At 50.9% G+C, this 115,343-nt stretch carries 108 protein-coding genes and 1 tRNA gene (2 of these 109 running past the window's edge); 27 read left to right on the top strand and 82 right to left on the bottom strand.

Annotation, left to right across the window (positions count from 1 at the left end):
- The 3 genes from SLIP_RS05500 to SLIP_RS05490 all read left to right on the top strand — a co-directional run.
- Positions 1–808 carry the 3' portion of a PH domain-containing protein gene (locus SLIP_RS05500; protein WP_013175292.1) on the top strand. It extends 26 nt beyond the left edge of the window, so only the last 808 of its 834 coding nucleotides appear in the window; its start codon lies beyond the left edge, outside the window; the stop codon is at positions 806–808.
- Between the two features lie 669 nt (positions 809–1,477).
- A complete protein-coding gene (gene ychF, locus SLIP_RS05495) occupies positions 1,478–2,536 on the top strand; it encodes a redox-regulated ATPase YchF (RefSeq protein WP_013175291.1) in 1,059 nt (352 codons plus the stop codon).
- 120 nt (positions 2,537–2,656) lie between these two features.
- On the top strand, positions 2,657–3,841 hold the full coding sequence (locus tag SLIP_RS05490) for a thiolase C-terminal domain-containing protein (RefSeq protein ID WP_013175290.1): 1,185 nt from the start codon (positions 2,657–2,659) through the stop codon (positions 3,839–3,841).
- A 25-nt stretch (positions 3,842–3,866) separates the two neighbouring features.
- Here SLIP_RS05490 and SLIP_RS05485 read toward each other — a convergent pair whose 3' ends face one another.
- The gene (locus SLIP_RS05485) at positions 3,867–5,054 is read right to left on the bottom strand and encodes a M24 family metallopeptidase (protein WP_013175289.1); all 1,188 of its coding nucleotides are present in this window, start codon (positions 5,052–5,054) and stop codon (positions 3,867–3,869) included.
- A gap of 216 nt (positions 5,055–5,270) precedes the next feature.
- Here SLIP_RS05485 and SLIP_RS05480 point away from each other — a divergent pair, with 216 nt between their 5' ends.
- Complete coding sequence (locus tag SLIP_RS05480; protein ID WP_013175288.1) at positions 5,271–5,678, top strand: Zn-ribbon domain-containing OB-fold protein; 408 nt, start codon at positions 5,271–5,273, stop codon at positions 5,676–5,678.
- Between the two features lie 7 nt (positions 5,679–5,685).
- Here SLIP_RS05480 and SLIP_RS05475 read toward each other — a convergent pair whose 3' ends face one another.
- The gene (locus tag SLIP_RS05475) at positions 5,686–5,982 is read right to left on the bottom strand and encodes a DUF503 domain-containing protein (protein WP_013175287.1); all 297 of its coding nucleotides are present in this window, start codon (positions 5,980–5,982) and stop codon (positions 5,686–5,688) included.
- A 195-nt stretch (positions 5,983–6,177) separates the two neighbouring features.
- On the opposite strand from SLIP_RS05475, the gene SLIP_RS05470 reads away from it, so the two are divergent.
- The 3 genes from SLIP_RS05470 (at position 6,178) to SLIP_RS05460 (ending at position 10,629) form a co-directional block, all read left to right on the top strand.
- Positions 6,178–7,002, top strand: coding sequence for a GGDEF domain-containing protein (locus SLIP_RS05470; RefSeq protein WP_013175286.1), 825 nt, complete (start codon positions 6,178–6,180; stop codon positions 7,000–7,002).
- A 276-nt stretch (positions 7,003–7,278) separates the two neighbouring features.
- Positions 7,279–9,246, top strand: coding sequence for a monovalent cation:proton antiporter family protein (locus SLIP_RS05465; RefSeq protein WP_013175285.1), 1,968 nt, complete (start codon positions 7,279–7,281; stop codon positions 9,244–9,246).
- 504 nt (positions 9,247–9,750) lie between these two features.
- Entirely contained in the window at positions 9,751–10,629 is an 879-nt protein-coding gene (locus tag SLIP_RS05460) for an MBL fold metallo-hydrolase (RefSeq protein ID WP_013175284.1), read from the top strand.
- Between the two features lie 149 nt (positions 10,630–10,778).
- Here the strand turns inward: SLIP_RS05460 and SLIP_RS05455 are convergent, their stop codons facing one another.
- Positions 10,779–12,536, bottom strand: coding sequence for a DUF362 domain-containing protein (locus tag SLIP_RS05455; RefSeq protein ID WP_013175283.1), 1,758 nt, complete (start codon positions 12,534–12,536; stop codon positions 10,779–10,781).
- A 36-nt stretch (positions 12,537–12,572) separates the two neighbouring features.
- Here SLIP_RS05455 and SLIP_RS13100 point away from each other — a divergent pair, with 36 nt between their 5' ends.
- Positions 12,573–12,884, top strand: coding sequence for an Hsp33 family molecular chaperone HslO (locus SLIP_RS13100; RefSeq protein WP_423218577.1), 312 nt, complete (start codon positions 12,573–12,575; stop codon positions 12,882–12,884).
- Positions 12,885–13,011: 127 nt separating this feature from the next.
- On the top strand, positions 13,012–13,716 hold the full coding sequence (locus tag SLIP_RS05450) for a DUF2225 domain-containing protein (protein ID WP_013175282.1): 705 nt from the start codon (positions 13,012–13,014) through the stop codon (positions 13,714–13,716).
- Between the two features lie 45 nt (positions 13,717–13,761).
- On the opposite strand, the gene SLIP_RS12560 is transcribed toward SLIP_RS05450, so the two are convergent.
- Positions 13,762–13,944, bottom strand: a complete 183-nt coding sequence (locus SLIP_RS12560) for a hypothetical protein (protein ID WP_013175281.1) — start codon at positions 13,942–13,944, stop codon at positions 13,762–13,764.
- Positions 13,941–16,034 (bottom strand): transglycosylase domain-containing protein, encoded by a 2,094-nt coding sequence (locus SLIP_RS05445; RefSeq protein WP_013175280.1) that lies wholly within the window; start codon positions 16,032–16,034, stop codon positions 13,941–13,943. The genes SLIP_RS12560 and SLIP_RS05445 overlap by 4 nt, the downstream gene beginning before the upstream one ends.
- Positions 16,035–16,197: 163 nt before the next feature.
- Between SLIP_RS05445 and SLIP_RS05440 the strand changes: the two genes are divergently transcribed.
- Genes SLIP_RS05440 through SLIP_RS12720 form a run of 3 tightly spaced genes read left to right on the top strand, consistent with a single transcriptional unit; the run spans position 16,198 to position 20,122 of the window.
- Positions 16,198–17,670 (top strand): AAA family ATPase, encoded by a 1,473-nt coding sequence (locus SLIP_RS05440; RefSeq protein WP_013175279.1) that lies wholly within the window; start codon positions 16,198–16,200, stop codon positions 17,668–17,670.
- A 24-nt stretch (positions 17,671–17,694) separates the two neighbouring features.
- Entirely contained in the window at positions 17,695–19,218 is a 1,524-nt protein-coding gene (locus tag SLIP_RS05435) for a DUF2201 family putative metallopeptidase (protein WP_013175278.1), read from the top strand.
- A gap of 16 nt (positions 19,219–19,234) precedes the next feature.
- Positions 19,235–20,122, top strand: a complete 888-nt coding sequence (locus SLIP_RS12720) for a hypothetical protein (protein ID WP_013175277.1) — start codon at positions 19,235–19,237, stop codon at positions 20,120–20,122.
- A gap of 33 nt (positions 20,123–20,155) precedes the next feature.
- Here SLIP_RS12720 and pssA read toward each other — a convergent pair whose 3' ends face one another.
- From pssA to SLIP_RS05390, 7 genes are all read right to left on the bottom strand, one after another.
- Positions 20,156–20,662, bottom strand: a complete 507-nt coding sequence (gene pssA, locus SLIP_RS05420) for a CDP-diacylglycerol--serine O-phosphatidyltransferase (RefSeq protein ID WP_013175276.1) — start codon at positions 20,660–20,662, stop codon at positions 20,156–20,158.
- On the bottom strand, positions 20,659–21,294 hold the full coding sequence (locus tag SLIP_RS05415) for a phosphatidylserine decarboxylase family protein (protein WP_013175275.1): 636 nt from the start codon (positions 21,292–21,294) through the stop codon (positions 20,659–20,661). Before SLIP_RS05415 ends, pssA begins: the two co-directional genes overlap by 4 nt.
- Before the next feature lie 303 nt (positions 21,295–21,597).
- Positions 21,598–21,673, bottom strand: a tRNA-Ala gene (locus SLIP_RS05410).
- Positions 21,674–21,742: 69 nt separating this feature from the next.
- Entirely contained in the window at positions 21,743–23,098 is a 1,356-nt protein-coding gene (locus SLIP_RS05405; RefSeq protein WP_013175274.1) for a putative manganese-dependent inorganic diphosphatase, read from the bottom strand.
- A gap of 21 nt (positions 23,099–23,119) precedes the next feature.
- Positions 23,120–24,880, bottom strand: coding sequence for a B12-binding domain-containing radical SAM protein (locus SLIP_RS05400; RefSeq protein ID WP_013175273.1), 1,761 nt, complete (start codon positions 24,878–24,880; stop codon positions 23,120–23,122).
- Positions 24,881–24,913: 33 nt separating this feature from the next.
- Positions 24,914–25,393, bottom strand: coding sequence for a hypothetical protein (locus SLIP_RS05395; protein ID WP_013175272.1), 480 nt, complete (start codon positions 25,391–25,393; stop codon positions 24,914–24,916).
- Complete coding sequence (locus SLIP_RS05390) at positions 25,390–26,052, bottom strand: hypothetical protein (protein WP_148216522.1); 663 nt, start codon at positions 26,050–26,052, stop codon at positions 25,390–25,392. Before SLIP_RS05390 ends, SLIP_RS05395 begins: the two co-directional genes overlap by 4 nt.
- Positions 26,053–26,434: 382 nt before the next feature.
- Between SLIP_RS05390 and SLIP_RS05385 the strand changes: the two genes are divergently transcribed.
- Positions 26,435–27,172, top strand: coding sequence for a HesA/MoeB/ThiF family protein (locus tag SLIP_RS05385; protein ID WP_013175270.1), 738 nt, complete (start codon positions 26,435–26,437; stop codon positions 27,170–27,172).
- A gap of 4 nt (positions 27,173–27,176) precedes the next feature.
- On the opposite strand, the gene murB is transcribed toward SLIP_RS05385, so the two are convergent.
- A complete protein-coding gene (gene murB, locus SLIP_RS05380) occupies positions 27,177–28,076 on the bottom strand; it encodes a UDP-N-acetylmuramate dehydrogenase (protein WP_013175269.1) in 900 nt (299 codons plus the stop codon).
- Positions 28,077–28,307: 231 nt separating this feature from the next.
- Entirely contained in the window at positions 28,308–29,579 is a 1,272-nt protein-coding gene (gene larAH6 / locus SLIP_RS05375) for a nickel-dependent malate racemase, LarAH6 family (RefSeq protein ID WP_013175268.1), read from the bottom strand.
- A 190-nt stretch (positions 29,580–29,769) separates the two neighbouring features.
- Here larAH6 and SLIP_RS05370 point away from each other — a divergent pair, with 190 nt between their 5' ends.
- From SLIP_RS05370 to lexA, 4 genes are all read left to right on the top strand, one after another.
- Positions 29,770–31,173, top strand: a complete 1,404-nt coding sequence (locus SLIP_RS05370) for an FAD-binding oxidoreductase (RefSeq protein ID WP_013175267.1) — start codon at positions 29,770–29,772, stop codon at positions 31,171–31,173.
- A gap of 43 nt (positions 31,174–31,216) precedes the next feature.
- Entirely contained in the window at positions 31,217–32,491 is a 1,275-nt protein-coding gene (locus SLIP_RS05365) for a (Fe-S)-binding protein (RefSeq protein WP_013175266.1), read from the top strand.
- 44 nt (positions 32,492–32,535) lie between these two features.
- Positions 32,536–33,258 (top strand): tRNA 2-thiocytidine biosynthesis TtcA family protein, encoded by a 723-nt coding sequence (locus SLIP_RS05360; protein WP_242649124.1) that lies wholly within the window; start codon positions 32,536–32,538, stop codon positions 33,256–33,258.
- Positions 33,259–33,334: 76 nt separating this feature from the next.
- Positions 33,335–33,964 carry a transcriptional repressor LexA gene (gene lexA / locus SLIP_RS05355; RefSeq protein ID WP_013175264.1) on the top strand — a complete coding sequence of 210 codons (630 nt, stop codon included), beginning with the start codon at positions 33,335–33,337 and terminating at the stop codon, positions 33,962–33,964.
- A gap of 83 nt (positions 33,965–34,047) precedes the next feature.
- Here the strand turns inward: lexA and glnA are convergent, their stop codons facing one another.
- From glnA to SLIP_RS05275, 16 genes are all read right to left on the bottom strand, one after another.
- Positions 34,048–35,382 (bottom strand): type I glutamate--ammonia ligase, encoded by a 1,335-nt coding sequence (glnA, locus tag SLIP_RS05350; RefSeq protein WP_041432765.1) that lies wholly within the window; start codon positions 35,380–35,382, stop codon positions 34,048–34,050.
- 52 nt (positions 35,383–35,434) lie between these two features.
- Positions 35,435–35,914 carry a DUF456 domain-containing protein gene (locus SLIP_RS05345; RefSeq protein WP_013175262.1) on the bottom strand — a complete coding sequence of 160 codons (480 nt, stop codon included), beginning with the start codon at positions 35,912–35,914 and terminating at the stop codon, positions 35,435–35,437.
- Positions 35,915–35,936: 22 nt separating this feature from the next.
- The gene (locus SLIP_RS05340) at positions 35,937–37,163 is read right to left on the bottom strand and encodes a methionine gamma-lyase family protein (protein ID WP_013175261.1); all 1,227 of its coding nucleotides are present in this window, start codon (positions 37,161–37,163) and stop codon (positions 35,937–35,939) included.
- A gap of 137 nt (positions 37,164–37,300) precedes the next feature.
- Positions 37,301–38,200, bottom strand: a complete 900-nt coding sequence (locus SLIP_RS05335; protein WP_013175260.1) for an AAA family ATPase — start codon at positions 38,198–38,200, stop codon at positions 37,301–37,303.
- A gap of 114 nt (positions 38,201–38,314) precedes the next feature.
- A complete protein-coding gene (gene hfq, locus SLIP_RS05330; RefSeq protein ID WP_013175259.1) occupies positions 38,315–38,566 on the bottom strand; it encodes an RNA chaperone Hfq in 252 nt (83 codons plus the stop codon).
- A 44-nt stretch (positions 38,567–38,610) separates the two neighbouring features.
- A complete protein-coding gene (gene miaA, locus SLIP_RS05325; protein ID WP_013175258.1) occupies positions 38,611–39,543 on the bottom strand; it encodes a tRNA (adenosine(37)-N6)-dimethylallyltransferase MiaA in 933 nt (310 codons plus the stop codon).
- Entirely contained in the window at positions 39,540–40,334 is a 795-nt protein-coding gene (locus SLIP_RS05320) for a class I SAM-dependent methyltransferase (protein ID WP_013175257.1), read from the bottom strand. Before SLIP_RS05320 ends, miaA begins: the two co-directional genes overlap by 4 nt.
- A gap of 222 nt (positions 40,335–40,556) precedes the next feature.
- Positions 40,557–42,272, bottom strand: coding sequence for a DNA mismatch repair endonuclease MutL (gene mutL / locus SLIP_RS05315; RefSeq protein ID WP_013175256.1), 1,716 nt, complete (start codon positions 42,270–42,272; stop codon positions 40,557–40,559).
- Complete coding sequence (locus tag SLIP_RS05310; protein ID WP_013175255.1) at positions 42,273–43,676, bottom strand: histone deacetylase family protein; 1,404 nt, start codon at positions 43,674–43,676, stop codon at positions 42,273–42,275.
- Positions 43,676–45,349: a hydantoinase/oxoprolinase family protein gene (locus SLIP_RS05305; RefSeq protein ID WP_013175254.1), complete on the bottom strand. Its 1,674-nt coding sequence runs from the start codon at positions 45,347–45,349 to the stop codon at positions 43,676–43,678. Before SLIP_RS05305 ends, SLIP_RS05310 begins: the two co-directional genes overlap by 1 nt.
- Position 45,350: 1 nt before the next feature.
- Positions 45,351–47,981 (bottom strand): DNA mismatch repair protein MutS, encoded by a 2,631-nt coding sequence (gene mutS / locus SLIP_RS05300; protein ID WP_013175253.1) that lies wholly within the window; start codon positions 47,979–47,981, stop codon positions 45,351–45,353.
- 175 nt (positions 47,982–48,156) lie between these two features.
- Positions 48,157–48,540: a YlbF/YmcA family competence regulator gene (locus SLIP_RS05295; RefSeq protein ID WP_013175252.1), complete on the bottom strand. Its 384-nt coding sequence runs from the start codon at positions 48,538–48,540 to the stop codon at positions 48,157–48,159.
- A gap of 44 nt (positions 48,541–48,584) precedes the next feature.
- A complete protein-coding gene (gene miaB / locus SLIP_RS05290) occupies positions 48,585–49,928 on the bottom strand; it encodes a tRNA (N6-isopentenyl adenosine(37)-C2)-methylthiotransferase MiaB (protein ID WP_013175251.1) in 1,344 nt (447 codons plus the stop codon).
- Between the two features lie 186 nt (positions 49,929–50,114).
- Positions 50,115–50,741: a DUF47 domain-containing protein gene (locus tag SLIP_RS05285; protein ID WP_013175250.1), complete on the bottom strand. Its 627-nt coding sequence runs from the start codon at positions 50,739–50,741 to the stop codon at positions 50,115–50,117.
- Between the two features lie 96 nt (positions 50,742–50,837).
- Positions 50,838–51,707, bottom strand: a complete 870-nt coding sequence (locus tag SLIP_RS05280) for a DegV family protein (protein WP_013175249.1) — start codon at positions 51,705–51,707, stop codon at positions 50,838–50,840.
- A 17-nt stretch (positions 51,708–51,724) separates the two neighbouring features.
- Positions 51,725–52,603, bottom strand: coding sequence for a radical SAM protein (locus tag SLIP_RS05275; protein ID WP_041432763.1), 879 nt, complete (start codon positions 52,601–52,603; stop codon positions 51,725–51,727).
- Between the two features lie 165 nt (positions 52,604–52,768).
- Between SLIP_RS05275 and SLIP_RS05270 the strand changes: the two genes are divergently transcribed.
- Complete coding sequence (locus SLIP_RS05270; protein WP_013175247.1) at positions 52,769–52,960, top strand: small, acid-soluble spore protein, alpha/beta type; 192 nt, start codon at positions 52,769–52,771, stop codon at positions 52,958–52,960.
- Between the two features lie 91 nt (positions 52,961–53,051).
- Positions 53,052–53,255: a DUF1858 domain-containing protein gene (locus SLIP_RS12345; RefSeq protein ID WP_013175246.1), complete on the top strand. Its 204-nt coding sequence runs from the start codon at positions 53,052–53,054 to the stop codon at positions 53,253–53,255.
- A 27-nt stretch (positions 53,256–53,282) separates the two neighbouring features.
- On the opposite strand, the gene SLIP_RS05260 is transcribed toward SLIP_RS12345, so the two are convergent.
- The 18 genes from SLIP_RS05260 to SLIP_RS05175 form a co-directional block, all read right to left on the bottom strand.
- Complete coding sequence (locus SLIP_RS05260; protein ID WP_041432762.1) at positions 53,283–53,525, bottom strand: hypothetical protein; 243 nt, start codon at positions 53,523–53,525, stop codon at positions 53,283–53,285.
- Entirely contained in the window at positions 53,525–54,754 is a 1,230-nt protein-coding gene (locus SLIP_RS05255) for a Ger(x)C family spore germination protein (protein WP_013175245.1), read from the bottom strand. Before SLIP_RS05255 ends, SLIP_RS05260 begins: the two co-directional genes overlap by 1 nt.
- Positions 54,751–55,851, bottom strand: a complete 1,101-nt coding sequence (locus tag SLIP_RS05250) for a GerAB/ArcD/ProY family transporter (protein ID WP_013175244.1) — start codon at positions 55,849–55,851, stop codon at positions 54,751–54,753. Before SLIP_RS05250 ends, SLIP_RS05255 begins: the two co-directional genes overlap by 4 nt.
- A gap of 369 nt (positions 55,852–56,220) precedes the next feature.
- The gene (locus tag SLIP_RS05245) at positions 56,221–57,753 is read right to left on the bottom strand and encodes a spore germination protein (RefSeq protein WP_169303748.1); all 1,533 of its coding nucleotides are present in this window, start codon (positions 57,751–57,753) and stop codon (positions 56,221–56,223) included.
- Between the two features lie 240 nt (positions 57,754–57,993).
- Positions 57,994–58,443: an MgtC/SapB family protein gene (locus SLIP_RS05240; protein ID WP_013175242.1), complete on the bottom strand. Its 450-nt coding sequence runs from the start codon at positions 58,441–58,443 to the stop codon at positions 57,994–57,996.
- A 2-nt stretch (positions 58,444–58,445) separates the two neighbouring features.
- Positions 58,446–58,889 (bottom strand): acyl-CoA thioesterase, encoded by a 444-nt coding sequence (locus SLIP_RS05235; RefSeq protein ID WP_013175241.1) that lies wholly within the window; start codon positions 58,887–58,889, stop codon positions 58,446–58,448.
- A gap of 241 nt (positions 58,890–59,130) precedes the next feature.
- Complete coding sequence (guaB, locus tag SLIP_RS05230) at positions 59,131–60,582, bottom strand: IMP dehydrogenase (RefSeq protein WP_013175240.1); 1,452 nt, start codon at positions 60,580–60,582, stop codon at positions 59,131–59,133.
- A gap of 85 nt (positions 60,583–60,667) precedes the next feature.
- The gene (locus SLIP_RS05225) at positions 60,668–60,910 is read right to left on the bottom strand and encodes a hypothetical protein (RefSeq protein WP_013175239.1); all 243 of its coding nucleotides are present in this window, start codon (positions 60,908–60,910) and stop codon (positions 60,668–60,670) included.
- A gap of 196 nt (positions 60,911–61,106) precedes the next feature.
- Complete coding sequence (locus SLIP_RS12000; protein ID WP_013175238.1) at positions 61,107–61,982, bottom strand: C40 family peptidase; 876 nt, start codon at positions 61,980–61,982, stop codon at positions 61,107–61,109.
- Positions 61,983–62,192: 210 nt separating this feature from the next.
- Positions 62,193–63,671 carry a methyl-accepting chemotaxis protein gene (locus tag SLIP_RS13000; protein WP_013175237.1) on the bottom strand — a complete coding sequence of 493 codons (1,479 nt, stop codon included), beginning with the start codon at positions 63,669–63,671 and terminating at the stop codon, positions 62,193–62,195.
- A 54-nt stretch (positions 63,672–63,725) separates the two neighbouring features.
- Positions 63,726–64,685, bottom strand: coding sequence for a PHP domain-containing protein (locus SLIP_RS05210; RefSeq protein WP_013175236.1), 960 nt, complete (start codon positions 64,683–64,685; stop codon positions 63,726–63,728).
- Positions 64,686–65,615: a dipeptidase gene (locus tag SLIP_RS05205; RefSeq protein WP_013175235.1), complete on the bottom strand. Its 930-nt coding sequence runs from the start codon at positions 65,613–65,615 to the stop codon at positions 64,686–64,688.
- A 90-nt stretch (positions 65,616–65,705) separates the two neighbouring features.
- Complete coding sequence (locus tag SLIP_RS05200; RefSeq protein WP_013175234.1) at positions 65,706–65,966, bottom strand: stage V sporulation protein S; 261 nt, start codon at positions 65,964–65,966, stop codon at positions 65,706–65,708.
- A gap of 125 nt (positions 65,967–66,091) precedes the next feature.
- Positions 66,092–66,877, bottom strand: a complete 786-nt coding sequence (locus SLIP_RS05195) for a TIGR00282 family metallophosphoesterase (RefSeq protein WP_041433437.1) — start codon at positions 66,875–66,877, stop codon at positions 66,092–66,094.
- A 165-nt stretch (positions 66,878–67,042) separates the two neighbouring features.
- Complete coding sequence (gene rny, locus SLIP_RS05190; protein WP_041433436.1) at positions 67,043–68,581, bottom strand: ribonuclease Y; 1,539 nt, start codon at positions 68,579–68,581, stop codon at positions 67,043–67,045.
- Positions 68,582–68,779: 198 nt separating this feature from the next.
- Entirely contained in the window at positions 68,780–69,802 is a 1,023-nt protein-coding gene (gene recA, locus SLIP_RS05185) for a recombinase RecA (RefSeq protein WP_013175231.1), read from the bottom strand.
- A gap of 69 nt (positions 69,803–69,871) precedes the next feature.
- Positions 69,872–70,432, bottom strand: coding sequence for an RNA 2',3'-cyclic phosphodiesterase (thpR, locus tag SLIP_RS05180; RefSeq protein ID WP_013175230.1), 561 nt, complete (start codon positions 70,430–70,432; stop codon positions 69,872–69,874).
- Position 70,433: 1 nt separating this feature from the next.
- Positions 70,434–71,696, bottom strand: a complete 1,263-nt coding sequence (locus tag SLIP_RS05175; RefSeq protein WP_148216621.1) for a competence/damage-inducible protein A — start codon at positions 71,694–71,696, stop codon at positions 70,434–70,436.
- Positions 71,697–71,791: 95 nt separating this feature from the next.
- On the opposite strand from SLIP_RS05175, the gene SLIP_RS05170 reads away from it, so the two are divergent.
- Together SLIP_RS05170 and SLIP_RS05165 are read left to right on the top strand one after the other, a co-directional pair.
- Positions 71,792–72,070 carry a type II toxin-antitoxin system prevent-host-death family antitoxin gene (locus tag SLIP_RS05170; RefSeq protein WP_013175228.1) on the top strand — a complete coding sequence of 93 codons (279 nt, stop codon included), beginning with the start codon at positions 71,792–71,794 and terminating at the stop codon, positions 72,068–72,070.
- A complete protein-coding gene (locus tag SLIP_RS05165; protein WP_013175227.1) occupies positions 72,060–72,377 on the top strand; it encodes a type II toxin-antitoxin system RelE/ParE family toxin in 318 nt (105 codons plus the stop codon). The genes SLIP_RS05170 and SLIP_RS05165 overlap by 11 nt, the downstream gene beginning before the upstream one ends.
- A 48-nt stretch (positions 72,378–72,425) precedes the next feature.
- Here SLIP_RS05165 and SLIP_RS05160 read toward each other — a convergent pair whose 3' ends face one another.
- The 21 genes from SLIP_RS05160 to dpsA all read right to left on the bottom strand — a co-directional run bounded on the left by SLIP_RS05160 (position 72,426) and on the right by dpsA (position 98,504).
- Positions 72,426–73,913 (bottom strand): AAA family ATPase, encoded by a 1,488-nt coding sequence (locus SLIP_RS05160; RefSeq protein WP_013175226.1) that lies wholly within the window; start codon positions 73,911–73,913, stop codon positions 72,426–72,428.
- A gap of 6 nt (positions 73,914–73,919) precedes the next feature.
- Positions 73,920–74,459, bottom strand: a complete 540-nt coding sequence (locus tag SLIP_RS05155; protein WP_013175225.1) for a heavy-metal-associated domain-containing protein — start codon at positions 74,457–74,459, stop codon at positions 73,920–73,922.
- A 90-nt stretch (positions 74,460–74,549) separates the two neighbouring features.
- Positions 74,550–75,125, bottom strand: a complete 576-nt coding sequence (gene pgsA, locus SLIP_RS05150) for a CDP-diacylglycerol--glycerol-3-phosphate 3-phosphatidyltransferase (protein WP_013175224.1) — start codon at positions 75,123–75,125, stop codon at positions 74,550–74,552.
- 120 nt (positions 75,126–75,245) lie between these two features.
- A complete protein-coding gene (gene rimO / locus SLIP_RS05145; RefSeq protein ID WP_013175223.1) occupies positions 75,246–76,574 on the bottom strand; it encodes a 30S ribosomal protein S12 methylthiotransferase RimO in 1,329 nt (442 codons plus the stop codon).
- A 72-nt stretch (positions 76,575–76,646) separates the two neighbouring features.
- On the bottom strand, positions 76,647–77,465 hold the full coding sequence (locus SLIP_RS05140) for a helix-turn-helix domain-containing protein (RefSeq protein WP_242649146.1): 819 nt from the start codon (positions 77,463–77,465) through the stop codon (positions 76,647–76,649).
- A gap of 48 nt (positions 77,466–77,513) precedes the next feature.
- Positions 77,514–78,563, bottom strand: coding sequence for a tRNA 2-selenouridine(34) synthase MnmH (gene mnmH, locus SLIP_RS05135; protein ID WP_013175221.1), 1,050 nt, complete (start codon positions 78,561–78,563; stop codon positions 77,514–77,516).
- A complete protein-coding gene (locus tag SLIP_RS11995; RefSeq protein WP_013175220.1) occupies positions 78,560–79,564 on the bottom strand; it encodes a PfkB family carbohydrate kinase in 1,005 nt (334 codons plus the stop codon). Before SLIP_RS11995 ends, mnmH begins: the two co-directional genes overlap by 4 nt.
- Before the next feature lie 46 nt (positions 79,565–79,610).
- Entirely contained in the window at positions 79,611–81,797 is a 2,187-nt protein-coding gene (locus SLIP_RS05125; protein ID WP_013175219.1) for an FtsK/SpoIIIE family DNA translocase, read from the bottom strand.
- Between the two features lie 165 nt (positions 81,798–81,962).
- Positions 81,963–82,742, bottom strand: a complete 780-nt coding sequence (uppP, locus tag SLIP_RS05120; RefSeq protein ID WP_013175218.1) for an undecaprenyl-diphosphatase UppP — start codon at positions 82,740–82,742, stop codon at positions 81,963–81,965.
- 641 nt (positions 82,743–83,383) lie between these two features.
- On the bottom strand, positions 83,384–85,108 hold the full coding sequence (locus tag SLIP_RS05110) for a methyl-accepting chemotaxis protein (RefSeq protein ID WP_013175216.1): 1,725 nt from the start codon (positions 85,106–85,108) through the stop codon (positions 83,384–83,386).
- Between the two features lie 944 nt (positions 85,109–86,052).
- The gene (locus SLIP_RS12340) at positions 86,053–86,328 is read right to left on the bottom strand and encodes a YlzJ-like family protein (protein ID WP_169303747.1); all 276 of its coding nucleotides are present in this window, start codon (positions 86,326–86,328) and stop codon (positions 86,053–86,055) included.
- Positions 86,329–86,430: 102 nt separating this feature from the next.
- On the bottom strand, positions 86,431–87,141 hold the full coding sequence (locus tag SLIP_RS05100) for a ClpP family protease (protein ID WP_013175214.1): 711 nt from the start codon (positions 87,139–87,141) through the stop codon (positions 86,431–86,433).
- Positions 87,142–87,324: 183 nt separating this feature from the next.
- A complete protein-coding gene (gene fdhF, locus SLIP_RS12335) occupies positions 87,325–90,030 on the bottom strand; it encodes a formate dehydrogenase subunit alpha (RefSeq protein WP_083761964.1) in 2,706 nt (901 codons plus the stop codon).
- A 111-nt stretch (positions 90,031–90,141) separates the two neighbouring features.
- Positions 90,142–91,698, bottom strand: coding sequence for a DHA2 family efflux MFS transporter permease subunit (locus SLIP_RS05085; protein WP_423218576.1), 1,557 nt, complete (start codon positions 91,696–91,698; stop codon positions 90,142–90,144).
- Positions 91,699–91,713: 15 nt separating this feature from the next.
- Positions 91,714–92,175 carry a CBS domain-containing protein gene (locus SLIP_RS05080; protein WP_013175210.1) on the bottom strand — a complete coding sequence of 154 codons (462 nt, stop codon included), beginning with the start codon at positions 92,173–92,175 and terminating at the stop codon, positions 91,714–91,716.
- A gap of 45 nt (positions 92,176–92,220) precedes the next feature.
- A complete protein-coding gene (locus SLIP_RS05075) occupies positions 92,221–92,901 on the bottom strand; it encodes a 4Fe-4S double cluster binding domain-containing protein (RefSeq protein ID WP_013175209.1) in 681 nt (226 codons plus the stop codon).
- Positions 92,902–93,011: 110 nt separating this feature from the next.
- On the bottom strand, positions 93,012–94,676 hold the full coding sequence (locus SLIP_RS05070) for a ribonuclease J (RefSeq protein WP_013175208.1): 1,665 nt from the start codon (positions 94,674–94,676) through the stop codon (positions 93,012–93,014).
- Positions 94,677–94,908: 232 nt separating this feature from the next.
- Positions 94,909–95,805 carry a 4-hydroxy-tetrahydrodipicolinate synthase gene (gene dapA / locus SLIP_RS05065; protein WP_041433432.1) on the bottom strand — a complete coding sequence of 299 codons (897 nt, stop codon included), beginning with the start codon at positions 95,803–95,805 and terminating at the stop codon, positions 94,909–94,911.
- An 84-nt stretch (positions 95,806–95,889) separates the two neighbouring features.
- The gene (locus SLIP_RS05060; protein WP_013175206.1) at positions 95,890–96,903 is read right to left on the bottom strand and encodes an aspartate-semialdehyde dehydrogenase; all 1,014 of its coding nucleotides are present in this window, start codon (positions 96,901–96,903) and stop codon (positions 95,890–95,892) included.
- A gap of 81 nt (positions 96,904–96,984) precedes the next feature.
- A complete protein-coding gene (locus SLIP_RS05055; RefSeq protein WP_013175205.1) occupies positions 96,985–97,575 on the bottom strand; it encodes a dipicolinate synthase subunit B in 591 nt (196 codons plus the stop codon).
- A 14-nt stretch (positions 97,576–97,589) separates the two neighbouring features.
- A complete protein-coding gene (gene dpsA, locus SLIP_RS05050; protein ID WP_013175204.1) occupies positions 97,590–98,504 on the bottom strand; it encodes a dipicolinate synthase subunit DpsA in 915 nt (304 codons plus the stop codon).
- 283 nt (positions 98,505–98,787) lie between these two features.
- On the opposite strand from dpsA, the gene SLIP_RS05045 reads away from it, so the two are divergent.
- The 3 genes from SLIP_RS05045 to SLIP_RS05035 are packed head-to-tail and all read left to right on the top strand — an operon-like array spanning position 98,788 to position 101,237.
- A complete protein-coding gene (locus SLIP_RS05045; protein WP_013175203.1) occupies positions 98,788–99,792 on the top strand; it encodes an ABC transporter substrate-binding protein in 1,005 nt (334 codons plus the stop codon).
- Positions 99,770–100,522 carry an ABC transporter permease gene (locus tag SLIP_RS05040; RefSeq protein ID WP_013175202.1) on the top strand — a complete coding sequence of 251 codons (753 nt, stop codon included), beginning with the start codon at positions 99,770–99,772 and terminating at the stop codon, positions 100,520–100,522. Before SLIP_RS05045 ends, SLIP_RS05040 begins: the two co-directional genes overlap by 23 nt.
- A gap of 4 nt (positions 100,523–100,526) precedes the next feature.
- A complete protein-coding gene (locus SLIP_RS05035) occupies positions 100,527–101,237 on the top strand; it encodes an ABC transporter ATP-binding protein (protein WP_013175201.1) in 711 nt (236 codons plus the stop codon).
- A gap of 69 nt (positions 101,238–101,306) precedes the next feature.
- On the opposite strand, the gene dapB is transcribed toward SLIP_RS05035, so the two are convergent.
- Positions 101,307–102,107, bottom strand: coding sequence for a 4-hydroxy-tetrahydrodipicolinate reductase (gene dapB / locus SLIP_RS05030; RefSeq protein ID WP_013175200.1), 801 nt, complete (start codon positions 102,105–102,107; stop codon positions 101,307–101,309).
- Between the two features lie 204 nt (positions 102,108–102,311).
- Between dapB and SLIP_RS05025 the strand changes: the two genes are divergently transcribed.
- Complete coding sequence (locus SLIP_RS05025; protein ID WP_041432752.1) at positions 102,312–102,527, top strand: hypothetical protein; 216 nt, start codon at positions 102,312–102,314, stop codon at positions 102,525–102,527.
- Positions 102,528–102,602: 75 nt separating this feature from the next.
- Positions 102,603–103,073 carry an HAD family hydrolase gene (locus SLIP_RS05020; RefSeq protein WP_013175198.1) on the top strand — a complete coding sequence of 157 codons (471 nt, stop codon included), beginning with the start codon at positions 102,603–102,605 and terminating at the stop codon, positions 103,071–103,073.
- Positions 103,074–103,082: 9 nt separating this feature from the next.
- Here the strand turns inward: SLIP_RS05020 and SLIP_RS05015 are convergent, their stop codons facing one another.
- Together SLIP_RS05015 and dut are read right to left on the bottom strand one after the other, a co-directional pair.
- Positions 103,083–103,352 carry a YlmC/YmxH family sporulation protein gene (locus tag SLIP_RS05015; protein WP_013175197.1) on the bottom strand — a complete coding sequence of 90 codons (270 nt, stop codon included), beginning with the start codon at positions 103,350–103,352 and terminating at the stop codon, positions 103,083–103,085.
- Positions 103,353–103,750: 398 nt separating this feature from the next.
- Positions 103,751–104,212: a dUTP diphosphatase gene (dut, locus tag SLIP_RS05010; protein WP_013175196.1), complete on the bottom strand. Its 462-nt coding sequence runs from the start codon at positions 104,210–104,212 to the stop codon at positions 103,751–103,753.
- 173 nt (positions 104,213–104,385) lie between these two features.
- On the opposite strand from dut, the gene SLIP_RS05005 reads away from it, so the two are divergent.
- Complete coding sequence (locus SLIP_RS05005; protein ID WP_013175195.1) at positions 104,386–105,198, top strand: PilZ domain-containing protein; 813 nt, start codon at positions 104,386–104,388, stop codon at positions 105,196–105,198.
- Here SLIP_RS05005 and SLIP_RS05000 read toward each other — a convergent pair.
- The 10 genes from SLIP_RS05000 to rbfA all read right to left on the bottom strand — a co-directional run.
- On the bottom strand, positions 105,135–106,475 hold the full coding sequence (locus SLIP_RS05000; protein ID WP_013175194.1) for a M16 family metallopeptidase: 1,341 nt from the start codon (positions 106,473–106,475) through the stop codon (positions 105,135–105,137). The two genes, SLIP_RS05005 and SLIP_RS05000, sit on opposite strands and share 64 nt — an antisense overlap.
- Before the next feature lie 50 nt (positions 106,476–106,525).
- The gene (locus SLIP_RS04995; protein ID WP_013175193.1) at positions 106,526–107,731 is read right to left on the bottom strand and encodes a D-alanyl-D-alanine carboxypeptidase family protein; all 1,206 of its coding nucleotides are present in this window, start codon (positions 107,729–107,731) and stop codon (positions 106,526–106,528) included.
- Positions 107,673–108,404: a polysaccharide deacetylase family protein gene (locus tag SLIP_RS04990; RefSeq protein ID WP_242649145.1), complete on the bottom strand. Its 732-nt coding sequence runs from the start codon at positions 108,402–108,404 to the stop codon at positions 107,673–107,675. Before SLIP_RS04990 ends, SLIP_RS04995 begins: the two co-directional genes overlap by 59 nt.
- A 12-nt stretch (positions 108,405–108,416) precedes the next feature.
- The gene (locus SLIP_RS04985) at positions 108,417–109,259 is read right to left on the bottom strand and encodes a VanW family protein (protein WP_013175191.1); all 843 of its coding nucleotides are present in this window, start codon (positions 109,257–109,259) and stop codon (positions 108,417–108,419) included.
- 98 nt (positions 109,260–109,357) lie between these two features.
- Complete coding sequence (locus SLIP_RS04980; RefSeq protein WP_013175190.1) at positions 109,358–111,511, bottom strand: polyribonucleotide nucleotidyltransferase; 2,154 nt, start codon at positions 111,509–111,511, stop codon at positions 109,358–109,360.
- 52 nt (positions 111,512–111,563) lie between these two features.
- The gene (gene rpsO, locus SLIP_RS04975) at positions 111,564–111,833 is read right to left on the bottom strand and encodes a 30S ribosomal protein S15 (RefSeq protein WP_013175189.1); all 270 of its coding nucleotides are present in this window, start codon (positions 111,831–111,833) and stop codon (positions 111,564–111,566) included.
- A 341-nt stretch (positions 111,834–112,174) separates the two neighbouring features.
- Positions 112,175–113,119: a bifunctional riboflavin kinase/FAD synthetase gene (locus tag SLIP_RS04970; protein ID WP_013175188.1), complete on the bottom strand. Its 945-nt coding sequence runs from the start codon at positions 113,117–113,119 to the stop codon at positions 112,175–112,177.
- A 19-nt stretch (positions 113,120–113,138) separates the two neighbouring features.
- Positions 113,139–114,053 (bottom strand): tRNA pseudouridine(55) synthase TruB, encoded by a 915-nt coding sequence (truB, locus tag SLIP_RS04965; protein ID WP_013175187.1) that lies wholly within the window; start codon positions 114,051–114,053, stop codon positions 113,139–113,141.
- On the bottom strand, positions 114,029–115,027 hold the full coding sequence (locus SLIP_RS04960) for a DHH family phosphoesterase (protein WP_013175186.1): 999 nt from the start codon (positions 115,025–115,027) through the stop codon (positions 114,029–114,031). Before SLIP_RS04960 ends, truB begins: the two co-directional genes overlap by 25 nt.
- On the bottom strand, positions 115,014–115,343 hold the 3' portion of the coding sequence (gene rbfA / locus SLIP_RS04955; protein ID WP_013175185.1) for a 30S ribosome-binding factor RbfA. It continues 51 nt past the right edge of the window; only the last 330 of its 381 coding nucleotides appear in the window; its start codon lies off the right edge, out of view; its stop codon occupies positions 115,014–115,016. The genes SLIP_RS04960 and rbfA overlap by 14 nt, the downstream gene beginning before the upstream one ends.

Here is a 115,343-nt window from a genome sequence, read left to right as displayed (position 1 = left end):
AGGAGTTCTAGTTGGGTTGTTGTTGGGGGTTCTCGGCTTCGGATCCGTCATCTGGGCTATTAACTTTTCCTTAGTGCAACCTGATGAACGCACTTTGAAGTTCCTACTCCTAGTGCCGATATACCTGTTTGCTCTTTTTTTCTTGTACATACTGTGGGGCCTACTTACTCTTACCTATACAGTTGGTGAGAGCGAATTCATTATCAAGTGGGCCACCCGCAGGATCAGGATCCCGTGGTCGGAAATAACCGATATTATTAGGGTAACTGGGACCAAAAACCTGGCCAACCTCAGCGGAATCAGCTGGCCAGGATACATGGTAGGCAACTACACCTTAAAGGGGTTGGGCGTGGTCAAGATGTATGCTACCAGAGTCAAGGGGAACGTGATTGTGCTCGCAACTCCCCATGGCAACTTCGCCGTCACTCCGGTTGACGAAGCGGGGTTCTTGCTTGAAGTATCTCGCCGTTCAGGGCAAGAGGCCAGGGAAATCAACTGCGACGGCTTGAGCGAAGAAGTACGAGGCAAGTTACTAACCGAAGATATAGTCTATATGAGCCTGTATGTCCTGAATCTGGTCATCCTTTTGGGTGTAATCCTTTACCAGGCTATGTTCTTCCCGGGGTCAGGAGCTTCGCGAACGGTGGTCCTGTTACCCGCTTTAGGAGCGGGGGTGCTGGTTTTCAACATCGGAAACGCAAGCCGGGCATATCAGTTCATTCCTGCGGCAGCTTATCTTATCTGGGGACTTAGCCTCTTAATAATGATGACGTTCCTGGTTCTGTCAGTAGTTACGATATCGTTCTAATAGACTCTAATATGGGAGATAAATACCACTATATGACAGTGTAGTTTACTATAGTTATATTATGTTAACTTGGTATCGTTTCTAATGTCTGCCCCGAAAATAGAGCCGAGGGGGAGTGTTAGCCGGGCGAGCGACGTATGACGAGCTCCGGCACTCAATCCAACGATTTAACGAAAGAAAGGTGCTCGCGACTCCCGTTGAGCGCCGGACAACCCACGGCGAAACCGAGGGCTGCGAAGCGGAGCAAGAAACAGGAGGTTTCGAGCAGCGAGGGACTGAGTTCCGGCACTCAGGATGAGTGTAGCTTGGAAGCCCTTTCCGTAAGCAGCGATTTCCCGGAGCATGCCATTCCCTGAGTGCCGGACGAATCCCGAGCGGTCCGCCTAGTGCCGCCCAAGAAACCTAGTAAACGTGAACTGAATAAGTCAAACCTTCCTTGGTTTCTTGGATAAGCGGCACGCTGTAATAGATTTCAGCCGGCAGCCTAGCCTGCGCAAGCAGGCGGCTGCCCGAGGTGAGCCGATGTGTTGCAGGCGAGGAGTCTTGGAGCGAGCTGGCTAACACTCCTCGCAAAATCACCGTTCTCAGCTGTTTTCATTCTCTTGCGGTGACACTCTTAGGTGTCGTGGGGTCTGTGGCTCTGTTTTCGGAATAGAAAGGGAGGTACGTATGCAGCTCGGGCTCGTCGGCTTGCCCCAATCGGGGAAGACGACTCTTTTTCAACTATTGACCGAAGCGCGAGGTAATGGAGCTTACGGTGCCAGGATTGAGAAAGCGGTGGTGCGGGTACCTGACAGGCGGGTCGACTTCTTGGCGCGATTGTACCAGCCTCGCAAGACGACTTACGCACAGCTGGAAGTCATCGACATCCCCGGCTTGGTTCCGGGCTCGGAAAAAGAAGCTAGTGTTTTCTTGCAGTCTGTAAGAGATACCGATGCACTGGTTCATGTGGTTCGCGCTTTTGCAGATGATAATGTTCCGCATCTTGAGGGCAGTATAGATCCGTTAAGGGATCTCGAGCTCATCGAATACGAGTTATTGCTGGCCGATCTGGATCTGGTAGAAAAAAGAATAGATCGCATCAAGCAAGGCAAGAAAAGAAACGAAGCTGAACTTAACTGGCTGCAACGCGTAAAGAAGATGCTGGAAGAAGAAACTCCTATATCGAACATCACCTTTTCCTCAGAAGAACAAGCCTGGCTTAGGACCTACCAGTTTCTAACGGCAAAGCCGATCCTGGTAGCTCTGAACCTCGATGAAGCAAGTTTTCAGGATGGGATATATCCCCACAAACAGGAGATACTGGACTATGTTGGCCGCCGAGGAATCCCCTTGGTATTGATCTCGGCAAAATTAGAGTCAGAGATTGCCGAGTTGGAAGGCGAGGAACGAGAACTGTTCATGCGCGATATGGGTATAAGTGAGCCGGGAATAGTCCGCTTAGCCCAAGCTGCTTACCGCTTGCTCGGCCTTATCTCGTTTTTCACAGTAGGGGAAGACGAGGTGAAAGCTTGGACCATAGTTCAGGGAACACCCGCTCGCAAGGCAGCAGGAAAGATACACTCCGACATAGAACGGGGTTTTATCAGGGCCGAGGTAGTAAAGTATGAAGATTTGGAGGCCTGTGGAACGATGGCCCGAGTAAGAGAAAAAGGTTTGTTCCGGCTTGAGGGTAAAGACTACCTGGTGCAAGATGGCGATATCATCCACTTCAGGTTCAACGTATGAATCTAGATTCATTAGAAGGATTCGGCAACATAAACTAGAAACATCTACCTGAAGCCAACAGCGTGGTGATGGCAAAACGATTGTTGCTCTTTCTGGCAATAGAGGAGAGGGGGAGTCGAGATGAAACTAAGAGGGGTAGCAGCCATTACCGGAGTGGGAGAGCTAAAGCCTTCTCGAGATGCTGAAGGCAAAACCACTCTCGGTCTCTTAGCTCAATCGGCCAGCCTGGCCTTGCGGGACGCGGGCCTCACCAAGAATGACATCGATGGGCTGATAGTTGGGCCCCCGACTGAAGACCCGGCTTTCATGTGGCCGCAGCAGGTAGCAGAATATTTACAATTATTCCCATCATTTTTGGATCTGATTGAAATGGGAGGGGCTAGCGCCACCGGTGCGATCCGGCGGGCAGCGATGGCTATTGCTACTGGTCAATGCCGGCATGTGCTTTGCCTGACCGGTGGAGTTTGGAATACCGGTATTTTCAATACACTCGAAGCCAGAAGAGCGGTAATGTCCACCATTGAGGCTGAGTTCGACTTGCCATACGGACCGATGGGATTTAATTCCGCCTACGCGCTTGCTGCCCAAAGACACATGTACCAGTACGGGACTAAGCCCGAACAACTGGCCAAAATCGCTGTGGACCAGCGCTTCAACGCTTGTGCGTGTCCGGAAGCGCTTTTTTACGGTCACCCTCTAACTGTAGAAGAAGTCCTGTCTTCTCCGGTTATCGTTTCACCTTTGCATTTATTTGAAATAGTCAGGCCGTGCAGCGGTGCCAGCGCAGTTGTGGTTTCTGCTGCGGAAGTCGCAAAGGATATGCCCCAACCGCCGGTATACATTTTAGGGACAGGGGAGTTCTGCACCCATAATTCTATAGCCCAAGTGCCGGACATTACCGTTACTCCCATCAAGTACTCGGCCGAAACCGCATACAGGGAAGCAGGAGTTAGTCCCAGCGATGTCGATTTCGTGTCGGTTTATGATTGCTACACTATAACCGTACTCCTGACTCTCGAAGATGCAGGGTTCTGCCCGAAAGGGGAAGGAGGACCTTTTGTAGAGACTACAGATCTTACTTACAAAGGAAAGCTGCCTTGTAACACACACGGAGGGCAGCTCTCTTGGGGCCAGCCTTCATATGCTGGCGGGATGTCTCACGTAACGGAGGCGGTAAGACAGATAAGGGGAACAGCTGGCCTAAGACAAGTAAAGCGGAATGAACTGTGCTTTGTCAACGGTAACGGCGGAGCCTTAAGCCAGCAATGCAGCCTCATCTTAGGGAAAAGCGCCCATAGGGTTTAAAATCTTCAGCGCATGACGGCAGGAATCACTTCAAATAGGTTATGACTTCGGGGGTAATGGTCAGCCGTTCCGGGCCGTTTTCGGTCATCAGGAAAGTGTTTTCCGTACCCACGGCTCCCTCAGCAAAAACGAATTTGGGCTCTAGCGCAAACGTCATTCCCGGCATAATCGGTGTTTTGATACCTTTTGCAAAAACGGGGTTTTCGTCTAGTTCTAGTCCTACTCCGTGACCGATGAACCTCACCTGGTCCCCGGGGCGTCCCATGAAGCTGTCCTTGTAGCCCATTTTTTCCGCCAACTCCAAGGCGAGAAGATACGGCTCTTCGCACGGAGTCCCTGGCTTTATCAGCTTCAGTATCTCTTCTTGTATCAGGACGGCATCTTCAAATGCTTTGACCATATAATCCGGCAGCTCCCCTATACAGAAAACCCGGGTCTGGTCTACGGTGTAGCCGTTTACCGTACAGGCGTAATCTATGATTATAGGCTCGTTACGCTTTATCGTCCGCCACCCGGCTCCATGGGGGAAAGCCGGAGTCGGTCCCGGTCCGCCCAAAGGTCCGTCCATATAACTAGGTGTACCGCCGCTCTCGCCAGCGCAGGTTACCCCAATGGATGGCCCTTGGTTAAAGGCCCGCATTACGTTATACCCGTGGTGACCATTCCTCCGTAGAACAGCTTCGAATTGACTAGCCAGCTCGAGTTCGGTCATCCCTTCGTGCAATAGCATGGGGATTTCTCGGAACGCGTTGTCTACCGTCCGACAGGCTTCACGTAGATACTCTATCTCATACGCGGATTTGATTGCCCGTATGTCTTTTACCATTGGGGTAACATCCACAAATTTGGTGTCAGGGAACAGCTTTTGGTAGAAAAAGAAGGTATTGACTGGCAAAACGTCCAATTCCAACCCGATTCGCCCAGACTGCGTGTAACCGAAGCGGCTTAGAACCTCGGGGACATCCCTTGGACTTTTTATCGGTACGATATGGGCTAAAGGAGATTCGCGGCGTCCACGTTCCACGCTCCTTCTGACCATGAAAACGGGTTCACCTTCTGATGGAACCCATAATACCGAGTTCTGTACGGTCCCGGTGAAGTAGAAAACATCGGCATTCAAAACCAACAAGGCTCCGTCCATTTCACTTTTCTTCATCTGGCGTTGAAACTTATTTATCCTGGACTCAATCTCCGTTTTGGGAACAAAATTCATCCTGTACTCCCCCCTATTATGCGATTAAAATAAAAGAAAGATATACACAGTATAGCGCTAATTCTAGCTATGTTTATGAAATTCCTGCTTGCTGTTGGCGACAAGCGGAGTTGTGGAATGTTTGTCGCTCGTAGATCCGGACGCTGCAGTTGAACTTAGATGGACCTCAACGTTACCAGTACTTTAGTCACAAATTGGGGAAGGGCAGGGGAAACAATGGAAGGAAGGTTTATACCGCAGCCAAGCCCGGTATCAAAACCGTACTGGGAAAAGGCATCTCAAGAGGAGTTGTGGATACAGAAGTGCGAAGACTGCTCAGCACACACGTTCTATCCCCGGGTTGCCTGCCCGCACTGCTGGGGAGAAAATCTAAAATGGGTCAAAGCGTCAGGAAAAGGGAAGATTTACACGTACACCGTGGTCCACCGCACCGATCTGGACGCTTTTGCCGATAAGGTTCCTTATATATACGCAATAGTTGAACTGGAAGAAGGCCCAAGAATGTCGGCGAACATAATAAACTGTCCGGTAGACGAAGTACATACCGGAATGCCGGTTCAAGTAGTTTTTGAAGAACTCGGCTCTGACATGAAGCTGCCCCAGTTCGAACCTCGTAGCAGTTAGGAACCGGTTATGGCTGAGGCCCCACGTAATCATACTCAAAATCGATAACATGAGCTTCCTCGTCGTGCAAATCGAGGGTTTCTTTCAGAGCCTGTACGAATCTTTCGGTTTCGGCATAACTCTTGGCGACTGCCGAAAAGCCTAGGGTGCTCGCTTGCCACAGGTTATGCCCTGCTACCTCGGCAATAGAAATGTTGAACCTCTTGCGTACCCGGTCGCTGATGCTTTTCACGACCTGGCGCTTCTCTTTGAGTGATTGGGAGTAGGGAAGATGAAGCTCAACCTTACCGTAAATGACGACCACGTTGTTAGACCCCTTCTTTGCCAATTTAAATTTATATGAAAAAACTTCCCGTGAGAAAGGATATATGACTCTTCGTATCGAATACCATTATTGACTAAATTGGCTAACTGCATCACAATCTTTCTGGCTAGAGGCTTCGCCCAACGAATGCTAGGGATGATTAGGGATAATAAAGAAAGCTGAGCGTGTTTATGCATGATGACTGGACTCATACATAATAGCTCTCTGTTCGAAATCTTTACCCGAACAAGCCTGTGTCTCCTCTACCTCTTTTTGATAATACTTTTTTTCCGTAACCGCCACAAGATGTCAGCGCGAGGAAAAGGCTGGTCGGTTCTTACTATCGGGCTTTTTACGGACTGGATCGGAGAGGTTCTCGACCTGGTGTCCGTGGTCAGCGGAAGCAAAAATGCGTTTATCAATACGGCTAAATACGTCTTTTTTGATGCCGGTGCGTTTCTGATAGTTCTGGGAGGCATTTTTTGGGTAAGAAAGCTGGCAAGGACTATCGACAAACTGGCTTTCGAGAATGTAGTAGACCCATTAACCCGGGCTTACAATCGCCGTTTTTTGGCCCAACACTTCGAGCAGTTATTGCCAAACAGGCCAGGTAGCAATCCCTCTGGGCAGAATTCCGCCATAGCCATAATAGACGTGGATAATTTCAAAAGTGTAAATGACCGTTACGGTCACGTATACGGAGACTCGGTGTTGAAAAAACTGGTGTTAGCGCTCAAGGCTAACCTGCGCCGTGATGATTATGTCATCAGGTATGGCGGGGACGAGTTTGTCCTGATTTGCTATAATGTGGGGCCCGACGAACGGCAGATAATTTTAGACCGGGTTAATAAAGCCCTATCTTCAGTAGCGCTTCCCCGCGGTGAAAGATTGACCGCCAGCGTAGGGCTTGCTTTTTCGCCCCAGGATGGAACTCGTTTTGAAGATTTGGTCGCGACAGCCGACGAAAGGATGTATTCCCTCAAGAACTACGACAGGAAAAATACTGCACAGCAGGTTTAGCAGGACGCAATTTGCTTTGCGTCAAACCAACCAGGTCGGTCGCTTTCCCACGACGTTGACAATAAATGAAGGAATTACAGGCTATAGGCCCAGGGCGCTAGAAACCTAATATCCCGCGGCTTTCTTTACGATTCTCTTACTTCCGATAATGAACATTATGTTAACTTGCGAATTTCCGCGGGACCGCTGCTTGACAGTTCCCTCTCCGCTACGTTAGGTTTTGGTTAATGTCTGCCGTTTAAGGTTGTCCAAGTTGTTCACGTGGAGGATTATTTGATGGATTATTCCTTAATTGTGGATTCTCTGGTTGTCTTTACTGCAGCTTTGCTAGGTGGTCTCGCTGCTGACCGGGCCAAACAATCGGCGGTCATAGGTTACATAGTCGCAGGCATAATTATTGGTCCCTTTGTCTTGGGCCTTGTAACGGACACCCACGTTATCGAAGCTTTCGCCGAGATCGGGGTCATTCTCTTGATGTTTACCCTGGGAATAGAGTTTTCCTTTGCCCGTTTGGAAAACGTCAGGCCGGTCGCGCTTTGGGGTGGAATATGCCAAATAATGGCACTGGTCGTTCTTGGAAGTATTGCCGGGTATGTTTTGGGCTTCTCGCTTCCCCAGGCTCTTCTTTTAGGCTGCTCGGTCGCCATCAGCAGTACCATGCTTGTTATGAAGGTTCTGGAATCTCAGGGGGAATTGAATTCTCTCCACGGAAACATCATGTTAGGTATCCTTATCATACAAGACCTGGCAGTTGTTGTAATGGTCACCTTGCTTCCCTGGTTCAGCCGCCTTTCCCTGTCTTCCCTACCCTCGTTAGGGCTTACTCTCTTAAAGTCGATTCTTTTTGTCGTAGCCGTAGTTTACGTAGCTCAGAAGATTTTTCCGCTCGTAATGAAGCGCGCGGCTTTGACCAATGATAGGGACACCTTTCTTTTGGTTGCCCTGACTTTCGGCATAGGCGTTGCCGTTTTAGGTTATTTCTTCGGCTTGTCACTGTCTCTGGGGGCCTTTTTGGCAGGCTTAGTTATTAGCGAATCCGAATTTACCCATGAAATAATAGGCAAAGTGAGTTCCCTGCGTAATGCCTTTGTAATCCTGTTCTTCGTTTCCGTGGGGATGCTGGTGAATCCTATTTGCATGGTGAATAACTGGCCGTCCCTGATTATGCTGCTTCTACTTATCGTTCCACTCAAGTTTTTGGTCTTCTTCGTAATAATAAGGCTTTTCAAATACCACAGCCGGGTAGCGTTTTACGTCGCAACCGGGATGATACAGACCGGAGAGTTCTCCTTTGTCTTGGCTAAGCTCGGCTTGGACTATAAAATAATACCTGACAGCCTGTATAACCTTATTCTGGCATCTTCGATCATAACCATGCTCTTCACGCCGTACCTTATCGAACAGGCGCCTAGGTGGTACAACTGGCTGCGCACGAAGCGCTGTTTTGCTGGGCTGTTTCCCGAGCCGGACATTGGCGATAGCGCCATCGACCCTACCCAACTGCAAGGTCATATTATCCTGTGCGGATACGGAAGGGTTGGGAAGAGTATAGGTAACGCACTGGAAAAACTCCAACTACCCTTGGTCTGCGTCGACTTCAACTATTTAGCAATTCAAGAATTAACCGCTAAGGGCATTCCCTGTCTTTACGGAGATGCGAGCAGCGAATCGGTTTTAGTGCATACACGTCCCGATACGGCTCTGTTAGCTATAGCTGCCCTGCCCGACCTGGCGAGTAACGTTCAGGTGGTTCATAACCTTTTAAAGATCAATCCGTCGCTAACCGTCTTCGCCCGGGCCCACAGCCGTTATGAAGCCGAGGTATTGCGGGAAGCAGGAGCTCTTGAGGTGGTAGAACCGGAAGTCGAAGCTGGTATGGAGACAGCTCGGCTAGTTATTCTTCACCTGGATGTGCCACGAGAAAAGGTCGAGCAATACCTCCATTCCCTTTATTCAAGACGTGTAACGATCACCGTCCAGAAGCGCGTCTACGATTCCATAAGGGAGAGTAGACTTAAGCTGCGAGAATACCTCATCGATGAAAAATCGCCCCTGGCGGGTAAACAGCTCCTAGACTCTTCGATACGCGAGTCAACAGGCTGTACGGTTGTAACGATTAAGAAAGCAAACGGTGAGCTTCTCCTCAATCCTTCTGGTAAGGAAAGTATCGATGCCGGCGACCATCTGGTCGTTCTAGGAACCTCCGGCCAGCTAGCACTTTTCAGCAAATTCTTTATCGTATGAGGTGGTCAAATGGGAAACCCTTTGTTCATCAATCTAATCAGGACAGTTTTGGAACACCGCATCCGTTGCCCTTTTTGCCGGAAGTATTTCTGGGTTAAGACAAAAAAGGATCGAGCAACCTGCCCGTCGTGTTTCAAGACGTTTCATCCCATTAACCGCTAAAAGCCTGGCTATAAGCTTGCTTCTGCCGTTAACCTTGAGGGGTATTGCCTTTGATGATACAATGGCTGTTCTTAGCGTTTCCCAGGCACCTTTCGTAAGCACGTGTTGTTATTAGTAGCACTATGTTTATAGGAACCTGCCCTGCCCTTTTACAGGTTACGGACGGCCAAATTTTAGGAAAGAAGCAGGAAATGTTTTTGAAGGGAAAGAATAAGGAACAGCACAGAACGGTTTTCGCTCTGGTCTTATTATTTATCGCAACCGTGTTTCGATAGTTGCAGGTTCGGATTCACTCCGGGCAAGTTTGCCAACTCTAATTTTGAGGACAAGGAGGCGGTGGGCATGCAGTTGACTGGGAACGTAAAGGTTCTTGGAAACGGGTATTTTAATTTTTTCATCGTGGGCAGGAAGACCGCAGCATTGGTTGAATGTGGAACCAGGGCTGGAGCCGCGGTTTTTCGCGACCAGTGGACACAGCTTGAGGAGAAACCCGAAATCAAGTACATCGTTGCCCTGCATTCTCATTTCGATCACATCGGAGGCTATCCGGTGCTGAAGCAGATGTTTCCCGAGGCTAAGTTGGTGGCCAGCGCGCCGGCGAAGAACATTTTAGCCAAAGAAAAAGCTAACAAAGTTTCGTTCGCCATAGATGAAGGGACTTCGGAATTGTACGTAAAACATGGCCTCCTCAATACTATGCCCGATGTGCCTGCCCCTGCTACCATACCGGTCGATATGGTGGCAGGCGAAGGTGACCAACTGGAGATAGAGCCGGGAGTTGCTCTGCGCTTTTTCGACGCTCCCGGGCACACTGTGTGCTCGATTGCGGCTTATGTGGAGCCGGATCAGGTAATGCTCATCTCAGACGCCGGGGGGTACCGGGTGAGCAAAGACTTCGTTACCCCGGTGTTTTTCCAGGAATACGACGCCTATATCAAAACCTTGGAAAAGCTTATGGCCTACTCCACCCGCGCGGTCGGCGTTGCCCATGGCGAGATCCCGGTCGGAGACGAGGCAGAACAGTTCTATCGCCAAGCGATTAAAGCAGCACAAGACGGCTTTGCCTTCATCGAAAAAAGGCTGAAAGAAGGAGCTACGGAAGACGAACTGGCAAACGAGCTCTTCGACAAATACATCGTGGGCGGCATGGCCCTCTACCCTGCCGAAACGATGCGACAGATGATGTACGTGCTGATCAAAAATGTGAAAGCCAAACTGTAGAGAACAGCTGAATACTACCCGACGCGATAATTAGGGCTGATAAATACTTCGTCTCTGGGTCTGGTAGTGCATAAGAAAGGCCCAGTTCCCCTTGGTTTTGTTTGCTTTATGCACTGGGGAAACCGGGCCTTTTACCCTGCGTTTGGGTTTCAAACTTCAAGTGAGGCCAGTATTTGTTGCAGCATCTCCCCTAATACCGCTTCCTCACTTTTGTCCGCGTACTTAGCTTTCTCTACATCCGGGAACATGCGGTAGACGCCGTCGATGATTACCTCGGTGTGGGGAGGACACCCGGGAAGGTGTATGCCCACATCGGCACGATGTTGCTGGCACATGCCCATAAAGATGTTGGCTTCTTCCGGGTTGATATTAGCCCTGGTATCCGGTCCCAGGAACAGGTTTACTTTCCTATCAAAGGGACGGTCGATTAGCAGGCGGCTGGGGTCCTTCGGATCTGGGCGGCGAAGCTTGCTCAAAACAAAATGGAGGTAAGCCCTGCAGCCCCGGCAGGCGTCACCGTCGTGGACATGGAAACTTTCTCCCCCGGAAATATCTAGTTCCGGTTCCCTGAACTTGCTGGTAACTTCGTCTAAAGGAGGTCCGATGATATCTATTAGGTCCAGCTCAACCGGGCCTAAACCCTGCAGGTATCCGAGCAAAACCGGCGGCGATGAGAGCGGGTCCAGCCCCATTACCCTTGTGGCGATTGAGTCTACCGCTATCGGATTAGTTCCCGCTATCAGCAAGTCCATCTTCTTCGGCGTTCCGGATATAGGCCCGAAGTCTTCCTGTCCATAAAGGCCATCGATAATGATGAGGTTAGGCTTGACCAAATGGTGGATATTGACTAGATTCTGCCACAAACCAAAGAAATGAGTCATATATTTTTCGAGCGGTGGCATGGTCCCTTGTAAGTTCTTAACTGCCAAAGATACCCCGGCTGCGAAGTGTATCTTCATTACAGGCAGGCTGATAATGACGTCCGCTTCCTCTAAGGTCACCGGTATCTTTCTTGCCAGCATCCGCTTGCCTCCGGGAACCGGTTTTTCTACGGTTTCATCGGCATTCAAATCAACCAGGCTGATCTTATCGGGAGCAGTTTTTACGATTTCAGGGTATCCGTAATGCTCAAACAGCTTGGTCGTAGCACTGCGGTTAATGGAAGCGCCTTCGGCGATAATCACCTTTCCCGCTAGCGGTAAAAGCAATTCCACGAGTGCCTTCACAAGCCTTATGTCGGTAACGATGCCCCCTTTGGGTATGCCGTCTTTTAGCCCGTGTTCGCTTACGATATTAGGTTTCAAGACCACAGTTTTCCCCGGCTTAACGAACCTTTTAATCCCTCCTAGCTTATCGAGCAACCCGACTAAAGCAGCTTTGATTTCGCCAGGTTCCTGGGACTCCGGCACCTTTTCGAGCGCCACCCGTTCCCGCGTCGAATACTCCTTTACAGGTTTATATTCTTTCAGCCGCCTGAAGTACGCTTGGGTCGACAGCTCCATCTTGGTTATAGAGAAGCCTTCTTGTAAAAAATGACGCACCGGGCGGAACCCGTATTCTATCATAGCGCTTTGCTTTGCTTTATCCTCCTGCCATGTTTCTGCTGCTACCAAGCTTTCCTGTTTTACAAGTTCATCGAGTAATTGCCATGCGGTTTCCGGCTGAACCAAATCTGGCTTTACAAGTAACTCTTCTACGGTGCTCTTTCCCGGGTCATAAACAACCCACCCGATGGTCTCGCCGTTTTGTTCGGCCGAATAAACAACAATACTCTCTTTTTCCCTCCACCTTTCTTGCCTGAACTTAACGTAGTCGAGCCCCTTAGGCAAAGGCCGGTAGTAGTTCTGCATTTCTTCGACTAAGCCGTCGGTCATTATCCCTTCCCTAAGCACTATCTCTCTTTTCATAATTGAATATCCTCCCTCCCCTGCTGCTCTACTCCGGTGTTTCTGCGCCCGTTTGTCTGTCTTATTAACACTCATTCGACGCTCTGGACTTTTCTCCTGCTATGCCCTGCCCTGGCTCAATTGCTCTGCTTGGGACCGATCACCATTTTAGAGCAACGTCCCCTGGCTTTTGCCTGCAAATGCAGCATAGAGAAGGTGAGGTCCGTGATCGCTGGTCTCAGTGCCGAAGACATCAGTGCTGCCCTACAAAGCCGAGGACACCTCGAAATAATCTTCAATCTCTGCAATGAAGTGTACCGTTTTGATGCTGAACAAGTAGCTGCCATCCGAAGCGACTTTTGCCCTTAACTCAGTCCTGCCGGCTCAGGTCAAATAATTTTCTGTCTTTGCAGGAAAATAGTCTCTAATGCAGAATTAAGACGTGTATCATTCAACCCGTTCGGGTCGCAAGTTTTTGTCCAATGGAGGTTCAGCGGTGTCCCAACAGGAACAGATTAAAACCGAAGATTTCTATTTATATGACAAAAAGGTGGTTTGTCCCTTATGCAAAAGCACGATCAATGTTAAAGCCGTTAGAAACAGCCGTTTACGGTTAGTCAAGCGGGATACCGATTCCATGGCGGTCTACCAGGATATAAACCCTTTATTCTACGACGTTTGGCTCTGCAACCATTGCGGTTATGCGAGGCTGCAAAACCAGTTTCCCAATCCCGTTCTGCCGGCGGAGGCAAATTTGATTCGGCAGAATATCAGTTCTAAGTGGCAACCACGTGATTACCCCCCGACTTACAGCCCGCAGGTAGCAATTGAAAGATACAAGCTTGCCCTTTACGGCGCTATGGTCAGAGAGGCTAAAAGCAGCGAGTTGGGTATGCTCTATTTAAAGCTGGCTTGGATTTACAGGAGCTTGAGTGACCAGGCCAACGAAATCACCTGCATGCAACAGGCTTGCCGCTACCTGGAAAAAGCGTTTCAGGATGAAGAGCCTCCGGTATTAGGGATGGACTCCGCCACCCATATGTACTTGATCGGGGAACTTCACCGGCGACTGGGCAACTTTGACAAGGCTTTACGGTGGTTCGGAGAAGTACTGCTGTCCCCTAAGGCCAGCAAAGCTCTAAAGGATAAAACCAGGGATCAAAAAGACCTGGTAATTGAGGCGACAAAAAGCACGTCCTAGCTTGCTTGTAGCGGTATCCCACCAAAAAGGGTACAACAGTCACCTTCACCTCTGCCGCTTAGCCTTCCAGATTCCACCCACTGTTATTAGAACCAAGCCAGCCAAGACCAGAGGTAGCATAGCCTTTCGCGATAAGAATCCCGAGTAATAGGCTAAGGCAATAATGAAATATAAGTTGGCCCCCAGCAGCAAAAGAATAACTGGCAAGCGAGGATTCGTCTGTATCACCTCCCGGCTCCCGTGTCCCCGGTCCCTGTGGCGGAAGGTTCACTGCTTGTCGATCCTGCAGACGGGACTTGGGCCGATCCTGTCCCCTGCCCTGCAGCTGGTGGGGTGAGCCCATTCTCCCCAGGGGGCGGAGCTAGTTGTTCGGGTGCAGGTTCGACCGGTACCGGCTGTTCCTGTGGGTTCGTTTCCTGCGATGTATCGTTTGGTGTTGCTTGCGGCTCAGGATTACCTCCATTATTGGGGGTTGTCTCCGGTGCTTGCTCGACCGGGCTTGCTTCGGGTTCTACCCATTCTGCCGACCTGTGGGCAAGCAGTCCCGCATCCACTAACGCATTCATGTAATCGCGCCAAATGGGTCCGCAACGGGTTCCCCCGTAAGTGGCTGCGCCCTTAATGGCGTCGTTGTTGCTGTTGCCTAGCCATACAGCTGTGGAAAGTTCCGGCGTATACCCGACAAACCATAAGTCACGGCTCTGGCTGGTAGTTCCCGTTTTTCCGGCAGCCTGCACTTTGGCCCGGGCCGACTTACCAGTTCCGTAGTTGACCACATCGCGAAGTATTGAAGTCATCTCACGGGCCACGCTTTCTTTTACGACTGTCCTGGTCTTGATCGGGTGATCATAGAGGATATTTCCGTTAGCATCTTCTATTCGCTCAATGGTATAAGGCTCAGCCCATTGCCCGTTCGCAGCAAAAACCGCATAGGCCGCAGCCATCTCCATAGGCGATATTCCCTTTTCCATTCCACCCAAGGCCAGAGCCAGGTGACGGTCACCGGGAGTTAAAGTGGTAATGCCGAACCGTTCCAGGTATTTAAAGGCCTTTTCTAGCCCCAAGGTGTTAAGGACTTCTACTGATGCTACATTGTATGAATTTACCAAAGCCTGCCGTACACTGGCCTTGTCTGGATTCCCCGTAGAATTACTCGGCCGGTAGCCGTTGAAATCACGAGGGCGGTTGTTAAGAACCGTATTACTTTTTATAACGCCGCTGTCCATCGCTGCAGCATAGATCAGGGGTTTGATGGCAGAACCGGGCTGTCTTGCAACTACGGCCATATTAATCTGATTACGGCTAAAATCAGCACCTCCTACCATAGCTTTTACCGCGCCGTTGCCTGGCTCAATCGAAACCAAAGCTACATCCCGGGCTGTGATGCCCTCTGCCTCCAGCTTTTTCATGTGGTACGCAACTGTCTGTTCAGCCCGCTCTTGCATCTGAGAGTCGACTGTAGTATAAACCTTGAGCCCGCCTCTGTAAACCGCATCTTCTCCGTATTCCTGTTTTAGACGGTTCAGGATATACACAGTAAAATACGGGTGTACCAGTTCCCTCTTCTTGTATGGCCGGATATCGAGTTCTTCGGAAAGAGCTTTCTCCGCGTCTCCGGTCGTGATGATCCCGCGTTCGGACAGCACATTGAGCACTGTGGCCTGACGTATTTTCAAAGCCCGAGCATCATGGTCGGGAGAGTAATACTCGGGGGCACTGATCATGGCCACCAGATAAGATATCTCAGCCAGGGAAAGGTCAGAAACATCTTTGCCAAAATACTCCTGAGCCGCAACTCCCATGCCACATACTCCCCGCCCCATGTAAATCTCGTTCAGATACATATTCAGTATAGCGTCCTTCGAATACTTTCTTTCCAGGGCAGTCGCGATTATGATTTCTTGGGACTTGCGCATTATGCTTTTCTTGTTAGTCAAAAACAAAGTACGGGCCAGCTGCTGAGTAATGGTACTGCCTCCCTGGGCTTTTTCACCAAGCCTCAGGTCTACCCACAAAGCCCTGAGCATACCCCGCGGGTCTATGCTACCGTGCTCGTAGAAGCGCCGATCCTCAACTTCGACCACTGCCTGTTTCAGTAGGCGGGGGAAATCGTCTTTATATATCCTCTTGTAACCGAACTGAGCCAGCACCTGACCGTCGGTGGTATAGATGGTGGTCTGAGCCGGAGCCCGATATGACCAGTCTTCCAAACTAACATCGTAAAGCTGGGCCAAAGCCAGCGGTAAGGCAGCCCCAAGGGCGAAGAAAATAGAGAAAATAATCAGTACTGCAAAAACGGTTCTCAATAACCTGTTCACCTCATATCACCTCTGAATATTTTAACACAATCGTCTTTCTTGCCTTATTTGGAATCGCGTGTTTTAAGAAAGTTTTAAAATGCCGGCATTTCCCGCATTGCCTGATTTTGAGTAAGTAGTACAATTTAGATCAGGAGTGAAAGTCCTGGAAGGAAGTGATGCTGTGAGGTTCAAGGAAGCCCGCAAATACATCGAATACTCCTACTACGCTGCCCAGATGACAGGAGCAAGACCGGTTCCCATATGTTTTTTGGGTGCTCCTGGAATCGGCAAGACGGTTTGTGTGAAAGAAGCAGCCCAAAACATCGCTGCCCAGATGGGACGGGTACTCATAGACTTCAACGAGTTTGAGCGTCTGCACGAGACTCGCCGCAACCAGCTTCTGGAAGCAGCAGTAGCAAACGGCGGTCCCTTCTTCATCGTTGATTTGAACATGCTTACCCACGAGCCCATGGATTTTAGCGGCAAACCGGTGGAGTCGTTTGCCCTGCTTTACAACGATGGTGTTATCGAAAAGAGAATAACCGCGTTCTTGCCTACTGCCTGGGTACCTTATCTCCAAGAATATCCAGGCATCCTCTTCATCGATGAAGTAACCAACATCCGCCGCCCGGACCTGATGTCGGTGATGCTTAAAATGGTAGGCGAACATAAAGTAGGTTACGCTTATCTCAATCCTACGGTTATGATAATACTTGCTGGCAACCGACCTGAACAAAGCTTTTTGGCTACAGGGTTGCCGGAGCCCTTAAGGTCAAGGGTAGAGATTATAGACTTTGATCCCCCTCTTCCCCATGAGTGGTTGGCATATGCCCAGAGGCAATACGGCGATTCCCTCGATACGGGGGTCGCTGGTTATTTATCCTACCTGGCCTCAGTTCCGGAAACCAATAATCCTGATGTCATGTCGCCTATGGTAACTCCCCGTTCTTGTGACCTCCTACTGCAGAAGGTGTGTGGTTACACAGCGTTGCTTAAACAGGGGTTTATAGATGAGACGGAGCTTCACCTCTTGGTTGAAGAGTCGGCCAACGGCATTATCGGAGTCAAAGAAAGCGGCATCTTCGCGGAATGGTATCGAAATAACATGGGGTTAGTAGATGCTTTACGTAAAGGTCTGAGAGAAAGGGATCTTAAGAATATGTCGCCCTGTGGGGTATGGGCCATGCTGGCGTTGTTGGGACACAGTGTTCCGCGATCGGCATCCGAGATCGATGAAATCCTCGTTTCTCCTATGGCGAGGGAAGTTTTAGAGAATCTAGGACCCTCGATCAAAGCCGCCGTCGCTGCCGCCAAAGAGCACGCTCCTGGTATTTTGGCGGGAGCCGGTATGTTCACGAGCGGAAGACTCGGGCATGTTCGGGCCAGCTGTGGTAGGTTGCAGTTCTTGAAGAGCATCATGGAGGGATCAGATCCCGGGGCTTGCGCTCATCTCCTGGACCTGTATCAAGAATGGACAGTCGCCGACTTCGAACAGGTCATAAATCAACAAGATAACGTCGAGACCAGGGAATTTAACCCCTTTGCCGTTTGTTCCGAAGCTTCGGACGAAACGAGGACCATTACTCGCGTGGCCGGGATCCTAATGGCTTCTCATCTGAAGGAGTTTATCTCATCCGAAGACAACGGCCGGTGACGCGATGAGAGGCGGTGCAACGCGGTGAACAAGCCGACAATAACCCGGCTTATCAAGGAAAACTTCGAAATGCTGAGAGAAAGGGATCTAGGTGGGCTGTCGAAAAAACTGGCCCAAAGCATCTCTTGGCTCATCGCTACAACCACTGATGGATTCCTGCGCTGGGCTCTTTATCAAGCGCCTGTATGTGTCATGCCTCCTGAGCCAGAGACTACTATATTTGCTGCCGAAGACGGAAAAGTATATGTTAACCCTCCTTTTTGGAATGCGGTCGTCGATCTCGCCCAGGAACTGCACCGCGATTGGGCCGACGAGCTCCGCTTCGCCCTCCTTCACGAAGTAGCCCACCTGTTATTGCGGCATCCATGGGAGTTTCGCGGCCTCGTGTCTGAAACATTTCTCACTGCTTACGATATCGAGCCCCAGGCTGCCCGCCAGTGGGCCAACGCCTGCATGGATTACATGGTTAACAACTTCTGTTCCGACGTTTTACCGCGGGCAGACCTGATCAAAAGTCTCACCATCAGCAGTTCTCACGATCTCGAACAGTTCATCCGGAGATCCGGAGCCGATTTCCCAAGTCACTTGAAAGAAGACCTGGAAACTAAGCATTACTGCAGGTTCAGCTGGAAAGACCTATTCCTAGCCATAGTAGAGGGCAACAAAGGATTCGTTTTACCTCCAGAGGCGAAGAGGCTGAATTCGAAAACAGACTTCTTGGACAATCAACATCAAACACCTGCTCCGATAACCAGGGCTAAAGGTGTCCACGGTGAGTTGGTACCTGAGGACGCCTTGATAGTTCGCCCGGGTCTTGACCAACTGGAAGATAACCCCGAAGAAAGCTGGAGTCGTGCTATGAAGATTGCTGTCGTCGAAGCCAGGCAAAGTAAAAAAGCAGGAGACCAACCAGGAGGGCACCTGCTGCTTCTGGAACAAGCCTGTTCGGTGACCATCCCCTGGGACACACTTGTTCGTCGCGAACTGGCCAACACCTTGAACTCGACTCGCGTGATCTCTTCCTGGAGCCGACCTTCGCGTAAACTGGACGAGTATCCCGGCGTGCTCCACGAGGGAGACCCAGCAACGATGTGGCTTTTAGCCGACACCAGCGGGTCCATGCGTGACCAATTGGAACTCATCACCGGTACCGCGCTTTCTTATTTCCAATGGTTAGCCTGCCCCGGAGAGATCAAGATAATCCCCTGGGATGCCAGTGCTTATGCTGAAATCACGGTGAAATCTCAGGCGGATTTACGGCAGCTGCGCGAAATCCCGGGCGGTGGTGGCACAGTTATAAATCCCGCACTGGATCAGGTTTTACAGAAACTGGAACAGGGGCAGTTGGTGGTGGTTTGCACCGATAGCTGTATCGATGACTTGGAAACTCCAGGTTTTAAGCAGAAAATGGTTCGAATACACAAAGTTAGCGGCAACAATGTGCTGTGGTTGAATTTCGGTTCTCCATCCGATGCGAAAGTAGTCGAAAACCTCCCCGGAGTAAAGGTAGTACATCGCCAGAACTCGGCTAATGCTTACGGACATTGAGCTAGGAGGGCTGTTCATGGTTGTAAGCCCGCGTCATATGCTTACCGGTGCCGCCGTGGTTGAGTGCTATCCCCGCGGCGCGGTCAAAACCGCGGAATGGAAAAAGGACGGAGAGTATCACCGCACCGACGGCCCCGCTTTTCTAAGATACACCGAAGACGGTTTCCTGGTAGAAGAAAGATGGTACTTGAACGGGTTGTTACACCGCGAAGACGGCCCGGCTCGGATCGTCTGCAATCCTATTGGCACGGAAAGCAGGGAAGAATGGTATTTTAGTGGATTAAGACACCGTGATCAGGGCCCGGCCTATATTGCTCACGAGCAAACAGAAGGACGAATCAAGCGTGAAGAACGTTGGTATATTAAGGGGTGTCTGCACCGGGAACACGAACCTGCAGTTCTTGTTTTTCTGACCAGAGAAGGGGAAACGGTGCTTGTTTGCCGAGAATGGTGGTATAAAGATCAACGACACTGTGAAAATGGCCCGGCCCAAGAAACCTTCTACGATACGGGAACCATCCGTTCCCGAAAATGGTATGTTAACGACCGCCTGCACAGGCCAGACGGTCCCGCTGTGGAAGAGTATTTTACCAGCGGCAAGTTGAGACTAGAAGAATGGTACCTGTACGGCAAGCTACACAGGGACGGCGGTCCTGCCCGCCAAATGTATAACTCCTCTGGTAGCTGCCTAGCCCGTTACTGGCTCTGCCACGGACAGTACCACCGGGATGACGGGCCAGCAGTGGAAATAATACACACTAAAGGTTACAAGCTGATACCGGCCAGAACTTATTACTACCTCGAGGGGAAGCTCATCGCCGCCAACCAATTTCAGCAGAAGGCCAGGCTTTACCGGTTGTCCAAAAGCCTAGCATGGAACTCAGACGAGCCTTTCCGATTGTAACCAGGCTCCACCAAACGCCAACCTGCTTAATTCTCACCATTTAGGTACTTTGATAGAACTTATCATAAGAAATGATAGGACGGGTAAGATCAGTAAGAATCCTATAGCAGGCAATATAGAAGCCAGGAAGCTCAAAGCTCCCACCAGCCCGCCGGCTACGGTAATAGGGACACCCACAAAATAATCCGTTATATTCAGCACGTTAAAACGCGCGAGGCGATACGCTCCACATATCACAAACAGCACCGTAACAGCGACGGAAATGAGACTGTACCCGTAAGTGGGGGAAAAAACCTGGACGAACACCAACAGGGCAGGTGCTACTCCAAAAGAAACCAGGTCCGATAAAGAATCCATCTGTTTCCCCATTTCCGAGGCTACCTGCAGGCGGCGCGCCAGCCGGCCATCCATACCATCGAGTACGACCGCCAACAAGATATACACCGCCGATTTGGCATAATCGCCGGTAAACAGGTTAATCAACGCCAGCGTTCCCAGCGAAAGATTCAAGAGGGTCAGCAAGTTAGGTACAAACTTCATGTTGCAAACCTCCCGATAATGCTCTCTCCGCCTCTGACCTTCTCCCCTACCCTGACGCAGAGCTCTACATCGAGAGGCAGATAAACTTCGGTACAAGAACCGAATTTGATAAGGCCAAAAACGTCCCCCGTCCGGTATCTCTCGCCGATCCGGGCATGACATACTATCCTCCTGGCAACATAGCCTGTGATTTGAACTACCAAGAGCTTCCCCCACTCCGTCCGCATTCCCACCAGATTACGCGAATTCAGCCGGGAAGCGTCCCGATGAAAAGCAGGAACAAACTTACCGCTTACCCTTGAGATGTATTCGACCTCTCCATCTACAGGAATTCGGTTAATGTGAACATTGAAAAGACTTAAGAATATACTGACCCTCAGAGCCTTGTCTTTGATATACTCGGGCTCAAATGTTTCGCTTATGTCCAAAATCACCCCGTCAGCGGGAGAAACTACAACCCCGGGCTGATCGGGTATATGCCGGTCAGGGTTGCGAAAAAAAAAGGCGGAAAATAAGGCCAGGCCGAGAGGCAATCCGGACCAGCTAGGCTTCCATAGGTAAAAAGCTACAGCCAAAAGCAAGAAAAACGCCACGTAAGGGATTCCTTCACGGGCGATCCTGATTTTCTTCAAACAGTACCCTCCCGTTCCTCTTTCTCCTCCGTAAATTTTATCATCAAAGCCCGCTATCAAGAAGCATTTTCTCAACATTCTGCACCCGCAACCGCGCTTCTCTTACCTTTTTTTACATTATTAGCCTTACCAACACACAGAGCAAGGCTTGGCGAGGGACGCTTGAAGACAGTCTCAGCCGTTTCTGTATGTTCCCTTTCAGGAAGCTGCCAGATTTTTTACACGGAACCGATATCGACGTAAACGACTAAAGTGCTGATAGCATGAAAAAAGCCCGATTAATCGGGCTACGTTAACAATGGTTGGTGGAGCCGAAGGGACTCGAACCCTCGACCTTCTGAATGCGAACCAGACGCTCTCCCTGCTGAGCTACGGCCCCGTCCATATCCTGAGCATTATTTTACATCCTAGGCAATCACTTTGTCTAGAACTATCAACATAACCTTTTCTAGAACAGAGACTGTTCGGCCAGCACCTTGTATATCAGGGGAACCACCTGCTTTTTCCGCGACATCACTCCTTTTAGGAACACTGTTTCTTGCTCCAAAGGAAGGCTGAAAGCCGATGCTGCAATCTCTTTCCTTGGACCTGCCGCGAACAATTCGGTCCCCTCGGCGAAGACATCGGTAACCATCAGCAACAGCAAGTGATAACCCCGTTTATTACAAATTCCCTCCATTGCCTCCAGTATATCCCGTTTTCTCTTGCGCAGAGCATCTAGGTCGATGGTTTCTACTTGAGAAATAGCAAAAACCAGGTCCCCGTGTTGGTACTCTTTCAAGTCCTGCAAAACCGTGTTCTGAATAGGTTCATCCTCGACGCGAACCGCGCGGCGAAAGATTTCTTTCCCCCAGCTTTCCGGTTCCAACCCCGCTATCTTCCCTAAATACTTGGCAATCTCCTTGTCTTTCCCTGTGGTGGTAGGTGACCTGAATATCATCGTGTCTGATAGTATACCGGACAGCAGCAACCCCGCAACCGGGGGTTCAACCTCAACGCCATGTTGTCGGTAAAGCTCGGCTACTAAGGTGGATGTAGCCCCGACCGGCTCATTCCTGAAAAAAATCGGTGAAACAGTCTGGAGATCCCCTACCCTGTGGTGATCGATGATTTCCAGTATCTCCGCTTCTTCTATTCCCTCAACCGCTTGTTTCTTTTCGTTGTGATCCACCAATATGACCTTTTTACGCTTCATTTGCAGCAAATGGTGACGCGAGATGATGCCGGCCAAGCGGTTCTCCTCGTCTACCACCGGGTAGTTTCGGTATCTGGTAGCGAGCATTTGCTTCTTCGCTTCCTCTACCGTTTCCGACTTTTCAAACAGCACTAGGTTTTGAGTTTTCATTATCTCCGAAACTTTGGTTGAAAGGACTGAGGAAAGAACTGAAACCACCTTCTGCGGGTCTTCCTCTTCTTGTCCCAGCCGGTCTAAATAAATCTGGGCCACGTCCCCTACTGTTAACAAGCCCAAAAGCCTCGCTTTCGAATCTACTACCGGGAGCGTCTTTATGTTGTGAACCCGTATGAGGCGTCCCGCTTCCCGAAGGGTTGTTTCTGGAGGCACGGAAAACACGGCTTCATCTTCAAGTAAATCCTCCACTTTGGTCCCCACGTCGGTAACCAATTCTGGCGGCTCTAATGCGAAAAAGTCGAGTACGAACCTGGTTTCAGCATTCACCTCTCCCGCCGCTGCCGGGACAAAGGCCCCGTGGTTCAATTTTGATTTAAGCCGGGCATAGGCTATGGCCGAAGCTATGGCGTCTATGTCTGGATTCTTGTGCCCAATGACATACACTGGCTTCATGAATTAAGCCCCCTTCCTTTTTCAACAGATCCGATCAGGAAACCCGTATACACTTAGTTGACCAAGGTCACAAGCATTGTCGCCTTTTCTAAAGAGAACTAAAAAATAGGGCCCCGACAGCTCGCGCTCTCGTAGCTCACCTAAAAAAAGCACGTCTTCCGTGAATACTTCCAGGTGAAGCTGGCGTTTCAGTTTACCCAGCGCAACATCCTGCATCGTTGAAAAGTATCTTAGCCTGTTATTTTCTTGCCGCAAAAAGTCATCAAAGAATTCTTTCTGCCCCGGTAGCTCGATCCTGGTTAGTCCGTCAGGTAGTTTCTGTGAATGATAATTCAAAAGGTAATCGAACTTGAGCAGTTCGTTCACAGGTCTGATCAGATCTGGCCTGCGCTGTGATACGAACTGCATTAGCATAGAGTATAAGCTGCTCTTGTTATGGTGCACCCGGTGCCACCGCTTGTCTTCCCAATACCCAGCAAACTCTTCGTAAAATCTGAAGGCATCGTCTTTCCACCCGTGTTTAATCATGTAACGCAGGCTGTGGGCGAAATCGCCGCTGTTATAATACTTCTCTACCAAGTCCTCTATGCGCTTAAGCCGGACCATTTCACCATAGGTTATGTAGGCATTCTGCAAGACTTCATACGGTGGCTCAAAACTGAACTTGTAACCGTGCTCGTAGCTCTTGTCTCGTATAGCCGATCCTTTAAGCATCTTCAAGAACCCGAGTTGGAGGTGATCAGGACATAGACGGTAAACCTGATTGAAAGAATTGGCCACGGAATGGTAAGTTTCACCGGGCAAACCGGCGATAAGGTCCAGGTGAATGAAGATATTGTGCTGCTGACGGATGCTCTTGACGTTACTCTCCAGCAACTCCCAGTTCATAGGCCGGTTCACCGCCTGGAGAACCTCGGGATTGGTCGACTGAACCCCGATCTCGAACCTGAAGACCCCAAGGGGAACGGATTTAAGAAATTCGATTGTCCCCTGGTCAAGCCGGTCGGCTGCGATTTCAAAATGACACGAGGTTTCTTTGGCCTCTTGGATAAGGAAATCCATTATCTCCCGCATCCGTTTCGGGTTGGCGTTGAAAGTGCGGTCCACAAACTTTATTTCCTTTGGTTTTATTTGGAGTAGTTTTCTTAAGTCTTCTTTAACTCTTTCTAAAGTAAACCAGCGAACCCCACGGGTGGTAGATGAAATGCAGTAACTACAGTTAAAAGGACATCCACGCGAAGTCTCGTAGTAGACTATCCGCCCGTTGAGGTTTTCCGTTTCCTTCTCGTATGGGAATGGAATACTGTCAAGGCGAGTTATGGGATTCCGGTCTTCTGAATAAATGACCCTATTCCCCTCTCTCCAGGTTACGCCTTTTACCAGCCCCGATCCCCTGTTGTCCAAAGAACGGAGCAACTCTAAAAACGTTTCTTCCCCTTCACCCCTTACGATACCGTCGATGAAAGGATGGGCTTCCAACAGGTCCACAGAGTCGAATGACACCTCCGGGCCGCCGAGTATTACCACGCAGCCGGGCAAAACCTGCTTCAGGTCGCGTGTTAAGCGAAAGACCCCTTCTATGTTCCAGATGTAGCAGGAAAACCCTATGATATCGGGCTTTTCCCGGTAGATCTCGGCCATGATGTCGGGCAGGTACTCATTGATAGTAAACTCCCTCACCACTATGTCGGGAAAGTCCGATTCACAGTAAGACTTCAAATACCGAACAGCAAGGTTGGTGTGGACGAATTTGGCGTTAAGCGCTACCAAGAGAACCTTCACGTCTAGTCATCTCCTGTTCCATCATCGGCCCTGTCAGGCCTGTTTCAATCCCTCCCGGGGGCTTGTTTCCGTCCACCTGCGTGCTCTGTAACCCGCCATCAACAACAACGCCAGATACAAGGGCGAGAGCAAGAAGAGAGCGAGGAAGTAAGACTTGAACCCATCGTACACCGGGAACGAGAATAAAGACAACCATGGCAACGCCGGAGTATGCCACAACTCAAAAGCAAAGGTATAGTCGCCGGACACGATTCCGGTTCCCCAGTAATATTTGATGTTGGCCACAGTAAGGAAAAAACCCGGTGACTGGGCAACTATCCCGGCTAGCAGGGTTTTCAGTTCCCATCTCACGGGCTGATGACCTATCCTGACACCAGCCTGCCATATGACCCAAAGATACGTCAGCGAGAACAGCAGGTCCAGCCCAGGGAAATAGCTCGCCAACCAAACGATGAAGATGAAAAACAGGTGAATCACAAAAAGACGTAATCCCCACCCAAGCGTTTCTCTCATGGCATAAGCCCTTCCCTGGCCACTACAACTACGTTAGGACTGTTGTAGATGGAATCTGGAGTAATCCATAAATCCTGCCCGGAGTCGAGGTCAATACCCTCCCGGTGATAAGCTCCCCAGATGAATTTCGTGCAGTTCCAGTAGCGTTCGCCCGGCTTGAAGGCTCCAGGGTAAAACACCTTGCCCTCTTGCTGGCAAGCATACTCGACCGCTTTTTTGCGAGCTTGCTCCGAGGCCTTAACCCGCAGTATACATATCCAGTCGTACTGGTGGTAATGCTCCACGGCCTGCCTGGTTATCCCGCAGTCCACGTACCCTTCCATGACCTGTCCTTCACCCAGGTAAAGCCCGGCATGAGTAAAATGCCCGTACGCCCCGCCCGGCTTACCCCCCAACAAGATATCTCCCGGCTGAAGCAACGCGAAATCTAGGCTATTTCCAGTTCCCCCAAAATGTCCACTCCCGACCCGTCCTTGGAAGGCACTGCGGACATATGCGGCGGCAACTGTTTCCGGTAGTCTCTTCACGTAACCGGTATTGACCGAAAGTATGGAGCAGATTAGCAAAACCAGGGTCAAGCTCAATACCACAAGGTAGCGCCTGAAAAACCAATCAGCAACCGCCTGATTGAAGCTAGACACCGCCCGCCATCGTTTCACTGCCAGACACCCCGATTCCCCGGTCTGTACTGCCAACATTTTAGCAGATTGGCGGCCAGAAGGAAGTGCCTTTCCACGCGTAGCTTGCTAAATACGACGTTCCAGTCCTGGTCCCTGCCCTATCACAGCCATCTCGTCGGCCATAACAAGAAATATATATTTGACTTATAATATAAGTGTTCATTCCGGCGACACCCGTTAACCCATTTGAGAAGTTCTGTGTGGCTCTGGCGCTACCATGCTTACCAGGTGTGTTATACTATTACTACTAATTACGACAATATAATTCCAAAGCCCTTGCTTCTAGCCGTGTCAGATCCCGTTAGATTCTCGAAAGAAGCGGCTGGACCGGTAAAGCCTGAAGAAAGGTGTCCTGAGTTTTATGGAAGAACAGCTACAAGAACGTTATCTCCGGCAGTTGGTCATGGATGAGGTCGGTAAAGAAGGACAGGTAAAACTGGCGGAAGCCCGGGTACTGGTAGTGGGAGCCGGTGGCTTAGGTTCTCCGGTGTGCCTTTATCTGGCCGCAGCCGGCATCGGGCATTTGGGAATCGTCGACAGTGATACGGTAAGTTTGACTAATCTTAACCGCCAGATACTCTATACTACTCCGGATCTGGGAAGACCCAAAGTACAAGTTGCTAAAGAGAAAATAAACATGTTGAATCCCTCGATTGAAATCACTGTCTATCAGGTTCCGTTTTCCGGTGAAACCGCCATGAGGATGGCTCGATCATATGACGCCATGGTGGACGCTACCGACAACTTTAAGACCCGCGAGTTCATAAACAGGGTAGCTTTGCAAACGGGCAAGCCGTTTTTTCACGGAGCGGTCAGCCACTTTTACGGTCAGGTAATGACGGTTATTCCTGGGGCCGGCCCATGCTGGCGTTGTTTTATGGGAGACATTGCGCCCGAATCCGAACCCAAAGGAGTACCCGTCCTGGGCCCAGTGGCGGGAGTCGTGGGTTCCTTGCAAGCTCTCCAGGTCCTCAAATACTTCCTGGGGGCAGGTGACCAGCTCGTGGGTAAAGTGCTCATGTTCGACGGGTTACAGATGACGCTTGAAGCCTTAACCGTAGCCAGAGATTCGAATTGCCCCGCTTGCCAAGGTTACTAGTTTTTTAGGCTTCTCCCACTATCCGGATCTCCGGTTCCAGGTTTAGACCCGTACTTTCCCTCACCCTCGCCTGCACCAGTTCGATCAAAGCCAACACATCTTCAGCGGTAGCGCCTCCGGTGTTGATTATGAAACCGGCGTGTTTGGTGGAGATCTCAGCGCCCCCGATGTGGTAGCCTTTCAATCCTAGTTCTTCGATAAGAGGACCAACAAAGTAGCCCTCAGGGCGCCTAAAGACACTTCCAGCACTGGGAAATTCCAATGGTTGTTTTTGCCGCCTGCGCTCGGCAAATTCGTTCATCTTGGCTGTTATCTCCCGGGTATCGCCGGGTTTCAACAACATACGAGCAGCCAGAATCACGTAACCGTTACGCTGAAAGATACTCTTTCGGTAATCGAAGTCGCACTCACCTGATGTCAAAACGGCAAGGTTGCCTTCGCTGTCTAGGGCCGTTACCTCGTATATGACGTTCTTCATTTCTCCATCATATGCCCCGGCGTTCATATAGACGGCCCCTCCCACCGACCCCGGTATGCCCTCCGCAAACTCGAGCCCGCTGAGCCCCTTCTCAGCCGCCAGTTGCGATACGTGTGAGAGCAGCACCCCAGCCTCGGCATAGATGCTCTGTCCTTCCACTGCCAGGCCAGAAAGACGCTCTGCCAGCTTGATAACAACCCCCCTGATCCCTTTATCGCGAACCAGGATGTTAGTCCCGCTACCAATGACCAAGAATGGCACGTCACGATTCCGACACCACGATATAACCTGATTAACCTGCTCAACACTGGATGGAAAGACCATACAGTCTGCCGGGCCCCCAATCCGGAAACTGGTATGGTTCTTCATCGGCTCATCCCACCGAACGTAGGCTTCGGGAATCACTTGCTTGATATCCTCATACATAAATCAATACATCCTCCTGAAACGGCCTCGCACTAGAAATAAACAACGGGCTGAAATTTGTACATTATACGCAGCCCCAAATTTGCACAGACCCTCACGAAACCTTTGGGTGTCAGCACCACAGACAAGCAAAAATGAAATCCCTTTGGGGCTTTCCTGGTTTATTGCACATATCAGTGCCCATCTCTGGGCATCTATGACCGACTGGCTGAACATCACTAGAGTTCAGGCTTAGGCCTGTTCTCTTCTTTTGATCTTTATGCCCAAATTGGCAGCTTCTGGTATTATGATGGTCTTAAAGTCGCCTCGGTGTCCATCAATCGCTAAATGCCAGGCTTCCTCCAGACTGCCAGCAGGAATAAGAAAAGCTTTTTCTGCTTTCCAAGCTGGCATCCGGCTCACCAATATAACCCGCATCCGTTCCAAGAGCCGGCAGATCGCGAAAGCCTTGTGTCCCCCTAACTCGAACTCCCGACTAAACCGTTCCATAACATCTGCGGGTGAAGACGCTTCATCTAACCAGCCTTCAAAAACCGCTTCCCCCAGACCTTCCGTGCATTCGGCAACCAAGATAACCGTGCCCCCGTCCTTAACTGCTGGTGCCGCCGCGTCCAGTGCTTTTTGGGCCTGATAAAGGTTTATGTCCTTAGGATACCCTCCGCAGCCGGCGATGACGATTTCGGCTGGCTCATCGAGCTCTACCATACGCGCGGCTTCACAGAACCTAACCGCCTCTAACCAGGCCTTTTCCATATCACCCGCTACTGCCAACTCGATGCGTTTGTCGGGAGTTGCTACTACGTTCAAGATAAAGTCCACGCCGACCCGATCTGCAGCTTCCGTCATAACCAGATGCACCGGATTGTCCTCATAGTTACCCAAACAAGCCCTGGGATCGGTCATCATGGCATGACTGCGGCTTATCAGGCTACGGCTTGCTACACCGGGCAGAACAGACTTTCTTCCCCCCGAATACCCGGCGAAATAATGCAGGCCAACCAGCCCGGTAGCAATCAAGAGGTCGGCTTCGGCTACTTCCCGGTTTACCTCAAGCTCCCACCCGTTCGCAAGGTACCCTAGGCTGACCAGATGCTTGTCACAATCGTGGTTTACTATACGGTAACTATCACAAATCTCCCTTCCGAAGACGTAAAGGTTATCCTCATGGGTATGACCCCTGTGAATCCCCGTGGCCACGACTAGAGTTATGGCCCCACGGTCTGCTCCACCTTCTTCTATTTCTTCCAGCAGAGGTGGTAACATCTCCCGGTAAGGAGTAGGTCGGGTAATGTCGTTTACTATAACGACTACACTACGGGGACGGCGTTTTCGCACCATATCTCTCAATCTCTCCGACCCGATTGGCTTCTTCAGGCAGCTCCTCACCATTTCCAGGCCGTCTACCGCCGGTTCGGGGTCCTGCCCGCGCAGAATCGCTTTTACCCGGTCATCGGGAATTTCCACTTCTTGATGCGTTTTCCCATAAGCCAGTCTTACTAACATACCACCAATCCCCTCCAATACACACGCCGTGGCAACTATACCTAATTATATAACAGGCGGTTTGGGCCTCACAAAGGTTAATTTCCAACCTCGTTTGCGCTGTTTGTGCTATAATATCGTAGTCAAGACCTATACGCTCCTTTCCGAACAAACGAACGAGGTCAGCAAATTGGGTAAAGGAGATGAACCGATGGACAAACGCGTCCTCAAGCAGGAAATGTTAAAGATTCTCCAGCCTGAGCAAGTATTGGCAGACGACCTGGATCTGATGTACTACTCGTATGACAGCTCTTTCCTTACCAAACTAGAAAGGGTGTACCCGGATATCGTGGTACTGCCTCGCGCCACCGAACAGGTGCAGAGAATCGTCCGCTTTGCTTATGAAAACAACATACCGGTGACACCTAGAGGCGCAGGCACAGGAGAAACCGGCGGCGCGGTAGCGTTTAACGGTGGTATAGTCATTGATCTTTCCACCTGGGACGAGATTGTAGAGGTTGACGTTTCCAACATGCAGGTGGTCGTGCGGCCCGGGGTCATACATGCGGACCTGAATAACCACCTGGCTAAGTTTAACCTGTTCTTCCCGCCCGACCCTGGCAGCAGCCTGATGTGCACCATCGGCGGAATGGTAGCCAACAACGCCAGTGGCCTGCGTGCCGTTAAATACGGGTGTACCGAACAGTACGTACTCGGTCTAGAAGTAGTGTTGCCGAACGGTGAAGTGATAACGACAGGCGGCATCAGATCCAAAGCTATAAAAAACGTGTCCGGACTGAACCTAACCAAACTCATGGTCGGGTCGGAAGGCGTTCTGGGTATTATTACCAAGATTCGCCTTCGTTGCTGGCCCAAGCCCAAGGCCCGTGGCATCGCTATGGCCGTTTTCTCCAAGCTCGACGATGCCCCGGCTACGGTCTTGGAAGTCTATCAGGCTGGCATACTGCCTTCAGGTATTGAAATACTTGATAAGTCAGCGATAAAAGCTGTAAACCAGTTTAAACCCGAGATCGGTTTACCTGAGGATGCAGAAGCCATACTTTTGTTCGAAGTTGATGGGAATGCGCCCAGCGTTGAATGGGAAGGGACCAACATAGTAGAAATCGCCAAAAGGCGCGCTACCAAAGTGGAATGGGCTACCGATCCCCAGCGAATGGCCAGCCTGTGGGAAGGTCGAAGTGTAACGGCGACCGCGGCGGCCAGGGTTCGTCCTGATGGCAGCCGGGTCTTTGCGGGCGAAGATATAAGCGTGCCGCTGTCGAGAGTAGCAGAAGCTCTGCGTGCCATTCGTTCACTCGGCGAAAAATACGGGATACCGGTAGTCAACTACGGTCACATCGGAGACGGTAACGTCCACACCGCACCGGTAATCGACCCGGAAAACCCGGCCGAAGCGGAAAAGGCCAATCAATTGGTTCACGAGATACACCTTTTGGCCATTGAGCTAGAAGGCTCCACTACCGGGGAACACGGGGTGGGAGCGGTACGCAGACAGTATGCTGAGTTGGAACACGGGGAAGCTCTGAAGGTCATGCGCCTCATTAAGAACGCCGTGGACCCGAAAGGCATAATGAACCCAGGCAAGCTTATCTGAGATTATTTAGCCGTTTATATAACCGAGGGCAGGAGGAGTTACAGTGAAATTTAAGGAGCTACCTCCAGTAAAAGAACAAATAAGAAAATGTGTACGTTGCGGCAGGTGCAGGACGGTGTGCCCTGTCTTCGCCGAAGTCAAAAACGAGACCGTGGCTCCTAGAGGTCATGTTTTTATGGTACAGATGTTGAGAGACGGGGTAGTCAAACCGGATTCAAAAGTCTATGAACACCTCAGTAAATGTTTGTTATGCGAAACCTGTTCAACTTTTTGTCCATCTGGCATAGACATACACGAACTCAATGCCGCTGCCAGGTCATTCATCACCGAAAACCAAAGCAATCCCGGTAAAAGACTTGTGTTTGACACGCTGTGGACCAGCCCAAAGCTTCTTCGGGCCTCCACGGCTTTTATGTGGAGTGCAAACGTCACTGGTCTGATGAAGCTGGCCCGAGCCTTGCACCTAACCAAGGTTCTACCCGGCGATCTTCCGAAAGCCGAACAGATACTGGACCGGGTCCCTTTCCGCTCGGCCCGCGACCAGCTGCACGAGACCATACCGGCTCAAGGGAAGAAGAAGCTGAGAGTAGCCTACTTTCTGGGCTGTGCTACCAATCTTTTGCATCCGGAGGTGGCCTTGGCTACGGTAAAAGTCCTCACCCAAAGTGGTTGTGAGGTAGTCATCCCCAGGGACCTCAAATGCTGCGGTCTTCCCCACATAGCCAACGGGAAACTCGGTACTGCCCGTTCCTTGCTTCTTCACAACTTTGAACTCTTGAGCAGAGCTAAAGTCGATTATATAGTCACTGACTGTGCTTCCTGCTCTTCGGCTTTATCCGACAAGAACGTAAGGTTTGTGCTGGGGCAGGAAGAAATCGATGCGAACCTGGCCTTGACTGCGGGTAAGGTAGTAGACCTCACCGCTTTTCTGGTTAACGTTCTCGATATCGGACCCGGCAACCTAGTCAAGCGATCTGAGCACCGTCTCACCTATCATGATCCCTGCCATCTGGCCAAAGCTCAGAATATCAGGAAAGAACCAAGGGAATTACTAAGGCTAGTTCCAGGGGTAGAACTGGTAGAAATGGCTGAACCCGACAGGTGTTGCGGCGGGTCGGGCACTTTTGCTTTGACCCACTACGACATGTCCATGAAGATACTAGATAAGAAAATGTCCGCTATCAGAAACACCGGCTGCGACACAGTAGCCACTTGCTGCCCGAGTTGCTCCATGCAGCTCGCTTACGGGTTCAGGCGAAGCCGGGTTAATGGCAAAGTCGTACATCCGGTCGAGCTCCTGGCCCAGGCTCTGCCTTAAAAGCCAGCGCCTTTCAGCGTGGGTTTTGGGGAATCCGGTGGGAGTTGAACTGGCTATCTATGGCACGTCTAGAAAGAGAATTATTCCACAAGGTTAAACGTGCGAATTTAAAGTATCAGATGATTGGTAACGGAGACCGCGTAGCCCTGGGTTTATCTGGAGGCAAAGACAGTCTCGCGCTCCTCCATGCCCTGATACAACTCCGGCGTTACACTCCCCTTCAATTTGACATCATTGCCATCACCGTTGACCTGGGGTTTGGTTCGGACCACAGTGGGCTGGAACAACACTGCCGTGAACTAAATGTACCTTTAATCGTGGAACCGACTAACATAGGCAGAATAGTGTTTGAAGAACGTAAAGAAAATAGCCCCTGTTCCCTGTGTTCAAACCTTCGCAAGGGCGCGCTGCACCGCGTAGCCTTGGCCGAAAACTGTAACAAGGTTGCCTTAGCCCACCATTTGGACGATGCTGTAGTAACCTTCTTTATGTCTATGGCTTATGAAGGACAGGCCCGCTGTTTCAAACCCTCGAGTTTCTTGGATCGCACCGGTCTTACCCTGGTTCGTCCCCTGGTTTATGTACCAGAAAACCTGATAATCAGGCTTTGTAAAAAACTTAACCTGCCGGTTGAGTCCAATCCCTGCCCTGCCGCTGGCCAAACTAAACGAGCTCTCATACAGAAATGGCTAGCGGTGTTAGACAATCATCACCCTCAGGCCAAGCTTCACTTCTTGACAGCCATAGAAAAACTCTACTGGCAATGAGCATCACACGGACGAACACTTGTTTCTGCTGGTAGCCTGTGGTATAATTTTGAAAACTGGGCAAGGGGGTATACCCATGGACAGAACCGACGTTACGACCGATCTCAACGAACGGGAGCAAACGATACTCAGTTTTATAAAAGAAGAAGTACGCCGCAAAGGCTACCCTCCCTCGGTACGAGAGATTGGCAAGGCAGTAGGATTGAAGTCCAGCTCTACGGTCCACGCCTATCTCTGCCAATTGGAGGAAAAAGGCTATTTAAGGAAAGACCCAGCAAAACCACGAGCTATCGAGGTACTTGACTCGGGCTCTGCCCTCTCTGACCCGCAGATAGTGGAAGTGCCGATAGTAGGTAAGGTTGCTGCCGGTACGCCCATTCTGGCTGCCCAAAATCTGGACGGATCTCTGCCCTTGCCCTTAGATCTTCTTGGATCGGGGGAGCATTTTCTTCTCACAGTTCAAGGCGACAGTATGGTAGAAGCTGGGATTCTGGAAGGGGATATTTTGATTGTGAAGTCCCAACCCCGGGCAGAAAACGGGGAAATCGTCGTGGCTATGATTGAGGATGAAGCAACGGTCAAACGTTTTTTCAAACGAGACGGGTACATCGAGTTACGCCCCGAGAACAGCCACATGCAACCTATTATCGTAACTGGTCAAGTCGAAGTCATAGGAAAAGTCATTGGCCTAATCAGGAAATTCTAACCCAAATTGACGAAAATTAGGGACGGTTCTCATTTTGCGCAAATCACGCAAATTGGGGCCCGTCCCTAATTTGACTGAAGGGATTAGAACTTTGCAAGATACTCCTCTATCTCCCATTCGTGCACGCGACCCCGGTAATCTTCCCATTCCACACGCTTCGCGTACATGAACCGGCTGAAGATGTGAGGCCCCAGAGCATCCTGGATTACCTCGTCGTTGCTCAGTTCTATTAAGGCTTCTCTCAAAGTACCCGGCAAGCTTTCAATTCCTGCTTTTTCCCGAGCCTCCAGGTCCATTTCGTAGATATTCTGGTTCACCGTTTCCGGTGGGTCCATCCGTTTTTCGATCCCATCCAACCCGGCCCGAAGAATAACAGCCAAAGCCAAGTAAGGATTACAGGAAGGATCCGGGTTACGTAGTTCCATCCTGGTCCCTATTCCCCGGCGAGCCGGGATCCTGACCAGCGGGCTCCGGTTGCGGTAGGACCAGGCGATATAAACCGGCGCCTCGTACCCAGGTACCAAGCGCTTGTATGAGTTGACCGTAGGGTTCGTTATGGCAGTCAAAGCCTTAGCGTGGTGGAGAATGCCCGCTATAAAATGAAGAGCGGTTTGGCTCAACTGGTCCGGGGTATTCGGATTATAAAACGCGTTTTGTCCCTCTTTGAAAAGCGAAATGTGTAGGTGCATTCCTGAACCGGCAATACCGTATATCGGTTTAGGCATAAAGGTCGCATGCAACCCGTGTTTCTGGGCTATTATTCTCACTACCGAACGGAACGTTACAATTTTATCCGCAGTATTTAAAGCTTCGTCATACTTGAAATCTATTTCGTGCTGGCCAGGGGCAACCTCGTGATGAGAGGCTTCAACTTCGAATCCCATTTTCTGCAAAGTCAGCACCATCTCGCGGCGGGCATTCTCCCCCAGGTCTACAGGTGCCAGGTCAAAATATCCGGCCCGGTCATGCGTCTTCAAGGTAGGCTTTCCTTCCTCGTCTTTTAGAAACAAAAAGAACTCCGCTTCTGGACCGACATTCATAGAAAAACCGTGCTCCGCAGCTCTGTTTAAAGCGCGCTTGAGTGCGTACCGGGGGCAGCCAACAAACGGGGTATTGTCTGGGTTGTAAACATCGCATATAAGACGCCCGATTGACATCTCCTCCCCTAAAGTCCAAGGGAATATCATAAACGTATTGGGATCAGGCTTGAGATACATATCCGATTCCTCAATCCGGGCAAAGCCTTCGATAGATGACCCGTCGAACATCAGTTCTCCGTCCAAAGCTTTTCCCAACTGCTCCCGGGTTATGGAAACGTTCTTAGGAACGCCCATTATGTCGGTAAACTGCAGGCGGATAAACCCAACGTTATTCTCTTCAGCCAGTCGTATCACATCATCTTTTGTCACTAATCTCACCTTCCAGCATAATTTACTAAGATAGACTAACACAGATACGATGTATACTCAATTAAAAAACGACAATAAGAAACCATATTATCATCACTAACCCTATCACTACCTTGGCTGCTACCCCGGTGAAGATACCGACAACAGTACCTACGCCTACCCGCCAGGCCTTGTTGACATCCCGCAATTTCACATATTCCCCGACGAAGGCTCCAATCCACGGCCCTAAGACTAATCCTACCGGTCCGCCCAACACCAGCCCTAATATCCCGCCAACAAAAGCACCCCAGATACCGGCCGGGCTCGATCCAAAAAACTTGGCTCCCAGCAATCCTGCAAGATAATCGACCAGAATACTGAGAACAGTCAGCCCCGCCATTATCGCCAAGAATTTTGGCGTAACCACCTTAAAGCCCTCGTACCACCCGTAACCGGCAATGGCGAGAAATACGACCGGTATTCCCGGCAAAACCGGCAAGAACGTGCCTGCCAACCCGATTAACATAAGCAGAATAGCGATTATCAATACCACTACATTCACTGATACAACCACCTTTCACATCTCACATAACAGACATAATACGCAAAAGAGCATACCGCACGTGCTGGTAGGTCAGACCCCCTTGCAAATAAGCTACGAAAGGAGACCGGCGTGGGCCATCGCATGATAGCTCTATAGACGAACCCTGTACAAACGTCCCGGCTGCCATTACAATCTCGTCTTCATATGCCGGCATAACACTGTACTCCAGCCTTACATCGCTGTCCACCGGGGAACTAGCCTGCACAGCCTGGCAGAACGCCCTGACCTTTTCAGGTGAATCCAGCTTAATGGCCTGGACAATGTCGCCCCGAGGCTCGTCCCAACGGGGCGAAACCTCGTATCCAAGTGCCTCCATTATGTACGCCGCTAAAACCGCCCCTTTTAAGGCTTCACCCACCACGTGCGGGGCTATAAACAAACCTTGATAAACCAGACGCTTGTCCCACATGCTGGGGCCCACTTCCTTTCCTAACCCTGGAGCCGTAAGCTGCGCTGCCACCTGCTCTATCAACTCTTCTCTCCCTACTACGTATCCTCCGCCAGGAGCCAACCCTCCTCCCGGGTTTTTTATGAGGGACCCGACAGTGAGATCCGCTCCAACGTGCGACGGTTCCAAGGGGTCGGTAAACTCACCGTAACAGTTGTCCACCAGACACACGGCATGAGGGGCAACGTCTTTCACCGCTCGAACCGTCCGCCGGATGTCCTCGGTGCTCAGGGCCGGGCGCCAGCTGTAACCACGGGACCGTTGAATAAGTACCACCCTGGTCTTAGAGGTCAACGCCTTGCCCAGCGCCTCTACATCAATCTTTCCTTCAGGGGTAAGAGCAACTTCACGATAGTTTATACCTCTTTCGACGAGGCTGAAACGAGTCTGCCCTTTCGCCCCGATAACTCTAACCAGGGTATCGTATGGCCTGCCACAAGCCGAAACCAATTCGTCCCCCGGCCTAAGAAGAGCAAAGAGACACAGGGATAAGGCGTGGGTTCCAGAGATTATCTGAGACCGAACCAAGGCTCCTTCCCCTCCGAAAACCGCGGCATATATGCTTTCGAGAACTTCTCGTCCCGTATCGTTGTAACCGTAACCTGTAGAAGAATGAAAATGATGTTCCCTCACCCTCGCCCTCTGGAAAGCTTCCAGTACCCGAGCTTGGTTAACAAATGCGGTTTCCTCTATCCTATCAAAGACCTCCCTGACTTTCTTCTCGGCCTCTATTACCAGTTCATGCTTACCATCTCTCATCTATTATTCTCACCTTCCAAGTATGGCTTAAAGCGGCTGATGGTTATCGGGTCGCATCTTGCGGATGACCTCTCCTTTGTACTAACAACCGCTACCAAGAGCGCTTTTTCAGGCATCTATAGCCCCTTTCCCCCGCTTCAAACCATGTCAGGCAAATCTTCGCTTTCCACCATCATCAGTTCCTGCCTGCTGACAACCGGCCTGGCCGCCAAGCGTAGAGCTTGCCATCTAATCGACTTTTCTACCAAATTGCGCACAAACCGGGCATTCCCGCTGACAACCCTTCCGCTCGAATGAAACTGGCTTAAAAGATGTTTCAGCTTCCATCGCGCCCGGCTAGAAACGAGGTAATCCCGCTCTGCAAACATATTTAAAGCTATCTCGAACAGTTCTTCAGAACTGTAATCTGGGAACTCCACCTGTATGGGAAAACGAGAATAAAGTCCTGGGTTTGCCTTTAGAAAGAACTCCATTTCATCCCGGTAGCCCGCTAATATAACCACCAATTCGTCCCGGTGGTCTTCCATTGCCTTGACCAGGGTAGCGATGCTCTCCCGGCCAAAATCCCTAGAACCTCCTTGGGCCAAGGTATAGGCCTCATCTATAAATAATATACCTCCTTGCGCTCTTTTAATCTGCTCCCTGGTTTTCTGAGCAGTATGTCCGATGTATTCGCCCACCAAATCAGCCCGCTCAACCTCTACCAGATGCCCTTTCGCCAGGGTTCCCAGTTCCCGGTATATTTTTCCCAAAATCCTCGCCACAGTTGTCTTGCCAGTGCCGGGGTTCCCTTTCATTACCATATGCATAGCCATAGGTTGCGCCTTTAAATTCTGTTCTAACCGTTTCTTTTGAATCACAGTGAACACTATCAGTTCCCGCACCAGTTTCTTGACTTCTTCCAACCCCACCATACTATCTAGTTCTGCCAGAGCCCTGCGGCAAGCTACAGATAAGGACGGCAAGAACACTTGAAACTGGTCCGAGCGAGCCCCGCTGATTTTTTCGTCCTGAGCAAACCTCAGAGATATTTCCACCCTGTCACCGCTTTCCTTCCCTGGATTACCCGTAGGTGTCGGGTAATACCTATATATGAAGAACAGCCAAAAGCGGTTACACCCGTTAATTGAAAAACCCGGGCGCTTCCCGGGTTATTCATCGTCGCTCTTATTCACATCCGAACTGAGAATACTTATCTGCCTGACCGGTGCTATAGTGGATATCGCGTGCTTGTAAACCATCTGTTGCCTTCCTTCGAGTTCGATAATCACCGTAAAGTTGTCGAATCCTTTAACCGTTCCTTTTATCTGAAACCCGTTCACCAAGTACATGGTTACCGGGATTCTCTCCTTCCTCAGCTGGTTGAGAAACGCATCCTGTAGATTCAATTGGTTTCTGCTCATTACAACGACCCCCATTTCAGTTTGTTAGCTGATTCATTTTACAACTATTCTACAGCGATGGCCAGAGTCCTGCCAATATATTCACAAATTTTTCGAACTAATCCTTCTGCTTCCTTATACTCTGTAATATCTAACCAAAATATTCGTTTGTCTTTACGAAACCAAGTTAACTGCCGTTTGGCATAACGTCTAGTCTCTTTCTTAATTTCAGCCACCGCCTGCTCCAAACTCATGCCTCCTTTAAGGTATTGTAGTATCTGTTTGTATCCCAAAGCCTGCATAGAATTGAGTGGCAAATCGTATCCTTTGGCATACAGCGTCTTAACTTCTTCTACAAATCCCGACTCGATCATGGCATCGACCCGAGCTTCGATGCGCCGGTAAAGTTCGGTCCTAGCAGCACAAAGCCCAACTACCGCCAGCTGATAAAGCCCCTGGTTTCGGGTTTGAAATTGGGAAAAGGGCCTGCCGGTCAACCGGTATACCTCTAATGCCCTGATGATTCTTTTCCTGTCGTTTGGTTTGATAATACGGGTCGACGCTGGGTCAACACTCTCCAGCTCATTATAAAGCCTTTCCAGACTTTCGTCAGCTTCCTTCTCTAGCTGCTGCCGGATATCCGGATCCGCCAACAAAGGAGAGAATTCGTAGTCATCGACTACCGCCTGGTAATACAGCCCCGTCCCCCCAACGAGAATAGGAAGTTTCCCGCGGTTGTTAAGGTCCTGGATTACCTTCTTGGCTGCACGCTGGTAGTCGGCCACAGTATAAGGTGTGTCAGGATCCACTATATCGATCATGTGATGAGCAACCCGAGTCCTCTGCTCAGTCGAGGCCTTGGCAGTACCTATGTCCATACCCCGGTAAACCTGCATGGAATCACAGGACAATATCTCGCCTCCGAGTCTTTCTGCTACTTTCACCGCAGTCTCGCTCTTGCCCACGGCCGTAGGGCCAACGATGGCTGCCAGTTTCATACTTTTCCTCCTTTTTCTATTATGCCATAGGCCACTCGGCTCGACTCCCCTCCCACCACTTGCTCTATCCCCAGGCGGGCAAACTCCGCGCTGTCCCTTCTCTCCTTCATCACCACTCGGCGCCTGGCTACCCGTAGCGCTTCGTTCAATACCTCACCCGAAAGCGGGCGGTGATCGGCAAATAACCGTAACGGTGAAAGCGGCTGGCTTTGACTCACTGGAACCCTGAACATGGGGTCGAAATACACGATGTCATAACTTTGGCTGGGCTGGCGCCGGAGGAATTCCAGGTGATCTGCGTTAATCACCCTGACCCGCCTTATCGCATTCTGCAGCCACACCATATCCGTCCGGTAATACCTCATGCCGAAACTGACAATAAAAGCCAGAACCCTGGAGCTTTCCAATCCAACGACCTGCCCTTGTTCACCAGCTATATAAGACGCGACAATCGCGTCTGCCCCCAAGCCCAAAGTACAATCCAGGAATTTGTCATTCGCTCTCACCCCGACTACTCGCTCCATTACATCCACGGTGAGACCCTTGCGATGCTGAGAAATCCTGTTCTTAGCCATGCTGGGGTGGAAGAACAGGCGCCCTTGGGGCCCATATAATACCGGTCCTTCTGAGCTCCACACCACCACCCATAAAGCCCCGGTCTCTTTTCTTAATTTGTCTAGACCCCTGCGTCCCCGAGGAATGTACTCCCAGCCCGTCGCCGCCAGGAACTCGTCTAGCCCCTCGCTAAAAGCCTCCGACTGGGTCAAGGTTACCACTATCTTTTCTTTCAACCCTCCTCAATCACCCCTGATGACTACTCTGAGCCACAGATTAACACAGATTTTCATTGATTAGCACTGATGGTTATTAGACGCTGATTTACGCAGACCTTCACGACTTTGATGCAAGTCACCACTAGAGAATGAAAACTTCGGGTTCTTTAGCGGTAACCTAGAAAATCTTTGATTAAGGAAAATCTGTGCGCATCTGTGGCTAGTTTTAGGGACAGTGGTTTACACCCGTTTAAGCTTTTTTTCCACTTCTTTCACAGTCAGAACCGTAAAAGTCGGACGACCATGAGGGCAATGGTGATAATCGTCGCATGACAGCCAGTCCGTGAGCAATCGACTCATCTCTTCAGGTGCCAGACACGTCCCGGCCTTTATAGCCCCTTTACAAGCCAGGGCGGTCCAAACCTTCTCCCCCAGTGACCCGTCCTCGGTTCGCCCTTCAACCAACACCTCCAGTACCCTGTCCAACGCTTCTGCCTCCCGCCCCGAAACCGACGAGGGCACTGACCTGATGACAACACTGTTGTAACCCAAAACATCGAGGTTGAAACCGTATCCCCGAAGCGTTTCCAGGTTGTTTTCCAAAACCTCCATCTTAGAGGCTGGCAAACTGAGACTGACGGGGATCACCAACGGTTGGGTATTTTCCGGGGTTTGGTCTTTTCTCATCCTATCGTACAGCACCCGCTCGTGAGCTGCATGCTGGTCTACCAGCCACAATTCCTCGCCCGCCGAAACGATAACATAAGTGCGCAGCCACTGCCCTAAAACAGTGTAACCGCTTGGCAGTACCTGCGTCTTGTCCGCAAAACTAAAAACGTCACTCTCATCCGTCGGGGGAAGAAGATGCTCCATCTGAACAAGGTTAGTACTTAGAGCGGCGTACCTGCTGCCCAGTTCTGCCACCTTAGATTCGGACAGGCCTGACCCAAAACACGACTCACCCCGCGGCAAATCGTGACGTGTCAAGGCGAGGCGTACTGCCTGCCTTACCAGGTCAAAAATCCCTTTCTCATCTGCGAACTTGACCTCGGCTTTCTGAGGGTGGACGTTGACATCTACGGCATTTGGAGGAACTTGTATGAACAAAACAGCGGCCGGGAACTCCTTCCCTAACAGCAAACCTCGGTATGCTTCGTCCAAAGCCCTGAACAAGAGGGGGCTGCGCACCACCCGCTGATTGACGATAAGAATTTGATCTCGCCTGTTACTCCGGGTAAAGTCGGGACGCGAGACGAGTCCCCATAGCCCGATATCTCCCTCCAATTTCTCTACTTTAACCATCTTTTCCAGATAGTCGATTCCCAAAACCGCGGCTACCGTGTCTTCCAACCTATTATTGCCCGGGGTTTTGAACACCTGCCGTTTTTCATGGGCTAGACTGAAACTTATCTCTGGGCGAGATAACGCGAGTCTGGTTACCGTTTCGTAAACGTGGTTGGCTTCAGTTACCTTCGACTTCAGAAACTTCCTGCGGGCCGGAGTGTTAAAGAAAAGGTCCGACACCTTAACCTGGGTTCCCACGGGGCAAGGCCAAGGACTCACGTCCACCACTTGCCCCCCGGCTATACTAATCCTGCTCCCTTCCCCTTCCCGGCTAGCCGTCAATACCTCCACTTTGGCAACCGCCGCTATGCTGGGGAGCGCTTCGCCGCGAAACCCGAGGGTTCTTATGTTGTACAGGTCCGGCTTGCTAGCAATCTTGCTCGTGGCATGCCGGGTAAAAGCCAAGGCCAACTCTTCCTGTTCCATGCCATGCCCGTTATCACGAACCACGATCTCGTCTATGCCGCCGCCTTTGACACTGATTTCGATCCTGGTAGCACTGGCATCGACAGCGTTTTCCACCAGCTCTTTAACTACAGATGCTGGCCTTTCAATCACTTCTCCGGCCGCGATCAGGTTCACCAAGCTGTCTGGCAACACGTGAATTCGCATTTATAAAACCCGCTCCTGTTTTCTCGTCACATCGAATTGCCGGTAAACGTCGTCTACCCGATCCTGAAGATAAACAAAATCAAACCGCCGGTCAGGCGCGGCTATCATTTTTTCATACAGTTCAACCGCGTCCTTGTGGCAACGGGGACACCCCTGGACCGGAACACTGATGCAATAGACCTGATACCTTTCTCCCACCTGGTGCAGAGCCTGAGAATCTATGGTCCAATACCCGGGACAATCGGGGCACATGCGTAAGTTTTCTTGCTGCTCTTCATGGATGTAATCGGTGTCGTAGAATATCCGGCGGTACCGGCGGGCAAACTGGTCATGCTTTTCCCGGGCGGCTGCCACCAGAGCTTCCCGGTTATCGAAAACTGTAGTAAGCTCGCGGACAATACGTTCTAGTACCCGCATCCGGTCAGAAGACTCCCTGAACTTGTCTGCCTGATAGTCCGGTTCGTACAGGTTGGAGTAGTCGATACCGGCCATAGCCATGAGTATCCCTAAATTAACGTATGGGAGGGCAGTCTCGACCGAGTAACCTCCTTCTAAGACCGCTATGTCCGGAGCCAACCTTTCATTCAATACAGCATAGCCACGGGCTGAAAAACGCATATTAGCGAGTGGATCGGTATAATGGTTATCCTGGCCCGCGGAGTTGACGACCAGTTCGGGCTGAAACTTTTCCAAAACCGGTAGAACCAACTCCTCCAGAACGAAGTTAATACCGGTATCCGTAGTACCGGGCGGCAGCGGGACGTTCAGGGTAGTACCCAAGGCCAAAGGACCTCCTATCTCATCGGTAAAGCCGCTGCCTGGATAAAGAGTTCTCCCGTCCTGGTGGAATGAAATGAAAAGCACGTCCGGGTCATGCCAGTATATATCCTGGGTCCCATCCCCGTGATGCACATCTGTGTCCACTATAGCGATTCTCTTGATACCGTATTTTTTGCGCAGGTACTCGATCATTATCGGCTCGTTGTTGATGTTGCAGAACCCGCGGTTACCGTGAGTAACCCTCATCGAATGGTGTCCGGGGGGTCTTACCAAAGCAAACCCGTTCCTTACCTCGCCGTTCATGAGTGCGTCTGCAATCACCAGAGCCCCCCCAGCCGCAACCAGATGAGCCTCGGTTATCTGGGCTTCAATGCTGGGCACGCAGAAATGGACCCTGGCAATGTCCTTCAACTCGGCCAGCCGGGGTTGGTATTCCCTTATCTGGGGAAGGTCCATAATCCCCTCCTCAAAAAGCTGGTCCCGAGTATAGAGTAACCGTTCCTCCCTTTCCGGGTGAGTCGGAGAAATAGCCCAGTCAAAGGCGGGGAAAAACACGATGCCGGTTTGAGTCGGTTTACCTGCCTTTTCTCTGCTCTGCCAAAAACGCGGTTCCGACCTTTTCATTATTTCACCCCCTTGAACTCGTCGATAACGCCGGGAGCTATCTGAATGCCCACATCGAACAGCTTACCGACCGTGGACCAGCCGCGGATGACGTTGAATTGCTCTTCCAAGAAAAACTCCGACTGTCGAGCATAATGACCGATTCCCCGATCATTGGCCAGTTGCTCCAAGTGCTCACGGGCAAGTTTCTTGACATCTTCCAGCTGCACCCGCGAACCGATGGTCCCGCTGACTCCCCCAATATCTAAAGAGTAGGTCTGTCTCTGGGTATCAGCATGCAGCACAATCGAGAGAGTAGGCCTGGCTACCCCCGCCCCCAGGGCGTTGGCCACTGGCGAGTAACGGTGAATGAAAGCTTCACACCCGAGGCGACGGGCCAGAGTTGGGATAAAAGCTTCCGCCGCAGCTCCGATGCCGATAGCCCGATCGAGCGACACTTTACGCCTGTTTACTATCTCCCATACCCTGTAAGCCGGCTCCTGCTCCCATGACTTGAACATGTCTTTGACATTAGTTTCCAGAAGCTCTACAACCTTTTCTACGACCTGTCTTGCCAGCTCTTCCACAGGCAGCCGGGCTTCACCTGCTACTCGCTCCAGAGCGGCCTGTGACAAGTCAAGTCTTCCCAGTTTCCCACCTTCCAACAAGTTAAAGGCATCGGTCGGCGTAGCTCTCGGCCCGCCAAAACAGGCTGCCACCCCTTCCCGGTCAGGGCCGATGACTACCTCAGACCCATTCCATCTTACGGTGCTGTCGCCCCCTAACGCTACGGAACGAACAGCAAATGCACGGACGTGCGTGTATTTACCGTCTATAACTGCTCCTTTGGAAGCATACAGGGGTTTCCCTTCGAGGATTAAAGCCAGGTCGGAAGTCGTTCCACCGATATCCACAACAACCGAGGTCCTCTTGTCCATAGTAAGCGCGTAGGCTCCCATAGCACTGGCAGCAGGCCCTGAAAATACGGTTTCGCAAGGATACTTAACTGACACCTCCAACGGCATGGTTCCGCCGTCGGCTTTCAGGATATCGCAACCAGTGCCGATTCCGCGCTGGACCAATGCCTCCTGTATTTCCCTGGCAAACCTATCCCAGGTAGACCTCGTCATAGCCGTGTAGTATGTAGTAACCGCCCTGCGCAAGAAATTCAACTGCCCCGAGACCTCGGATCCCAAAAACACTTCGAAGTGAGGATATTGTTCCATCAAGATCTCTCGAGCCTCAGCCTCCAACGAATTATTCCGCTGCGAAAACTTTCCCACTACCGCCACTTTTCTGATGCCGTGCCCCGCGATGTCTTTGCCAACCTCAGCCACTTGAGTTCTTTTAATCGAACTGATGACTCGACCCCGGAAGTCGACAGCTCCCTCCACTGTATAGCTGTTGGGTGCGAGGTCCAAATGCTGCAGATTGAGCCCGGGGCCTGGAATCAGTACTAAAGCCGTTCTTTCACCTTTTCCAGTCGCTAGTAGGTTAGTAACTAGGGTTGTGCTGAGAACCACCCGCTTGATACGCGTGGGGTCGGTGCCTTTGATTAACTCGTCGAGAACGGCCAGGATGCTCTCCTTCAAGTTTTCTTCGTCCGTAGGCTGTTTTACCGAATTGATGACTTCCCCCTCTGCTAAAAGCACCCCGTCAGTGAATGTTCCGCCCACATCGATACCGACTAGCACTTCAACCACCTCCTCGCTTGTTCCTCTTTCCCTTCTTGCTGGGCGCCACCAGCTGTTCGCGCCACCGATACAACAACTGCAGAGCCTCAAGCGGTGTCATGTCATCCAGCTCTAGCTGTTTAAGTTCTTCCACCAGCGGGTGCTCTTCCTGAAACAAAGCGAGCTGGACAACGTTGGACGCGTTAATCGCTTCGACTTTATCGACGCCTCCTTTGCTCTCCAGACTTCTCAGTATCTCTCCTGCCCTCTGTATGACCCCAACTGGCAGGCCGGCCAACCCCGCAACCTGGATACCATAACTTTTATCCGCCCTGCCCGGGATTACTTTTTTCAAGAAAATCACGGCCCCTGCGCTTTCTTTAACGGAAACCGACAGGTTGAAAACGCCGGGCAATACTTCATCCAATCCGGTCAGCTCGTGGTAATGAGTTGCAAAAAGGGTTTTGGCTCCTATATGGCTACATATGTGCTCCAACACTGCCTGCGCTATACTCATTCCATCAAACGTGCTCGTACCCCTGCCGATCTCGTCCAAAATAACCAGACTCTTTCGAGTAGCGTTTTTTAAGATATGGGCAACCTCCACCATTTCTACCATAAACGTGCTCTGACCGCCCACGAGGTCATCGGAGGCCCCGACCCTCGTAAACACCTGGTCAACAACCCCTATACGGGCTTCTGTGGCCGGTACGAAGCTTCCTACCTGCGCCAAGATGGTAATAAGTGCCACTTGGCGCATATAGGTGCTTTTGCCGCCCATGTTGGGACCGGTAATGATAGCCAACCGACGTTCCTTATCGTCGAGATAGGTATCGTTGGGAACGAAGCTCTCGCTTCCCAAAAACCTTTCCACCACCGGGTGCCGGCCATTCTTAACAAAAATGACATCCGAATCGTCCACCAAGGGTCGTACGTAGTCGTGACGGAAAGCGGTCTCAGCCAGGCATGCTATAACATCGAGTTTAGCAAGTGCACCTGCTACCTCCTGCAAACGTGAAACGTGGCAGGCCACTTCTTCGCGCAAAACCTGAAAAAGCTCCTGTTCCAGAAGAACCAACCTTTCCCTGGCGCTGAGGACCTTTTCTTCATAGTTTTTCAGGTCGTCCGTAATATACCTTTCGGCATTGACCAGGGTCTGCTTGCGCACGTAATGGGACGGAACCAGGTGAACATTGGGCTTGGTTACTTCTATAAAGTAACCGAATACGCGGTTGAACCCTAACTTCAATGACTTTATTCCGGTTCGTTCCCTTTCGCCCTGTTCATATTCCAAAAGCCATTCTTTTCCTTCAAAAGCCAGCTTCCTTAGCTCGTCCACTTCCGGGTTGCAACCGGGTTTAATGATGCCCCCTTCTCGAATAGAAGCCGGAGCGTTCTCGTCTAAAACGGAATCTAATAGCCGGTAAACATCCTCCAGAGTATCCAACTCTAGAATCTTCTTCAAGAGATGAGTTCGTACTTCCGGTAACAAAGCCTTAAAAGCGGGCAAATTTATCAATGAATTTTTCAACGCCAAAAGCTCGCGGGGACTAGCTACGCCGCTTCCGATTCTTCCCGCCAGCCTTTCTATATCATGGACGTCTCCCAAAATTTCTCTTATCCTCTCCCGCAACGAAAACGAGTTGTACATCTCTTCCACAGCATCCAAGCGTTCGTTTATGGCCTTCACGTCAACCAGCGGCTGCTCAAGCCATCTCTGCAGGAGCCTCCGTCCCATGGCAGTCCGGCAACAGTCGATCACCGCCAAAAGCGATCCTTCTCTTTTACCATCCTTCAAGTTGCGCGTAAGCTCCAAATTGCGGCGGGTGTTCACGTCCAACCCCAAATACTCACGGGGTTGGTACGTCCTGATCCGGCTGAGGTGCTTCAACTGAGCCCGGCAGGTCGATTCAAGGAAAGCGACGATAACCGCCGCCGCGATCACCGCTGCCGGGCATGACTCTAACCCTAACTCGACTAGGTCTTCGACCTCAAAAAATTCCCTGAGTTTCGCTTCAGCCCAAGCATACTGGTAGTACGTCGGGTCCATCTCGGTAACAACCGAATTCTGAAACTTTTCCGTGAACTCGTAGAGTATTGACTCCCGCTGGGTCCAAGCTGGGATCAAACACTCGGCGGGGCGGAGCCGGTAAAGCTCGCTTAATACCAGCGAAGAAGCCTCGGGACCACTGACTTCGGTTGCCTGAAAATCACCGGTGGACACATCGATGACGGCCAAGCCGATAGCCGACTCGTTCTCCGCCAAGGCAACCAGGTAGTTGTTTTCTCCTGCCTCCAGCATGGAAACATCAACTACCGTCCCCGGCGTTATGACCCGTACCACTTCCCGCTTGACCAGGCCTTTGGTTAAAGCCGGGTCTTCGACCTGTTCGCATATGGCCACGCGGTAACCCTTGGCGATGAGCCTGCTTATATAGGTATCCGCGGCGTGGAAGGGAACCCCGCACATGGGAACCTTGACACCAGAACCTCCGTCTCTGGCAGTCAATACTATCTCCAGTATCTGCGCGGCTATTTCCGCGTCTTCGAAAAACATTTCGTAAAAGTCGCCCAGTCGGAAAAACAGAATGCAGTCCGGGTACTGTTCCTTGATAGCCCGGTACTGCTCCATCATCGGCGTGAGTTTTGTCATGTCTGTACCTCCCCATCAGGGCAAGGCTTTTCTTTCTTCCGCACTATCATTACTCTTTCCAGGTTGCGTTTTTATCGGTTCCGGACATAAGCAGCAGGCGACGAGGCTTAAAACCGGCCTGGTTTATAAAGAAAGACTTAGGAAGATACCTAAGCCTTTCCATAACCCCTTGTTTTTACTCGCAACCACCGCCGCAGGAACTGCATCCTCCACCACACCCTGTTTGCCCGGAAATTCCCTGGTTAAGCGTAAAATAAACGGCCCTCATTAAATTGTCGAACTTCTCTTGAGCTTCTATCATCTGTAATATCAAAGTGTTACTCTTTAAACCCTCTTCCGTGGACTTCAGTTGAAGGTCATCGAGCTCCGTGAGGTTCTCACCTCTTTTTTCTTTCTCCAGAATCATCCCCCTTATTTCCTGATACTCAAGTAACAAGTCCCAGGCCTCCGGATCCTGCCTAACATTATCCCGAGTTCTCATTACTTCCCGCCATTCCCGGCACCCGGCGATCGAGTTCCCCAGTTCCCATGCCATCCTGATAATCTGATCCTGATTCAAAACGAGTCCTCCCTTCATTATTTTACACTTACAACACTGCTATCCTAGCCTTCGACCGCTTCCCCCAAAAGGGTAAAGGTCTTGGCCTCGCGCACCCTCACCATGACCAATCGGCCAGCCAGATCCGGCTTTCCTTCAAACACGACGATACGGTTGGTCCGAGTCCTTCCGGTCAGCTTGCGGGGATTAGTCTTGCTGGGGCCTTCCACTAAAACTTCGACATCTTTGCCTTCGAATCGCCGGTTTGCCTCGAGAGCTATGTTATACTGAATTTCATTAAGCTGCAACAGCCTTTCTTTCTTAACCTCCAATGGAACCTGATCCGAAAGTCGAGCCGCTTTGGTACCCGAACGGGGCGAATACATGAAAGTAAACGCCGCATCGAACCTAATTCTCTTGACCATATCGATGGTATCTTCAAAATCACGGTCTGATTCTCCCGGAAATCCCACGATGAGATCGGTGGTCACCGCCACCCCAGGGACTATTTCCCGCATCTTGTGCACCAGATCCAAGTAATACTCCCGCGTATACCCGCGGTTCATAGCCTTCAGTATCCGGTTGCTGCCTGCCTGTAAAGGGGCATGGATGTGTTCACAAACCTTTCTGCAGGAGGCTATAGTACTGAGCAGACGTTCCGAGACATCGCGGGGATGCGAGGTGGTAAAACGAATCCGCTCTAGCCCTGGTATCTCATTGACCAACTCGAGCAAGGAAGCAAAGTCGGTTTCAGGCTCCAGTCCCTTACCGTAAGAGTTGACATTCTGCCCCAGGAGGGTAACCTCCTTCACTCCCTGTTGGACCAGATCCTTAACCTCATCGATAATATCAGACGGCTTTCTGCTCCTTTCCCTTCCCCGGGTAAACGGAACTATGCAATATGAACAAAAGTTGTTACACCCGAACATAATGTTGACAAAGGCGCTGACCCCGCCGGTACGTCGGGCCGGGAGTCCCTCAACGATGTCCCCCGCCTCGGGCCAGACATCGATAACTGGCCTCTCCACGCCGGCTTCGGCCTTTTCTACCAGTCTCGGGAGTTCGTGCAGGTTGTGGGTCCCGAAGATGATATCCACTACCCCTCCCTCGCCCAGCTTTTTTCTGACCTCTTCCATTTGGGCCATGCACCCGCCGAATCCAACCAAGAGATCTGGCCTCGCCTTCTTGAGTCGTTTGATTTCTCCCAGTTTCCCGTAAACCTTGTTTTCCGCCGAGGTTCTCACGCTACAGGTGTTAAAAATAATCAAATTCGCTTCTTCCGGACTGGCCGCCTCCACATAACCGCTCTTTTCCAGAAGCCCGGCGATGGTTTCGGTATCGCGCTCGTTCATCTGGCAGCCATAAGTTAATATACTGTATTTTTTTCTTATGTCTTCTTTAGTCCTCACTTTACAGCCCCTATACCGTGATCTAGTCTGGTTGTCCCCTGTATTATAATGTAACCTCTAACCGTAAACAACTCACGACGGCTACACGAATTCCCAGGGAAAGCACAGGCGTATTCGACAGAACCAACCTTATCAGCCCGTATCACTCCTGTACCTTCATTGCAAGGTAGCTTTTTCCCGCCCGTTCTACGAGTATTTTATGCATATGTTGGTAATGAGCTCGCCCACATCGTGGCAGTAATCCATGGCGGTCTCGACGTGTTCGTACACTTCTTTATACTTTATCACCTGTACGGGATCTCGTTCGTGTTCGAAAAGATAAGCCATCGCATTCCTGTACATGGAGTCCTCGCACCGCTCAAAAGTCGTGATGTTAGAACAGCACTTTAATATGTCTTCCTTATGTTTGCTGATGTCGTCTAACATAGCAAAAGCCTTCTCTTGCTCAACCAGCGCTTGGCACAGGAGATTCACCATTTCCCTCACCGTGTCGTTAGGTGGTGCTGCCTTGTACAAAATCATGCGGTCGACTATCCCGGAGATGAAATCTAAAGTTGACCCTAGTTTCTGCACCAGCTGAAAAGCATCCTCACGATCAAACGGAAGCATGAAGCTGGTGTTGAGTTTTACTATCAGTTCCTGAATGATGCGGTCGGCTTCGTGTTCTAAGCACGATAGTTCAGCCAACTTAGCATCGAGCCCGGTGTAATCGTACACTACGGATCTTAGTATCTCCCCTCCCCTCACCACATACCGGGCCGTCTCCTGGAACAATCGAAACAGGTGCTCGTCCTTTCTGCCAAACAGTCTCAATCAGTGTCCCCCCAGACCTTCATAACCCTAGGCGGTATCACCGCCAAAGAGTATTAAAATACCCCCGTGGCCGCCTTTTCTGCAGCAAATAAACCGTTATCTGTGATTGTTATTACCTAGCTCTTCCCCGTAGAAGAAGATTGCGAGCGTACCTGGCCCTACGTGAGAACCAACAACCGGCCCGATCTCTCCCATTATCACTTCGCCCGCCTTGAATTCGTTCACAAAAACGTCACGAAAACGGGCCGCATCCTCCGGACACATTGCATGGCTGATGCCTACGGTCTGCCCTTGTAAATCCCTTCCCATTTCCTCGACCATGCGCACCAGTCGGCGGATCGCGCTTTTTCTGCCTCTCACCTTGTCGATAGGTTCGATGTAACCCTGAGGGTTTACCCACAAAATCGGCTTTATATCTAACATGCTGCCGACCAAGCCCTTAGCCCGCGAGAGCCTTCCTCCCTTTACTAAATACTCGAGGGTGTTTATAGTAAAAACACACCTAAGCTTAGCGCGCAGTTTGAGGATTTCGTCGACGATTTCATTCCTCGCCCTACCAGATTCCGCCATCCGCGCCGCCTCAAGAACCAGCAACCCTTCGCCAGCCGAGGCCTTCAAGGAATCGATGACGGTTAACCGTTCTCGACCAGGTAGCGTATCTCTGACCATCTCAGCAGCCTGCACCGTCCCTGTCATCCCTGATGACAAATGAATAGCTATTACCTCCGACCCATCGGCCAGGCACTCTTCGTAAACGGATCTCATCTCCTCCATGGTCGGCTGTGAGGTAGTCGGTAATACATGAGAAGAGGCCATCATTTCGTAAAAGGAATTTGTGGACAATTCCCCCGGCTGGAAAGTTCGGTCGCCAAAGCTTACCAGCATATGCACCATCTTGATACCATACCGGTCGATGAGCTCGACCGGCAGATCGCAGCAGTTATCAGTTACTATCTTGACCCTCATAATAGCCCCCTTTATCCCTACAATCCTCTCATATACTCCGGCCTCAGGAAGCGTTCATCCTGCTTCTGAAGAATACTGTCCAGAAGCCCCAATATCGATTCCTTATCCCGCCGCAAAGTACCTTTTATCGGCAGGTAGTTGGATGCGTGATTGCTCCTGAACTCGCACCCGTCTACCTCCAACCCCTCAATGAGAATCCTCATCTCCTCCAAAATCTCGAAGGGATCCAGTAACTTGAACTTACCCTGCTGCACCCGCCGGTGCAGCACTGTTCCCGGGACCACCATGAGGGTAAGGGCAGCCAGAAAATCCGGATTGATCTCGTTACAAATGCGGGCTGTCGCGGCTGCGTGTTCCGCGGAACGCTCTCCTGGACCGGCCAGGCCTAGTAGCACAGTCGCGGACAGCTTTATCCCTGACCTGACTATCTTCTGCCCGGCTTCCACCATTTCCTCGTAAGTTACTCCCTTGTTGATCTCTTTTAAGAGACGTTCGTCTCCGGTTTCGATGCCCAGGTAAGCAATGGTCAAGCCAGCCTGTTTCAGCATTTGCAGCTCTTCTTCTGTTTTTTGCAGGATACTCTGCGGACCAGCATATATGCCGACATGATACAGGCTGGGAAAAAGCCGATAAAGGTAGTTGAGTATCTCCAGCAGTTCGTCTGTTTGCATAGCCAGGGCGTCTCCGTCCGCCAAAAACACCTTCTGCAAGTCGCCATAGTAAAGCTTGGCCATCCGGATGTCGGCCTTTATTTCCTCCAGCGACCTCACCCTGTACTTCTTGTCTTTATACATACCGCAAAAAGTACAGCCGTTGTGGGAACACCCTACAGTACACTGAAGTATATAGCTACGCGCCTCACTGGGTGGGCGGTAAATACTGCCTTCGTAACGCATCATCAACACTCCTAAACTCAAGAAGATTTATAGCCTCTATTTATCTTACACAAAATTCTTTCTTTTGGGAAACACATAAAGGGCAGATAAAATTATCTTGTTTAAATGCTAGATTTCTTAACGACAATATATTCAGGGGCGGAGGTTGATGAAAGGGGGGTTTAGATGGCACGAAACCGCGGAATAATGTCCGAGCAGCTGAAATACGAGCTGGCCAAAGAACTGGGAGTAGACCAGATTGTAGCCACCCAAGGCTGGGGAGAAGTGACCGCCCGCAACTGCGGTAACCTGGTCAAGTTGGCCATCGAACGCGCTGAAAGGACAGTAGCTCCGCAGCCGGCTCCCAAACCGTATTAGCCTTCGCTCCCTGCCAGGGGCCAAGCCCCTGGCACCGTTTTCTTGCTTTTGCTATAATTAGTTTGTAACAACAATACGCGAGGTGACAAGTATGGTCGACAAAAATACTATAATCAAAGACGTCTTAAAAGAGGTACCCGGTGCAGACAAGATCTTCTTAAAACACGGCGTACATTGTTTCGGTTGAATGGGAGCTCTCTACGAGACGGTTGAGCAGGGTGCTCAAATGCACGGGGTTGACGTAGACGCTCTGGTTAAAGACCTGCAGCAAGAAGCAGCGAAGAAAAAGAAATGAGAGGCCTCGAGCCTCTTTGTTCTTTCTCTAAATCCGCAGCAATAGACTCTTGACTGCGGCAAAGTATGGCCGGAAAACCAGGTCGATGACCTTTGTTACCCGGAAGGGACTCACATAGACTATGTCCATTACGATTATGCCCAACCCCGCAATTATGAGAAGAGTGTACACCGTCATCTCTTTCCACAGCTTGTTTTTATACAAGTGCCCAAAACTTCCTTCGATCAAAGCCAAAACTAACACGGCCAGAACCGCCAAAACAACCTTCATCAACGTTCCCCCTTACGGGCGCCCGGAGCTTCTATAGACAGCCCGCGCTGCCGTAGCGTGGTCTTGGTTTCAACTTCTACCCTGATCCCCGGAAACATCTCCCCCCAGGAAGCGGCAAGTTTTCTCCACTGGTCCGGGTCTTGCCTTCTTAATTCTTCCCCGAATCCAAAGACATCTGCTTTCCAAACCCGGGCCCGATGCAGGGCTGACATGATTTCCTGCTTTATGCAGCTGTTGGCGCAAACCTCTAATTCTTGAAGATCCGAAGGCATCATAGCTTCCTCTCGGCTTCCAAAGTTTTCTGCTAAATTGCAGAGAGTCCTGATCTTCACGAAAAACACCGGCGAACCTGCTGAATCTCTGTCAACCACAATCCGGCTCTCGCTTTTCACAACTGTCAACACAACAGCCTGCTTACCTGTCCCTCCTGAACAAGGAACGGTTATTTCCCTTTCCTTTACTTTGCCCAATACCCACATCAAGCCTGCAGTTTCTTTTTCATTGAAAAATCCCAGTAACCGCCCTTGTTTATTATCAAAGACCGCCAGGCCCGATACTTCTATGGCTTTGGGAGTCTTGCCCGGGACCTTTAGGTCCTCGGAGCTCACGCTGGTTTGAGGCATAACCAACACTGCCGGCGCCACAGGACAAGTGGAGCCGGTGCTTAGCCAGTACACAAAATCGTTCAGGGTTACAGGCAGGATTGCTTCATGCCCTCCTTCTAAGTCGAAAATGTTGCTTATGGCAATGCCGGTAGCCCTGAAAGTCGGCATTTCAACCTCCATCACTTGTTTAGCCGAGCCTCTGGCAATTGCCAGGTACATGTTGCGCCGGGTTGACCTGTCTCTTAGAGGCCGGTCCAAGAAACGGGCAATACCGCTCTTAGCCGCATCTTCTCCGATGACATAGACCCGGGCCTGCCCGTAAAACAGTTTTTTCGGTATTTTGTTCAACATGGCAACTGATGCATCGCGAACCGATTGACCTTTTCCCGTTATTGTCCAAAAGGCTTTGGCCGCAGATCCCCCACCTCCACCTCCCTGTCCGGGAAGCAGAGCCACAGGGTTGGCTATCTGTAAAGTGAGCATGACCTCCTCTTGACCTTTTTCTCTAACCACGTCCGCTGCCACCGCGACTACCAAAGCTAATTCATTGATCTCCCTTCGGTCCCAGCAACCACCGGTTAACAGCAAGCACACTGCCAGGACGACAGATACGTGTCTTCTCATGTTGCCCTCCGTTTAGACCGCAAACGCAAACAGGCTACCACATACAAAAAGAGAGGAATCACCAACTCGAAAGACAGCAGTGCATAGGCTGCCCAGACATTGGTCAAAAAATCGGTAAACTCGGCCACGCTTTGTAGCTCGTTGTCCGCCAGGGCCACAAACAAAACGGCAGCCGGAAACAGCAGGAACTGGTATTGCTTGCATCCCACCAGCTGCGATGTGCCCAAAACGAAACAGTACATGAAAATACATAACTTGACGAAGTTCCCTAAAATCCAGGTAAACACGATCAGTACCTCCACCCGATCCAAGACTTTGCCCAAGTTGATCATTCTGGCTAGCGAGAAAACCGGGAGCTCCAACTGTCCGGTTTGGACCCCGCCGAAAGTAGCTACTGCTGCAACTTCTATAGCCGCTAAGATAAGCCCCACCAGGACAACAACCAGCACCAGGTTACGGGTAGAACGCTGTAAGCCGCTCAAGGCCGGCAAAAACATAGATGCCATAAAGACTTCTCCTCGCCAGGAAGCAGAAACGAAAGACGATGCAAGCAAAGCCCCTATAGGGTGATCAGCTATGGGCAGCAGGCGCCTAAAATCCATACTGGGGACAGGAAGTACGATAACGGCAATAATGGCAAGGAGGATTATCGGCAAGAGCACCTCGTTTACCCGAGTCCAGACCTCTAATCCGCTACGTACGGCGTAAAAGACCAAAGCGATTCCCGTCACTGTAAACACAGCAGTCGGGGTCTCGGGCATAACCGCTATGTTCAAAAGCATTCCCAGTTCCCGCAAAACAAAAGCCCCAATCAGCAAAAACCAAACCGCGTATAGAGCGCCCAAGAGCTTTCCCATCGGTTTCCCTATGATCAACGGAATATACTCGAGCAGGGTTAATCCGGGGAAAAGGCGGCCCAGAGCCATGATGACCAGCACGTTGATAATGCCCCAAACGGTTGCGATTGCAGCCGTGAGCCAGGCATCCTGCTCCACGGACCGGGCTGCGATTTGCGGCACGAAGTATATGACCGTTGCCAGCAAAGCAGTCGTCATCAGCCAAGCCAGCTGCCGTTCAGAAATCCTGCCGGTCTCCATCACTTACCTCCCGTCGGTCTTGAAGAGTAGCCACAGATGGCCACAGATTTATAGCGATAAACACAGATATTCCTTTTAACTCAAGAATATCTCCGGTCACTACTTTGAACAGATTTTTCGTTCTCTAATGGTGACTCCTAGCGGTGTCGCCATTAGACAATGAAAACTTCGGTTTATCCAACGGTGACCGCAAAAATCTTCAACCAAGGAAAATCTGTGTTCATCTGCCCGGCACTCAGCTCTGGCTGAAGTTGTAACATGGCAGCACGTCCCGAAAACGCTACACGTTAACCAAAGACTTGAGCTGAGTGCCGGGTCTGTGTGTATCTGTGGCTACCCCTCGTGGCGGACACGAGATTTATGTCAACACTATGGAGAAGTCCTGGGGTTAGGTTTAGGCGCCTGAGGAGGCGGGGTTTGGGACCTAGTGAGATCTTCCCCTGCGATTAGTTCAGGACGGGCCTTAATGTCCCACCAGGGAGCGCGGTAGACAGCGTCTTTCATTTCCCGCAACCTTAGGGGAGCCCAGGGTGCCATGTAAGGTACCCCAAATGACCTCAGCCCGACCATGTGGATAAAGAACGCCAGAAAGCACAAAGCAATGCCGTACAGTCCCAGTACCGCTCCCGCCAACAGCACGACCAACCGGACCAACCTGATCCCGGATGCCAGTTCATAGCCTGAACCCAATGCGAAGTTACATATGGCAGCCCCGGCTATGACTATGACCAGGGCCTGCGAAACCAAACCGGCCTGCACTGCGGCCTGTCCCAGTATTAAAGCCCCTACTATGTTCACCGCTGCGCCCACTACCCGGGGTAGGCGCACACCTGCTTCCCATAAAAGTTCGAAGGTAACGAGCATAACCAGAGCTTCTACGAAAGCGGGAAAAGGCACCAGTTCCCGGGCCCCTGCTATCGAAAAAACCAGAGGTATAGGTATCATTTCCTGGTGGAAGGTTGTAATAGCCACATAGAAGCCGGGGAGAGAGCTGGCTACCAACAGAGCTAGGTAACGCAGCATGCGAATGAGCCAAGTGGCCACAGGATTCATGTAGTAGTCTTCCGCAGTCTGCAGGAATTCTTGAAACAAAGTAGGTGCAGTCAGGACTTGAGGGCTGCCGTCGACGATGATGGCAAACCTGCCTTCCAGTAAGTCGGCTGCTACTTTGTCAGGGCGCTCGCTGGTCTTTATTAAAGGGAACAAGGTGTAGGGGCGGTCCTGGATTATTTCCTTCAAGACCGAGCTATCGAGTATCCCGTCGATATCCACCCTCTTGATTCTCTCCCGTACCTCGTCTATGACCGATGGCCTGGCCAGGTCCTCCACGTACATGAGGGTTACTAGGGTGTTAGATCTCCGGCCTAGAATGAAGTTTTCCGACTTGAGCCGCACATCTCCCAGCCGGGATCTGATCAAGGCCGTGTTGATCCTTAACGGTTCAAGAAAACTGTCCCGCGGTCCGGCGACCACCGACTCCAAAACCGGCTCCGTCATGCCTCGCAAAGGAGGCAACTCGGCATCCAGCATGAGTCCCACCGGGCATCCATCAATCAACATCACCATTTTGCCCATCAGAACCCATCTCTTGAGTTCTACCATATCGATTACCCGGGAAGTTGAATAAAAGGGGAGACAATGCTGGTTGAGCCAGTCTACTAGCTCCCGGGGCGCAACTTTACGTACTTCATCCCGCGGCACGTCCAGCATTAGGGAGCGAAAAATATCGTGACTGACACGATTATTTATCAGTCCGTCCACCCAAACTGCCAGGCAGCCTATGCCCGCTACGTAAAACTGGCGGAAAACTATATCCGTTGTATTGGCAAACTCGTGCCGCAGGCGCTCCTCGTTCTCTTTTAAGCTTGAGCTGATCTCTTCAAAGTCGTGCGGGAGCGGCACCTGTTTCGGACCACTGGATGTCCTGTTTTCCAATGCCTTGCGCCGGAAGAAGATGGTCCTTTCCCCCTTTGCTGCTGTTGGTACCACGTTTTCGAAGGTATTTTGCCCGTATCAGGGTCACTGCTTTCCTGGCATTTTCTGGCGAAGATTTGTTTTAGACGCTGATTAACGCAGACTCGCGGTAATTTTGAAGAGGCAAAAAGAAGGAAAGTTCAAGAGTGAACGAGCCGAGGTAGGAAATCAACGGCTAGAATTATCTCTGTAATGAACATAATAGTCTGAACCGAATACCACGGCGATGACCATGATCAAAACCGCACCTGAAAGCAATAGACGCCCCATACCTATTAACATACCTAGGATTGCGCTGACCCACACCGCAGCTGCTGTCCACAGCCGTTTCATTTCTCGGCTGTCAGTAATCCAGATCAAACCCGTACCCATAAACCCCAAGGCCGATACCACTTGAGCCGCTATACGGCCTGGATCTGCAAACCAGGGGTTTCCTAATCCTTTGAAAAATTCCGCCGAAACGATAGTCACCAGGGCAGCGCCGATAGTAATCAGTATCATGGTACGGGGCCCAGTGCTTTTGGTTCGCGACTTGGTCATAGCCCCCATGCCCGTACCGATTACTACACACATCAGCATCTGGAGGAAAAAGAGCCCAAAAATCTCCATAATATCCATCCTTACTGGCCCCCGGTACTGGTAAAATAGGGACGGCTCCGTTTAGTTAGCAATCCCCACATCTCAGGTCGGAAACGGTTGAGACGAATAGGTCTGCCCGTCGCGCCATCTACAAAAGCATGCAAGGTTTCACCGGATGCAATCGAGTATCCGTGTTCGGCTTCAACTATCTCATAGGCAAACCTTATCTTTACGGGACTCATCTCCGTAATCACAGTTCTTACCACCAAGGTATCCTCAAACCGAGCAGGGTGGCGATAATGACAGCGGGTTTCCAATAAAGGGCACGAGACACCCTCAGACTCCATCCGGCTATACGGAAGGCCTATGTCTCTCAATAAGGAGGTTCGGGCTACTTCGAACCAGATTATGTGATTTGAATGGTGGGCGATGCCGAACTTATCGGTCTCAACGTACCTAACGGTCAGAACAGTTTCGTGATACATTCTACACTTCCCCTGCCCCGGAAACTAGCCACAGATGCACACAGATGGTTACAGATTAACACAGATTCTTTAATCGAAGATTTTCTAAGTTACCGTTAGAGAACTCGAGGTTTTCACCCTCTACTGCTGACGCCACCAGGTGTCGTGAGGGTCGTCTGCCCCGACACCGATCCAGAAAGGAGCCCAATTTACTACGATAGACACGTATTAACAGACCTTGATGTTGCCGCCAACCGCAGAACTACACTTTATAATTCGGGGCCTCTTGCGTGATTATGACATCATGGGGATGGCTTTCCACCAACCCGGCATTGGTAATACGGATGAAACGCGCCTTCGTTTTGAGTTCTTCGATATTCCTAACCCCGCAGTAGCCCATGCCTGCCTTCAATCCACCTACCAGCTGGAATATAGTTTCCGAAACCGGTCCCTTGTAGGGTACCCGTCCCTCAATTCCCTCGGGTACGAGCTTGGGTTCGTTTTCCTGGAAGTAGCGGTCGCTACTCCCTTGAACCATGGCCCCTAAGGATCCCATACCCCGGTATACCTTGTAGCTTCTCCCTTGCAGGATTATAACTTCACCGGGGCTTTCCTCAGTGCCTGCCAAAAGGTTGCCCAGCATCACTACATCTGCACCGGCAGCTAATGCCTTGGTAATATCCCCCGAATACTTGATGCCACCATCGGCTACAATGGGTATGTCGTAGCGCCGTGCCACCTGAGAACAATCGTATACAGCCGTAATCTGCGGCACACCGATACCGGCTACGATTCTGGTGGTGCAGATTGATCCCGGCCCTATCCCGACCTTAACCGCATCAGCACCGGCCTTAATCAGGTCCTCGGTTCCCTCGGCTGTGGCTACATTACCGGCCATGACCTGAAGTTCAGGCCAATCTCGCTTGATGGCCTTTACCGTCTCGATGACCCCACGAGAGTGACCATGGGCGGTATCCACCACTATCAGGTCCACACCGGCTTTGTACAAGGCCTCAACCCTTTCCATGGTATCGGCGCTCACTCCCACCGCTGCCCCGGCTAAGAGCCTTCCTCGCGCATCCTTAGCAGAATTCGGGTACTTGCGGGCTTTCTCGATGTCTTTGATCGTGATCAATCCCTTGAGATTGAAGTCTTCGTCGACCAATGGGAGTTTTTCCACCTTATGCCTTCGCAGTATCTCGCGGGCTTCGTGCAGGGTCGTGCCGACCGGAGCGGTAATCAGGTTTTCTTTGGTCATCACCTCACCTATCTCCTGGTCCCAGTCATCTTCGAACCTTATGTCCCGGTTCGTGATTATCCCGATCAGGTGCGTCCCTTCGGTTATCGGCACCCCGGAAATATGGTACTCTTCCATGATGCGGATGGCATCCCGGACCTTATCCCGGGGGCTTAAGGAGAAAGGGTCGCTTATGACGCCGTGTTCAGATCTCTTGACGCGGTCCACCGCTTTGGCCTGTGCTTCGATCGACATGTTCTTATGAATAACACCTATGCCGCCCTCGCGCGCAACAGCGATTGCCATTCTGGCATCGGTAACTGTGTCCATGCCCGCACTCATGATGGGAATATTCAGTTTGAGGACTCGGGTCAGGCGCGTAGAAACATCTACGTCTCTCGGCAAAACCTCGGAAGGCCCCGGCACCAGGAGAACGTCGTCGAAAGTGAGTCCTTCTTTCACAAACCTATCCATCATATCAGCCCTTCCTTCCTGAAGTTTGTGTTATATTATAACACAGTTGTCAACCAGTATCGCATCGACCAAAAAAATGGGCAGCAATTTAGTCGCCGCCCATTATCGAACCTATACCATATCTTAAGAAGTGATCCTTAAGCCTTTCGGCCGTTTCCGGGTTGATACCAAAACGAACTGCTATTTCTTGGCTTGAACAGTCGTTTCGGAAACAATTTACCAAAGCGTCATGGTCGATGCCGAGTTCCTCGGTCATCTCTTTCAAGGAAGGGCGCATGCTCCAGGGAGGATACCGGCCCTTACCTTTGAACATACTCTCACTGTAGTCCATCGGCCTCCCTCCTTTCGAGCCTAGTTTTCCCTTTCGAGTACAACTAATATCAATTGCCTGAACCGCTAAACGCTCCTTGATAACCAAAAGAAAGAGCCACTCCTAGACGGACGTGGCTCCGATCCATCGCTGACATACCTTTACTGTTACCGTTTGTAACATCAGCGCTTTGGTAAAACTACCCGGGCACCGGGATTCAAGGTAACACCCTCCTGGCTCCCACATAGTCAGAAGCGTAGGTGTCATCGCTGAGGCTGGTAATAGTTATGCCCTTGTTGGTACTGGCATGAACGAACTTGCCGTCCCCTATATAAATCCCCACGTGATTGATGCGGCTAGATCCCCCGGTCGTAAAGAACAACAGGTCTGCAGGAGCAAGCTCGGCCCTGTCTACCGCAACTCCGAGGTTAGCCTGGGCTATTGAACTGTGAGGCAAGCTTACGCCGTTTTGTCCGAAGACATACATTACGAACCCCGAGCAATCAAAGCCAGCCGCCGTAGTTCCTCCATAACGGTAAGGTGTTCCCAGGTACTGCATAGCCGTATTTACGATATTACGGGCTAAAGCCACCCCCGCTTCAGACCCCCGGGCCGGAGGCTGTTGTACTGCGGTTTTGGCAACAACGGGTGAAGTAGTAGCGGCCACATTAGCGGTAACCACCAGCTTATCTCCCGGTTTCAACTTGTCCGACTGTAACCCGTTCAGTCTCATCAGTTCCTGAACCGTCGTCCCGCAACGGCGGGCGATGGACCAGAGCGAGTCTCCTTTCTGCACCACATATTCCTTAGTAGAGATACTCCTATTGCTTCCTCGACTAACCGGATTGCGTGTGCTTGCACTGGAAATTTCACTCGTTGCTGACGGTAATCGTAGCTTGTCCCCGATTTGTAACCGTTCTGACTTCAGATTGTTCAAAGCAATCAGTTTATCAACCGAAGTCCCATACTTCTTGGCTATTCCCCACAGGGAATCTCCCGATTTAACCACGTAATACTGGCTAGCAAGAACCACCGGTCCCCACGTAAGAGTCAGACAAAAAGCAATAATCATCCCCAAAAACCACTTCTTCATTACTTACAAAATCCTTTCTTCCAATTTTGATTGCTACCTGTAAATTCTACGTCTTTTTCGTATATCCTCCTCTGGCTCCGGCCCCGTGGCGAAAATGCGACATAAGTCCTGCTATTTCTCATATTTAGACCGGTGCTTTACCCCTCAAATCAAAAGGAGCCTCGTCTGAGGCTCCTTTTTGATCTTTATGCACCCAACCATTCCACCGCTTTACAAAGACTTAGCCATCTCAGTCAGTTTCTCCGCCATACTCGCCATTTCCATGACCGAAGCCGTGACCTCCTCGGTAGCTGCCGCTTGTTCCTGGCTCTGTCTGACGCTGTTTACCGAGGCTTCTCCGGCTTTTGCTACCTTGTCCTCGATTTCCCGGGTCAACTTCCGGATCTGTTCCGCCGTCTCTTTCGACTGGTCGGACAGCTTTCGTATCTCTTCTGCCACTACCCCGAAGCCGCGCCCGTGCTCTCCGGCCCGGGCTGCCTCTATGGCAGCGTTCAATCCCAACATCTTGGTCTGGTCGGCTACGCTACGGATAAAGTTCAATATCTCGTTGATCTGTCCTGAAATGCCCTGCACATCTTTTATCGTCTCCGCCAGATTGCTTTCGTTGACGTTTATCTCACTGGCCGATGCCGCTATTTCTTCCATCACGCTGGCGATTTCTTGAACATTGGTCTTCAGATTAGCCGCCATTTCCCTGAGGTTATGGGCCAGCATCCGGGGCGTGGCTATGCCGAAGGTCCCAATCAATTCGTCGGTTTCTTCATCGAACAAAGGAATACCTATTATCCTGAAGTTGCCATAACGTTTGGTTGCGATTTCGTCCACTACCGTGGATCTCGCCTTTATTACCTTCCATCCGGCATCTCCTTCTCTGATAGGAGTCCCGACGGTCATCTCTTTGATGCTGAACCTGTCGCTTGCCATGCTGTGAGTGATCTTTTCCAGGTCAGTCATCATTACCTGAGCACCTTCGACGTTGGATTGGATAACGATGGGCGCGAAAATATCGAAAGCTTTGGCTACGGGGTGTACCTTAGGTATCATAACCCCGTATGTACCCACTACCCGGTCTGACCCGTCATCGGCAAACAGCGGGTTGACCCATATCTTCAAGGCTATCCCATACACCTTGGGGTCTACGACCCCTTTCGCCTGCCTACCGGTGCTTATACACTGTTGAACGTACCCTCCCTGCAAAAGCCTCTCGCCAACCTTGACCCCTGGGATATCCAGGTCCTTAGCCATGACGAAGTCATAACGCTCCAAATCCGTAGTAAAATAAACGACGCCGCCTTCGTAAGTCTGGGTTAAGAATGGAGCTGAAGTTTTGAAAGCTTCCTTCTTACTGTTGGCCCTTCTGACTATTTCCTCATGCGCTTCGGTCAAGGTCATCAAAAGATTGGCGATATTGGAATCGATTACTGCACAGGCGTCGCTCTTTTTCTCGTATATCATTTGCCGCACTTTATCGCTACCAGTTGCTTCGATCACAACATCAAGCCCGGGTTGTTTCAAAAGCGCTTCCATATCGGTGTAAACTGGAACTCGTTGCTCCCGGGCCAGTTGCAGAGCTGGAGCATTAGGATTAACGTCACACACCCCGACCACCTTGAATGCCTCAATACCGAAAAACGCCCTAAGAATCGAGGTACCGCCTTTGCCTCCTCCGACTATGCCCACACCCGTCATTTAAACCTCTCCTCCCCCGTAAAGACTGCCTCACCACTTGGCCTACTGCCCGCCTTATTCTAAACTTCGCGTGTTAAATTGGTCTATTCGCTGTTTTTGGTAAGACTCCTTCTTGTCATCAACCTCGATTTCCATATTTTCGTTCGTTTTCGATTTCAGGGCCTTTTCTTTAATACTTTTCGCTGCTGAGCGGGATACGCCACAGCAACCTAGTTTCCCCCGGTACTCCTCCGGCGTTCCATGATAGTCAGATCCGCCCGTTATCAACAAACCTCCTTTTCGGGCCATTTCCAAGTACCGCTCGATGTCCTTCTCGCTGTGTTCCGGGTAATATACCTCGATGCCCTCCATGCCCAAAGTCAGCAACCGTTCAACCAAGTCGTCATTCTGGATGAGACCGGGATGAGCCAGAACCGGTACCCCTCCTGCTCCCTTAATAAGCTGAACTGCCTCCTCAGGTAAGAACTTGTAACGGGGTACGTAGGCTGGCTTTCCCTGCCCGATGAGTTTTTCAAAAGCTTCCCTGATTGAAAACACGTATCCTTTTTCCATCAAGGCTTGGGCAATATGAGGCCTTCCAATGAGTCCCCCTTGGGCTAATTCTGATACCCTTTCCACCGAAATCTTGTAGCCCATCGCATTCAGCTTCGCTACCATCTTCAGGTTCCGTTGGAAGCGGGCTTGTCTTATCTCTTCCAGGCGGTTCAAAAGCGGCTCATAACGGGGATCAATGAAGTAACCCAAAACGTGCACCTCATGCGGTCCCACGTCGGTATTCATCTCGATGCCAGGTATGAACCAGAAGGAGGAATGTCGCGCCCGGGCATATGCCCACGCCGCTTCCACGCCTGCCACTGTATCGTGGTCGGTTAAGGCCATGCCTTCTAAACCGGCGGCAACAGCTTCTTCTACCAGTTCCGGCGGTGTCAATAACCCGTCTGAGGCGGTACTGTGTACGTGCAGGTCCAACACTATCTTCTGTTCCCCTTCAACCAAAGACTCTATTCCTTGCAATCAGAGCAACACCTGTTCTATGAAACCTAGAGCGTTACTTTGTAGTATTTTTTCAACTTCAGCCGCAGAAAATCCTCTTCCCTCTAAAGCGGCTTGGAGTTTGCCCCACTCTCCCACGTCTTTCAATACCGGTTCATCCACCCCATCGAAGTCAGAACCGAGGCCTACATGGTCTACCCCGATCAATTCACTGATGTAAACTATGTGGTCAACAAAGTCATTCAGGTCATGCCCGGTTCCCGCCGGTTTTATGAAATCAGGCACCAAAGTGCATCCTACTATTCCCCCGTGTTGAGCTAGGCTGATTAGCTGTTCGTCGGTGAGGTTACGGGGATGATCACACAGACGCCGCGCGTTGGCATGGCTGACTATAACCGGCCTCGATACCATTTCCAACACGTTGAAATAAGCCCGGGACGATATGTGGGCAAGATCTATTACGATTCCCAGCTCTTCGGCCAGCCGAACCACCTCTCTTCCCACTCTGCTCAGGCCCCCGCCACTGGCATCGTCCAGCACCCCATCAGCCAAAAGGTTACGGTGGTTCCAGGTCAAACCGATGCTCCTCAGGCCCAGACGGTAAAACACGCGTAACAAGCCCGGGTCCTGTCCCAGAGCTTCTCCACCTTCCAAATGGAGAATTATGCCGATATGCTGCCCGTCGCGATGAGCCATGAAATCGCCAAATGAACTGAGCAAGTATACTGAATCTGAATGAAGATTTAGTTCCACATAGAATTTGTCCATCTGGTTAAGCACTGCTCTAAGACTGCTGTCGGCCGTCCCCGGTGCAAAAAGAGAACAGAACTGGACTATTACCCCAGATTGCCGGGCTCTTTTGATATCAAACTGGCCTCGATTCGAATATAAACTCTCGTTGTTCTCCCATATCTTTGACAATACGTCGCAGTGACAATCAACGATTTCCAAAACCCATGCCTCCCTTAAAAAACAAAAAACCCGCTTATAATTGCGTTACAAGCAGGTTTTCAGGTCAAAATTGTCACGAAAGCAACCTTGTTACCGCGGCTCTACTATTAGCTTGATAGCCGTCCTCTCTTCCCCATCTATTATAATATCGGTAAATGCAGGTATGCAGATTAAATCCATTCCGCTCGGAGCTACAAACCCTCTGGCGATAGCTATTGCTTTGACCGCTTGATTGATAGCCCCGGCCCCAATAGCTTGGATCTCTGCTGCGCCCTTTTCCCTCAAAACCCCAGCCAACGCTCCTGCCACAGAATTTGGGCTTGATTTAGCTGAAACCTTTAATACCTCCATTTGAAAACCTCCTTCAGTCTAGGTTGGTTCGGTGCTAAAAGGTTGCTCTCCTTTAATTATATTCTAAGCCTTTTAACTAATTCCTCCTTTGCATTTAAAATCTTTTGGATAATATTACATGTAAATTATTCTTCAGAATAGTAACGTACCCGCTTAATAGTTTTGACTGTAAAATTTTCCGGGTCGAAGCGCAACAAAACCGCATCCAGTTGGGATCTGCCACGTGCTACCGTCAACCTTACAGGCCGTTGGGTGAGAAACTTGTGTAGAGCTTCCTCCTTGACCATTCCTAGTATAGAGTCCATAGGTCCTGTCATCCCTACGTCTGTGATGTAGGCAGTTCCTCCCGGCAGTATTCGTTCATCGGCAGTCTGAACATGGGTATGAGTACCTATCACCGCCGATACCTTCCCGTCTAAATACCATCCCATAGCCTGCTTCTCGGAGGTGGCTTCAGCATGGAAATCTACAATTATGACGTCCGAAGTACCTCTGACCTCGTCCAGTATCCGGTCCGCGGTCCGAAAAGGGCAGTCCAGGCTATTCATAAACACCCGCCCGGAAAGGTTTACCACTGTAACGCGTGTACAGTTTCCCGAAATATAAGTATGATAGCCTTGCCCCGGGCAATCTCCCGGATAGTTTCCCGGTCTCACGATCCGCGGCTCATTGTCGATAAAATCAAAAACCGCTTTGTTATCCCACACATGGTTGCCCATGGTTAAAACATCAATTCCGGCTCCGACAAGCTCATCTTTTATAGGGCCGGTTATCCCTTTACCTCCGGCAGCGTTCTCGGCATTAGCAATAACAAAGTCTACTTTATGCTCCCTGATTATAGAGGGTAACAGCACCTTAACCAGGTTCCGACCTGGCCTCCCTACGATATCCCCGATGAACAAGATGTTCATGTAACCCCTCCCCCAGGCCTCGGGCTCTTGATCCCGCTTCCCGGCGTTCAAATCCAATGGTACTGATTTCCAAAATATTATACCTAATTCCCGGCATAATATACATCTTATATGCAACACATACAAACACAAGGGCCTCTTGGTTGAGGCCCATATTCTCGCTATTTATTTGGCGTAATCCACCGCTCTGGTTTCCCGTATGACTACAACCTTTATCTGCCCAGGGTAATCGAGATCCTGCTCTACCTTCCTCGCTATTTCCCGAGAAAGGTTTATAGAAGCCAGGTCATCGATTTCCTCCGGCTTCACCATTATACGCACCTCACGACCCGCCTGGATGGCATAGGCTCTCTCGACCCCAGAAAAAGAATCTGCCAGCTTCTCTAACTTCTCCAGCCGCTTGATATAAGCCTCCAAGGTCTCGCGGCGTGCGCCTGGTCGTGAAGCCGATATGGCGTCTGCGGCCTGAACCAAAACCGCTTCGATGGTTTCAGGCTCGATGTCGCCGTGATGAGCTGCAATGGCATGAAGTACCTCTTTACTTTCTCGATACCTCTTGGCCAGTTCCACACCGATTTCGATATGAGAACCACTCACTTCGTGGTCGACCGCTTTGCCTATATCGTGGATCAGGCCTGCCCTCTTAGCCAAAACCGCGTCCACTTCCAACTCCGCTGCCATGACTCCAGCCAAATGCGCTACTTCAATCGAGTGTTTGAGTACGTTCTGACCGTAACTCGTCCTGTACTTAAGTCTGCCCAGCAGTCTAATTATCTCGGGGTGCAAACCGTGAACACCGACTTCAAATGCCGCTTGTTCTCCTACTTCTCGAATCTCCTGCTCGATCTCCTTAGTCGCCTTTTCTACCATCTCTTCGATTCGCGCGGGATGAATTCTGCCATCCGCGATAAGCTTTTCTAAAGCTACCCGCGCTATCTCCCTGCGAATCGGGTCAAAAGAAGACAGGATTACGGCCTCGGGGGTGTCATCTATTATCAGATCTACCCCGGTAAGGGTCTCGAAGGTACGGATATTGCGCCCTTCTCGTCCGATAATACGCCCCTTCATCTCGTCGTTGGGAAGCGCAACCACCGATACAGTTGTTTCAGCAGCTACGTCAGCCGCGCACTTCTGTATAGCAAGGGTTACAACATCCCGAGCTCTTTTCTCCGCTTCCTCTCGAGCCTCGGCTTCCACTTCCCTGATCAGGGCAGCAGTCTCCTGCCTTATCTGTTCCTCTACGTTGCGGAGTAAAAGCTCCTTAGCCTGCTCCGAGGATAACCCTGAAAGCCGTTCCAGCTCTTTCAGCTGCTGGCTCAAAATCACCTGCAAGTCTGCCTGGGTCTTTTCGATATCGATCTCCTTTTCGCGAAGCATCTGCTCCTTCTGCTCGATATTCTCCAATTTCTTGTCAAGTGTTTCTTCTTTCTGAATTATCCTCCGTTCTATTCGGTCGAGTTCACGCCTTCGCTCCCGGTTGTCCCTCTCTGCTTCCTGCCTTGCCCGGTGAATTTCGTCCTTTGCTTCTAACAATATTTCTTTCCGCTTCGCTTCAGCTTCCTTTATCGCTTCTTCCAGTATCCGCTTGGCTTCTTCTTCCGCAGCACCGAGCTTACTTTCAGCTACATTTCTTCTTAGAACGTATCCTGCTCCGATTCCAGCTATCAACGCTACTACCGCAATTATGATGGAAGTAAATTGAATCCCTGTCACCTCCTGTTCGGTTTAAACTAATTATTATGGTGTTTCCTAATGTGCACTGCCGGACAGAAGACATAAAGAAAACCGAGTCAGAACTCGGTCAAAACAGAAGTTCCTCCAGCTACAGTATTAAACTTTTGATGGTAGAACTTCTCCAACCTTAGGTTTAATTTTATTAAGTCCTAGAATTAGTGTCAAGTTTTAACTCTGGTCCACCTCGCGTGTTTCCCGAGGGCCGATCAAAGCAGTTCTAATCCTGGATTCCACCTCTTTAAACACATCGGGATTGGCCCGCAGAAAATCTTTTACATTCTCGCGGCCCTGCCCTATTCGCTCGCCCTCGTAAGAATACCAGGCCCCGCTCTTTTGCAAAATCTTCAGCTCCACACCCAGATCCAACAGATCGCCTTCTTTGGAAATACCTTCCCCGTACATTATATCGAACTCTGCCTGCTTGAAAGGCGGAGCCACTTTATTCTTCACCACCTTCACGCGGGTTCTGCTGCCAACAGTTTCTGTCCCCTGTTTTATGTTATCGACCTTCCGGACTTCTAGACGCACAGAAGCGTAAAACTTCAAGGCACGTCCTCCCGGTGTCGTCTCGGGGTTACCATACACAACCCCAACCTTTTCCCGTATTTGATTAATGAAAATAGCACAAGTTCTCGATTTGCTGATTGTGCCGGTAAGTTTACGAAGAGCCTGGGACATGAGGCGCGCCTGTAAGCCTACGTGAATATCCCCCATTTCACCTTCCAACTCGGCTTTGGGAACCAAGGCCGCGACTGAATCTACAACCAGCACATCTACAGCCCCACTGCGTACGAGGGCTTCTGCGATCTCTAGAGCTTGTTCCCCAGTATCTGGCTGAGATACTAATAAGTCATTGATATTGACTCCCAGTCTCTTAGCGTACAGAGGATCCAATGCATGTTCGACGTCAATAAAAGCGGCAATACCGCCATCTTTCTGGGCCTCGGCTATTACATGCAGAGCTACTGTGGTCTTCCCCGATGACTCGGGCCCGAATATCTCAACTACCCGTCCGCGTGGCAGTCCCCCAACACCTAAGGCCATATCTAGGGAGAGGCATCCGGTGGGTACAACGGCGACATTCATGGCTGCGGCTTCTCCCAGCTTCATGATGGAACCTCTTCCGAAATCCTTCTCTATTTTTCTTATCGCCGATTCAAGAGCCTCTAGCCGATCCGACCTCTCAGACATACCTAACCCTCCTCAAACATATGTTCGTCTAATGGCATTATATTCCTCTCTCCCTGGCCTGTCAAGTTTTCACCCGTTAAGCCGTATCTTCTCCAAGACAGAATACGTGGGACCTTTTGAACTTAGCTGACTTTGCATTAAACGGATTTCCTCTACCCTGAGCCGCGAAAAATCGGTTTCATAAGATAACTTACGCAACAAAGATACGAGTTCTCGAACATTTCTTTCCGAACGGACTCTTCCCAGAGTCAGGTGGTACTTACGGTTATTTTCGGGCTCATACCCGAGCTCCGCCAAATAGGCGTCTACCCTTTCTCCCAGCCAAAAAGCCTTTTCCAGTTCCCCCTCAAGCCCGATCCATATCACCCGTGGTCTTCGTTCATTGGGGAAAAACCCGGCTTGTTTAGGTTTCAACGTAAAAGGCGGCGATTCTTCTCCCACTCGGCGCAATGCGTCTATGATCTTAGATACTTCATGTTCCTCTACTTCCCCGATAAACTTTACCGTGAGGTGGTAGTTATGAGGCTCAACCCATTTTACATCCGCTCCTACCGTCAACAGTTCTGATTTAATGGCCCCGACTTGTTTTCTCAGATCTTCTGAAACAGGTATTGCGACGAAGATTCTCACCTTATCCTCTCCCTGTCAAGTATCTCCGCAACCAATCCAAAGCGCTCTTTGCCGTCAAGGTCCTTATCGATTCTCTTCCCCCTGTTAAACGTAATTCCTTAGTAAGAACCCGGTTGGCATCTGCCAAACCCATGTATACAAGGCCCACCGGTTTCTCCAGAGTCCCCCCGTCCGGCCCGGCGATCCCCGTGATACCTATGCCGATGTCTGCGCCGGAACGCGATCTTATACCGTGCGCCATCTCCCCTGCGGTCTCGGGACTAACAGCACCAAAACTAGCCAGAGTCGAAGGGCTGACCCCAAGTATTTGTATCTTCGCCTCGTTAGAATAGGAGACTACTCCACCCCAAAAAATATTCGAGCTGCCCGGCAGATCGGTTACCATTTTGGCCAAAAGTCCCCCGGTACAGGATTCGGCAAAAGCTACCCGAAGTCCTCTTTCTCGCAACATACAAGAGACCACCGAGGCTAGAGTATCGTCGTCATAGCCGAAAACGTTCTGTCCCAAAGCCTTGACGAGACCCGTTTCAAGCGCGGCCACTCTTGTTTCTACCTGTTCAAGACCTTCCCCTTCACATGTTACCCTGACGTGGATCTCGCCTTCTTCCGCCAAAAGGGCAATAGAAACCCCTCGCAGTCCATCCAAAAACTCCTTTATCATCTCTTCCACTTTTGATTCTCCTGGCCCTATGACTTTTATTACCCGGGTTTTCACAAGTCCCATCTTTTCCCCGAGTTTTTGCCTTAATAAAGGTTCTACTTCTTCCGAAAACATGGGCTGCATTTCCCTGGGTGGACCAGGCAAGAGAATTACGGTCCTACCGTCTTTTTCCAAGAACATACCGGGGGCCGTTCCACGGGGATTGGAAAGAACCCTGGCTTCTGGAGGGAACATGGCCTGGCGCAAGTTGCTCTCCGGCATGTCCCGGTTCCGCCGCTTGAAAAACTCTCTTATCCTGGCCACTTCCTCCGGGCGCAACTCCAAGCTGCACCCCATCACTTCGCAAGCCACTTCCTTGGTGATATCGTCTCGGGTCGGGCCCAATCCTCCAGTTGCAATCACTATATCTCCCATTTCTAACCCGAGTCTGAAGGCTTTTTCTAGACTTGACCGGCTGTCGCCGACTACCGACTTGCCTACAACCCTGATTCCCATAGAAGCAAGACGACGGGAAATGAAAACCGAATTAGTCTCTACCACATCTCCCAAAAGAAGCTCGGTCCCTGTAGAAATGATATAGGCCTGAGTACTCAAATCGGTCACCTCGTTCAGTGTTATTAGCCGCAATCCTATTGATTGATATAATAGTGTAAAAATAGTATAATATGATTAGAATTTTACTACAAGGAGCTGGTACTGTGCATATTAAACCGTCGGCAAGCATCCGGCAGAATTACAATGAGATTGCGGCTTTGTGCAAGTCAACCGGAGAACCCGTTTTTTTAACCAAAAACGGCGAAGGAGATCTTGTCGTCATGGATATAGAGGCGTTTACCCGTCGCGAAAAAATGCTGAAGCTGAGGGAAGAACTTCTGGCTGTGGAGGAAGATCGTCTGGCAGGGCGGGCAGGAGTTACGCCGGATGAACTGGACAAGTATCTGAACAGCATTATAGACGAGGTAGGACATGGAAAATAAACGCCAATACAAGGTGATTGTTTCTGACCGTGCCCGTCAGCTGCTGGCATGCCATGTCCTTTTTCTAGCGCAGAAAAGCCCCACCGCCGCCCGCAAGGTAAAAAACAACCTGATGGATGCCATCCGTTCCCTACATCAAATGCCCGAGCGTTTTCCGTTTCTGGAGGCAGAATTTATACCACCGAATAAATATCACAAGATGTTCGTCGAAAAATGGTATTTGGTTTTGTATCAAATCAAAGACCGGACGGTGTACGTTGACTATATCGTCGACTGCAGGCAGGATTATAGGTGGCTGTTGCGTTAGAATTTCAATATATGGCACAACTGCTTCCTAAAAAGCCGAACTACCTGCTTAGACCGCAATCTGAAGCCTGTCTTCTAGCAAACTTCCAAACTGATTTCGGTCCAGTGTCTCTTCTTCCAAAAGTTTTTCCGCAACCAATTGCAAGACCGAGTAGTTCTGGACTAGAAGTTCCTTGGTTTTATCCTCCAATCCCTTTATGATCCTGCTGCACTCGTTGTACATAACTTCCTGAGGAATGTCCTCAACATGAACTACCCCCAAAGGAGATAAACCGCTCACCACTATTTGGCGTGCTATCTCCCACGCCTGCTCGAAGTCACTCTTGGCCCCAGTACTCCGGCTACCAAACCATATTTCTTCACTGATAGCCCCGGCCAGGGCAACCATAATCTGCCCGCAGAGCTCATCCCAGGTGTAAAGATACTGGTCGTCCTGCGGTGACTTCCGCATGTACCCTAGAGCCTGTCCTCTCGGCACCACCGTAAGTGAAGAAACCGAACCTGGCTGTAGTAACTCGCTGACCAGAGCATGTCCAGATTCGTGCACACCTACCCGCCGGAGCTCCTCGTCTGTAGGTGTTCTTTCCAGTTTTTCTCCCAAAATAACTTTATCCACCGCCTCTCTAAAGTGGCGGTGATGTATCTTTTTGCTTCCTTCCCGGAAAGCCAAAATAGCGGCTTCGTTGGCCAAACTCTCTAGATGCGCCCCCGAAAACCCGAAAGTAACCCGTCCCAGGTCTTCCATGTCGACATCATCGGCCAGCGGTTTATTGCGGGTGTGTATCTCGAGAATCCTGATTCGCCCTTTTTTGTCAGGAAGGCTGACCATAACTTGGCGGTCAAACCGTCCCGGTCTTAGTAAAGCCGGATCCAACATGTCAGCCCTATTGGTCGCCCCGACTACCAACAGCCTGGTCTCATCGTCGGGCATCAACCCATCCATTTCTACCAGCAATTGGTTGAGCGTCTGGTCATACTCCATATGGCTTTGGTGAGAACCCCTTCGCGCTCCCAAGACTTCCAGTTCGTCAATAAAAAGTATGGCACTATTCTTTCCCGACATACGCGCTTTTTTACGGGCCTCACTGAACAGCTGTCGCACCCGTTTCGCTCCTACTCCGGCGTACATTTCAATAAACTCGCTGCCCGAAGTTGCCAGAAACGATGATTTGGTATAACTGGCTGCTGCCCTGGCCAACAGAGTCTTACCTGTGCCCGGTGGCCCTACCAACAGGATTCCCTTCAAGGGGCGAATGCCCATTTCCAGAATTTCAACAGGTCGTAGAAGAAACTCCAAGGCCTCTCTTAGCTCCTTAATAGCAGAATCCTGTCCGCCTATGTCATCGAAGGTAATCAAACCTCCGACCTGTTCGCGGGAATCCAACCCTTTGAATCCCCCGGTTCCTTGCATCTGATAAAAAAAATAAAAAGCCACTATAATCCCGGCAAAAAAGATGAAAGGGAGAACATTAACCCCCAGAACAGCCAGAAAAATCAAGATGCCTATGCCTGACCCTAGGGCGATTTCGCGTGACACATGTACCTACCTCCCCACCGCTGGTTCAGAGCTGTTATCATCTCCTCTTTTTATAACCTCGTACAGATAATGTCCCTGTTTGTGCAATTGAAGGTACAGGTTGTCTTCATCAACGCTCAACTTGTACTTCAATTGGTGTTCTCTAGCCACTTTATTAATTTCTTGGTTCAGCCACAGAAAAGAATTATTGGCTATGCCCTGGTAAAGGTAGAGTTGAAGTCCGCGGTAAACTTCTTCAAGCTCCTGGTTCCTCGTGTCTTTGATTTCCAAAGAGTAATTTCCTTCCCCAAACCGTTCCTTAGCCAACTTATCGACATCTCTGTAACTAGGCGCGAAGTCTTCCATATCCTCCATTGTAACTGTGACAGTTACTTTATGGTTTTCTCTATTGATCTCAACTTCTTGTACTCCGGGTACCCGGCTCATCTCTTCCTGAACCGGTTTCTCGATAAGATAACGGTTGTACAAGCTATACCCAGCCATCGCTACGCCCAAGGTAACCACAAAGGCGATCACGGCTACCGGTGCTTTGAAGTCCTTCCACACTGTCCAACACCTCAGACTGATTATAGCACAAGCTAATCCCGAAGCTCCCCGTGAATCCCTGGAAACACCGGCATGATCATGAAAGGAAGGTTACTTCCAGCGCCAAAAATACTGGAGGCCGGAGGCAACAGTAAGGACAACGGCGAGGTACATAGCCCAATCTCCGATGGGCCAGGTCAACAGCGAACGATAGAAATCCTCAAGAATCACCAGGATTACGGCCACAATCTGGGCTATGGTCTTAAGCTTACCGAGGGATCCGGCCGGAATTATAACCCCTTCTTCCGCCTTCACCGCCCGCAACCCCGTCACCGCGAATTCACGTCCCAAAATAACTACCGCCACCCAAGCAGCGACTTGACCCAGCTGGACCAAGCTGATAAGTGCAGAAGTAATGAGCAACTTGTCGGCAAGCGGATCAAGTATTATCCCCAGTTTCGTTACCTGTTTACGCCTGCGGGCTATATAACCATCCAGGCTGTCGGTCACCGCTGCCATGACAAAAACCCCGGCTGCCAAATAATTACCGTACTGGATTCTGGTTAGCAAAAAGAACATAAAAACCGGTACCAAGAATATTCGGAAAACAGTAAGTACATTGGGTAAGTTGAACGGGCTTGCACTGGGCCCAACGCTCGCCTGGACCCTAGATTTTCGGTTCGACATCCCTACTAGAGACCTCTTTGTGCGTAACCTCACCTTATATCTTGCGCTCATTTCCACCTGCGGCAACGCCTCCCCCTTTCAATACCAGGTTATACTGACCTCCAACTCATCGCAAGCATTTTACTCGACTACCTCCGCGGTAACGTCGTAACCCTTACTGTCAACTAACCTCGCATTCACCATTTGACCAACTTGTAAAGGTTTTGCCGACTTAAGGATGGTTATACCGTCAACTTCTGGAGCCTGGTAATAGCCCCGCCCCCAGTAGACCCCCGGCCCGGTGCAACCCTCAACCAGTATCTGCTCCACCTTTCCCGTGCGACGTCGGTTGAGTTCAGATGTGATGGCAGACTGCATTCTCATAATCTCGCGCCAGCGCCGCTGTTTTTCCTCCTCCAGAACATCATCTTCCCAACGGGCAGCCGCTGTCCCTTCCTCCTCTGAATACATGAACGCTCCCAGCCAATCAAAACCGGTTTCCTTAACGAAGGAGCAAAGGTTTTCAAAACTCGACTCGCTTTCTCCTGGAAAACCGACCATGACCGTCGTGCGTAGAACCAGGCCCGGCAGCCGGCGGCGTAAATCTTCGATCAGAGACACCAGGTATGAACGCGAATATCCCCGCCCCATACGCTTCAAAACAGAATCATCAGCGTGCTGAATCGGCAGATCCAGGTACGGAATCACTCCGGGCTCTCTTCCTATAACCTCCACCATCTCAGGAGTGACATGAAGCGGGTGGGCATACATGACCCTGATCCACTCTATGCCCTCGATCCGAGACAGGTTTTGTAACAGCAAAGCCAAGCTGAGGTTTTTTTCAAGATCCTGCCCGTACATGGTGGTATCCTGAGCTACCAGCACCAGTTCCTTGATGCCTAAACCAGCCAGCTTCTGCGCTTCTTCCAGTATATCCGAAAGAGGGCGGGAGCGAAAAGGCCCCCTAATCAGGGGAATGGCGCAGTAAGAACAGCGGTTGTCACAACCTTCGGCTATCTTCAGATAAACCCATCCGGGCGGAGTGCTGAGCACCCTGGGCCCGCTCTCCCGAAACCTGTTGGACAATTCGCCGACCAAACAGCACCTTTCCCCGGTTTGCACCCGGGCGACTACTTCTGCAATCCGAACAAAATCGGATACCCCCACTAATGCGTCGATCTCCGGGATCTCTTCCTGCAATTCTCTCGCGTATCTCTGCACAAGACAGCCAGTGGCTATTATCTTTTTGACATTTCCTTTATCTTTCAACAGGGCCACCTCGAGCAAGGTGTTGATTGCTTCCTCCTTGGCCGGTGTGACAAACCCACAGGTATTGACGATAACTATGTCTGCCTGGTCCATTTTATTCACCACCAGGTAACCCTCTCGCTTCAGAAGGCCCAGCATCACCTCTGTATCCACCCTGTTCTTTGGGCACCCTAAGCTGATGAACCCCACTCTGGCTTTCACTGCCGAACACTCCCCGATATGAGCAATATAAAAAGCGGGTTGATGCAACCCGCCGCATCCGTTCCCGTCCTTCTAAGATCCGCTCGTAAAAACCTTATCTCTGACAACCTCGCGTGATTTGCCTAAATAACCAAGTTCCTTGCCATCTACTGTTACCAATATCCCCCCTGCATTCCCTATGGTCAACGTTACCTTATAACCTTGCACCTGAGTCTCTTCATTTGGGTTCATTATGCCGGAAAAAGCGCGTTCACCGTTTACGTATATGCTTACCCAACTCCGGTCGGTAGCCCTCAGCTTTACTGTAACTTCCTTTTCCGGCAGTTGTACCCCTCCAGACGACGGCGTGGACTGTTCCTTTGTATCGCTTCCTGCCTTCTCTCCTGCCTGAGTCCCGGCAACATTTTTACTGTTTTCTTCCTCTTTTCCAGGTGCAGGTTTTACCTGCGATGTTCCCATACCAGACCCGGTTTTCTTCGTTCCGGTCGATGGTGTTCTCTCGTCAACAGATGTAGTTGGGGGTGTAGACCGGTTTTCTTTGATGTGATGCGAAAAATAGCCGACAACCAGTGTTCCCAGCCAAATAGCCAAGATCAAGAAAACAACTGCTGCTAAAACATTTTGCCATTTTATTGCGGGCGTCTTCAACCTGGGACTCTTCTCCTCGCCTTCCGTATCGTCCTCAATCTCATATTCTTTCGGCATCACCATCTCTTTGAACCATTGTACGGCTTCATCTTCGTTAAGCGAGAGGAACCTGGCATAACGGCGGACAAAGCCGATAGCATAAACCCTGGCTGGCAGCACCGCAAAATTCTCATCTTCCAGAGCCTTCAGATAGTACTTCCTTATCTTGGTCTCCTCTTCGACCTGTTCGAGAGTATAACCCAGCTCCTCACGTCGCGAACGCAGTATATCTCCAAAAGCACCTATGGTTCCTCACCCCTTAGCGTCATACTGCCTCTCCAGGTATTCTCCTACCTCTGTTATCGCCTGCCCGAGGTCCCCGGCACTGACACACAGTTCAAACCGGCTGTCCGGCCCCGAAGGATACCGGTACAGGGAATCGTAGTAATTCAACAACAGGTATTCAACAACTTTCTCAAAATCCCTTTTTTCCAGTTCATCCATCAGGTACTTTACCCGCTTGGAGCCGATAAATCTTTCCAGGGCATCGAGTCCCTCTTTCAGCTCTTGAACAACCGTTTCCGTATCTCCCACGACGTACTCCCGTACCAGACGGTTTATCCTGTTTTCCAGCGAATCATAAACCAGGATATGTCTGCCCTGGCTCATCTTACTAAAAAGATGCGAAGGCAAGTACACCCGTCCTATCCGCCGGCTCTCACATTCCACTACCAAGTACGGGTAGCTCTCCAGCATCTTTAATTCTTGCCATAACCGGCTGTCGAACATCTTCTGCCCAGGCTGCTCGCCCATTCCCATTCCCCCGAAGACCGAGCCCCTGTGGCAGGCCAGCCCCTCCAGATCAACGGAGGCATAGCCCCGCTCCCGCAATCCTTTTATTAGCTCGGTTTTTCCACACCCGGTCAGGCCGTGCAGAACAACCACCTCGCCCCTGGGGAGCAACTCCAGTTGCTGAACCACGTGCCTGCGGTAAGCACGGTAGCCGCCATCAAGCCTGTAGCAGGGTACCCTCATAAGCTGCAAAACACTGGCTAAGGCTTGACTCCGTTCTCCTCCCCGCCAGCAGAAAAGGACAACCTGCCCGAATTCACACAGACGCTCTACCTCGTTAACCAGCTGAGGTAATCTGGGGGCGACCATCTCCAGTCCTCTCTCTCTGGCCCGACATGGACTTTCTTCCCGGTAGATCCTGCCTATTTCCGCTCGCTCCGCATCATAGAAAAAAGGAATATTCACCGCCCCCGGGATGGTAGCCTCTTTGTACTCGGAAGGTGAGCGTACATCCACGAATAACGGTTGTTCTAAACTCAAAGCCTCTTCGACGGTTATATCCCCTATCATACGTTTCCTCCCTCGGTTAATGAAGCTACCCGGCTCCCTATTCGTACCGCCTGCCTGTACTGGTAACCTTGAGCCAACCCGTAGACTATCCCGGCTAAAAACGCTTCCAGCCCCCGGGTAACTTCGAATCCCTGGTTGGGTGCCAACGTCACCTCCGTCGAGCCTTTCCTGTTAACGACAAAAACCTTGCTAGTACCGTCAGTTACCACAAAGCTTCCCAATCCCTTATCGACCAGTCCCAACCCCTTCTCAATCCAGCCTTCAACCTCCCCGCCGCTTACCCCCAATACCAGCAAGTGGCAATCAGAAAAAACGTCAGCAAGAGAGCCTTCTTTTCCTACCAACTGCAGGGTACAAATATAAGGCCACTGCGACGATTCTCGCTGAGCTAGCTTCCGCAACACCATTTCCAGGAAGTTATGCTCCACCAGCAACCACTCGCACCCTGTCAACAAGTGACTCCATATGTCCAGTAACCCTTCAAACACATCCAGTCCAACATCGTCAGAGTATTCAACTAAGCCGTCTTGACTGATAACCCTGACCCTCTTCCCCGTACCGTGCTGGGAAGAACGGTAGAGACTAGAAGTATCTACTTCTTCTTTCATCAACCGCTCAATAAGCCTGTCCCCTTCCTCATCTATCCCAAGGGCTGTCAGTATCTTAACTCCCAAACCGAAACGGGCTAGATTGGTCGCCACCTTGTACGCAAAACCGCCGATCCCGGTTGTGATCCGGGTTACGGTTTCCCAGTTTTCTCTCATCCCAGTCTCAACGGCTATTTCCACGCCGGACTGGCCAAGCACCACGCTGGATACCCGCTCGTTGAACACGTATCCTCGGCCGAGAATAACGCCCTTTTTCATGAGATTCGAAACATGCACAGCTGCAGAGGAGCGGGCAATTCCCAGACGGCGCGCCAGTTCATCCTGAGATATCAACGGTTCTTTTCTTAGTATCTCTAGTATCTCTTTTTCCCTCGCGGTCAGTTTCAGCCCCATCACCCCGCCCGCCTCATACCCTCTATAAACAACTGCTTATTTAATCCTAACACATATTGTCGTTTGAGTACAGGCGCGCAAACTGTTCTTCATCTATCAATATGTCTCTTTTTTTGTTAACATCGGGCGGAGATATTATCCCGCGCTCTTCCATCATGTCCACCAAACGAGCGGCGCGAGCGTATCCTATGCGAAGCTTGCGTTGCAGCAACGATACCGAAACCTTCTGGCTCTGTAGGAAGATTTTCACCGCATCCCAAAAGAGGTCGTCCTGGTATCCTACATCCCCCATGACCATATCCATCCCGATATCTTGTTCTTCTCTAATAGGAGTGGTAAGGTTTTGCTGCCGGACAAACGCGACCACGGCTTCTATATCTGTGTCGGAGACGAATGCGCCCTGCACCCGGAAAGGCTTAGGGGCGCCTACCGGGTATACCAGCATATCTCCCCGGCCCAGGAGTTTCTCGGCCCCGGCCATATCCAGAATCGTTCTCGAATCGGACTGGGAGGAAACCGCGAAGGCGATACGTGAAGGAATATTGGCTTTAATAATGCCTGTGACCACGTCGACCGAAGGTCGTTGGGTAGCTACCACCAAATGTATCCCTGCTGCTCTGGCCATTTGCGCCAGCCTACAGATAGAATCCTCCACTTCCACCGGAGCTATGGTCATAAGGTCAGCCAACTCGTCGATAACGATGACGATAAAGGGAAGTTGTTCCCCGCTCACCTCGTTGTAGCGGTAGATGTCCCTGACCCCGGTCTCGGAAAATTTCTGGTACCGCTGTTCCATTTCCGTCACCATCCACCTCAACCCCACGGAAGCTTTCTTGGGATCCGTGATAACCGGGGCCAGAAGATGAGGTATGCCGTTGTAAACCGTGAGTTCCACCATCTTGGGGTCGACCAGCAGCAGCCTTAGCTCGTCCGGGGAAGCCCCGTACAAGAGACTGAGTATAATACAGTTGAGACACACGCTTTTGCCCGACCCCGTTGAGCCAGCTATTAAGAGGTGAGGCATGGCTGCCAGGTCCAGAATAACCGGATTCCCCGATATGTCCTCACCCAAACCCACCGCCAAAGGGCTTTCGTGTCCTTGAAATTCCGGGCTCGCCAAAAGATTACGAAGGCCTACCCTGGTTACCCGCTCGTTCGGAACCTCGATTCCGATAGCCGATTTCCCTGGAATTGGCGCCTCGATCCTTATCCCCGGGGCGGCCAGGCTTAACTGCAGGTCATCAGCCAATCCGATTATCTTGCTTACCTTTACGCCAGGGGCCGGTTGAAGCTCGTAACGGGTGACAGCCGGGCCACAGCTCACTTGATTCACTTTCACTTTGATACCAAAGTTGGCAAAGGTATCTTCCAACACTTTTATGCTCTCTTTAATATCGTTCTTGTTAAAGCCCCTTTCCGCCTGCACCGGACTTAGCAGTTCGAGCGGGGGACGCCGGTATTCGGAGTCTTCAGGGCGACTGTCCGCTTTCTTCTCAAACGCCTGTTGCGACAGCGGCTGGGCGATCCTGATAGCCACCTCTCGGTATTCTGTTTCGTCTTTCGGGCCAGGCATAGCCGCATCTTCCTTATTAACCGGAATCGGAGCGGCTGCTGGTTCCTTCGCCAACACTTCGTCCTCGGCCTCGTAAAAAAGCAGTGGCTCCAGGGCTGCCAGCCACTTCTTGACCCGCGAGCCACTCTTCGTTACCACCGCCGTTAATGGTTGATCTATCGCCATGATCACTCCTAGTGTTAGACCAAAAACCAGCACCACGTAAGTCCCGATCCTGCCCAAGAGATGCACCAACACATAAGCCACTGTTCCACCCAGGTATCCCCCTCCCAGACCCGCAGCAGCTGCCTGTAGGCTGTCCATTCCGCCTGGAATTCTTGCAATGCTCAAGAACGTAAGAAATAATACGGAAACCAGGGCCAGGCCTCCCATACGTAAAGACCAGTACCTCTTGGCAACTAGCAGATGAAAAGCCCACAGGAACAGAAAAACCGGAACCAAAGGTAGAGCCGCTCCCGTCGCCTTTTCCAGGCCCATAATCAAATAGGTTCCGATAATCCCGATCGCTTCTTGGTCCTGAGGGTTTCCTTTATACTTTAAGGTAGCCACCATGAGAAAAACACTGAGAGCCAACAGCAAAATGCCGGATATCTCTTCGCGAACCGCGCTTCGGGCCTTTTTTTCAATCTTGGCCTGTTCCTGGGCCTGTTTCTTTTTCATGGCGTCCTCACCCCATCAAAACAATTTCGCCATGGAAGGATTTTCTCCTTCCCGTAATTTGGCAAATGGATTGGGCGCACTAACAGAGGTGTCTAATCCAAACAAAAATAACCCTCTTAACAACAAAGAGGGTCCGGGAGACACCAGCCCACTAACTGCAAGCGTCTAGCCCCTAAAAAACGCCAGTATAAGTATACCCACGGTCCAGCAGTAGTAAGAAAACAGAGATAACCGGCCTCTTTTGACCAGGCCCATGACAATGCGAATGGCTGTGTAGCTAGAAACGGCTGCGGTAACAGTCCCCACAATGTAAGGCGCAAGGCTATGGCCCGCAATACCGCTGTCCAAAATGTCTTTGCCCTCTAGGATCCCGGCCCCCAGGATAGCCGGAATCGACAGGAGGAAAGAAAACCTGGCGGCAAACTCCCGGTCCAAGCCTCGCAACAATCCGGCGGAGATGGTCGACCCAGAACGAGAAATCCCTGGGGTTATGGCAAGTCCCTGAAGCAGCCCTATAAATAGGGCGTCGCCTACAGAGGTCTGTTCAACCTCTTTTCCCCACCAAGCCCGTGTTCCGAGCTTTTCCCCGAGCACCAGAAGAAATCCGGTAATTATCAGTCCCACTCCTACCACGGTCAAAGACTCAAAAGCCTGTTCAAACAAAGGCTTGAGAAATACACCTATCAGCCCGGCTGGTATGGTTCCCAGGATGATAAGATAGACTATCCGACTCATTGGCTTTTTGATAATCCCCCAAACGTCGCTCCAAAACGCTGCTATGACCGCAACCAGAGTCCCCAAATGCAACATTACCTCGAAAGTCACCCCTGGCTGTTGGAAGCCCAGCAACTTCTGGAATATCACCAAGTGGCCCGAACTGCTGACCGGCAAAAACTCGGTTAAACCTTGGACGATCCCCAATATAACAGCATCAAGATAATTCACTTCTCTGTCCCCTCCCCGTAACTTTTTAAATTATAGCACAGACCCCGGCGCAAAATTAGTCGTTTTGCCATCTGTCCTTCAAGATGAGACACAGATGAACACAGACCTTTGTGACTCTCATCCGAGTCACCACTACAGAATGAAAATGCGACTGTGGAGGAGTGTTAGCCGGGCGAAGCGACGTATGACGAGCCGTTGCAACACACGGCGAAACTGAGGGCTGCGAAGCGGAGCGAGAAACAGGAGGTTTCGAGCAGCGAGGGACTGAGTGCATGGACGCCGAATCCCGAGCGGTCCGCTTCGCACCGAAGAGAGCCGATGTGTTGCAGGCGAGGAGTCTTGGAGCGAGCTGGCTAACACTCCTCCCGCCAATCGATTTTCGGGCCAGATTTCTGCAGATGTACACTGATAACTTAGAACTGGGAAGAGTGTCAGCCAGGAGAGTAAGCGTTTTCATTCTCTAGTGATAACGCTTTTCTAGTGTGAAAGGGGCCTGCTTTTAATTAACACATTTCTGGTTGCTCAAAGCCTCAAACCGGTCAGCTCAGGTCATGAAAACACGAGGGGTTTTGCCCGAACGCGAAAAACCCCTCGTCTGCCGCTATCCGTTTGTAAATCTTGGAAATTATTTAACCGGAGAACTACACCCTGAACCTGTTCACTTCCGTCGCCAAGTTCTCGGCAATCGAAGCCAACTGCTGGGCCGAAGCGGCTACCTCCTGTGAGGAAGCGGTTATTTCCTCGGTCGATGCCGCCACTTCTTCCGAGGCCGCCGAGTTCTCTTGGGCTACGGCACTTGCCGATTCTACGTTCTTCAGCACTTCGTCCTTGGACCTTACAATCTGGTCCATTCCGAGATAGGTAGACTCAATTAAGGGAGCTATTTTGTCAACAGACGACAGAATGTCCTCAAATGACTTGACCGTGTTCTCCACCGATACGGTCTGGGAAGTAATGAATCCCTCGACCTCGTTCGAGGTTTTTAGCACCTCTTCGGTATCGCTGCTGACAGAGGCGATGAGCTGTATGATCTGGCTGGTGGACCGGGATGATTCTTCCGCCAGTTTCCTTACCTCTTCCGCCACCACCGCAAACCCGCGTCCCATTTCCCCTGCCCGGGCTGCCTCGATGGCCGCGTTCAAGGCCAAAAGGTTCGTCTGGTCAGCTATCCCGGAAATGACATCGGTGATGCCGCTTATCTGCCGCACCGACCCGATGAGGCTGTTCACCTTCCCTACCACCACCTCGAAGGCTCTCTGAATCTCGCGGATAGACTGGATGAGCTTATCCATTTCCTCTTTGCCGGCCTCGACCTTGCTCGCGCTGTTGTCCGTTTCCGCTCTGACCCTCTCCAGATCCCGGTAAACCTCTTCTATGCTTTGGGTAAGGCGCCCTACGTGGCCTACAACGTTACCCATGTCGCTCGCCTGTTGGGTTGCTCCCTTGGCCACCTCTTGCATGGCAGATGCTACCTCTTGCGAAGCGGCGGTCAATTCTTCGGCCACCGCCGCCAGGCTCTGCGACTGCGAGCTGGTGCTAACGGCATTGTCTTTGACCACTTTCAAGGCTGCTTTAAGATTTTCCACTACCTGGGCCAGAGAACGGTTCATGTCGGCAAACTCGTTCTTCCCTTCGGTTTCCAGAGTAACCGTGAAATCGTAGTTACCAAGCCGTTCTAACACCCCGTTCACCTGGCTCATATATCCCATAATAATCCTTCTCAGAACATAGGTTCCGGCTACAAGAATTATGGCCAATCCTATGAAGAGAAAGATGAACGTCCTCTTTGCTCCCGCGTAAACGATATTCGCCTTATCTACCGCCTTCTGGGCTTCATCGGCGTTCAGTTTGACCAAAGCATCTATGTTCGACTGCACCTGACTCGCCGTCTGCCTTACCCTGTCAACGGACTCAACCCCCACCTGACCACCATTCTTGAACACTCCTATGATGCTTTCCGCCTGGTCCACATAATCGAGGTAACCCTTCTCGATATCTTCTACCAGCTTGCGTTGCCCTTCACCCATGGAAGACTGCTTATACTGCTCGAGAGTGCTGGCCAGCTTCTTTTTTACGTCCGACACCTGACCCACAGCCGCAGCGTCATAACGCTGGGCAAAGAGCATCTGGGTCATAGCTACCCGCATGCTGTAAAATTGGGTTTCAAATTCCTTTAATTGTAAAGAAGTCAGCATCCGGTCCGAATACAAAGCCTTCATGTCGTTGTTGAAAACCGCCATGTCCTTTAAAGCCAGCCATACCAGCGACCCTACTACCATAAGTGTCACCACAGCAAGCCCTGCCATAAGAGTAGATACCTTCGTGTTCCTGAACCATCCTGCCCGTTGGTTTCCAGCTTCAGTCATAGCCATTCCCCCCTCAAGTGCGGTGTTCAAACCCGAGTAGATAGGATAACCGATGGTGACCTCTCAGCGGCAGGGCGTCAGGGCAGGCTATATGCAAGCCTCTCTCCCGATGAAGCCCGCCTCACACTACCACCCCCTTCGCTACCAAAAGATAAAAGAGCGCGCGCAGGGAAAACCCAACAATCCAGTCTCTGCATTGTGGCATCACTGCGTCTGCAAAGCGACCAAACCCCGCTCAACTGTATAACCCCTCTATCCCGAAAACCTGAGTCAAACCCGTGGTACTTGATTGCCGGTTACCGGCGCTGCTCATGTTAATCTACCCTCTCTGATGACTAAGATGATTAAGCAGCAGGAGTTGTTGTTCCAACCTCTGCTAAACCCTGGGCTCGAAGGCTTTTTAGAGTTTACATAAAATAAGAACCAGGCCAGGATACATACTATCCGGGCCTGGTTCTTCCTCCCCCATTAGCCGATAATTCTTGCCCCTATGCCAACAAGCTCGCCACCAAATCCTGCTTACACCGGGGCAGCTGCCAAATGCAAACAATACGTTATGAGATTGATTGATTGATTGATTGATTGATTGATTGATTGATTGATTGATTGATTGATTGATTGATTGATTGATTGATTGATTGATTGATTGATTGATTGATTGATTGATTGATTGATTGATTGATTGATTGATTGATTGCAGGTTTCATGCCAGTTCGTCCTCGCCCTCTACAACGCGATCACTTTTTATCTGGGGCTGGCGAGCTACGCGCTTTTCTTTCCGTGTCTTAGTCATGATCGATCCAGTTCACAGTACCCCTCTTGTGTCTCGTAAATTGATCCCACCAGTCCCAAGACCTTGGGCGATAAACTATTAAAAATTATCAGGACTTTTTTCCTTTTTATGTGACATATCATCCCATATTATGGCGTTATCTGTCAAGGAATTATTTTCCTACGATGAACAGCTTTCGGCTTATGATATTTCCCGGGGCGTACCTGGGATCGAGAAAATCCATGGGGTCAGTGCTCATCAAGCTGACGACCCGGACCTCGTCCGCGCTCAACGTTTCAACCTGCAGTATCCCGCCCGAAGGCAGCACGACCTCCGTCGTTTCGCGCTGTTCGAAAATGGGCTGGTATATGTCTTGGGGTCCCACGTAAAAGTAAACCAACCTTCCTACCTCCTCTTTCGACAGCGGTTCAACTTCACTTCTCGGCACCGAGAAAAATACCTGTCCCAAAGAACACCTTGCTTGCTGGTGGAATGTTTCGCCCGCCGGTCCGTAAAATCGACTCTCATAAATTCGTCGCCAGCGGCGGGGTTACGACAGTATGCCCTTGTGGTTGATGAGTCCTCTTAGCTTGGCCAATGCTTCTTTGATCCCGCCTACCTCATCGATGAGCCCGATGTCGACCGCGTCCTTCCCGACAAGCACGGTCCCTATGTCTCTGGCCAGTTCCCCTGTCCTGAACATCAGCTCCCTGAACTGGCTTTCCGACACCTTTGAGTGTTCTGTCACGAACCTTACTACCCTGTCTTGCATTTTATCAAGGTACTCGTATGTCTGGGGAACTCCGATGACCAGCCCTGTGAGCCGGATGGGGTGTATGGTCATGGTCGCGGTGTGGGCGATGAAGGAATAACTGGTACTGACGGCCAAAGTGACCCCGATGGAATGCCCGCCGCCCAGGACTATAGAAACTGAAGGTTTGGACATGCTCGCGATCATCTCTGCCAGAGCCAACCCCGCCTCGACATCACCGCCGACGGTGTTCAGGATTACCAGCAGGCCCCGGATGTCCGGGTTCTCTTCAACTGCCACCAGCTGGGGGATGACGTGTTCGTACTTCGTGGTCTTGTTGTTGGCCGGCAGTATCATGTGTCCTTCCACCTGCCCTACAATGGTAAGGCAGTGGATGTCGCTTCTAAACCCGGGCACCTCGGTTTGCCCAAACTCCTTCAGGTTGTCAGTTTTGCTCTCCGTTTTGGGGGGCTTTGCCGTCTTGGTTGTCTTGGGTTTTTCTTCTACCATGCCGGGCCTCCTGTTCGTATTGTTGGTATCGTCGTTTCGTTGTGCGCTATCCCTCTTTACTCTAGATTCTCCCCTCTTCTCCCAAAAAATACAGAAGACGGCGAAAACCGTCCAATCATACTTGTCTTTAATTAAAAATAAGCAGAGCCGCGTTGGTGTTCAGGTGCCAGGGGAATCCTTTCACTAGGTCATCTTCTCCAGCCGGGCGGCACAAACCTTGTACTCCGGAATCTTCGCTACCGGGTCGAGCGAGTCTGCCTTGGTAAGCAGGTTAACCGCCGCTTCGGCAAAGTGGAAAGTCATGAATACTACTCCATCCTCTATCATAGCGGTTATCCTGGCCTTAACCTCGATACTGCCCCTGCGGGTAGAAAGCCTCACCGTTTCTCCGTTCTTGATCCCCAGCTGCGCCGCTAAGTTCGGGTTTATTTCCACTTCAGCTTCCGGGACATGCTGGTTCAAAGCCTGGCAGCGTCGGGTCATGGTCCCGGTATGGTAGTGGAAAAGATTGCGCCCGGTAGTGAGCACTAACGGGTATTCGTCATCGGGCAATTCTGCGGGTTCCAAGAATTCGACCGGGCTGAAAAGCCCTTTGCCCCGTGTGAACCTCCCGTCCCGGTGCAGGATGGCCGTTCCGGGATGATCCTCGGACGGACACGGCCACTGCAGCCCTTGCCCTTCTAAGCGGGCATAAGTCATTCCGGCATAGGAGGGCGTCAAACCGCGCATTTCTTCGAAGATTTCCTCTGGCGAGCTATAGCTCATGGGATACCCCATCCTAGAGGCCAGCTCACAAATAATCTCCCAATCTGCACGGGCCTGACCGGGAGGATCCACGGCTTTACGCACCCTCTGCACCCGCCGCTCCGTGTTGGTGAAGGTCCCGTCTTTTTCGGCAAAACACGCTCCGGGCAGAACCACGTGGGCAAACCTGGCCGTTTCCGACAAAAAGATGTCCTGGACCGCCAAAAAGTCGAGATTTTTTAAAGCTTCTTCACAGTGGTTGAGATCTGGATCGCTTATCATTGGGTTTTCCCCGATGATAATCAGGGCCCTAATCTCTCCTCGATAAGCCTTTTCAACCGTTTCCGTGAGGGTGAGTCCCGGTTTACTTGAAAGGGAAACGTTCCAGGCCTGTTCGAACCTGGACCTGACAGATTCATCAGTCACCGGCTGGTAGCCGGGAAGGACGTTGGGCAACCCGCCCATGTCGCAAGCTCCCTGAACGTTGTTTTGCCCCCGCAAAGGCGCAACCCCGGTCCCCGGACGTCCGATATTGCCGGTCAGCATTGCCAGGTTACAGACGGATTTTACGTTATCGGTACCGGTGCTGTGCTGGGTCAGCCCCATGGCGTAGCAGATGACCGCCGCCTCCGCCCGGGCATAAATCCGAGCCGCCCGGCGGATATCAGCCGCTGGCACCCCGGTTATGGCTTCTACGTATTCGGGCGTGTACCTCGCCACTACTTCTGCCATGGCCTCGTAGCCTTCAGTGTTGGCGGCGATGAAATCGGAATCAGCCAGTCCCTCGCTGATGATGACGTTCATCATGCCGTTAAGCAGGGCCACATCGGTCCCCGGCCGGTGTCGCAAATACACATCGGCGATTTCAGCCAGATCGACACGGCGCGGGTCAGCCACTATCAGCCTGGCTCCATTTTCCAGCACATTCTTCTTGATTTTCATCCCGATGACCGGGTGATTTTCAGTGGTATTGGATCCGATCACAAGAATTGCCCTAGCATCTTTTTCGAGTTCGTTAATGGAGTTGGTCATCGCCCCGCTCCCGAATGCTGTCCCCAGACCGGCGACAGTAACCGAGTGTCAGAGGCGGGCGCAGTGGTCTACGTTGTTCGTACCCAAGACCGCCCGGGCAAACTTCTGGACCAGGTAGTTTTCCTCGTTGGTTATGCGGGCTGAAGCGAAAACGGCTATAGAATCGGGTCCGTGTTCTTCCTTTATTTTCTTCAGGCGAGAAGCCACCAGGTCCAAAGCCTCATCCCAGGACGCCTCACGAAACTCGCGGTTTTCTTTAACCATCGGCACTTTCAATCGCTCGGGCGAATGGATAAAGTCCCAGCCAAACCGCCCCTTTACGCATAAAGACCCCCGGTTGACCGGGCTCCGCTCGGAGCTGCGGTTCGAGGTCACGCCCACAACCTGTCCTTCGCGAACGTTTAGCTCCAAGGTACAGCCGGTGCCGCAGTAGCCGCAGGTAGTCAAGACCTTTTTTACCTCGTAAGCCCTACCTTTGCCCCTACTGAGCTTAGAGGTCAAGGCTCCAGTCGGGCATACCATGATACACTGGCCGCAGAAAACGCATGACGAATCGGCCAAGTTCCCGTCAAAAGCAGTGGCGATCTTGGCCTGGTGACCGCGGTTTATCACCCCGATAGCCCGGGCTACGGTAATGCTCTCGCAGGCCCTCACGCAGAGGGTGCACATTACGCACTTGTTGTAATCCCTTTCGATGAAGGGGTTGGGATCATCAACCGGGTATTCTGGCCTGCCTCCTTCTGCAAACCCGCTCTCGGCCACCCCGTAACGGTAACAGTAATCCTGCAACTTGCAGTTCCCGTTCTTCTCACAGGTCAGGCAATTGCCCCCGTGCCGGGCCAGCAGCAGTTCCAGAATCACCTTGCGGGCTTCCACCACAGCCGGGCTCTCGGTTTCCACAACCATATCGTTTTCGCACGGAGTCGCGCACGCGGCCTGAAGGGTTGGCCGGCCTTTGACCTCGACCACACACATTCTACATGAACCGGCAGGCTTGAGCTCAGGATCATAGCACAGCGTCGGTACCTCGATGCCGTGTAACCGGCACACCTCCAGTACAGTGCTTCCTTTCGGAGCCTCCAGTTGCCTTCCGTTTATAGTAATCCGCACCATTAGCCCCCCTCCTCGACTCCATAGGGAAAACCAGTCAGAGATTCACGCCAACCCGGCACTAAGCCTCAGACGGATGATTATTTCTATAACTAATAATATTTGTTCTTGTGGTTATGAGCTTAACCTGGGAGATACTGGTCTCTGATCTCTCAAGAAAAAGCATAAAACCAGGGCAACGAAGCACATGCCCGCAGCCACTTCATAGCAATCAGCAATACTTTCGGCCATCGCCAAGAGCGCGACATGTTTAGTCACTACCGCCAGGCCCAAGACTTTTGCCACACCGAGAGTCCACCCCGTGCTTTGAGAAATATGGGCCATCCAGGCTTGAAAACCTGCGGCTTGACTCCCCGAGAGGCTCACCCCTTGGGCGAGATTGGTGAAGTGAACCGCTTGCCTCGTGTTCATTATAGTGGTGAACATAGCAATGCCGAAGGAAGACATGACCTGCCTGATTACGTTATTCAAGGAAGAAGCCCTGCCAATCAGAGTCAAAGGGACGGTGTTGGTTCCCGCCGTGGTTACCGGCATCAATGAAAGGCCCATGCCAATCGCTCTTACTACCAACAACCAGATTATCCAGGAAAACGGCGTAACTAAACTGAATCTGTGCATCATGTATGTCGTAACCGTAATTACGGCCAGGCCGGGAAGAGCTACTATTTTTGCCCCGTATTTATCGAATATACGGCCGGCTACCGGCATGGCGACTGCGGTGGCGATAGCGGACGGCATGGTAATGAGCCCTGATTTCATGGCTGACACGCCCATGACGTTTTGAAGATAAATAGGCATTAAGAAGATAGCCCCGAACATGCCGATGGAAATAACCGAGGTTATAACAAGTGAGAGCGTGAATACGAAGTTCTTGAACAACCTGAGCTCCATTATAGGCTCGGGATGGCTCAGCTCAACTATTACAAAGAAGGTCAGGGCAACCGCACTGATCAAAAGCAGGCTCAGGATAAACGGCGATGTCCAGCCTTTACTAGCACCCTTGCTCAACGCTAGAAGCAGACAGAAGAAGCCCACGCTCGAAGACAGCAACCCGTACTTGTCGAATTCTTTGCCTACTACCGAAGGGGTCTCCTCTAGGTAGGTGAAAGCCAGAAACAGGTCAAGGATGGCTACCGGGATATTTGCGTAGAATATGGTCCGCCACCCCACATAGTCAACCAGGTAACCCCCTAAAGTAGGGCCTACGGCCGGAGCTGCCATGGCTGCTATCCCCCATATCCCTAAGACGGTCCCTATTTTGTTTCTCGGCGTGTTGCGGTAGATCAGAGCCATGGAAAGAGGTTGCATGACCCCGCCACCTATGGCCTGTATGACCCGGGCTGCCACCAAGCTGGATACATTCCAAGCCAGCCCACTAAGCGCGGATCCGACAGTAAAGAGGCTCAACGCGATTATGAAAACCCTTTTGTATCCATATCTGTCCGCCAGATATCCGGCGGCTGGCATGACCACGGCCAGGCTCAGCATGTAGCCGGTCAAAACCCATTGGATACTGTCTTGCGAAGCCCCAAAAACCGTCATGAGTTTTGGTATAGCAACGTTCACGCTGCTGCTGTTAAGCAGAGCCATGAAAGTACCGAAAACAACCACTATTATCGCCGACCAGTTTACCCTTTCAACCTCTTTGACTTGAACCTGCAATGTCCTCATCCCCATAGAAAAGTTTTATAGTTCTCCCGCGGCCTCGGCTACGGCCTTTACGATGTCTTTGCGCCTTATCAAGCCCACTATTCGGCCTGACTGCACCACAGGTATCTGTTTTATGCCGTTTTCTACCATCAGACGTGCGATTTCGGGAATACTTGTGTCTTCCGTTACTGTAACCACGTGCTTGGTCATTATTTCTTTCACTTTTTTCTGTTTAACAGCGTCCGTCTTGGCAACGAAGTCCTCATCATCTCCCACGGCCCAAAAATAACTCATGACGTCCACGACCACCGGACGGCGTTGCCGGACAGCGGCCAGTATATCACCGTCGGTAACTATCCCCTTAACCTTGTTGTCATTGTCTACCACCACCGCGCTGGTAATCCCCTCTTCCAAGAAACACCGGATGACTCCGCCCACGCTGTCGTCTGTATTCACAACTTTTACATCCTGGGTCATGATATCCTTCGCTTGAATCAAGGTAGCACCTCCCTCAAAGGCCGCATTTTACCCATACAGCACGATTTACTGGCCGTGAGGACACACCCGCATACACACCCCGCAGACTCGATAACCCAGTTCTCCCTGCCAATCCCACAGGTGCTGGTTGCACTCATGCACGTTGAGGTGGGCCTCACGGTCTCTCAGCGCGAGGTCTGTGTCCTTGATGGCCTTCACCGGACAAGCATCGATGCACCTGGTACACTTGCCGCAGCGTTCTTTGATTGGGCTGCCAGCCTTAAGAGGCGCATCGGTCAAAACCGTCACTAACCTTACTCTGGGTCCGTACTCAGCTGTGATCAACAACTGGTTCTTGCCGATCCAGCCCAAACCGGCGGCAGCCGCCGCTGCCCTGTGAGACAGATAAGAAGACAAGGTTTCCTCACTCACTACTGCCGAAGCGGGTACAGGCAATGCCCGCCACCCCAGGTCTTGTAAGAAAGACGCTACTTCCAGAGCAAGGATATCCAGTTTCTGGTTGACCAGGGCGTAATGCCCGGCATATAAGGCCGTCGGACGGTCGGTTATAGTGTCTACGATTCCCCTAGAAAGTTGCTGAGCCATAACCACAGCTCGCTTCCAACCTTGGTTCTTCAATTCCACTACCATCTCTACCTCGTTGTGCTCGACATCGGCGAAACCGACCAGACTCGCACCCCACTTCGCCGCCCTGTCTATTACCATACGATCTAAATTCCCTGACACTCCCATCCCCCCAACACTCGGTGCCAGCTGATAACTTGTAGTAGTTCTATTCTACCAAAAAACTCTCCCATAAGAAGTCGAAGGCCTGGCGGGTAACGCCAGGCCTCCGGTTAAACCTCCATAATTATCGGCAGTATCATGGGCCTTCGTTTGGTCTTTTCGTACAGATATTTGCTCAAGGCTTCCCTGACGTGAGACTTGATACTGGCCCATTCGGTTGCGCCCTTCTTCTCACACACGAGCAAAGCCTCTCTGACTTTTTCTCTGGCTTCCTCGATCAACTGTTCAGATTCCCTCACGTAAACAAATCCCCGACTGACGATGTCCGGTCCTGCTATGACTGTTCCTGTTTCTTTGTTTATAGTCACTACCACTATGATGATCCCATCAGAGGAAAGCTGCTTGCGGTCGCGAAGCACGATGTTTCCGACATCTCCAACTCCTAGACCGTCAACCAGCACCCTTCCCGAAGTGACTTTCCCTATCACCCCCGCCTTTTTCCTCCCTACCTCTATCACCTGACCGTTTTCTACTACGAATATCCTGGACCGGGGAATACCCAGGTTTTCCGCCAACCGCGCGTGCTTCTTCAGATGCCTGTATTCGCCGTGAATAGGTATGAAGTAGCGGGGCCTTATCAAGTTTACCATTATCTTTAGCTCTTCTTGACTGGCGTGTCCGGAAACATGGACCCCGGTAGCCGGTCCGTAGACAACCTCTGCCCCCTGTTTGTACAGCATGTCGATAGTCCGAGCCACTAGTTTCTCGTTGCCGGGTATGGGCGTAGCAGAAATGATTACCGTGTCCCCTGGCTGAATCGAAACCCAACGGTGCTCAGCCGTCGCCATCCTGGTAAGTGCCGACATAGGCTCTCCTTGCGAGCCTGTAGTAACAATCACCAACTGGTTGTCCGGGTACCGGTTGATCAATTCCACATCAACCAGCGTTCCTTCAGGAATAGCGATGTATCCGAGCTCTCGAGCGATATTCACGTTATTTATCATACTCCGCCCGACCACCGCCACCTTACGGTTGTACTTGCAGGCCGTATTAATTGCTTGTTGAATGCGGTGCACGTTGGAAGCAAAGGTGGTTATTATGATCCTGCCTTCACACCGCCCGAAGAGCTCATCGAAGGTGTTCCCAACCACCCGCTCCGACATCGTATAACCCGGCCTTTCCGCGTTGGTGCTGTCCGACAACATCAGCAGTACGCCCTTTTCTCCGAGTTCCGCGAACTTTCGGAAGTCCACAACCTCTCCGTCAACCGGGGTTTGATCCAGTTTGAAATCCCCGGTGTGCAAGATGGTTCCAACCGGAGAATGGATGGCGATGGCCAAAGTATCAGGTATACTATGACTTACCCGGATGAATTCCGCTTCTAACGGTCCGACATTTATTTTATCCCTGGGTTTGACGATGTTAAGCCGGGCACCCGTCAAGCCATGTTCCCGCAGCTTTGCCTCGATAATTCCTATGGTCAGCTTAGTGCCGTAAATTGGAACGTCGATCTCGCGAAGCAGATAGGGCAAGGCCCCGACGTGATCTTCGTGGCCGTGAGTTACCAAAACAGCCTTTACCTTATCCCGATTCTCGAACAGATAGGTCATATCCGGTATAACGATGTCTATACCGAGCAGTTCCTCTTCTGGGAACATCAGACCCGCGTCGATAACAACGATATTGTCCTGGTATCGTACCAGCATCATGTTCTTGCCAATCTCCCCTAAGCCGCCCAGGGGAATGACATATATCCTGTCTAACTCGATTAACACCCACCTCCAAACTTGAACCTTCGCCGCTCAATCCGTTCTACAAGCAACAGGAAATCCGAACAGTTCTTGACTATTTCATTATAGACCAAACCATTGGCCCTTACAAGCAAAGTTGCACCACGTCCACAAGCAGCGAGCAAAAGCGCAACCTGCGGTTTCAACCCGGCAATTCTGCTGTTACGAACAATTTTACAAACAAAAAACCGGACCCAGGTCCGGCTCCCACCTTCGGCTATTTCAGGTACCCCATCTCCGTAAGCATGCGGCGAATTTGGGCTTTCTCGCTGTCCGTAGCCCCGGTTAACGGCAACCTAAGCCCGCCAACATCCAGACCCATCATGTTCAGAGCTTCTTTTAAGGGAATTGGATTGGTAGTAATGAAAAGGCCCTTAAATAGAGGAAACAACTCCCCGTGCAAGCGGCAGGCTCTCACAACTTCACCGTTAAAGAAAGCGTCGATCATCTCTTTAATACGCTTCCCCGCAATGTGGCTCGCTATACTCACTACCCCTGACGCCCCCACAGCCAGCATAGGCAAGGTCAGGGAATCATCACCCGAATAAATCGTAAAATCGTCCGGGACCAGCGTTCTCAACTGCGATACCTGGTCCAGATTTCCACTAGCTTCCTTGACCGCGACGATGTTCTCCATTTCAGCCAGCTTTTTGACCGTCTCGGGCAACAAATTCACTCCAGTTCTCCCTGGCACGTTATACAGCATCACTGGCAAATCGGTCGCCTCGGCGATAGCCCGAAAATGCTCGTAGAGCCCGTTCTGCGAAGGTTTGTTGTAGTAAGGGGTAACTGCCATAATCCCATTTACCCCTAATCTGCTGGCACTTCGCGTCAGCTCCACAGAAGCATTGGTATTGTTGGAGCCGGTTCCCGCCCAAACCTCAACCTTATCCCCGACCTCTTCTTTAACCGCCGCGAACAAACTCAGCTTTTCCTCTGCCGACAATACCGGAGACTCGCCAGTTGTCCCGCAAACCACTATGCCTTCGCTGCCCGTTTCTGCCAGGTGTTTTGCCAGTCTTTTAGCTTTGTCGAGATCAACCTGCAACTGATCGTCGTAAGGAGTAACCATCGCCGTCAGAAGTCTTGACTTTAACACTCTGATCACCGCCATTCTCAAATATTATTCCCCTGACTCAAACCGACTGAAATATACAAATATATATAGTACAGCATCGTGGTCCTTACAAAAACTTGTTTAGAAGAGGTTTTCCCGTACCACTATCTCAGCGATCTGCACGGCGTTAGTGGCCGCGCCTTTTCTGATCTGGTCTGCGGCAACCCATAGGTTAAGCCCGCGTTCGACAGAAACATCCTCCCTTATCCTCCCCACAAAAACCTCGTCTCGGAAGGAAGTATAAAGAGGCATGGGATATACCCCGGCCCCAGGATCGTCTTGCACCACCACTCCAGGCGCTTTGGCCAGTATTCCCCGCGCCTCTTCGGCCGATATCTTTCTTTCGGTTTCGATATTGATAGACTCGGAATGACTGCGGTATACTGGGACCCGAACCGTCGTCGGCGATACCCGCAGGTCTGGCAGATGCATGATCTTCCTGGTTTCCCACACCATTTTCATTTCTTCTTTCGTATATCCGTTCTCTTGGAATGTATCTATATGGGGAATAAGGTTAAACGCTATCGGGTACTGAAAAACTTCGGGTTTCTCCTCTCTCTCCTCAAGCGCTGCTCTGGTTTGCCTAGTAAGTTCTTCTATCCCTAAGATCCCGGCACCGGATACAGCTTGGTACGTAGATACCACAATTCTTTTGATCCCTGCAGCCTGGTGAATGGGATTTACGGCTACCACCATTATGATGGTAGAGCAGTTGGGGTTAGCTATAATGCCCTGATGTTGACCGACGTCGCCTGCATTAACCTCAGGAACCACCAGCGGCACGCCCTCGCGTAAACGAAACGCGTAGCTGTTGTCTATGACCACACATCCCCTTTTAACGGCTTCCGGGGCCAGTGCCTCGCTTATTTCACTCGCCACTGCCAAGAGCACGATATCTATCCCAGAAAACGCCTCCGGGGACGCCCCTCGCACTATCACATCTTCGTCTTTAAATTTAACTCGGTTACCCTCTTCTTTGGGATCAGCCAAGCATACGAGTTCCCCAACTGGGAAATCCCTTTCCTCCAACACCTTCAGCATCTCGCGTCCTACTGCACCGGTTGCCCCTACCACCGCCATCTTAACCATTGCCATGGTGAAAACCTCCTGCCTTGCTTAAACTAGAAAACTTACAAAATATTTTAGCACATGGCTTTTGACGGTAACAATACTGCTTTAAGCCGACCCTAAGAGAACAGGCTGTAGTTGCTTGCCTTGCAAAGCGGCAATTGCAGTTTCCACCATCAATTTCATGTCCGCCACTATAGAGTTGGGCTTTTCGATTGGATTGTCCTGGCGGAATGGGATGAAGTATATATTCTTGGTAGCCATAAGGATTCCCACGTTCTTGGCGTTTAGTCCCAACCCATCGTTGGTGGATACTCCGATTACTACCGGTCTCTGGTTTCTGAGATGGGCTTTGACAGCCATCAAAGCCGGGGTATCCGTGATTCCGTTGGCCAGTTTGGCTATGGTGTTGCCGGTGCAAGGAGCCACAATAACCAGATCGAGCAACTTCTGAGGCCCGATAGGCTCGGCTCCAACTATGGTATTGATAATAGGGCCACCCGTTAATTTTTGTAGACGCGCCTTTAAATCCGCAGTCCGGTAGAACCTGTTGTCTGTCTGGTCAACGCTGTACGATAGGATTGGGGTTATGATTGCTCCCTCCCGTTTCAGGTTCTCTATTTCTACCAGGACCTCCTTCACAGTACAGTGGGAACCGGTCAGCACTGTACCGACTCGAACGCCCTTTAGCCGCACCATAATCACCCCCTCCCTCACCCACATGATGTGTTTTGGTCAGTCCTCAGCAATTCCCGGAGAATAATCTGAGGGATAACCTCGGCCAGTATCCTACCTGCTGTCACCGGTGCTACCTTCCCAGGAAGTCCAGGGGCCAAAACAGCTTTAATACCCAGCAAGCTGGCCGCTTCGAAGTCAGTCCCTCCCGGTTGGGCGGCTAGGTCTATAATGAGAACATCCGGGTTAGCAGCTTCTAACATCTCGCGGTCCAGAACCATGGCCGGCACCGTGTTAAAGATTATGTCGACCGACTGCACCAGGCTTCCTAATTCTTCAAAACCGGCTCGCCGACATCCTATTTCGTATGCCCGTGCCAGTTCGGCCGGATCTCTTGAAACCGCAGTTACGTGTGCTCCAAGGTTTTTGAGCATTCTCCCCAAAGTGTGTCCTACCCGCCCGAATCCCAGCACGCAAACCTCGGATCCGTGAATAGTTATCGGCGTTTCGGCTATAGCTATCTGCAAGGCTCCTTCCGCCGTCGGTATCGAGTTGAGTATGGCCACCTCGTCCATTTCCGCTATCTCCATAAGAACCAAACGGTATTTTCTGCACCACTCGCGTAAGAAAGGCCGCGCCACACCTATGATAACCAGAGCATTGGGGGCCAGTTGTCTTATAGCCCGCTCAGTCAGTTCCAACTGCTCAGAACTGTAAACCGCCCGTACCACTCCGTTCCCGTCGGTTCCGGGCATAGGAAGGATGAGAACCTCTGCGCCTCTACAGGCCTCCTCCACCGTGTTCACCACGTAGCTCCCTTGTTTCACCATGTTCCTGGGAAAACCGACAACACTGATGGTAGCGCCTAGGCGAACCAACTCCGAAATCAGGACCAGTTCCCTATCATCTCCGCCGACTACTGCTATTTTGATGCCTGAAAGCGCCGAGCTCACAAAAAAGCGCCTCCTTCATAATTTCGCTGGCAAGGTTAGTAGCAGTATATTCGTTCCGAACACAGGAGGTGCTTGTCTTTCCTTCGCCCGCCGTGAGCAAGCTACAAACCTTGGCAGAAGGGTCCTTGTCCCTTGAGTTTTCACGGTCGAGCAGGTGTTAGTCTCTGCTAAGGCAAACCTGTGACAAGGATTGTCCAACCCCTGCAGTTACACTAAAATATAGCCAGGTGCGTGTTTGGACAACGAGTCGCACAACATGACAAAAAGAAAGGAGAGGATGGGTGTGAAAAAGCTTGTTCCTTTGATGCTAGCTTTCCTGATGACCCTGGTATTGGTCACGGGTGGCGGGTGTTCCAGCCAGACCGAAAAAAAATCCCCTACTCCACCACCCGAGAAACTGACGGTTAACGTCGCGGCTTTGCGCGGACCCACTGCCTTGAGCATGGTCAAGATGATGGAATCGAAACCCGCTCTGGGCGAAGAAGTAACTACCAACTACCAGATCCTCGAGACCCCGGATCTGCTCACTTCTAAGCTGGTATCGAAGGAAGTCGACATCGCCGCCCTCCCCACTAACATGGCCGCTTCTCTTTACAACAAAGGAGTTCCCTACCAACTGGCGGCCATGAGCTCATGGGGAGTTATGTACGCCGTATCAAACGGCGAAACGGTAAACAGCTGGGCGGATCTAAAGGGTAAGACCGTCTACGTGGTAGGCAAGGGCGCAACGCCGGATATAGTTTTTCGTTTTCTCTTGTCCAAAAACGGCCTGAATCCGGATACAGATGTGAAGCTCGACTATACACTGGACCAGGTACAAGCAGCCCAGAGCCTGATTGCAGGCCGAATCAAGCTAGCGGTTTTACCTGAGCCTTGGGTCACCCAGGCCTTAAAGGGCAGCAATACCTGCAAGGTGATACTCGACCTGCAAGAGGAGTGGAAAAAAGTGGTCGGCAAGGACGTGGCCTTAGCCCAAACCTGCCTGGTAGTAAAAAAAGACCTGGCAGCAAAACACCCGAACGTCGTTGCCGCGTTCCTGTCCGCGTATAAAGATTCCATCGACTGGGCCAATCAAAACCCGAGCGCAGCCGGTCAACTTGCGGAAAAGCTGGGAGTTGGCATGAAAGCCCCGGTAGCAGAAGCGGCTATTCCCCGGTGCAACCTGCGGTATGAAGATGCTCAAACCAGCAAACCTGCAGTCGAAGCTTTTCTTAAGGTGCTCTATGATTATGCTCCTCAAAGCATAGGGGGTAAAATGCCTGATAATGACTTCTACTATAAAGAATAGCCTGGTCACCCTCGGTTCGATTTTCTTCTTGTTCTTGGTATGGAAGATACTTTCTTTGGTCATCGGGGCAGAGATTATACTCCCTGCCCCGGAAACTACCATGCGCGATCTGGTTAATGCCGTCCGGTCAGCCGCGTTCTGGCAATCGGTAGAAGCCACGGTGTATCGCGGCTTGGCCGGTTTTTTGGTATCTTGTTTAGCGGGTGCCGTAACCGGCTTTCTGGCAGGATTTAATTCGGTTGTGTTCTGGGCTCTTCAGCCCTTCATGACGGTAATCCGTACAACCCCTGTAATGTCTTTCATACTTCTCGCTCTTATCTGGTTTCGCACCGAACTGGTTCCCATATTCGTCTCGTTCCTCATCGCGTTTCCCATTATATTCGATAACGTGGTCCAGGGGATAAAGAATGTCGACAGGCAGTTAGTGGAAATGGCAAGATTGTTTCGAGTCAAGCCCTGGCGTATCCTCTTCGAGCTCTATATCCCTTCCATTCTTCCGTTTTTGGCTGCAGGAACATCTTCGGCCATGGGTCTAACATGGAAAGTCATCATCGCAGCCGAGATATTGAGTCAACCGACCTTTGGGATCGGCACTCAAATGCAAAACGCCAGGATTTACCTAGAAACTGCTCGTATTCTCTCCTGGACCGTGGTTATCGTCTTCATAAGCTTTGTCTTCGAGAGCATCCTCGCTACGGTAGAACGAAAACTTAAAACTTGGGGAGAATAGAGGCATGCCGTTAAGCCTGTGTCACATTTCCAAAGAATTCGATGGGTTAAAGGTCTTGGAGGATCTAACCCTAGAAGTGAAAGAGAATACGCTCACCTGTATCCTCGGACCATCCGGATCAGGTAAAACCACCCTCCTTAACATCATCGCCGGTATCATCGAGCCCGATGCTGGGGAAATGGTAGGTTTTGCCGGTCACAGAATAAGCTATATTTTTCAGGAAACCAGGCTTCTGAAATGGAAGACTGTTCGTGGAAACCTCGATTTTGTGCTTAAGGATCATCTTTCACCTTCCGCTCGCCAGCAAACCATATCCCATTACCTGCAACTGGTAGGTCTCGAGGAATTTCAGAACTATTATCCGGAAAAGCTCAGTGGAGGCATGAAGCAACGGGTGTCCTTGGCCCGGGCGTTTGCATATCCTGCTGAAATTCTACTGATGGACGAACCGTTTGTCGGCCTCGACCTCGGGCTCAAGCTATCCTTGATGCATTCGTTTCTCGACCTCTGGCTGGCCGAACGACGTTCGACCTTCTTTGTCACCCACGACATTCAAGAAGCCTTGTTCCTGGGAGAAGAGGTGTTTGTACTCACCCATCGCCCAGGCAGAATTAAAGGCCATTTGACCATTGATATTCCCCACCGCGAAAGAAGCCTCCAACGCCAAGAAATGGCCGACTTGCAAGAAACCCTATATCGACTTCTGACAGAATAGCCCTGATTCCAGCTTCTTGTTAAGCCGTAATGACCGGTTATCAAGTATAGCAAGCCAGATTCTTGAAAGCTAGAGCAGGTTTTCCAATCCATATACCATTCCTTTTCTGCCCGCCATCTTCTTGACCGCTAGCAACACTCCCGGCATGAATGATTCGCGGTTATACGAATCATGGCGGATGGTAAGAGCTTGTCCCGGCCCTCCAAAAATGACCTCCTGGTGGGCAACCAGCCCTGGCAAACGCACGCTGTGAACGCGTACGCCCTCCAACGCCCCACCTCTACAACCGGGGAGCTTGACCGTCTCCTGTACCGCCCGCGGAGGAATCCCAGCTAAAGCTTCATTTATCATCTCCGCCGTCTTTACGGCAGTGCCTGATGGTGCATCCAGCTTTTGATCATGGTGGAGCTCGATTATTTCAACATTGGGGAAATACCTGGCCGCTTCTTTAGCAAATTTCATCATCAGTACGGCCCCAATCGCAAAGTTAGGAATCACCGCGATACCTACCTCTTTTTCTCCGGCAAGCGTCTCCAACTGCTGCAACTCGAATTCGTTCAAGCCCGTAGTACCGATTATCGCGGTTACCCCCCGCGACAGAATTGTCCGGGCATTGCTATAGACTGTGTGAGGAGTAGTGAAATCTATGACTATTTCTGGCTTGCAGTCGTCTATCATCTCTGCCACATCGTAGTGAATTGGCAGTTCCAGACCGGAAATCGCAAGAGCCTCAGAAAGCCTTTTCCCTTGACCCTTAGGATCGACGATTCCTACCAACAGCAACTCGTCGTCGCCAAAAACCGCCTTGACCGTTTCCTGCCCCATCTTGCCCAAAGCTCCAGCTACCGCTACTCGAACCCTCGCGTCCATCTTGCAAACCTCCAATCTCTTACTGACCAGCCATGCCTTGCTCCCAACGGCAGTAATTGTCGAGTCTTAACCAATAGTGTATATATTTTCACCTCCGCGTCAAGCCGGAGAACCCAATTGCCCGTGTTGTACAAACGGTGTTTTCAGTATAGAATTGATTTCAACGAGACCTTGTGAAACACGATGAGGAAGGTGACATGTGCCGTGTGGATAGGAGTTCTAAGCCCTGCCGCCTCCAAGTTGCTGGTCATCGGTTGTCTTACCGTAGCCAGTTTAGCGCTCTACATACAGGTCAGGCTAACCCCCGCCGAGGACAAATCCCGAAGACGCTGGTTGTACACTTTTTATTACACGGTCATAGTTTTGGTGGCTTCACTGGTGTATTTTAGTTACCAGTACCTACGCCAAGGGCACTTTTGACTTCAGCATGAGAGGGAAAATATTGCGCGATCTTTGAGTAAGGGGTCAGCCGGTGAAGGAGGAGAGAGCAAAAAAATGATGAGAGTAACCATTCCGGGACGGGGAGAGTTGGTGTTCAATCACTTATTCCTAGACATGAATGGAACCCTGACGCTAGATGGTCAGCTCTTGCCTGGAGTCAAAGAAAGAATAGAACAGCTGAAGTCTCAACTTGAGGTCGTTCTGCTGACCGCAGATACTTTTGGAACCGGGGCAAGAGTGGCCGAAGAACTGGGCATTACCTTACAAAAAGTAAGCCCTGAAAAGGGGGGCAAAGATAAAGCCCGGCTTACAGCTTCCCTTCGTCCTGAAGGGGTAGTAGCTATCGGCAACGGCTTCAATGACTGTGAAATGATGGAACAGGCGCTTTTGTCCATCGCCGTTATAGGGCCTGAGGGATGCTGTGGCTCTACTTTGCAGCACGCTGATATTGTGGTTAATAACATCTTGGACGGTCTCGACCTGTTGCTTAACCCACTGCGATTAGTAGCAACACTTCGCAACTAGATGAATCTGTCACACACTGCTGTTTTTGAGCCGGGGATGAGTTTCGTCCAGTTCTACTACTATTACCTCTCGACCTATCTTTCTTACCGTGTCCCACGGTATAATGAGTTTTTGTCGATCCACCCATAGGTTTATGAAATTGCCCTTGTTTGGTAGGATAATGGAAACCACTTCTCCGGTTTCGCAGTCGATCACGAGATCCGACTCCCCCACGGTGCCGAGCCTCATCCCGTCATAAATGTTGACTATCTCTTTTCCAACCAGCTCGCTCAGCTTCACACTTGCTCCCCCCGTGACTTACCCCGGCCTTTCCTCCGCCTAACTTGTCTTTCTAATAAATTAATAGTCGCCGGCTTCAAGATTTATCCCCAAAGTTTTTCGCCAAATTTGAACCTACTCTTGTTATCCCCGGAAATGTTCTTTAGAAAAAGAACACTCGGTCACATTATCAGAAATCAGTCCCCGTTTTTCCCATTTTTTTGAGACCTGCCCTCATAACGCCTGACAGGAATAATGAACAATTCTGAGTTATAAAGTCAATCCGTGTGTATCGGCCCGGCACTCAGTTGGCTGAAATTGTAACATGCCATTGGGCTCCGAAAAAGCCAGCCGCTTGTAATCAAAGACTTGAGCTGAGTGCCGGGTTTGTGTGCATCTGTGGCCCGTTTTTGAAAAAGCTACCTACCTGTTGAACCGAATCCACCGCTTCCGCGCTCGGTTTCCTCCAGCTCTTCGACCAGTTCAAGCCTGGCACTGAGCACCGGCACGAAAACCAGCTGGGCTATCCGGTCACCGGGTTTTACAATGAAAGGCCGCTCCGGGTCCAGGTTCGTTATCAAAACCCGTATCTCTCCAGTGTAGTCGGAGTCGATAACGCCCACAGCGTTGCTCAGGGTCATACCTAACCGCCAGGCATTGCCGCTTCTCGGAAATACGAGCCCCACAACATGGGACGGAATTTTAATGGCAAGCCCTGTAGGTACCTGCACCCTCTCCAATGGCTTTACGATTATCTCCTCTTCCAGGCAGGCACAGAGATCCATACCTGCGGCCCCTTCGGTAGCGTAAAACGGCAGAGAAACAGAACTACCCACTTTTGCCGATAGTTTCTTAACCCCAACCCTGATTGAAAAATCCAATCTTACCCTCTCCTTCAGCTTACAAGCTCAACGCCGATACCAGGTCTTTCGTAAAACGAGGTGTCTCTTTCGTGTAAAAAACCTATAACCTTGATTATTAGGTCAAGTGCTACTAGCATTATAATTAAAAGCAGGTTTTCCTTCATTCGGCTTGGGGAAAGAGGTATTTCGTCATGATGAGTTTACCCCCTAATAAACCTTTGGCAAATCTAGGTCCTTTCGTCGCTTCTCTCGTTGCGGGGAAATCGTCTTGGCTCGTTCTCGGTAACTGGCAACAAGTGCACGAAAACATAAGTCGGGCCTTCACCGAAAACACCCCTACCTCTAATGGAACCAACTGGTTTTTTTTCGGTGTGATGATTATCGGCTTGCTTTTGCTGGCAGCCGGGGCCTATCACTCCATCTGGCAGAGAAGGGAAACTGCCTCTTCCGACACCCGTGCCTTATACAAAAAACCCCGTCCATCCGAATTAAGAGATGATAGCGACGGACAAAACCGCAAATGGGTCCGAGTACCAGCGGGTTTTGATATTTGGTATGCGCCCATTGTATCCTCGGAAACCAGGGAAACTGGCTCTTTGCAGAAGGCTCGCTTGGTAGACATAAGCGGTGGAGGATGTCTCCTGGCGACCGACTCCAAACTTAACAAAGGTGACCAAATCAAAGCGGTTTTGAACCTGCCCCATGGCCCTGAATTGCTCCTGAACGGTCGCGTGGTAAGAGTCGTGGACCGCTTATCCAGCCCGTCCGCTTGCCTGGTGGGAATTGAGTTCGTCAACTTGAGTAACGGTGACCGCGATAGAATCAATAAATGGATTTTTTCCCGACAACAGCAACTCATTCAAAAACAACGCTGGGTAGCAGAAGGGCTGTGCGTCTTGTGTGGGAACCCCCTTCCCAAGTCCAATCCCAAAAACTTTCCTTATTGTACCCGGTGCCTCACTTGTGAACAGCCGGTTTCAGACCAAGAATTGGAGGAAGAGTGACAGCCCATCCTGGTCACAGATGACAAACCTTTTTCTACCACAGACAAAACTTCTTTACCGCCGATTGCTGCCAAGCACAACTTGTCCGGAACCAACACCTGGTTGGCGAAGCGCTGGATATCGTCCGCAGTAACTGCCATGATGTTATCGATAACCTCTTCCAAAGGAATTATGCGATCGTAAAACATAACCGACTTGCCCAAACGGCTCATCCGGTTCATAACACTTTCCATTCCCAAGTACATGTTAGCCTTGATCTGTCTCTGAGCCCGGTTGATCTCGTCCGCCGTCACCCCGTTGGTCCTAAACTTGTCCAGTTCTTCACCCAAGCCTGCCATCAGGTCGTTGATTTTTTCGGGACTGGTAGCAGCGTAAATGCAAAAAGAGCCAGAATCCGAATAGCTGGTAGGGTAAGTGTACACGGAATAGGCCAGTCCCTTCTCTTCACGGATGGTTTGAAAAAGCCTCGACCCGATCCCTCCTCCTAAGATGCTGTTCATGATGTTTTGAACATGCCGCTCATCGTGGGAATAAGAAATACTGGGCGTCCCTATACACAGCTGAACCTGTTCTGTGTCCTTCGTAATCAGCCTCAATTCGTTCTTTGGCGGAATATCGGGAGGGAGTTTGGCCCGAGACACGGGGTGGTTCTGTACCCTGTGTAACCACTCGCTAACCTTATCCCGAACCATGCTGTTGTTTATATTTCCTGCAATAGCGATAACCATATTCGAAGGAACATAATATTGCCGGTAGTACTCGATAACACTCTCCCTTTTCAAGGCCATGACAGTTTCCTTGGTTCCTAGAATAGGACGGCCTAACGCGTGATTACGCCACAACAGCTGGGAAAACACATCGTGAATAAGCTCATCTGGGGAGTCTTCGTACATGCCGATCTCTTCTACTATGACCCCTTTCTCCGTAAGCAGGTCTTTATCCATAAAGACGGAATTAAAAACCATATCGAAAAGAATATCTAAGGCTTCCTCGAAGTTTTCGTCCAAAGTCCGAGCATAGAAGCACGTGTATTCCTTCGATGTGTACGCGTTTAACTGCCCGCCAATGCTCTCGAAAGCTTCGGCAATATCCTTTGCCGTTCGAGTAGCTGTGCCTTTAAAAAGCAGGTGTTCGATAAAATGGGTAGTTCCGTTCATCTCATCTGCTTCGTCTCGCGATCCTACCCCTACGTAAATCCCCATAGCTACTGAACGTAAATGAGGAATCTCCTCGCTGACTAGTCTTGCCCCGTTATCCAGAACCCAATAATCGACCACAACTTCAACCTCCACCCTTACTCCGTTTTCGATAGTCTCCGAATTTCCCTTTAAGTTTCCATCAATCGTAAGTACAACCGATAAAACAATCGCATTAATCCCTCGGGTTCTCTTCCCACTGTGCAACGTGTCACTAATTTAACCCTCTCAACTGTAGTCCCCAGGTAGCGTATCTCTAGCTCTCCGATTTTTTGCCCTGTCTTCAGGGGTGCGGTGGGCTGGTAATCAACATCTACGACCTTTTCCAATCCCATTTTGTCCTGCGACAACCATAAATAGACATCCCTGTCCGGATACACGGTTACCTCTATCCGGGTCCCTTTGTTCACGCGTAAAACCTTGAACATGTTGGACTTATCTACAACTTTTTCTCGAGTAAACGACGTAAATCCCCAATCGAGCAAACGCTGGCAGTCAGCGTACCGGTCCCAGGAACGTAGAACCACCGCCACCAGTTTACGGTTCCCCCTTTGGGCCGCACCGATGAGGCATTTGCCTGCGGCATCTGTGGTGCCTGTCTTAACACCGAAGGCCCCTTCGTACGAGCCTAAGAGCTTGTTGGTGTTGTAAATCTTTCTCCCCCCGGGGTAACCGGGTTGTTTGATAACAGCCTGCCGGGTGGCGACTAGCTTCTCAAAAACCTGGTTACGTAAAGCATACCTAGTAATAACCGCCAGGTCATAGCAAGTGCTGAGGTGCTCCTTATCGGGCAAACCAGAGGCGTTTTCGAAATGGGTATGATAAGCTCCTATGGCCCACGCCTTCTTGTTCATGAGGTATGCGAACATATCCTCACTGCCTGCCACATGCTCGGCTAGGACCACACTGGCATCGTTGGCCGATTCTAAGAGCGCCGCTTTCAAGAGATCCTCTATGGTCATCTTGTCCTGCGGCCTAAGTCCCATACCGCTTTCGGTTCGGGCGGCCTTAGGACTTACCACTGCCACCTCCTTGAGCCCCGCATATTCCAAAGCAAGGATGGCAGTCATCACTTTGGTGGTGCTGGCAACCGGTCGCGGCTGCATCACGTTTTTACCACCCAAGACTTGACCAGTAGTCAAGTCTACTAAGCAGTAAGCCTGAGATGTCACATAAGGCGCAGCTTCAGCTTTACCTGGACTCAAAATAAACAGAAGCGCAAACGTTAATGCCAGCACCAGAAATCCTATCACACTCTTCCTGCCGTGACAAGTCATCTTACGGTTCAGTCCCCTTTTCTGTAGCCGTGTTTCCGACGATTTCGGAAACTGTAGCAAACCGATATCCCTCTTCTTTTAACTGTTTGAGAATGCTGGGCAGAGCCTCAACCGTAGGCTGGGTAGGGTGCATTAAGATTATCGCATCATTATGAATGCGAGGGACAACCCGGTTGACAATGGTGCTGGCTTCGGGACGCTGCCAATCGACGGTGTCCAGGCTCCACATTACAATCTTATATCCTAATTCAGCGGCTACTTTCTGAACAGAGGTATTGAATTCGCCGTAAGGCGGGGCAAACAAATAGGGACGCTCTCCCGTTATGGTCTGGATTACCTTTTCCGCCCGGGTAATTTCCTCCTTTACCTGTTCCGGCGAAAGGTTGTTGAGATGAAGGTGTTTGTACCCGTGGTTTCCCAGACAGTGCCCGTGCTTCTTCATGTTCTTAACCAGTTCGGGAAATTCTTCAGCCCACCGCCCGGTTAAGAAGAAAGTGGCTTTAACTCCGTTCTGCTCGAGTATCTTTAGCAAATCAGGGACATACTCCTCGCCCCAGTCAACGTTAAAGGTCAAAGCAATGACTTTTTGCCCGGTCTGGCCCTGGTATATTGGTTCCTCCAATTTATAAGCGTTTAACGAACTCTCCCAAAAATAAGCCAATACAGCCATAAACAATACCACGACCGCTATTACTGCCGCGATCCTTAAGGCTCTGCGAGGCAAAAAATACACCCGCAAGAAGCCTCACCCCCTTTTCCCCAGAATATAAGCATAGACCTTTCCCCCGCCTACCCCTGCTTTCACGATTACCGGATAAGGCCGGTCGTTTTTGAATTTCAGGTCGGCATAATTGTACGATACGGTAGCATCCTTCCCTGGGGCTACATAAGGTACAGGCCGGCTGTGCGGATGTCTCTCCACGATGGGAAGGCCTGCTTTCAAGGCTGCATTATACACGGTAGTCGCTACCTGACACACCCCTCCCCCGGTGTCCACACCTCCTATAATCGGGGCTATTTCGTATCCCCTCTCGGGTGTTCGAGGCCCTACTACTTCATTGAATGAGAATACTCCCCCAGGCCAGATGATGGTGTTGTCGCAGCCCTTGCAGGCTAGCTTTATGTTCTGCCAGCGCCCGCTGGATCCGTACAGCCAGGTATGGAAGTATCCCAGTTGGTAATCAACCCCTTCTAGGTCCTTGGTCGTGTATTTGGGCCTGATAACCTTGAATGCTAACGGTACTCGTTGCCCAGGGCCAGCCGCAAAAATCGACTTGAGCGAGATATCTATGTCGACTTCATACCCGTTTCTCTCGGGTAGTAACTCGCCGGTTTGTTTGTCAAAAATGGGATTAACCGGCATTTGTCTATGCTTCAGAGCCAATTCTTGAAGAATTACTTCTACTTCCTTGGGAAGGTAGTAAGACAAGTCTATCCCCTCGACCGTGACCCCAGGCTTAACTCCATAAAGATCACGCTCGACCTGTTCGATCCACACGGTGTAAAGAGTCAAGCTGATCACAAAGCAGATCGCGAATAAGGTCTGACGTCTTATGATTATTGTCATCGTGCCTGGGAACAAAAACAAAGCTCACCACCTTTCTTCTTAAATTTCTATTCGGCAGTGAGCGTATGTATTCGATTGGTTCAAATCCCGCAAAAAACAAATAAACCGAGAAACTCGGTTTACTTGGCTGATCTTGTGTTCTTTTTGTGTCCGGTCGTTGAACCGGCCCGCTGGGCCTGCTGTAAAGCCTCTCTGCGCGATAGGTTTATTCGTCCTTGGGAGTCGATTTCGGTAACCTTGACCAGGATTTCATCGCCGATATCGACCACGTCTCGGACTTTGGCCACCCGATTCTCGGCTAACTTAGAAATGTGCACCAATCCTTCTTTGCCGGGCAAACCCAGCACCCCGGGAATTATCTCTACAAAAGCCCCGAAATCGGCTATCCGCACCACCTTGCCTACGTAGGTTTTACCGACTTCTACATCCTTAGTTAAACACTCGACGTAATACTTAGCCTTCTCCGCCGACTCCTGGTCCGACGCGACTATGAATAAGCTACCGTCATCTTCGATGTCAATACGAGCCCCCGTTTCATCTATTATCTTCTTGATAATCTTGCCTCCGGGTCCTATCACCTGGCGTATCTTGTCCGTATCTATCATCATTCTTATCATTCTGGGAGCATACGGTGAAAGCTCCGGATTGGGCTGGCTAATAGCCTTCATCATTATATCCATGATGTACATCCGGCCTTCCTTGGCCTGCTTTAAGGCTGCATGCAGGATCTCACGGGTGACCCCGGGTATCTTGATATCCATCTGCAGAGCAGTTACACCCTCAGCAGACCCGGCAACTTTAAAGTCCATGTCGCCTAAGGCGTCTTCAATACCCTGAATGTCGCTTAATACGGCAAACCGGTCACCTTCCTTGACCAGCCCCATGGCTATACCGGATACCGGCCTCTTAATGGGAACTCCGGCATGCATCAGCGATAAAGTGCTGCCGCACACGCTACCCATGGACGTGGAGCCGTTGGATTCCAACACCTCGGATACCACCCGTATGGTGTATGGAAATTCCTCCTGAGAAGGCAAGACCGCTTCTAGGGCCTTTTCCGCCAAAGCCCCATGTCCTATTTCCCTGCGGCCTGGTCCCCGAATCGGACGGGTTTCCCCTACGCTGTAAGGTGGAAAATTGTAGTGATGAAGATAACGTTTAGATTCTTCCACTCCCAGCCCGTCCAGAATCTGCTCTTCTCCAACCGCACCGAGAGTAGTCACTGACAGAACCTGGGTCTGGCCCCTGGTAAACAAGCCCGAACCGTGGGTCCGCGGCAAAATCCCGACCTCACAAGACACGGGCCTGATCTCGTTGAGTCTACGTCCATCCACCCGTATACCTTCGTCCAGAATCATGCGCCTGACTATCTCTTTGGTAATCTTGTCGATGATACTGGCTACTTCTTTATCTTGCTCCGGGTAAATCTCTGCGAAGTGCTGCTTAATTTCATCTGCCGCAGCTTCGGTGCGGGCCTCCCTTTGCAGCTTGTCGGAGCAGCGGATGGCTTCCTCCAGTATCGGTATCCCGTATTCCCTTACAGCCGCTTCTATCTCCGGATCGATCTCAGGAACCACGACTTCTCGTTTGGGCAAACCTATCTCTGCTACGATCTTTTCCTGAAAATCGATGATACGCTTGATTTCTTCGTGAGCGAAGAAAATGGCATCCAACATCGTTTCCTCGGGCACTTCATTAGCTCGTGCTTCAACCATCACGATGGCATCTCGGGTTCCACCCACCGTCAAGTGCATTTGGCTCCTGGCTGATTGTTCGACTGTGGGGTTAATAACAAACTCCCCGTCCACCATCCCAACAATCACAGCCCCTATCGGACCAGCAAACGGGATATCCGATATGGAAAGAGCAATAGATGCCCCGATTATGGCGGTTACATTGGGTGGGTTATCCTGATCCACGGACATCACGGTCGCTACTACGTGGACATCATTACGGAAACCTTTAGGGAAAAGAGGTCTGATCGGCCTGTCCATCAGACGAGCTGAAAGTATAGCAGCTTCAGTGGGCCTGCCTTCCCTCTTAATGAAACCTCCCGGTATTCTCCCTACCGCGTACAGTCTTTCCTCATAATCGCAGGTTAGAGGGAAGAAGTCGATGCCCTCTCTAGGCTCCTTGGAAGCGGTCGCTGTTACCAGCACAACGGTGTCGCCGTAATAAAGCAAAGCCGCTCCGTTGGCCTGTTTAGCCACTTTCCCTATCTCGACCCGTAGAGGCCGCCCTGCTATTTCGGTTTGGTAAACCTTGTGTTCTATAGCTTATCCCTCCTTCGAATAAAATAAATTGAAAGAGCGGCTGAACCGCTCTTCATCTCCTCAGTCCAAGTCTAGTAACGATTCCCTTGTAGCGGTCGAAATCGTTCTTCATAAGATAGTCCAACAAAGCCCGGCGCTGACCTACCATCTTTAACAGCCCGCGCCTAGAGTGGTGATCCTTGGGATGGGTCTTCAAGTGCTCGGTCAAGTGATTGATCCGTTCCGTCAGCATGGCAATCTGCACTTCGGGAGAACCGGTATCCGTTTCGTGCAGTTGAAAGTCCCGGATTATCTGCTGTTTCTTTTCTTGCGTGAGTGCCACTGACTACTCACCTCCTTTTCTCGATTAATCGCCGACTGCCGGAGTAGGCGCCGGAGTATCGCCAACCCCAGTCAGTGGTTCCTGGGCAAGCCAAACACTGAAAAACAGTTGCGGAGATAGATGAAATTTGCCCTAGCGTGATTCGTTCTCTAGCTTGAGGAGCAAATGCTCATGAGGCCTGGCGGTGTCGTCCCTGGAGAACGAAAAATGATTGCTCACCCTACATCCACAGAATAATTCCCTTGGCTCACTTGCAGGCACCCGATTGCCGAGTTTCATTGTAGCACAGCTGTCAATGGATGTAAACTTACCCATTCGCGATTATTCTTGAATCGATAAATCTAAAAAGCCCGAAACCTTGTATCCGCTAGCACTCTTTGGGCCTGGGTTACGTCCTGGTGGATCTGAGCTACCAGTTGTTCGGCCCCGCTAAACTTCATTTCCCCCCGGATGCGTTTCAAAAAATACAACCTTATAGTTTCGCCATATATGATCCGGTGAAAGTCCAATATATAAGCTTCCACAGTAACCGGGTAGGTATTATGGAAGGTCGGTTTCTTCCCGATATTGACCACGGCATTATGGACTTCTCCTCTGACGAGAGCCTTGGCAGCATACACCCCTTCTCCAGGTACAATCAAGTCCTCGTCGATTTTTAAGTTGGCGGTGGGAAACCCTATCTTCCCTCCCCGGCGCTCGCCTTCTATCACTTCTCCCTCCAACATCGGCCAATATCCCAGCAGTTTGTAAGCCCAATCGATGTCCCCTGCCTCCAAAGCCTGTCGAACCAGAGTGCTTGACACCACTTGTTCCCCCACCATCACGGGAGGCACGACGTTCACCGCAAAACCTATCTCCTCCCCAAGATGCTTCAGTGTTTCGGGTGTTCCCGCGCCTTTGTGCCCAAAAGTGTAATTGAATCCCACCGATACTGACGCCACCCCCAGGGTTTCGTGCAACACATGCCGGGCAAAGTATTCCGGAATCAGCCTAGCTATTTCCAAAGTGAACGGGGTTTGAATGACCATCTCCAGGCCCAAAAGGGTAAACAGTTCTATTTTGCGTGAAGTGGATATCAACATCCGCGGGGTACGTTCAGGGTAAAGCACCCGCAAAGGATGGGGCTCAAAAATAAGGGCAGCGGCGATGGTCCCCCTCTCCTTAGCATCCCGGATGTTGAGTTTGATGAGCTTTTGGTGTCCGAGGTGAACACCGTCAAAATTTCCTAAAGCCAGCGATAGGGGCCTGCCCTTATGATAGTTCTCCAGACCTTTAATGATTCGCATCGACAACTCTCCTCGTCCCTTACTGAGTACCCAGCACTTTCACTGGTTTAAGAACCGTCCCCTTCCCCTTGGTCTCTGCGAGGTGACCTACAGCTATGAGATCACGGTCTAAAGTATAGACCAAGACCGGACCTGCTGCCAAACCAGCGTTAATACTAATATTATTGCCGTTTTTCAGCCGAATAACATCATTCTCGTTCTCTAACACTACCTTGGGCATCGAAGTTAAAGGAAAATCCAGAGGCAATAATAGAGAACAATCCCCCGCCGCAAGCCGTTCTTCCACTTCTGCAAGTTTAACGGCGTATTCTAAGGAGAAGGGACCGGAAAAAACCCTAACTAACTTGGTGAGATAGGCTCCGCACCCCAGCTTCTGTCCAATATCATGACACAATGTTCGAATATAAGTTCCTTTTGAACACACAACATCCAAGATAACTCGATAAGGAGGTTGCGTAAGTTCAGCCTGTACTACTTGCAGCAAATGTACAGTTACGGGCCGGGCTTCTAGCGATACTTCAACTCCCTGCCGTGCCAGCTCATACAAGCGGCGCCCGCGGTAGTTGACGGCGGAATACATAGGAGGAACCTGAAGTATCTCTCCGCGAAACAGCTCTAAAACCTTCTCTATGTCGGAAAGACTAAAGCTTAATTCGTCGGCAACCACGGTAATATTCCCCCAGGCATCCTGGGTATCTGAAACCCCTCCCAACACCATTTCTGCCCGGTAGCCTTTGGTAACATCCATCAAAAACTCTATTAGGCGTGTGGCTCCACCCACTGCCAGCGGCAGCACCCCTTCGGCTATAGGGTCTAGAGTCCCCAGGTGCCCCACCTTCTGGCGAGGGAAAAACCTTCGAACCCTCTTCACTACTTCAAAGGAGGTGATACCCCGGGGCTTGTCAACATTCAGAAACCCGTGACATCTCTGCAATCTGTAACCACTTCCTTTACCGCCTCTATAACCCTGTGGCACGCGTCGGCAATGTCACCCTCGAGGCGAGCCCCAGCAGCCCGGACGTGACCGCCTCCTCCAAATCTAGCAGCAATCGAATTCACATCTACCTTTTCCTTCGATCGAAACCCAACCTTTATTACACCCGGTTCGATCTCGCGAAACAGCAGCCCTACCTCGACTCCTTCGATAAATCGAGCGTAGTTTATCAACCCTTCAAAATGGTAGTCTTGGGCTTCCAGGCGGGCTATATCCTCGTAGGTTAACACCATCCAGGCTATCCTACCGTCCGATGTAAAGGAAAGGGTATTCAGCGCCTGCTGTAACAACTTCACTTCGACCACTGGTCTTGACTCGAACAGGTTATTCCTAATGGTATCCAGTTGCGCTCCCTGGTCAAGCATCCGGGCTGCTGCCCTCAAAGTCTCCGGGCGGGTATTGCTGTACTGGAAACACCCGGTATCCATGATTATGCCCGTGTATATGGCCGACGCTATGGACTGATCGATGGGAACCTGCATTTCATCTAACAATTCCAGAACCAATTCAGCAGTAGAAGCTTTTCCGGGTTCCACCCGGTTAAGGTTACCAAAAAACGTGTTGCTGGGATGGTGATCAATGTTGATCACCGTTTCGCAGTTCTTTAAACAGGACAAGGTCTTGACACCTACTCTCTCGGGATCCGAGCAGTCCAGGTAAATCACGGTTGCCGGCCACCGCTCGACCATCTCCGGTCTCCTAATAGAATTGAACCCCTTGAGGTACCGGTACGTCTCCGGGAGCTTGTCTTCTATAACAGCTACCACTTCTTTGCCCAGAACAGCTAAACCCAGATAGAGAGCAACCATGGACCCGATACAATCGCCATCGGGAATAACATGTCCAGTCACCACCAATTCTGGTTCTTGAGCAATAGCCGCCGCTATCACCCTCCAGTCATCACTCCGACTCATCCGAATCCTCTCTCTTTTCTTGCGCTTTCAATTCGTTTAGAATTGCCGCAATCCGAACCCCGTGCTCGATAGACTTGTCCATCTGAAAAACGATCTCTGGAGCATGGCGGAGATTTAGCTCGCCCGCCAGCACACTACGGATGAACCCTCGGGCTCTTTCTAGAGCGGCCATCGTATCCCGGCACTTCTTTTCATCTCCTAGCACGCTTACGTGTACCCGCGCGTAGCTCAAGTCCCGCGACACATCAACCCTGGTGATAGATACCGCGCGCGGATCGATACCCGGATCTTTCAACCCTTCGAAGAACAAAGCGGA

Origin of the sequence: Syntrophothermus lipocalidus DSM 12680 (genome assembly GCF_000092405.1) — a bacterium.
GTDB classification, from domain to species: Bacteria; Bacillota; Syntrophomonadia; order Syntrophomonadales; family Syntrophothermaceae; genus Syntrophothermus; species Syntrophothermus lipocalidus.
This window is presented reverse-complemented; position numbering and strand designations above follow the sequence as displayed.

Excerpts from the sequence above, each read along its gene's own strand:
- SLIP_RS04970 (WP_013175188.1), bottom strand. The coding sequence starts at position 113,119 with ATGCGAATCATTAAAGGTCTGGAGAACTATCATAAGGGCAGGCCCCTA.
- SLIP_RS05370 (WP_013175267.1), top strand. The coding sequence starts at position 29,770 with ATGGACAAACGCGTCCTCAAGCAGGAAATGTTAAAGATTCTCCAGCCT.
- SLIP_RS05255 (WP_013175245.1), bottom strand. The coding sequence starts at position 54,754 with ATGAGAAGACACGTATCTGTCGTCCTGGCAGTGTGCTTGCTGTTAACC.
- SLIP_RS12000 (WP_013175238.1), bottom strand. The coding sequence starts at position 61,982 with ATGAAGAAGTGGTTTTTGGGGATGATTATTGCTTTTTGTCTGACTCTT.
- mnmH (WP_013175221.1), bottom strand. The coding sequence starts at position 78,563 with ATGATAGGGGATATAACCGTCGAAGAGGCTTTGAGTTTAGAACAACCG.
- SLIP_RS05240 (WP_013175242.1), bottom strand. The coding sequence starts at position 58,443 with ATGGATATTATGGAGATTTTTGGGCTCTTTTTCCTCCAGATGCTGATG.
- SLIP_RS05280 (WP_013175249.1), bottom strand. The coding sequence starts at position 51,707 with ATGAGGGTCAAGATAGTAACTGATAACTGCTGCGATCTGCCGGTCGAG.
- SLIP_RS05465 (WP_013175285.1), top strand. The coding sequence starts at position 7,279 with ATGGATTATTCCTTAATTGTGGATTCTCTGGTTGTCTTTACTGCAGCT.
- hfq (WP_013175259.1), bottom strand. The coding sequence starts at position 38,566 with ATGAGCAGAAACCAATTGAATCTACAGGATGCGTTTCTCAACCAGCTG.
- SLIP_RS05470 (WP_013175286.1), top strand. The coding sequence starts at position 6,178 with ATGATGACTGGACTCATACATAATAGCTCTCTGTTCGAAATCTTTACC.
- SLIP_RS05250 (WP_013175244.1), bottom strand. The coding sequence starts at position 55,851 with ATGGAGACCGGCAGGATTTCTGAACGGCAGCTGGCTTGGCTGATGACG.
- SLIP_RS05275 (WP_041432763.1), bottom strand. The coding sequence starts at position 52,603 with ATGCGTTACGAAGGCAGTATTTACCGCCCACCCAGTGAGGCGCGTAGC.
- pssA (WP_013175276.1), bottom strand. The coding sequence starts at position 20,662 with ATGAAGTTTGTACCTAACTTGCTGACCCTCTTGAATCTTTCGCTGGGA.
- dapA (WP_041433432.1), bottom strand. The coding sequence starts at position 95,805 with ATGGCGGTGATCAGAGTGTTAAAGTCAAGACTTCTGACGGCGATGGTT.
- SLIP_RS05340 (WP_013175261.1), bottom strand. The coding sequence starts at position 37,163 with ATGAGAGATGGTAAGCATGAACTGGTAATAGAGGCCGAGAAGAAAGTC.
- miaA (WP_013175258.1), bottom strand. The coding sequence starts at position 39,543 with ATGAAACTGGCAGCCATCGTTGGCCCTACGGCCGTGGGCAAGAGCGAG.
- SLIP_RS05225 (WP_013175239.1), bottom strand. The coding sequence starts at position 60,910 with ATGGACTACAGTGAGAGTATGTTCAAAGGTAAGGGCCGGTATCCTCCC.
- SLIP_RS05195 (WP_041433437.1), bottom strand. The coding sequence starts at position 66,877 with ATGAACATCTTGTTCATCGGGGATATCGTAGGGAGGCCAGGTCGGAAC.
- SLIP_RS05005 (WP_013175195.1), top strand. The coding sequence starts at position 104,386 with ATGATGAGTTTACCCCCTAATAAACCTTTGGCAAATCTAGGTCCTTTC.
- SLIP_RS05460 (WP_013175284.1), top strand. The coding sequence starts at position 9,751 with ATGCAGTTGACTGGGAACGTAAAGGTTCTTGGAAACGGGTATTTTAAT.
- SLIP_RS05165 (WP_013175227.1), top strand. The coding sequence starts at position 72,060 with ATGGAAAATAAACGCCAATACAAGGTGATTGTTTCTGACCGTGCCCGT.
- SLIP_RS05200 (WP_013175234.1), bottom strand. The coding sequence starts at position 65,966 with ATGGAGGTATTAAAGGTTTCAGCTAAATCAAGCCCAAATTCTGTGGCA.
- SLIP_RS05385 (WP_013175270.1), top strand. The coding sequence starts at position 26,435 with ATGGAAGAACAGCTACAAGAACGTTATCTCCGGCAGTTGGTCATGGAT.
- mutS (WP_013175253.1), bottom strand. The coding sequence starts at position 47,981 with ATGACAAAACTCACGCCGATGATGGAGCAGTACCGGGCTATCAAGGAA.
- murB (WP_013175269.1), bottom strand. The coding sequence starts at position 28,076 with ATGTATGAGGATATCAAGCAAGTGATTCCCGAAGCCTACGTTCGGTGG.
- SLIP_RS05100 (WP_013175214.1), bottom strand. The coding sequence starts at position 87,141 with ATGGTAGAAGAAAAACCCAAGACAACCAAGACGGCAAAGCCCCCCAAA.
- SLIP_RS05270 (WP_013175247.1), top strand. The coding sequence starts at position 52,769 with ATGGCACGAAACCGCGGAATAATGTCCGAGCAGCTGAAATACGAGCTG.
- SLIP_RS05035 (WP_013175201.1), top strand. The coding sequence starts at position 100,527 with ATGCCGTTAAGCCTGTGTCACATTTCCAAAGAATTCGATGGGTTAAAG.
- SLIP_RS05235 (WP_013175241.1), bottom strand. The coding sequence starts at position 58,889 with ATGTATCACGAAACTGTTCTGACCGTTAGGTACGTTGAGACCGATAAG.
- SLIP_RS05085 (WP_423218576.1), bottom strand. The coding sequence starts at position 91,698 with ATGAGGACATTGCAGGTTCAAGTCAAAGAGGTTGAAAGGGTAAACTGG.
- SLIP_RS11995 (WP_013175220.1), bottom strand. The coding sequence starts at position 79,564 with ATGGGGCTGAAACTGACCGCGAGGGAAAAAGAGATACTAGAGATACTA.
- SLIP_RS05260 (WP_041432762.1), bottom strand. The coding sequence starts at position 53,525 with ATGAAGGTTGTTTTGGCGGTTCTGGCCGTGTTAGTTTTGGCTTTGATC.
- SLIP_RS05060 (WP_013175206.1), bottom strand. The coding sequence starts at position 96,903 with ATGGCAATGGTTAAGATGGCGGTGGTAGGGGCAACCGGTGCAGTAGGA.
- mutL (WP_013175256.1), bottom strand. The coding sequence starts at position 42,272 with ATGCGAATTCACGTGTTGCCAGACAGCTTGGTGAACCTGATCGCGGCC.
- ychF (WP_013175291.1), top strand. The coding sequence starts at position 1,478 with ATGCAGCTCGGGCTCGTCGGCTTGCCCCAATCGGGGAAGACGACTCTT.
- recA (WP_013175231.1), bottom strand. The coding sequence starts at position 69,802 with ATGTCTGAGAGGTCGGATCGGCTAGAGGCTCTTGAATCGGCGATAAGA.
- dapB (WP_013175200.1), bottom strand. The coding sequence starts at position 102,107 with ATGGACGCGAGGGTTCGAGTAGCGGTAGCTGGAGCTTTGGGCAAGATG.
- SLIP_RS05485 (WP_013175289.1), bottom strand. The coding sequence starts at position 5,054 with ATGAATTTTGTTCCCAAAACGGAGATTGAGTCCAGGATAAATAAGTTT.
- SLIP_RS05405 (WP_013175274.1), bottom strand. The coding sequence starts at position 23,098 with ATGAAGCCAGTGTATGTCATTGGGCACAAGAATCCAGACATAGACGCC.
- SLIP_RS05480 (WP_013175288.1), top strand. The coding sequence starts at position 5,271 with ATGGAAGGAAGGTTTATACCGCAGCCAAGCCCGGTATCAAAACCGTAC.
- SLIP_RS05040 (WP_013175202.1), top strand. The coding sequence starts at position 99,770 with ATGACTTCTACTATAAAGAATAGCCTGGTCACCCTCGGTTCGATTTTC.
- SLIP_RS05490 (WP_013175290.1), top strand. The coding sequence starts at position 2,657 with ATGAAACTAAGAGGGGTAGCAGCCATTACCGGAGTGGGAGAGCTAAAG.
- larAH6 (WP_013175268.1), bottom strand. The coding sequence starts at position 29,579 with ATGTTAGTAAGACTGGCTTATGGGAAAACGCATCAAGAAGTGGAAATT.
- SLIP_RS05310 (WP_013175255.1), bottom strand. The coding sequence starts at position 43,676 with ATGAAAAGGTCGGAACCGCGTTTTTGGCAGAGCAGAGAAAAGGCAGGT.
- SLIP_RS05125 (WP_013175219.1), bottom strand. The coding sequence starts at position 81,797 with ATGAAAAAGAAACAGGCCCAGGAACAGGCCAAGATTGAAAAAAAGGCC.
- SLIP_RS12720 (WP_013175277.1), top strand. The coding sequence starts at position 19,235 with ATGGTTGTAAGCCCGCGTCATATGCTTACCGGTGCCGCCGTGGTTGAG.
- SLIP_RS05395 (WP_013175272.1), bottom strand. The coding sequence starts at position 25,393 with ATGAGAGAAACGCTTGGGTGGGGATTACGTCTTTTTGTGATTCACCTG.
- SLIP_RS05110 (WP_013175216.1), bottom strand. The coding sequence starts at position 85,108 with ATGACTGAAGCTGGAAACCAACGGGCAGGATGGTTCAGGAACACGAAG.
- SLIP_RS05055 (WP_013175205.1), bottom strand. The coding sequence starts at position 97,575 with ATGGTGCGGCTAAAGGGCGTTCGAGTCGGTACAGTGCTGACCGGTTCC.
- guaB (WP_013175240.1), bottom strand. The coding sequence starts at position 60,582 with ATGATGGATAGGTTTGTGAAAGAAGGACTCACTTTCGACGACGTTCTC.
- pgsA (WP_013175224.1), bottom strand. The coding sequence starts at position 75,125 with ATGTCGAACCGAAAATCTAGGGTCCAGGCGAGCGTTGGGCCCAGTGCA.
- SLIP_RS05455 (WP_013175283.1), bottom strand. The coding sequence starts at position 12,536 with ATGAAAAGAGAGATAGTGCTTAGGGAAGGGATAATGACCGACGGCTTA.
- lexA (WP_013175264.1), top strand. The coding sequence starts at position 33,335 with ATGGACAGAACCGACGTTACGACCGATCTCAACGAACGGGAGCAAACG.
- SLIP_RS04960 (WP_013175186.1), bottom strand. The coding sequence starts at position 115,027 with ATGAGTCGGAGTGATGACTGGAGGGTGATAGCGGCGGCTATTGCTCAA.
- SLIP_RS13000 (WP_013175237.1), bottom strand. The coding sequence starts at position 63,671 with ATGACGGGTGTGGGCATAGTCGGAGGAGGCAAAGGCGGTACCTCGATT.
- SLIP_RS05020 (WP_013175198.1), top strand. The coding sequence starts at position 102,603 with ATGATGAGAGTAACCATTCCGGGACGGGGAGAGTTGGTGTTCAATCAC.